The sequence below is a fragment of the Salegentibacter tibetensis genome (assembly GCF_020164485.1).
GTDB lineage: Bacteria > Bacteroidota > Bacteroidia > Flavobacteriales > Flavobacteriaceae > Salegentibacter > Salegentibacter tibetensis.
Genome location: NZ_JAIQZA010000017.1, coordinates 1 through 90,427, shown reverse-complemented (window position 1 = coordinate 90,427; position 90,427 = coordinate 1). Strand labels below are relative to the sequence as shown.

65 protein-coding genes are annotated in these 90,427 nt (G+C 38.4%); 53 read left to right on the top strand and 12 right to left on the bottom strand.

Annotation, left to right across the window (positions count from 1 at the left end; all coding sequences use genetic code 11):
- Nucleotides 1-89: 89 nt before the first annotated feature.
- From merTP to LB467_RS10530, 8 genes are all read left to right on the top strand, one after another.
- Nucleotides 90-641, top strand: coding sequence for a mercuric transport protein MerTP (merTP, locus tag LB467_RS10565; protein WP_224474003.1), 552 nt, complete (start codon nt 90-92; stop codon nt 639-641).
- On the top strand, nt 638-1,984 hold the full coding sequence (locus LB467_RS10560; protein ID WP_224474002.1) for a dihydrolipoyl dehydrogenase family protein: 1,347 nt from the start codon (nt 638-640) through the stop codon (nt 1,982-1,984). Before merTP ends, LB467_RS10560 begins: the two co-directional genes overlap by 4 nt.
- 9 nt (nt 1,985-1,993) lie before the next feature.
- Entirely contained in the window at nt 1,994-2,212 is a 219-nt protein-coding gene (locus LB467_RS10555) for a GDCCVxC domain-containing (seleno)protein (protein ID WP_224474001.1), read from the top strand.
- Between the two features lie 558 nt (nt 2,213-2,770).
- Nucleotides 2,771-3,196 carry a DoxX family protein gene (locus tag LB467_RS10550; RefSeq protein WP_224474000.1) on the top strand — a complete coding sequence of 142 codons (426 nt, stop codon included), beginning with the start codon at nt 2,771-2,773 and terminating at the stop codon, nt 3,194-3,196.
- A 5-nt stretch (nt 3,197-3,201) separates the two neighbouring features.
- Nucleotides 3,202-3,657, top strand: a complete 456-nt coding sequence (locus LB467_RS10545; RefSeq protein WP_224473999.1) for a MarR family winged helix-turn-helix transcriptional regulator — start codon at nt 3,202-3,204, stop codon at nt 3,655-3,657.
- Nucleotides 3,658-3,705: 48 nt separating this feature from the next.
- A complete protein-coding gene (locus LB467_RS10540) occupies nt 3,706-4,689 on the top strand; it encodes an NADP-dependent oxidoreductase (protein WP_224473998.1) in 984 nt (327 codons plus the stop codon).
- 56 nt (nt 4,690-4,745) lie between these two features.
- Entirely contained in the window at nt 4,746-5,378 is a 633-nt protein-coding gene (locus LB467_RS10535) for an SDR family oxidoreductase (protein ID WP_224473997.1), read from the top strand.
- A 30-nt stretch (nt 5,379-5,408) separates the two neighbouring features.
- The gene (locus LB467_RS10530; RefSeq protein ID WP_224473996.1) at nt 5,409-6,086 is read left to right on the top strand and encodes a type 1 glutamine amidotransferase domain-containing protein; all 678 of its coding nucleotides are present in this window, start codon (nt 5,409-5,411) and stop codon (nt 6,084-6,086) included.
- A 131-nt stretch (nt 6,087-6,217) separates the two neighbouring features.
- Here the strand turns inward: LB467_RS10530 and LB467_RS10525 are convergent, their stop codons facing one another.
- Nucleotides 6,218-6,406 (bottom strand): ribbon-helix-helix domain-containing protein, encoded by a 189-nt coding sequence (locus LB467_RS10525; RefSeq protein ID WP_224474006.1) that lies wholly within the window; start codon nt 6,404-6,406, stop codon nt 6,218-6,220.
- A gap of 539 nt (nt 6,407-6,945) precedes the next feature.
- Between LB467_RS10525 and LB467_RS10520 the strand changes: the two genes are divergently transcribed.
- The gene (locus LB467_RS10520) at nt 6,946-8,739 is read left to right on the top strand and encodes an acyl-CoA dehydrogenase family protein (protein WP_224473995.1); all 1,794 of its coding nucleotides are present in this window, start codon (nt 6,946-6,948) and stop codon (nt 8,737-8,739) included.
- Between the two features lie 156 nt (nt 8,740-8,895).
- Here the strand turns inward: LB467_RS10520 and LB467_RS10515 are convergent, their stop codons facing one another.
- Complete coding sequence (locus LB467_RS10515) at nt 8,896-10,275, bottom strand: amidohydrolase family protein (protein ID WP_224473994.1); 1,380 nt, start codon at nt 10,273-10,275, stop codon at nt 8,896-8,898.
- 1,098 nt (nt 10,276-11,373) lie between these two features.
- On the bottom strand, nt 11,374-12,132 hold the full coding sequence (locus tag LB467_RS10510) for a response regulator transcription factor (protein WP_224473993.1): 759 nt from the start codon (nt 12,130-12,132) through the stop codon (nt 11,374-11,376).
- A gap of 352 nt (nt 12,133-12,484) precedes the next feature.
- On the opposite strand from LB467_RS10510, the gene LB467_RS10505 reads away from it, so the two are divergent.
- Both LB467_RS10505 and LB467_RS10500 read left to right on the top strand, forming a co-directional pair.
- A complete protein-coding gene (locus LB467_RS10505; protein ID WP_224473992.1) occupies nt 12,485-13,807 on the top strand; it encodes a S41 family peptidase in 1,323 nt (440 codons plus the stop codon).
- 476 nt (nt 13,808-14,283) lie between these two features.
- Nucleotides 14,284-15,099, top strand: a complete 816-nt coding sequence (locus LB467_RS10500) for an alpha/beta hydrolase (RefSeq protein ID WP_224473991.1) — start codon at nt 14,284-14,286, stop codon at nt 15,097-15,099.
- Nucleotides 15,100-15,598: 499 nt separating this feature from the next.
- Here the strand turns inward: LB467_RS10500 and LB467_RS10495 are convergent, their stop codons facing one another.
- Entirely contained in the window at nt 15,599-16,324 is a 726-nt protein-coding gene (locus LB467_RS10495) for a DsbA family protein (protein WP_224473990.1), read from the bottom strand.
- 48 nt (nt 16,325-16,372) lie between these two features.
- Nucleotides 16,373-17,302 (bottom strand): manganese catalase family protein, encoded by a 930-nt coding sequence (locus LB467_RS10490; protein WP_224473989.1) that lies wholly within the window; start codon nt 17,300-17,302, stop codon nt 16,373-16,375.
- Nucleotides 17,303-17,845: 543 nt separating this feature from the next.
- Between LB467_RS10490 and LB467_RS10485 the strand changes: the two genes are divergently transcribed.
- On the top strand, nt 17,846-18,022 hold the full coding sequence (locus tag LB467_RS10485) for a histone H1 (protein WP_057482651.1): 177 nt from the start codon (nt 17,846-17,848) through the stop codon (nt 18,020-18,022).
- Between the two features lie 689 nt (nt 18,023-18,711).
- Entirely contained in the window at nt 18,712-20,199 is a 1,488-nt protein-coding gene (locus LB467_RS10480) for a vWA domain-containing protein (RefSeq protein ID WP_224473988.1), read from the top strand.
- On the opposite strand, the gene LB467_RS10475 is transcribed toward LB467_RS10480, so the two are convergent.
- On the bottom strand, nt 20,186-20,470 hold the full coding sequence (locus tag LB467_RS10475) for a hypothetical protein (RefSeq protein ID WP_224473987.1): 285 nt from the start codon (nt 20,468-20,470) through the stop codon (nt 20,186-20,188). The two genes, LB467_RS10480 and LB467_RS10475, sit on opposite strands and share 14 nt — an antisense overlap.
- A 195-nt stretch (nt 20,471-20,665) precedes the next feature.
- On the opposite strand from LB467_RS10475, the gene LB467_RS19185 reads away from it, so the two are divergent.
- The 26 genes from LB467_RS19185 (at nt 20,666) to LB467_RS10350 (ending at nt 59,575) form a co-directional block, all read left to right on the top strand.
- The gene (locus tag LB467_RS19185; protein WP_262901624.1) at nt 20,666-21,358 is read left to right on the top strand and encodes an HAD-IC family P-type ATPase; all 693 of its coding nucleotides are present in this window, start codon (nt 20,666-20,668) and stop codon (nt 21,356-21,358) included.
- Nucleotides 21,355-23,352 (top strand): HAD-IC family P-type ATPase, encoded by a 1,998-nt coding sequence (locus tag LB467_RS19060; protein WP_262901623.1) that lies wholly within the window; start codon nt 21,355-21,357, stop codon nt 23,350-23,352. The genes LB467_RS19185 and LB467_RS19060 overlap by 4 nt, the downstream gene beginning before the upstream one ends.
- Nucleotides 23,353-24,131: 779 nt before the next feature.
- Nucleotides 24,132-27,347 (top strand): SusC/RagA family TonB-linked outer membrane protein, encoded by a 3,216-nt coding sequence (locus tag LB467_RS10465; protein WP_224473986.1) that lies wholly within the window; start codon nt 24,132-24,134, stop codon nt 27,345-27,347.
- Between the two features lie 13 nt (nt 27,348-27,360).
- Entirely contained in the window at nt 27,361-29,154 is a 1,794-nt protein-coding gene (locus LB467_RS10460) for a RagB/SusD family nutrient uptake outer membrane protein (RefSeq protein WP_224473985.1), read from the top strand.
- 31 nt (nt 29,155-29,185) lie between these two features.
- Entirely contained in the window at nt 29,186-30,742 is a 1,557-nt protein-coding gene (locus tag LB467_RS10455; RefSeq protein WP_224473984.1) for a DUF5123 domain-containing protein, read from the top strand.
- Between the two features lie 201 nt (nt 30,743-30,943).
- Complete coding sequence (locus tag LB467_RS10450) at nt 30,944-34,672, top strand: T9SS type A sorting domain-containing protein (protein WP_224473983.1); 3,729 nt, start codon at nt 30,944-30,946, stop codon at nt 34,670-34,672.
- Nucleotides 34,669-36,519, top strand: a complete 1,851-nt coding sequence (locus tag LB467_RS10445) for a right-handed parallel beta-helix repeat-containing protein (protein WP_224473982.1) — start codon at nt 34,669-34,671, stop codon at nt 36,517-36,519. The genes LB467_RS10450 and LB467_RS10445 overlap by 4 nt, the downstream gene beginning before the upstream one ends.
- 83 nt (nt 36,520-36,602) lie before the next feature.
- Entirely contained in the window at nt 36,603-37,070 is a 468-nt protein-coding gene (locus tag LB467_RS10440) for a hypothetical protein (RefSeq protein WP_224473981.1), read from the top strand.
- 15 nt (nt 37,071-37,085) lie between these two features.
- A complete protein-coding gene (pelA, locus tag LB467_RS10435; protein ID WP_224473980.1) occupies nt 37,086-38,213 on the top strand; it encodes a pectate lyase in 1,128 nt (375 codons plus the stop codon).
- 68 nt (nt 38,214-38,281) lie between these two features.
- On the top strand, nt 38,282-41,194 hold the full coding sequence (locus LB467_RS10430; protein ID WP_224473979.1) for an alpha/beta hydrolase fold domain-containing protein: 2,913 nt from the start codon (nt 38,282-38,284) through the stop codon (nt 41,192-41,194).
- Nucleotides 41,195-41,203: 9 nt separating this feature from the next.
- Nucleotides 41,204-42,439, top strand: a complete 1,236-nt coding sequence (locus tag LB467_RS10425) for a glycoside hydrolase family 88/105 protein (protein ID WP_224473978.1) — start codon at nt 41,204-41,206, stop codon at nt 42,437-42,439.
- Nucleotides 42,440-42,444: 5 nt separating this feature from the next.
- A complete protein-coding gene (locus tag LB467_RS10420; RefSeq protein ID WP_224473977.1) occupies nt 42,445-43,410 on the top strand; it encodes a pectinesterase family protein in 966 nt (321 codons plus the stop codon).
- Nucleotides 43,411-43,414: 4 nt separating this feature from the next.
- The gene (locus LB467_RS10415; protein ID WP_224473976.1) at nt 43,415-44,422 is read left to right on the top strand and encodes a DUF4861 family protein; all 1,008 of its coding nucleotides are present in this window, start codon (nt 43,415-43,417) and stop codon (nt 44,420-44,422) included.
- A gap of 18 nt (nt 44,423-44,440) precedes the next feature.
- Entirely contained in the window at nt 44,441-46,114 is a 1,674-nt protein-coding gene (locus tag LB467_RS10410; protein WP_224473975.1) for a glycoside hydrolase family 28 protein, read from the top strand.
- A 167-nt stretch (nt 46,115-46,281) separates the two neighbouring features.
- Nucleotides 46,282-47,118: a 5-dehydro-4-deoxy-D-glucuronate isomerase gene (gene kduI, locus LB467_RS10405; protein ID WP_224473974.1), complete on the top strand. Its 837-nt coding sequence runs from the start codon at nt 46,282-46,284 to the stop codon at nt 47,116-47,118.
- Nucleotides 47,119-47,125: 7 nt separating this feature from the next.
- A complete protein-coding gene (locus LB467_RS10400) occupies nt 47,126-47,893 on the top strand; it encodes an SDR family NAD(P)-dependent oxidoreductase (RefSeq protein WP_224473973.1) in 768 nt (255 codons plus the stop codon).
- Between the two features lie 35 nt (nt 47,894-47,928).
- Nucleotides 47,929-49,332 (top strand): glucuronate isomerase, encoded by a 1,404-nt coding sequence (uxaC, locus tag LB467_RS10395; RefSeq protein ID WP_224473972.1) that lies wholly within the window; start codon nt 47,929-47,931, stop codon nt 49,330-49,332.
- Complete coding sequence (locus LB467_RS10390; protein ID WP_224473971.1) at nt 49,332-50,357, top strand: sugar kinase; 1,026 nt, start codon at nt 49,332-49,334, stop codon at nt 50,355-50,357. Before uxaC ends, LB467_RS10390 begins: the two co-directional genes overlap by 1 nt.
- Before the next feature lie 15 nt (nt 50,358-50,372).
- Nucleotides 50,373-51,044, top strand: coding sequence for a bifunctional 4-hydroxy-2-oxoglutarate aldolase/2-dehydro-3-deoxy-phosphogluconate aldolase (locus LB467_RS10385; protein ID WP_224473970.1), 672 nt, complete (start codon nt 50,373-50,375; stop codon nt 51,042-51,044).
- Nucleotides 51,041-52,036 (top strand): TRAP transporter substrate-binding protein, encoded by a 996-nt coding sequence (locus LB467_RS10380; RefSeq protein WP_224473969.1) that lies wholly within the window; start codon nt 51,041-51,043, stop codon nt 52,034-52,036. The genes LB467_RS10385 and LB467_RS10380 overlap by 4 nt, the downstream gene beginning before the upstream one ends.
- 4 nt (nt 52,037-52,040) lie before the next feature.
- Nucleotides 52,041-52,508 carry a TRAP transporter small permease gene (locus LB467_RS10375; protein WP_224473968.1) on the top strand — a complete coding sequence of 156 codons (468 nt, stop codon included), beginning with the start codon at nt 52,041-52,043 and terminating at the stop codon, nt 52,506-52,508.
- On the top strand, nt 52,505-53,794 hold the full coding sequence (locus tag LB467_RS10370; RefSeq protein ID WP_224473967.1) for a TRAP transporter large permease: 1,290 nt from the start codon (nt 52,505-52,507) through the stop codon (nt 53,792-53,794). Before LB467_RS10375 ends, LB467_RS10370 begins: the two co-directional genes overlap by 4 nt.
- A 25-nt stretch (nt 53,795-53,819) precedes the next feature.
- Nucleotides 53,820-55,271 carry a tagaturonate reductase gene (locus LB467_RS10365; protein ID WP_224473966.1) on the top strand — a complete coding sequence of 484 codons (1,452 nt, stop codon included), beginning with the start codon at nt 53,820-53,822 and terminating at the stop codon, nt 55,269-55,271.
- Between the two features lie 20 nt (nt 55,272-55,291).
- On the top strand, nt 55,292-56,908 hold the full coding sequence (locus tag LB467_RS10360) for a UxaA family hydrolase (RefSeq protein ID WP_224473965.1): 1,617 nt from the start codon (nt 55,292-55,294) through the stop codon (nt 56,906-56,908).
- Nucleotides 56,909-56,923: 15 nt separating this feature from the next.
- The gene (locus tag LB467_RS10355) at nt 56,924-58,108 is read left to right on the top strand and encodes a Gfo/Idh/MocA family protein (RefSeq protein WP_224473964.1); all 1,185 of its coding nucleotides are present in this window, start codon (nt 56,924-56,926) and stop codon (nt 58,106-58,108) included.
- Between the two features lie 36 nt (nt 58,109-58,144).
- Nucleotides 58,145-59,575: a Gfo/Idh/MocA family oxidoreductase gene (locus LB467_RS10350; protein ID WP_224473963.1), complete on the top strand. Its 1,431-nt coding sequence runs from the start codon at nt 58,145-58,147 to the stop codon at nt 59,573-59,575.
- A gap of 16 nt (nt 59,576-59,591) precedes the next feature.
- Here LB467_RS10350 and LB467_RS10345 read toward each other — a convergent pair whose 3' ends face one another.
- Nucleotides 59,592-60,611, bottom strand: coding sequence for a LacI family DNA-binding transcriptional regulator (locus tag LB467_RS10345; RefSeq protein WP_224473962.1), 1,020 nt, complete (start codon nt 60,609-60,611; stop codon nt 59,592-59,594).
- A 343-nt stretch (nt 60,612-60,954) separates the two neighbouring features.
- On the opposite strand from LB467_RS10345, the gene LB467_RS10340 reads away from it, so the two are divergent.
- From LB467_RS10340 to LB467_RS10310, 7 genes are all read left to right on the top strand, one after another.
- Nucleotides 60,955-62,418, top strand: a complete 1,464-nt coding sequence (locus LB467_RS10340) for a glycoside hydrolase family 28 protein (protein ID WP_224473961.1) — start codon at nt 60,955-60,957, stop codon at nt 62,416-62,418.
- Nucleotides 62,419-62,615: 197 nt separating this feature from the next.
- Nucleotides 62,616-63,608: a pectinesterase family protein gene (locus LB467_RS10335; RefSeq protein WP_224473960.1), complete on the top strand. Its 993-nt coding sequence runs from the start codon at nt 62,616-62,618 to the stop codon at nt 63,606-63,608.
- 40 nt (nt 63,609-63,648) lie between these two features.
- Nucleotides 63,649-64,434 (top strand): rhamnogalacturonan acetylesterase, encoded by a 786-nt coding sequence (locus LB467_RS10330; protein WP_317196363.1) that lies wholly within the window; start codon nt 63,649-63,651, stop codon nt 64,432-64,434.
- 75 nt (nt 64,435-64,509) lie between these two features.
- On the top strand, nt 64,510-65,517 hold the full coding sequence (fbp, locus tag LB467_RS10325; protein ID WP_224473959.1) for a class 1 fructose-bisphosphatase: 1,008 nt from the start codon (nt 64,510-64,512) through the stop codon (nt 65,515-65,517).
- Between the two features lie 182 nt (nt 65,518-65,699).
- Nucleotides 65,700-66,887: a mannonate dehydratase gene (gene uxuA, locus LB467_RS10320; RefSeq protein WP_224473958.1), complete on the top strand. Its 1,188-nt coding sequence runs from the start codon at nt 65,700-65,702 to the stop codon at nt 66,885-66,887.
- 6 nt (nt 66,888-66,893) lie between these two features.
- On the top strand, nt 66,894-67,700 hold the full coding sequence (locus LB467_RS10315) for an SDR family oxidoreductase (protein ID WP_224473957.1): 807 nt from the start codon (nt 66,894-66,896) through the stop codon (nt 67,698-67,700).
- 16 nt (nt 67,701-67,716) lie between these two features.
- Nucleotides 67,717-68,958 (top strand): tagaturonate epimerase family protein, encoded by a 1,242-nt coding sequence (locus LB467_RS10310; protein WP_224473956.1) that lies wholly within the window; start codon nt 67,717-67,719, stop codon nt 68,956-68,958.
- Between the two features lie 263 nt (nt 68,959-69,221).
- Here the strand turns inward: LB467_RS10310 and LB467_RS10305 are convergent, their stop codons facing one another.
- Nucleotides 69,222-70,508 (bottom strand): M20/M25/M40 family metallo-hydrolase, encoded by a 1,287-nt coding sequence (locus LB467_RS10305; protein WP_224473955.1) that lies wholly within the window; start codon nt 70,506-70,508, stop codon nt 69,222-69,224.
- Nucleotides 70,509-70,945: 437 nt separating this feature from the next.
- On the opposite strand from LB467_RS10305, the gene LB467_RS10300 reads away from it, so the two are divergent.
- The 6 genes from LB467_RS10300 (at nt 70,946) to LB467_RS10275 (ending at nt 85,222) form a co-directional block, all read left to right on the top strand.
- On the top strand, nt 70,946-73,090 hold the full coding sequence (locus tag LB467_RS10300) for a thioredoxin domain-containing protein (protein WP_224473954.1): 2,145 nt from the start codon (nt 70,946-70,948) through the stop codon (nt 73,088-73,090).
- A gap of 1,123 nt (nt 73,091-74,213) precedes the next feature.
- Nucleotides 74,214-77,393, top strand: a complete 3,180-nt coding sequence (locus LB467_RS10295) for a SusC/RagA family TonB-linked outer membrane protein (protein ID WP_224473953.1) — start codon at nt 74,214-74,216, stop codon at nt 77,391-77,393.
- 5 nt (nt 77,394-77,398) lie between these two features.
- Nucleotides 77,399-79,087 (top strand): RagB/SusD family nutrient uptake outer membrane protein, encoded by a 1,689-nt coding sequence (locus tag LB467_RS10290; protein WP_224473952.1) that lies wholly within the window; start codon nt 77,399-77,401, stop codon nt 79,085-79,087.
- Nucleotides 79,088-79,264: 177 nt separating this feature from the next.
- Nucleotides 79,265-82,627: an FG-GAP-like repeat-containing protein gene (locus tag LB467_RS10285; RefSeq protein ID WP_224473951.1), complete on the top strand. Its 3,363-nt coding sequence runs from the start codon at nt 79,265-79,267 to the stop codon at nt 82,625-82,627.
- A gap of 168 nt (nt 82,628-82,795) precedes the next feature.
- On the top strand, nt 82,796-83,674 hold the full coding sequence (locus LB467_RS10280; RefSeq protein ID WP_224473950.1) for a sugar phosphate isomerase/epimerase family protein: 879 nt from the start codon (nt 82,796-82,798) through the stop codon (nt 83,672-83,674).
- A gap of 45 nt (nt 83,675-83,719) precedes the next feature.
- A complete protein-coding gene (locus LB467_RS10275; RefSeq protein ID WP_224473949.1) occupies nt 83,720-85,222 on the top strand; it encodes a TolB family protein in 1,503 nt (500 codons plus the stop codon).
- A 139-nt stretch (nt 85,223-85,361) separates the two neighbouring features.
- On the opposite strand, the gene LB467_RS10270 is transcribed toward LB467_RS10275, so the two are convergent.
- Complete coding sequence (locus LB467_RS10270; protein ID WP_224473948.1) at nt 85,362-85,763, bottom strand: Dabb family protein; 402 nt, start codon at nt 85,761-85,763, stop codon at nt 85,362-85,364.
- A gap of 229 nt (nt 85,764-85,992) precedes the next feature.
- Here LB467_RS10270 and LB467_RS10265 point away from each other — a divergent pair, with 229 nt between their 5' ends.
- Entirely contained in the window at nt 85,993-86,943 is a 951-nt protein-coding gene (locus LB467_RS10265) for a polysaccharide deacetylase family protein (RefSeq protein WP_224473947.1), read from the top strand.
- A 79-nt stretch (nt 86,944-87,022) separates the two neighbouring features.
- Here LB467_RS10265 and LB467_RS10260 read toward each other — a convergent pair whose 3' ends face one another.
- From LB467_RS10260 to LB467_RS10250, 3 genes are all read right to left on the bottom strand, one after another.
- On the bottom strand, nt 87,023-87,688 hold the full coding sequence (locus LB467_RS10260) for a response regulator (RefSeq protein WP_224473946.1): 666 nt from the start codon (nt 87,686-87,688) through the stop codon (nt 87,023-87,025).
- Nucleotides 87,689-87,696: 8 nt separating this feature from the next.
- The gene (locus LB467_RS10255) at nt 87,697-89,610 is read right to left on the bottom strand and encodes a tetratricopeptide repeat-containing sensor histidine kinase (RefSeq protein ID WP_224473945.1); all 1,914 of its coding nucleotides are present in this window, start codon (nt 89,608-89,610) and stop codon (nt 87,697-87,699) included.
- Between the two features lie 712 nt (nt 89,611-90,322).
- A complete protein-coding gene (locus LB467_RS10250) occupies nt 90,323-90,418 on the bottom strand; it encodes a DUF84 family protein (protein ID WP_224474004.1) in 96 nt (31 codons plus the stop codon).
- Between the last annotated feature and the right edge of the window lie 9 nt (nt 90,419-90,427).

Sequence of the window (90,427 nt, the reverse complement as noted above, 5' to 3'; positions counted from 1 at the left end):
TCAGTATGCTCCGGAATAATTTTGCCGGCCAGCCATTTTTTTAATTTATAAGGGGGTCAGCATCCGCCGGAATGACAGATACCTAAAAGGTGGGCTTTAGAGGGGTCAGCTTAGTCCGGAATATCCAGGTAGCAGGAACAGGAAGTTTAACAGGCAATTTTTCCTGGTTAGAACCTTTTAGGTGGCCTCTTGTAGTGGTTTCGATATTGGCATTAGGGTTAGCATGGTATTTAAAAATAAAGCCCACCAAGAGTGAGGATTGTGGCTGCGATACGGAATCCCCAACTTCATTCTTCCAATCCAAAACATTTCTTGGTGGCGTAACTGTTTTTGTAATTTTAAGTTTGTCATTTCCATACTATTCAGAAGCTTTTTATCCTTCCAATGAAAAAGAAATAGTATTCGTTCAGGAGCAAAATATTCAGACGGTGGAATATTTAGTAAGTGGTATGACATGCGCAGGTTGCGAGGGTCACGTAAAGAGCGAAGTTAACAAGCTGAATGGTATTGTCTCCTGCCAGGTGTCTTACGAAGAAGGCAATACTATTGTCAAATTTGATAGTACACTTACTAATGTGGGAGATGTGAAAATAGCTATTGAACGCACAGGATATAAAGTCACAAATAATCCAGAACAATGAAACAATATGATGTTATAGTAATTGGTTCAGGTATGTCAGGTATGACTATTGCTAGTAAGTGTGCATCCAAAGGTTTGAAAGTCGCTGTTACAGATGAGCTGCCTTATGGTGGAACTTGCGCTCTTCGGGGTTGTGACCCGAAAAAGATAATAATTGGTGCGACCGAAGTGAGAGACTTTGCTCAAAGATTAGCAGGAAAGGGAATTAATACTATTCCTGAAGTAGACTGGAAGGATATCATGGCCTTCAAGCAGGAATTTGTAGATGCAATGCCTAAAAAAATTGAAAAGGGATACAAGCACAACGATATCGACACCTATCACGGTGCTGCCCGCTTCATTACGAATGATTCTGTCAAAATTGAATCGGAAATCTTGAAGGGAGATAAAATTGTTATTGCCACGGGAGCAAGGGCCCGTCAATTAAAATTTGAAGGTGGTGACCATGCTTTGACCAGTACGGATTTTTTAAATCTTCAGGAACTACCAAAGTCCTTAATTTTTATTGGAGGGGGATATGTGGCTTTTGAGTTTGCTCATATAGCTAAGCGATGTGGAGCAGAAGTTACCATCATACATCGGGGAACTCGACCTTTAGAAAATTTTGACAAGGATATAGTTCACCACTTATCTGAAGCAACACAAAAACTTGGAGTAAGGTTGGTGCTTGAAACGAACGTCATAGGAATTAAAAAGGAAACAAACGGTTACACCGTTGTCGGTGAAAAACATTTTGCCGAAACAGAGTTCACGGCTGAAACGGTTTTCAACAGTGCAGGAAGAGTACCACATATAAATGACCTGGATTTGTCTGCTGCATCTATTAGTTCAAACAAAAGGGGAGTTGAGGTCAATGAATATCTACAAAGCGTTTCAAATCCGTTTATTTATGCTGCTGGTGATTCTGCCGACACTTCAGGACTACCTCTCACACCAGTAGCAGTTTATGAAGGCCATATAGTTGCTTCCAACATTATCAAAGAAAATAAGAAGACACCAGATTATCCATCCATGCCGTCAGTGGTATTTACTTTACCCGCCATGGCTTCCGTTGAGTTAACCGAAGAAGAAGCGAAAAAGAAAGGTTTAAACATTAAAATAAATTCGAATGCGGTGCCAGAATGGTTCAATGCAAAACGACTTAATGTCCAGGAATATGCATACAAGACCATAATAGATACTGACAAAGGAACTCTTCTGGGAGTTCATCTTATTGGTCCAGGGGTTGAAGAAACTATAAATTTTTTCTCTCTTGCTATGTTTAAATCGATACCAGTTAAAGACTTAAAAAAAATGATTTATGCATATCCGACAATGGGTTCGGATATCTCATCAATGCTATAATAATTAAATATGAAAACTATCCTAAAATCTGTTCTTACTTGTCCTCATTGCAAGGTTTCTAAGGAAGAAATCATGCCTACAGATGCTTGCCAATTCTTTTATTCATGCTCCAACTGTAAAGCTGTTATAAAACCATTGAAAGATGATTGCTGTGTATTTTGTAGCTATGGTACTGTTCCATGTCCACCTATACAGGAATCAAATTTATGTTGTGGAACTACAGATTAAGTTTAAATCCGCAATAGCCCTTAAATCTTGTATAAATTGGGTCAATATTTCAAAATCTCCCGCTACTAAGCAAGATAAGCCACCTTTTTGGGTGGCTTTTTTACTTTTAGAATCTTTCTTATCCCTTGCTATATCGGATCAAGCCTAATTGTTTCCTTACCTCCCATTTAGCGGAGTCTGTACTGATTTTGATAGGTACAGAATTGGGTTTTGCCATTATTAAATTATTTTATTGACCAGAGTACAGGTCTTTCTTGGCGTAATTGAAGGTGAATCTATCACTATCCTCAAGTGCCGCTTGAAAATAATTCCTAATGATTCCTCAAGATTTTTCCTGGATTCAATAATTTGATTCATAGACATTGAAATACCAGGGGCGTACCAGTATAACTCAACTTCTCTTCCTTGTTGTTCTTAAAATCTCCAAAATCCTTCTTGGTAAGTTATAAAAGTCTATTGACGATAAGTAATTACTATGACAATTCTAATTAATAGGTATTTAAATTGATTATATTTGAATCGTGCACGATATAGTTTTGAGCGATATAAATAGAAGTAATGAATAGAGAAACCGAAATAACACTAACACAAAACATTTTTAGAATTTTGCTAGCGCTGTTCATGATTTTTGCCGGTTTTAGTCACTTAACTTTTAATAGAGTAGACTTCCAGGCCCAGGTTCCAGACTGGGTTCCATTAAGCAAAGATTTAGTAGTTATATTGTCTGGAATTGTTGAAATGGCATTAGGTCTAGCTTTATTATTTTGGAAAAAGCAACGTGCTGCAATAGGTTGGACATTAGCAATTTTCTTTATCCTGATTTTTCCCGGTAATGTCGCCCAGTATTTAGACGGAAAAGATGCCTTCGGAGCTTTAGATTCAGATAGAGCAAGACTAATAAGGCTTTTCTTTCAACCAGTTCTTATAGTCTGGGCACTTTGGTCTTCTGGCGCGTGGAAAGCCTGGAGAAATTCAAAAAAATAAATATTATGGACGATCAGCAATTAAAATTGAACAATCAAATCTGCTTTCCTATTTATTCGGTTTCCAGGCTAATTACGAAGGCCTACAAACCATTCCTGGAAGAAATGGGTTTAACCTATCCTCAGTATCTGGTTTTATTGGTGCTATGGGAAAATGGTGAATTATCGGTTAATCAAATTGGTGAAAAATTATTATTAAACACCAATACCTTGTCTCCGCTTATTAAACGAATGGAGAACCTGGATTTACTGCTGCGTACCCGCTCTGAAAAAGATGAAAGAAGTGTATTTATCCAACTTACGGAAAAAGGAAAAGCACTTAGAAATACTGCGCTCCCAATTCCTGAGAAGTTGCTAAATACTTTGCTAACGGAAGATGTAACGCTAACAGAAGTAATGCTCTTAAAGGATACGCTCAATAAATGGATCGATATTCTTTCAAACAGGGAAAATGACCAATAATACCTTAACTTACTGATAAATAAATTATTAATTAAAAAAACAATAGATATGAAAGCACTACAGATAGTAAAATACGGTGAAATTAAGGATAGTTTATCTATCAATGAGATTGAAAAACCATCGATAAAGCCAAATGAAATTTTAGTTGAAGTTAAGGCTGCTTCATTAAATCCTATTGATTATAAAATGGCAGAAGGACATCTAAAAGAACTGGTGCCTTTAAAGCTGCCGGTTACAATAGGTTTTGATGTTAGCGGTGTGGTTGTGGAAAAAGGAGCTGATGTTAGTGATTTTGAAATTGGTGACGAAATATATTCCAGGGTACCCCATGAACAGATGGGTACGGTAGCAGAATTCGTTACGATTAATAAAGATAAGGTTGCTAAAAAACCGGAAAATATATCTTTTGAAGAAGCTTCAGGACTGCCTTTAACGGGAATCACCGCAATCCAGGCTTTAGAAAAAGCTGGTTTAAAAAAAGACGACAGAATTCTTATTCACGCCGGATCCGGTGGTGTAGGTAGTTTTGCTATTCAGTATGCTAAAGCAAAAGGAGCTATCGTTTATACAACCACCAGCACTAAAAATGCAGATTGGGTAAAAGCTTTAGGAGCTGACCGCGTAATAGATTATAAAACGGAAGATTACAAAGAAGTTGCCAATAACTTGGATATTGTTTTTGACACTTTGGGAGATGACTATACGTTTGATGCTTTTGAAATTATTAAAAAAAGCGGTACTCTAACCTCAATCGTAGGTCCGCCAGACGAAGAGTCGGCTAAAATAATGGGGATCAAAGATTATAAATTACCCGAAGAATTATCTAATCTAATAAAAGAAAAATCGGTAGCCTATAAACACACCTGGATGCAGCCCAATGCAGCGCAGTTGAAGGAGATAAAAACAATGGTAGAAGATGGAGATATTAAACCAATAGTAGACCTTATTTATTCCTTTGAAGATGGAGTTGATGCTTACGAATATCTGGCGACCGGAAGAGCACAGGGAAAAGTAATCATAAGCTTATCCTAAACATTCTTAGAATTGGTCAATAGATTATATATTATAACTAAATAAAAAAAATGATTATGAGTGAAAAGAAGAATGTATTAGTTGCCGGTGCGAACGGCAGCACGGGAAGAATCATTATCGATTTATTAAAAAAATCCGAAAAATATCAACCCATTGCTATGGTAAGAAAACCAGAGCAAAAAAAGCAATTTGAAAAAGAAAATGTTTCCGCAGTTTTGGCCGATTTAGAGGAAGATCTAAATCATGCTGTTAAAGGTGCCTATAAAGTAATTTTTGCTGCCGGTTCTGGTGGAAAAAAAGTGATTGAAGTAGATCAGAAAGGAGCAAAAAGATTCACTGACGCATCTAAGAATGCAGAAGTTGAGAAGTTTGTTATGCTTAGCTCAATGGGCGCTGATAATCCCGGAATTAGTGAAGAGCTTGGAGATTATCTAAGAGCAAAAGGAAATGCAGATGATTATCTACAAAATAGCGGATTAGCTTATACTATTGTTAGACCTGGTGCGCTTACAGATGAAGATGGTTCCGGAAAAATTCAGCTAAAGGAAAAATTAGATAAACAAGAAAGTATTTCCAGAGCAAATGTGGCTCGTACTCTTGTTGAAGTTCTGGACGATGATGTAAAGCAAAATCGGATTTTTGAAATTCTTGACGGCGAGACTCCGATTGAAAAAGCAGTCCGTGACTAAGAAATTTTATAATTAAAAATAAAGAAAGATATGAAAGTACTATTTGTATTAACCTCTCATGATAAATTGGGGGATACAGGAGAAAAAACAGGATTTTGGATCGAAGAATTCGCAGCACCTTATTACAATTTGTTAGACAAAGGAGTTGACGTTACGGTAGCTACGCCCAAGGGAGGTAAAGCTCCTATTGATCCGAGCAGTGAAAGTGAAGATGCACAAACCGAGGATACCAAACGCTACTATAAAGATGCTGAAACTCAAAAAGTGATTGAAAACACCTTAAAGTTAGATACAATTAAGGCGGAAGAATTTGACGCCGTATTCTACCCCGGAGGTCACGGCCCGCTTTGGGATCTTGCAGAAGATAAAGCTTCTATAGCTTTAATAGAGGCGTTTAACAGACAAGAAAAACCAATCGGGTTGGTATGTCACGCCCCTGCAGCTCTTAAAAATGTGAAAAATGAAAATGGGGAACCCTTAGTGAAAGGAAAAAAAGTAACCGGCTTTACCAATACTGAAGAGGAAGCTGTGCAGTTAACCGATGTTGTTCCATTTTTAGTGGAGGATATGCTGAAAGAAAATGGAGGCATTTATTCTAAGTCTGGCGACTGGGAAGTTTATGTGCTTGAAGATGGAAATTTAATTACAGGACAAAATCCTGCATCTTCCAACAAAGCTTCTGAAAAATTATACGAGATGCTTAAATAACTAAAGCTCTTTTAATTTAAAACCTGCAACCTTAAAAGTTGCAGGTTTTTTTTAATATAAAAATGAGATGATTTTGGTTTTGTTGGATTTTAATTTGGATGATTGGCTCAGTTGGAAGCTGTAATGATTCATCAAGGTTTCTTCTTGGATTCAATAATCTGATCCAAAGTCATTGAACTATCCGGGCCATCCCAACCTAGTTCAATTTCTTTTCTTAAATCCTGAATAACTTTTTCGCGATAGATGCCGTGCAATCGTAAAGCATCTCTAATTACTTCGCTGTTATTCTGATATTTTTTGGAAGCAATTTGCTTAGAGATATATTCTTCCTGGTCGAAAAACCAACTCTAGAAAATTTACGTGAAAAAGATAAAAGTGTTCAGTATAATTTTTGAATGATGAACCAACAATGAATTTCAATAAACTTTAATTTATTAAATATTTGAACCTTCATAAGTTATAAAAATAACTAGTCCAAAAAATGAACAAGTGGTAAACAAGTTGGGAACAAGTTGTGTATCTTTTCTGAATAAGCCCTGGTATGATTGGGGTACAGTAACGGAATCAAGCCTATTTGTTATTCAGGTTTTTTAAAAGCTTTTAACTTAAGCAACTCACTTCAAATCTTCCTCACTGCGCCTGTCCTGAGTCTTGGCCGAAGGGTTCAGGATAACAAACAACCGAATTGTAAATTTATGATAGTCAGTTTTTTGACTCTAATTCATTATTTTTGAATATAACTTCCTCTAATCATTGGTAAATGATTAACTAACTAATAGATGAAGATGTTTGCAGGAACATATAATTAAGATTACCCCCTAACCACACTTTTGGAGAGAATTCTGAAATCCACTTAATTATGAAAACACCACAAGAAACCAAAGAGCAAAGAACCGGAGGCGCTTTTTTGATCCGTCCCGCGGAAAGTAGCAATTTCCACGGTTCCCTTTTTTCCGAAGAAGAGCAAATGGTCCTGGGAAGCGTCAAAGAGTTCATTCAGCGTGAGGCTCAACCCCTGGCAGATGAGTTGGAACACCAGAAAGAGCATAGCCGTTCAGTTGCTCTGCTGGAAAAAGCCGGGGAGCTTGGGCTTTTGGGTCTTGCAATTCCCGAAGAATATGGAGGCATGCCGGTTTCTTTCACCACCAGTCTCCGGGTGACAGAGGAGGTGGGCCGGGTATCGGGATTCTCCCCCACCTTTGGGGTGCAGACCAGCATAGGCATCGCGCCAATCCTTTTTTACGGTTCCGAAGCCCAAAAGCAGCGGTACCTTCCAAAACTGGTGAGCGGGGAGTGGAAAAGCTGCTACTGCCTTACCGAACCAGAGGCGGGATCTGATGCCAACTCAGGAAAGACCAGGGCTACCCCAGTGGAGGGCGGGGCTGCTTATCTGCTCAACGGACAAAAAATGTGGATTACCAATTCGGGATTTGCCGATATTTTTATTGTATTCGGCAAAGTTGAGGATGACAGGAATCTCTCCGCCTTTATTGTGGAAAAGGAGTTCGGTGGCATCAGCTTGGGCGAAGAAGAGCGCAAAATGGGAATTAAGGGCTCGTCCACGCGGCAGGTATTTTTCAATGACGTGCGGTTGCCTGCAGAAAATATGTTGGGGAAACGGGAAGAAGGATTTAAGATAGCCCTTAATGTGCTGAACACCGGGCGCATCAAACTGGGGGCAGCGGCTATTGGAACCTCAAAAAGGGCGTTTGATCTCGCTGTGGAATATGCCCTGGAGCGGAAGCAGTTCGGGAGCTCCATTAGCAGTTTTGGAGCCATTCAGCATAAGCTGGCACAATTGGCCGTAAGGATCTTTGCCATGGAGGCCGCGACCTATCGCACGGGCCAATTCATAGACCAAAAGATGGCTGCCCTGGAAGCCGAAGGCCTTTCAGTTGAAAAAGCAGAGGTCGCAGCAGTATCGGCTTATGGGATCGAGTGCGCTATCCTGAAGGTATTTGGGTCAGAATGCCTGGCCCTGGTGGTAGATGAGGGGGTACAGATTTTTGGCGGAATGGGCTTTTCTGAAGATGCGCCAATGGCCAGGCTTTACCGCAATGCCCGAATTACGCGTATCTATGAGGGTACCAATGAGATTAATCGGATGCTGATCGTCGATATGTTGCTGAAGAAAGCCATGACCGGGGAGTTGGAGCTGCTGCAAGCGGCAAAGCAGGTACAAAAGGAGCTCACCTCCAATCCTGCTGAAAAGAAGCAGGCCGGTGGCGGTTCGGTGGTAGCTTTTGCAATCCTGGAAGATCTTAAAAAGTCGATGCTTATCATCTTTGGAGCAGCGGCGCAACGGCTCGGGAAAAAGCTTAAGGAAGAACAGGAGGTGCTGATGCATATTTCAGATATGATCATTCAGGTATACCTTCTGGAAGCCGTACTGACCAAAGCTGAAAACCTAAGAACCAAAGGGGAATTGACGACCCCGGATCACATAGCCGACATCAGCCGTGTCTTTTTGTATGAGTCGGTGGAAAAGATTAGGCAGGCAGGGCAGGAGGCTATCCTCAGCTTTGCGGAAGGGAAGGAGCGTTCTTTGCTGATGAAGGGTTTGGAATGCTTTACCCAAGCCCAGCTATTCAATATCAAAGATGCCCGTAGAAGGATTGCCCGGACCATGATAGCTGAAGGGAAGTATTTGTAAGCTCTTTTCCAGGAGTCCAGGAGGACTCTCATAATGTAGTTCCTATTTAAAAAGCTTTTAACTTCAGCAGCTTACTCTTTTGAGTTTCCTTACTGCACCTGTCCTGAGCGGTAGGCGAAGGGTTTGGAATGACAAAACAACGAAAAAGTGATTCCCCTAATTATTCCTTTCCTCAATCTCTTTCAGTTTTTGGCCAATCTTTTCTTCCGGGTACCAAAGTCCGCGCACCATCACCCCGGCCCGATTTTGTACATTCGTGATATCCTCCAGAGGATTAGCGTTTAGCAGGATCAAATCTGCCCGACGGCCTTGCTGCACGGTTCCAAATTCCTCCGGTGTGCCAAAATACTCAGCCGCATTTTTGGTGCCGGTGACCAAAACCTCATAAGGAGAGAGGCCGGTGTTCACCATCATCTCCAGTTCGTGGTGGATGGAGAAGCCCGGTACGTTAAAAAATTGCGGTGCATCAGATCCCAGCACTATTCCGGCCCCGGCTTCGTGAAGTTTTTTGGTGAGTTCCCTCCTAAACTCCACAAGAGCTGCGGTGTTTTCCGGTTGGAAATCTTCGCGTTGTACGTAATCATTTTTGAACTTTACCCAGTCGTTAAGCACAGGCTTGGGCATATAGCGCATTTCCGGCCGGATTATCATTTCTTCAGCGGCTTCTTCGCTGGCGAGATGTTCAACCAGACTTAAGGTCGGCACATTCCAGGTACCGGCTTCCACGGTCATTTCAATAGCTTCGGAAATCCTTTCGCGATTAATAAGGTCTATGATGCCGCTGCCAAAAAAACCGTTACTCCGACCTTTCTTAGCCTTTTCCGAAACAAGAAATTCCACATAACGGTCATAATGGTCTATTGAGGTTTGCCGTGCTTCCAGGGCTCCCTTCAAGCCTACAGCTTCAGGTATATGTCCACCAAAAGGCATGTTGATATTGTGGGCGGTGCGAGCCATTTGCTTATAGGTTTCAGGATCAAGGCTACCTATTTTGAGCAAATCAAATCCGACTTCTTTATGCTCTTTTACAATCCTACTGGCAGCCTCCGGTGTAGGAATAGCCTCCTTGCTTAGCCAGGGGCTTGCAGCAAAAATAGTTGGACCCGGCAGTTCCCCATTCTTTACTCGTTCCCGAAGCTGTAGCTGGTATTTTGTACCCAACATATTACGCACCGTGGTCACCCCATTGGCGATATACAGGAAAAGTACATCTTCTGCATATTGAAGCTGCTCCGATCCCGGAATATGCCCGTGCATCTCTGCCAGCCCAGGCATAAGATATTTACCCTTGCCATCAATTTCCTGAGCACCGGGCAGAATGGCTGTTTCTGCGGAAGGCCCTACGCCTGTGATCCTGCCTTCTTCCACGATAACGTGCATGTTTTTAAGAATCTCCGCATTATTCATTGGGATCACATTCACATTGGTAATTACATAAGCCGGCATTTCTGAAGTACCCTGTTGCTGGGCATTAAGAGGATTCAGAATAAAGCTGTAAAATAAAGACAATACGAAAATCCTTCCGAAGCATTTCATAATATTTGGTTTTGAATAATCTAACTAATTTACTGAAAAAGAATAAACAAGGGATTGAAAATGAACCATAGAAATTTTGATTCCGAGAATTTCTTTCCAGGGATATAGAAGGGGAAATCGTTCGTACAAAACCCTGCCGCCTGTATTTGGCGATTTGGACAGTGATAAATAGAAAAGATCGTGGAGAGCATCCCCGAACCTCTGTTTACAAAAAAATCTATAGTATAAAATCAACTTGTTCAAAAAATGAACAAGTTGGAAACAAGTGCTGCACCTCTTCTGAACAAGCCTTGGTGCAGCTGGCCGCTAAAAATAAAGAAACGCGCTATAGCGCCTAAACATTAGCAAACTTTGGCCAGAAAGTTTTTTTATTTTGATTTCCCCTATAAACCTTTCCTTTATGTTTTCAGTTTTTTCCGCTTTTTAAAAAGAAAAGGAGGTAAAATAGTATCAATTAACTGGAATCGGTAATTTCCCTGGTAAAAGACAATATTGTTGCTCTTATCATTGTGGTCTAAACACAGCTCCATGGCTTTTTTACTGGGTACTGGTGCCCCGTAATCCTTTTTGACCTCAAGCAATTTTCGTTTTACGGCAGCATCTTTAAGCCTGGAAGCAGTAGACGGTGAAATTTGGAATATCCTACAGATTCCAAGGACAGATAACGGAGCAGGTGCTTCTTTATAATTAAAGTGAGGGGATAGAAAATGATAGGTACTGCCTTTTATCTGTACGCTTTTCTTTCTCCTTACTTTTCTTCAAAAATCTTTATGGAGGTATCCATAAATAATTGCTCCTGTAATTGCCTTAATGTTTCTATAAGTATAAAAATCTACCGGGAAGGAAAGTCTTGCCTCCCAATTGTTTTCTTCTCGTATTTTGTCAAAGGATTTAATGATATAATATCCTGTTTTTGAATTGTACTGCAGCCATCCTTTTTTTACGAAAAAGCCTATATACTTTAAAGTAGTTTTTCGGAAACTGATCTCTTATCCCTTTCTAAATCTGCGATTACCGAGATTAGGCTATTCATTTTTTTGGTTGGATATTCACGACTTTGAGGACTTATAAACTAACCTCCAGAAATTTTGTTCCTGCTTAAATTAGGCTGTTAACGTTCGCATATGAGATAGCTTCGCTTATATTCGCAACATCCAATTTTGCAAATAATTTTCTTCTATGAAATTTTACAGTATCGGGAGAAATATAGGCTTTTTCTGCAATCTCATTGATACTATATCCCCTTATTGAATATTGTAAAATTTCTTTTTCTCGATCGGAAAGCTCAATCTTATCCCTAGTGCTCCAAAAGCTACCTTCTAAGTCATATTTGAACTTTTGATTACTACCATTTTTATGGATTGTAATATTTCCAGAACCTTGTTTTGTAGAAAGTGAAACGATACACAGGGCTTTCCATATCTTCCCTTTTTCGGTCAAAAATAAAGGAGTCAATTTTTGATTTATTAAAAGTAGTTTTCCCTCACCTGTTTTTAGTAAAAAATCATAAGAAATAGTGTATTCCTTCCTTTCCTGTAATGGTATTTGTTCGAAAAAATCGAAACCGATGGTATTGATCTTTAAAAGTAGTTTTAAGTCCTCTGCCGGTACGTGTTTAAAATAGAATTCATATCCCATTTCCAGAACGGCTTGAGCTGAGTGCCCACACAAAAACAACGGATTATCGGATACGTATTCAAATCCCTTTTTTTCGTAATCTATTACATAGATACTCTTGTTTGTAGTTCTTGTAAATGCTATTATGGCCTCGATATAATTCGACAATTGAGCTGTATCAGAATCTGATAATTGTTCAACGGAATTTTTAAAGGAAAAAAAGGAATTTACATCTGTCATAAATAGGGTTTGTAAAACCTAAGTAAGAATAGATTTTAAAACTACTCTTAAGGGTAGTCCAACAATTACTAAATGGTTATAATTTAGGCAAGAAGTTTTTAAAAACAAACTTAAAGAAAAGATAAATCATAGTTCTAATGTTGGCAACAAGCTAAAAAACAACCCACAATTCAGGAAGAATAGTCCTTAAAATGGAAAAAATAAATACAACCTTACTTTGATTTATTTATGGAACAATTTGCCCAAATGGGTGCTAAGGCAAAAAAAATTATACGCTCAATTTTAGCGTTAAAATATTTGATGATGGAAAAAAGTTCGAGTTTTTATTATATCAACATTCAAACATAAACCAATGAAATTAAAAACAATTAATAAAATTGGATTATTCTTTATACTGTTAATCTTAATAATTGGATGCAAAGAGAAAACTTCGGAAAAATCACGTAATCAAAAATGGATTGAAGACATAGCTTATTTTGAAAGTGAATACCTAAATGAGTCCAAAACATTTTCAAAAGATTCAATATCTAGTTGTAAGTTAATATTATCTACATTAAAGTCTCAGATTGATTCTCTGTCAGATAATCAACTCATCTTACAATTGTCCAAATGTGTTGCTATGGCTAATAACGGCCATACCGCTATACCCCTTGGTTTTATGGACAAAATACCTCTGCGATTCTATAGATTTTCCAATGGACTTCATGTCATAAAAACCGATAGTGATTCAAAAGAATACTTAGGTGCAAAAATTTTAAAAATCAATTCAATCGAGATTGAGGACGTTGAGAAAAAACTTAATCCATATCTATCAGGAATAGACAGATGGAAAAAATTTAAAACAACAATTTATTTATCAAGCCCGGAAATCTTAAATGGGATTGGGTTATCCGAAAGGGATTCTATGATGCTTACTCTGCTTAAGGCAAAAGACACCATGGAAATTACTTTTGGGACGAAAGAAATGAAAAATAACAAACACGAAAGTTGGATGGACTTGTACCCTGATTCTACTGATATGGGTTGGCAATATGTTCTAAAAGCCAATATAAATAAACCCCTTTATTTAGAAAATATGAACGAAGGAGTTTTTTATACTTTCATTGATTCTGAAAAGTTAGCTTATTTCAGCATTAATGGCCACTGGGATAAATCTGAAAATTTTGGAGACAAAATCGATGAATTTATTGCCGAACTAAAAACCAAAACCGACTATGATGTTGTTTTTGATTTAAGATACTTTACTGGTGGTAACTATATAATTCCTGTAGATTTAGCAACCAGACCACCAAAGATAATTGACACCGATAAAAAAATATATTTAATAACAAGCAATATGACATTTTCAGCAGGTCTGGTAACAGCCGCCCGTATTAAATATTACGCAAAGGATAAGATTGTCATTGTTGGAGAAGAAGTGGGTGATAATTTAAAGTTTTGGGCCGAAAGAGATAATTACAAATTACCAAATTCAGAAATTAGAATAATTGATGCTGACGCCGAGCATGACTGGCAAGATGATAACTTTACACTTGGCAAGTCATTTTGGGTCAATATATTCTACGGAGTTCCGGCAAAAAACTTGAATGTAGATAAGGAAATAAAATTGAGCTTTGAGGATTATATGAATGGGAAAGACCCAATTCTAAACTGGATTTTAAACCATGACGAATAAAACCTTTTCATCGATGCTATAACGAAACTCCGTGCTCACTTGCTACCGTTGATTATCCTTAGGCAATCAAGCTCGCCAGCTCCTGTTTTTATACTTGACATTACTAATATTAAATAGGAATCCTAAAACAATGCAAATAAAAAAATTGCTTCTATGAGTCCCCAGTAAATTCAAATTAGAATCAATTAGCGGTCTTGTACATGATATTGAAGGTTGGATATCGCAACCAAATCCTTGATGAAATGGGGCGATATTTCAATTTTTCCCGCTACGAAGTTAAAAACCACCAATTTTAGGTGGTTTTTTAAATTTATAATATTCTTTATCACCACCGTACATTTCTTCTTCAGGTTCGAGTCTGGTTTTCTACTGGTAGATGATATTTCTTATAATGAATTGCTAACCAAGTAAATCTAAGCAATGAAATTTTCCAGGGAATAATTTTATATTTATTTACATGTATTTAATTTAATCCAATGAAAAGCCAAATTCATTTTTTAGTAACTGTTTTCCTTTTGCTTGGTATCTCTTCATTTGCGCAAGAAGGCAATATAGAGTTTCCATCTTTTGACCAGGAAATAACATTATCGATTGGAAATGATTCAATAGCTGTATATGCTTTAATTGCCTCTGGAAAAGAAGTAAAAACAACAGTGCTCCTTTTGCATGGTATTCCTGGGAATGAAAAAAATCTTGATTTAGCACAAGAACTTAGAATGGCAGGCAAAAATGTTATATTTTTTAATTACCGTGGTTCTTGGGGCAGTCAGGGTGAATATTTATATGCTAATTGTTTAAAAGATGTTGGACACCTGTTGGATTACCTATCTGATACAAATATATCCTCCAAATTAAGGATTGACACTTCTCAATTCGCTCTAATAGGCCATAGTTTGGGTGGCGGGTTAGCTTTAATTAAGGGAGCAAATGATTTACGCATTAAAAAGGTAATAGCACTTTCCCCAGTCAACTATGGTTACAATTTAATGGATTTCACGAATGCTGATTCGCTTCCTAGGTTTCAGGAGTATCTGGGTTCGATGTTTATGCTAAACCTGAATCCCAAAACCTTCATTCAGGAAATAATAAACAAAAAGGACTATTATAATCTTTTGACTCATCGAGAATTGTACAAAAGGAAGCCCTTTTTAATTATTGATGATTTTAGTAGGATAGAAGATGATTGGCCAGGAAAATTAAATGGGTATCTAGAACATCATATTATTGAATCCGACCACTCTTTCACTAACAAGAGAAAGGAATTAATAGAATATATAAGTAACTGGCTATAAAAAAAATCAATACAATAACGTGCATACTCAATACCGCTTCAGTGGGTTATCTCGGTGCGGGTGTTCTTTCCGGTAGATTAATCTGGAGGTGCAATTTCTAGCTGCGGTCTGGGCATTGAATAGAATTACTGGTAAAGATGAGGGAAGTTGCCATTTGTATTACAGAACAGTAGGTGGTTTGGACCTTATTAGATTTACAACTGAAGGTGAGGTCCCGGTTTCTCCATTACTATTCGACTAAAGATAACATCGGTCCATTAAATTAAGGAGTTTTAAGATTTGCCACCGCAACCACATCCTGTTTGAATTGGGTAGATATTTCAAAATCTCTCGCTACTAGCGAAGAAAAGCCACCTTTTTGGGTCGCTTTCTTACTTTTAAAATCCTTCTTATCCCTTTCTATATCGGATCAAGCCTAATTGGAATCAAGCCTAAGTGTTGTGTTTAAGCAATATGGAAGTTTATCCATATAGGTAGAATGATCCCAAAAGAATGTAATCTAGCTTATTTCCTGAAGTTCCCGTTTTGTTAAATTGTGCCAGCTTGTGATATAATCTTCTGTGTTAATCTTTTCATCTATTTTCAGAGAAGGGTCTAAAAATTTAAACGTATCGAGCAGCACAGAAAAGGGTCTGTATCCGGTAATCTGAACCGTCTTTTCTCCATATTGGATTAGCATGGTTGGAAACCTCGTTACTCCCTTCAACTTCACTTTTTCGAGATCTTTACGAAAGAAATCAGAAGACTCGTTTGATAATAGCGACACCTTGAAATTATTATAATTCAGAATAGCTTTTTCTTCAAGATTTTCTGCGATTTCCATGATGACATCCGTATCTCCTATATTTTTCTTGTGAATCATAACAGCTTCTCTTAATTCTCGCAACATAGCTTCTCCGGCAATAAAAGACTGGTTTTCGGCTACTTTTACGGCCATGCAGGCAGGGTACGAGGTGTCCACTGGATTATTAATCCACAAATGTTCATCAATAGGCTGTCCCGAAAGATGTTTAGCTTCAACCCAAAGCGGGCCCATTTGAGAAGGTTTGATAATGCAATTTAGTTGGTCTGAGTAATGTTCCCAATCCCTTAGGAGCCCACCCATAACATAATTTATTTGTAGTCGATTTTTAAGCAAGTAACGTAATTTGCGCAGCTGTGGTTCCAGGCCCCAGCTCCAACAACATAAGGGATCTGTAAAATATTCAAGATAAAATTTGTTCATATTTTTCCTGGTAAAAGCCGGATGAACCCGGCTTTTGCTTTTTTATTTTTAATAATTGCTCCATTGCATTTCTCCTTTATCCGGTAATGCCTTTTCAATTTCTTTCACCTTCTTTTTGCTTAGTTCCTTGTTCTTTTTATCTACTTCCTTCTGTGTTCTGGAGGAGGTCTGCTTCGCGTCTTTCAATCCTTTTGTCTTTTTAACGTGCTCTATTGGATCTGAAATATATTCCCAGGTTTCTCCCAATTCAGGACTTTTCCCTTCATTCCAGGGGCCTCGAACATCTTCGCCGTTAGAGAGGTTAAAATATTGATTGCTATAGCGTGGATCACTTTGCAGCACACCCGGAGGAAAGTTAGGTTTTATAGTTTCGAGTGCTGCCTGGAACATTTGGAAATGTGCAACCTCCCTGGTCATAAGAAATCTTAAAGTATCTTTTACGTGAGGATCGGAAGTATGCTGAAGAAGGTATTCATATACTATTTTTGCACGGGATTCTGCCGCTATATTAGAACGAAGATCGGCAGTTAAATCTCCGTTTGCGGTTACGTAAGCTGAAGTCCATGGATTTCCGTTGGTATCAGTTAAAGTAGGTCCGCCTCCTGAAAGATTAAAGAATTGAGGATTCACCATGGCCTGGTGAATAAACTCTTCTTTTGAAGCCGTTCCCTGCATAAGAGGCATTATTTCAGATTCATCAGCCGCATCCTTAAGGCTGCCGTGAATTCCTTTTAGAAGCATTTGAATTGTGGCACCAACAATTTCTAAATGGCTGAATTCTTCTGTAGCAATATCCATTAGAAGATCATACTTATCCGGATGTATTTTTTTTGCTGCGAAAGCCTGGGTGAAATACTGAAGCGCGGCTTTCAGTTCCCCATTAGCACCTCCAAATTGTTCGAGAAGGAGTGTGGCAAATGCAGGATCTGGTTTAGAAACCCGTGCATTAAATTGAAGTTCTTTAACGTGGTAAAACATAATATTCAGTTTAAATGGTTAATAACAGGTACTTAAATTAGATTTAAAGCCGCTGATTATCAGTTAATTGTTTACCAATTAGTGTTAAGGCCTTTATAAATTAAAAGGGACATTGCGTTATATTACAATATTCACGCGATTATGCGATAGTAGAGATTGTTGTGAAATGAAAAATGACTTTAGAAGAAATGGAAAAGGGTGGGAATTAAATTATAAGGAAATTTTTAATCCCTCATTGAGGGTTTAACCCGCCTGAATGGAATTTATTTCGGGCAGGTTCCCCGAGGCTTGCCTCGAAATTATAAAATAGTTTTCCAATTCATACCTCGTGGGCTTGCCCCGAGGTTCTTGATTTCTATGGTTTTTTCCGGCAGCCTAATTTATTGATGAAAAATGGCTTACAAATTTCAGTCGGTTTTTGAAATTCGTCCTGCCGGAAGTAATGTCAAATTTCCTTTATATTATTCGCTAAAAAATATTTGAAAATTGAGGAGTCCGAGGAATATTCTGCTATTTTAGCGTTTTAACTTTAAAAATACTATCATGAAAGAACTTGTTGAAAACATTCAGACTACTTTTGAAAATTTCCAGACAGAGGCTAATGCGCAATTAGAAACTGGCAATAAAAGCGCCGGGACCAGAGCAAGAAAATCCTCTTTGGAACTGGAAAAACTTTTAAAAGAGTTTCGTAAAGTTTCAGTTGCAGAATCAAAAAAGTAAAAGTTTACTGAGGTTGTCTGGAAAGGTCTAATTTGTCAAGCTGTTCCGAAGTTTCGGGACATAATGATGATTTAAAAGAAACTTTTCAGACAGTCTCTTTTTATGCTGTTTTAAAAAAGTAATATCAGATAGTATAAGTTCAACGCGTCCAAAAAGTGAACTAATACGGTACAAGCTTAAATATAGTAGATATATTATTACCATATTCACCGCTAATCTCTTCGACCGTTTTAAACATCTAACTCTTTTAAAATTTCCCGCGATTTACAGCGATGAATATTTAGCCTTCTTCATGAGATTAATCAACTTATTTTATGGATCTCTTTTTCCTCTTAGCCATATTATAAGATTTAATACGAATTAAAGATTTTTCCAATAGGGAAATTTTTTCCTTTTCAGAAAGGTTTGATCTAAATGATCGTAAAAGGATAATTGATAAAAGAGAAACCAGGATTCCCAATGAAATTTCTAGCATAACATATTTTTTGGTTAAATCTAGAAAAATTACTCCATCTTAATATTCAAACATTAATAATCCTTCGTTAAATATGTAAAGTGAATAATCTGATTCATTTTGCGGTAATTTTTGTGTTTTAATAGCCATTTCCCACTTTTTATCAAATTTCAAAGCCTTTGTGACGCAACCTTTTATAAGCTTTGGCATCTATTAAATACAAAACCAATTGATTATGAAAAAACTATACTGCTTTTTGACATTCGGCTTATTGTTATTATCTTCCTGTGAAACCGATAACGTATCAGATCAAAATATATCTCCATACGTTGATTTTTCTAATCAGGCCGGAGGGGTTTACGATATGGAAATCCCCGGGGATAATTATAATGAAATTGTAGAAAATCCTTTTGTAAAGGTTGAGGATCAGGCAATCTCTACATTTTCCATAGATGCAGATGGTGCTTCTTATGCTAATTTAAGACGGTTCCTGTTACAGGATAATCAATTACCGCCTAAGAATGCCATTCGTACCGAAGAGATGATCAATTATTTCAATTTAGATTATGGGTTTACAGAGAGTGGTCATCCTATTAGTTTAAATGGAGAAATAAGTAATACTCCCTGGAATAATGAAACCAAACTTATACGAATAGGAATAAAGGGAAAACCCCTGGCTGAACCCTTACCGCCATCCAATTTTGTTTTTTTAATAGATGTTTCCGGTTCCATGGGAAGTGAGGATAAGCTAGAGCTTTTAAAAAACGGTTTTAAAACGCTCGTTAATGAATTTACATCTGAGGACAGGATAGCTATAGTTACTTATGCAGGTTCTTCTTCCGTGATACTTGAATCGACCCCGGGAAACGAAAAAGGTGAAATTATAAATGCAATAGATAGGTTAGGTGCTGGGGGGAGTACTGCCGGTTCTGAAGGAATAAAAACCGCATATGAAATAGCCGCTGCAAACTTTTTAGAAAATGGTAATAATAGGGTTATTCTTGGAAGTGATGGTGATTTTAACGTAGGGATCACCAGTCAGGAAGAACTAATAGAATTAATAGAAGAAAAGCGGGATAGTGGTATTTTTCTAAGTGTGCTTGGAGTTGGTCGCGGAAATTTAAACGATGCTGCTATGGAACAAATAGCAAATAACGGAAACGGGACCTATGAGTATATTGATAATATAGAGCAATTGAGAAAGGTATTTATCTATGAATACAACAAATTTTTTACGGTGGCTAAGGACGTAAAGGTCCAGGTAGAATTTGATATTAAAAATGTGGAAGCCTACAGGCTTATCGGGTATGAAAACCGTCTTTTAAAGGAGGAAGATTTTGAGGACGATGAGGAAGATGCCGGTGAGATAGGAGCGGGACAGAATATAACCGCAATTTATGAGGTAATACCTTCCAGGAATCCCCAGTATTCTACCATTCCTTCCATTAAGGTAGATTTTAGGTATAAAGACCCTGATTCAGATTCGAGCCAACTATTAGGACTGGAAATTTTTGATGAAGGAAAAGCATTTGGAGAGTCTTCAGATTTTATGAGGTTTACTGCCAGCATAGCGTCTTTTTCCATGTTGCTGCGAGATTCTGAATACAAAGGGAGCAGTGAATATGATAAAGTATTGAACTGGTTAAATTCAACAAGCCTGGCCGATGAACATGGTTTTAAAGCTGAATTAAAGACTTTGGTTGAAAAAGCTAAGAATCTATAAAAAAATAAACTACTGAAAACCTACTGGAATCGTTGAAAATTCCTGGTGTGTTTGACTCAAATACATCAGGAATTTTTTGGTCTGTTCTAAGTGTTTTTATAGCAATATGGTAACCGATCCTTTTTTCTGACTTTTCGTACTGGAGCCGGATTTTTCTGTGGGGGAAGTTCCCTATGTTTAACATAATAACGGTAAATGTAAATAGGATTGCAGGGAAGTTCACGCAAGCAGAAAAAAAAGTTTCACATCGTTTTTTGAGGTTTTCCTTCATAAGGAGGTTTTTTTAAAGGCTGTGAGATGATGTCTGGGACTTGCAATTAAAAAAATCTATTTTCTCTGATATATATCACATTATTTCAATTCTCTATTGTCTTGAAATGTTGTAATTTTAAGTGTATTAACCTGGAGGTTTTCAAAAAGTTCGTGAAAAATAAGAGCTTTCTGAAATTTGGTAAAGGTATTACACATGAAAAACTCTTCTCATAAAATTACCAGCCTACACTGGCATACCTTCACTCCCACTGAAGTAAAAGAAAGTTTAAAAACAAATTTTGAAAAAGGTCTTTCAAAGGATGATGTTTCTTTACGAAAAGAAACATATGGGCTGAATGAACTCCCAAAAGGGAAAAAACAATCTGAATTAAAACGCTTTCTGCTTCAGTTTAATAATTTACTCATATATATACTTATCATTGCGGCTGTAATTACAGCGCTTATGGACCACTGGATAGATACCTGGGTCATCGTGCTTGTAGTTATAGTTAATGCTGTAATTGGATATATTCAGGAGGGAAAGGCAGAGGAAGCTTTGGAAGGTATTCGCAATATGCTCTCCCTGCACGCCCTAGTAGTAAGGGATGGCAGGCAAAAAGATATAGATGCAAAGGATTTGGTGCCGGGAGATGTCATTCGGCTAAAATCCGGTGATAAGATTCCGGCAGATGTGCGAATCATTGAATCACGGGATTTCCAGGTAGAGGAATCGCCGCTTACCGGGGAAGCCGAAGCGGTAGAAAAGAATACGGATCCCGTGGCAGAAAATGCCCTTCTGGGAGATCGTACCGGAATGGGGTTCTCCGGCACTACTGTGGTTTACGGGAAAGCCACGGCTGTTGTAGTTGAAGAGCTGATACTGAGCTGGGAAAGATTAACAGAATGATGACCAACGTGCAGGTGATCACCACTCCTCTTCTTCAGCAAATTGAGGAATTCAGCAAATGGCTCTCTTTGATCATCGTGGGAATTACAGCAGGCTTTTTTGCCTTTGGATATTTTTTCAGAGATTATTCCATCACAGAGCTTTTTCTGGCATCAATAGGGCTTGTGGTCGCTGCCATTCCTGAAGGGTTGCCGGCCATAATGACCATTACTCTGGCGATAGGGGTTCAGCAAATGGCCAAAAGAAAAGCTATAATAAGAAAATTGCCTTCAGTTGAAACCCTGGGGTCTGTAAACGTAATATGCTCAGATAAAACAGGTACCCTAACAAAAAATGAAATGACCGCAAAAACGGTTGTCACTTCAGAAAAGCAATATACGGTTGAAGGGACCGGTTATGAACCCTTAGGAAATATCCTGCTCGATGAGCAAAAGCTTAAAGTTGATGAAGATCTGGTCTTTTCAAGATTGATGCAATGCCTGCGAGCCTGTAACAATTCAGAGATAAACCAAAATGAAGAGGGTTATTACGAAATTATAGGCACACCTACAGAAGCAGCTTTACTGAGTTTAAGCCTAAAAGCCGGTTTTGAGAATTTTAGACCGGAACGCCTGGATACCATTCCATTCGAGTCTGACCATAAATTCATGGCAACTCTTAATAAGGTGGGAAATGAAAAGCTGGTATTCATGACCGGTGCGCCGGAGAAGGTACTCGAAAAATGTGCTTTTCAATTTACTGCTGCCGGCTCTCAAGAGGTGAATAAGAGATACTGGCTGGAACAAATAGATAAGGTAGCCTCCGGAGGGCAGCGCATCCTGGGAGCTGCATTTCGGAAAGCTCCGAAGGAAACATCTCAATTAAATTTACCTCTTGGGGAATCTGAATTTACATTTTTAGGCATAGCCGGGATCATTGATCCTCCACGGGAGGAGGTAGTGCAGGCGATTAAGGAATGTAAAACTGCCGGGGTAAAAGTTAAGATGATTACCGGTGATCATGCGCTAACCGCAAAGGCCATTGGCCGGGATATAGGTATTGAAGGCTATGAGAATGTTATCACGGGGCAGGAGATAGAAGAAATGAGTGATGAAAAGCTTCAAAAGATTGTAGTGGATCATAGCATTTACGCTCGTACCACACCAGAGCATAAATTAAGACTTGTAAAAGCATTGCAGGCCAACGGGTTGTTATGTGCCATGACCGGGGATGGAGTTAACGATGCGCCTGCCCTAAAAAAAGCCAATATAGGCGTGGCAATGGGAATTAAAGGTACTGAAGTCACCAAAGATGCTTCTGAAATGGTGCTGGCCGACGACAATTTTGCCACCATTGTAAACGCAATAAAAGAGGGCAGAACCGTCTATGATAATATTAAAAAAGCTTTATTTTTTATCCTGCCAACTAATGGGGCAGAGTCTCTTGTTCTTATGGCCGCAGTTATTCTTGGAATAATAATGCCTATCACCCCGGCACAGATCCTGTGGGTTAATATGGTTACAGCTGTAACCCTGGCCCTGTCCATTTCATTTGAGCCAATGGAGAAGAATGTGATGAAAAGGCCGCCCAGAATGGCAGATCAGCCTATCCTTGGGAAACAATTTCTATGGAGAATCATTTATGTCTCAATTATAATCGGGGCTTTTACTCTGGCAGTATTTTATTATATGCTCAACATTGGACTGGAAGAGAACGGGGCCCGCACTGTGGCGGTGAATACTCTGGTTTGTAGCCAGCTATTTTATCTCTTTAGCTGTCGAAAAATGAAGGGTCCGGGGATCAATAAAGATTTTTTTGGTAATCCCTATGTGTTCTATGCCGCAGCTGTTCTTACCTTTTTACAGTTGGTCTTCGTTTACGCCCCCTTTATGAATAGCTTTTTTCTAACAGTACCCGTACCACTGCTTTACTGGATCCACCCGGCAATAGCCGGTTTTTGTGTCTTTTTAATCGTTGAGGGCGAAAAATATTTGACCCGGAATTGGTGGAAATGAATTACAGTGTTGTATGGGTGTAAAGTAGAACTAAATCTGCGTACCAGTATGGGATTTAGAGCTTAACCAGACCGTTGAGGTTATAAGATCTAAAGAGAAGGATAAATTTGGTTTTCAGTTAAACGAAACAATTTGGAAGCCTTAAACTTTAAAACGGATTCTGAGGAGCAGGGTACAGAAAAAGCTATTATTAAAGGTGCCGAATTCGGTGTGTGCTAAAATGGAGCCTTGAAAGAGTTTGTAAAATAAGGCTTTTCTTAAATAGTTTGAGTTTCGTCCGCCGATTCTTGAATAATAATATTTTTACAAAAGGATCTCTTTATAAGGCTTGGTAGCCAGCATTTTTCATGAAAAATGCGGTATTGATTTAATTTAATTATCTGAGGACTATCTGTTTAGTGTTTTGCTGATCAATATTTTAATGTTTAAAAAAAAGCGGAATGATATCGATTACATTTCGGTATTTGTATAGGTGCTTATATCGAGTTGTCATAATAAAACAATGCTCTTAATGTTAAATTATGCAGTTATACGGGGTTAAAAATAAAATTTGTAATTTTTATTGGCTGTATATTTTGGAAATGTTAATTAAATGTTTACGTTTGTGTAATCGATTACAATTATTTATTTACTAGTAACAGGTTTTTTATCCGCTATAATAACTTTAAACGAAATCGATGTAGTTGTGGAATTCAGATTTTTGAGGAAAATTAACCTATAAGTTTCTCAATAACTAATTAACCTTTAATGAAAACTATTAATAATCAAAAAGATCAGTTATGCATCAAAAATTGCTGAGACTAACCCGAAGACAACTATTCTTGTTAGGGGTATTTATTTGTTTCTGTGCTCAATTAAGTGCTCAGGAGAATCAAGTGACGGGAACTATTTTAGATTCTGAAACAAACGAACCCTTGCTCGGTGTAAATGTACTTGAGAAAGGAACTTCCAATGGTGCGATGACCAATTTTGATGGTGAATATTCACTTGAAGTTTCAAGTCCAGATGCTGTTTTGGTGTTTAGCTATATCGGGTATAAAACTCTTGAAGTTAATGCAGATGGGAGAAGCACTATCAATGCCACCCTTCAAGTAGATTCAGATTCACTGGATGAGGTCGTTGTTGTAGGATATGGTACAACTAAAAAATCAGATTTAACAGGTTCGGTGGTATCAATTTCAGGAAACGATCTTACGGAACAAGCAAGATCGAGTGTGGCTGAAACTTTAACGGGTAGACTTGCCGGTGTGCAGGTGTTGTCTACAGAAGGCTCTCCCGATGCTGAAATAAATATTAGGATACGTGGTAACGGTTCACTTACCCAGGATAGTTCTCCTTTAATAATAGTGGATGGTTTTCCTGTAAACAGCATGAGTGATATTAGCCCTACCGATATTGAGAGCATTTCGGTATTAAAAGATGCCTCATCTACTGCCATATACGGTTCAAGAGGTGCAAATGGGGTTATAATTATTACTACCAAGGACGGAAGGAGTGGTGAAATAAATGTGAATTTCAATACTTTTTACGGATTCCAAAAAATTGCAAATACCATTGATGTTCTAGAGCCGGAAGATTATGTTAAGTGGCAGTATGAATATGCGTTGCTTAGAGATTCCGAAAACTTAGATTCTTACGAGAGATATTTTGGACTTTGGCAGGATTACGATCAATATGTCGGACAGGAAGGCAATAACTGGCAAAAACAGATTTATGGTAATATGGGCGAAGTTCAGAGCCATGATTTAGCGATTAGGGGTGGTTCTGAAAAGGCCAGTTTCAACTTTAATTATGCTCATTATGATGTAAATACTATTATGCTCGGTTCCGATTATAAAAGGGATAACTTATCGTTAGCTCTTAAGAGTCAGGCTGGGGAGAAGGTAGATTTATCTTTTACCGTTCGTTATTCCGAAACAGAGATCAACGGAGGAGGAACAAATGAGCAGAATGAGATTTCTTCTGCTGATTCCCGATTGAAATTTAGTGTTCAATATTCTCCAGTTCCAATTTCAGGACTTACAACTACAGATACAGACCAAGCCTTAGCCGGTTATCTGGTTAATCCTTTTGTAGCTACATCCGATAATCAAAGACAGCAACTAAGAAAGAATTTTAATATGTTGGGAAGTTTTGGCTGGGATATAATCGATAATCTTAGATTCCAATCTGATTATGGTCTTGACCACCGCATTGAACAGGATTATCGCTATTATGGCCGCTCCACTTATTATTCGCGCAATAGACCATCTGCAGATAATCAGGGATTGCCTGCACTGGTTTACAGCGATCGAAAGCGTGAAAGTTTTAGGAATGCTAATACGATTAATTATGATTTTAATAGTTTTCTTAGTGAAGATCATAACCTTAAATTGCTATTAGGTCAGGAGATGATCGTTACCCAGGATAACGAAGAGACTTCTGAAATTCAGGGTTTTCCAAAGGACTTTGGTTTTGAAACTACCAGAAAGTTAACTACTCAGGGTACGCCACAAAGCGTGGACAATTTCTACAGGCCTGATGATAAGTTATTATCTTTCTTTGGGCGTGTTAATTATGATTTTAAAAGTAAATATTTAGTTACAGCTACTTACCGTGCTGATGGTTCGAGTAAATTCCTGGGCGACAATCGCTGGGGATACTTTCCTTCGGCAGCAGTAGCTTGGAAATTAAAAGAGGAGAATTTTCTAAAAAACGTGGAATGGTTAAATGCTCTTAAGTTGAGATTAAGTTATGGTGAAGCTGGTAATAATAATATACCAGCCGGTCAAACCGTGCAAAGCTTTCAGTCAAATACTACTACCTATTTAAATGAGATTCCAACTTATTGGTCATCTTCAAGAGTTCTGGCTAACCCAGATCTTAAATGGGAAACTACGGTAACACAGAATGTCGGTCTTGACTTTGATATGTTCGGTGGTGTCTTAAGAGGTAGTTTTGAGGCTTATAAAAATATAACTACAGACCTATTGCTTGCATTTCGTACCCCGGGATCTGGATATGAGTTTCAATATAGAAATCTAGGTGAGATCCAAAATTCAGGTGTAGAAGGCTCATTAAATATTAACGCAATTACTAAACAAAACTATGGATTAAGTTTCGCTGTTAATGCATCAGCGAACAGGAACAAAATTAATTCCTTAGGTTCTCTGGAAGATTATCAGGAGTACTCAGGCTGGGCCTCTTCAGAAATTGGAAGTGATTATGCTGTATGGGTCGGCCAACCTGTAGGAGCGATGTTTGGCTATCAGAATGATGGACGCTATGAAGTATCAGATTTTGATTTTGATGCCGTAACAAATACCTATACGTTAAAACCAGAAGTGGTAGATAATAGTGACCTTATTGGTGAAGTAATGCCTGGCTCTTTGAAGTTGAAGGATATTAATGGCGATGGAATAGTAGATATTAATGATAACTCTATTATTGGGGATTCTAACCCGGATTTTACCGGTGGTTTTGTGTTAGATGCTTATGCATACGGATTCGATCTTACTGCGGCTTTTAACTTTAGCGTGGGGAATGATGTTTATAATGCTAACAAAGTTCAGTATACCACAGCCAACGAAAACAGTCAGTATCGTAACTTAAGCACGATCATGGGAGATGGACGTAGGTGGACGAATCTTAATCCTGAAACCGGGCAGCTTATAACTGATCCTGATGCGCTTGCAGCTGCAAACACAAACACGACTATGTGGTCTCCAAATATGCGAAGTTACGTATTTAGTGATTGGGCAGTAGAAGATGGGTCATTTCTCAGGTTGAATACACTTAGTTTAGGTTACACAATACCTAGCTCGCTTATGTCAAAATATAATATTACTAAACTAAGATTTTACGCAACGGCAAATAATGTGTTTATCCTAACCGATTATTCAGGTCTTGATCCAGAAGTTTCTACAAGGAGAAGTACCCCTCTAACTCCGGGAGTTGATTTTTCTCCGTTTCCTAGAAACAGACAAATAGTATTTGGACTAAACCTTAATTTTTAAAAATTAGATGAAAATGAAAAACTTAATAAAAATCTGTTCGGTATTTGTTTTAACCAGCCTGATTTTATCCTGCGAGGAGGATTTTTTAGATGAGGACTTTTTGGAGGCTCCGGCAAAATCAACCCTGGATGAATCTACTATTTTTTCAACGGTTGGTTTAGCAAGAGGTGCCGTTGATGGTATTCTTGAACCCATGGGACAAACGAACTCTTATCGTGGTCGGTTTATCCCTTTTTATGGATTTAATACAGATGTGGAATATCATTATCGTGCTGGTAATGAAGGTTCAGATGCTGATCTACTTTATTACGATGCCAAACCTGGCAATTCCAGAATGAATACTGATAATAACGCCTGGGCCATGATGTATCAGGGGATAGAACGAGCAAATATTGTAATACGTGGTTTAAGAAATTTTGGTAATCCTGAGCCAGGTAGCGAATTTGGACAACTTTTGGGAGCAGCACTTACATACAGGGCTATTTATTATACAGACCTTATGAAAGCCTGGGGGGATGTTCCCGCCCGTTTTGAACCTATCACATCAGAGACGCTGTATTTACCAAAAACAAGTCGCGACACAATATACAAACGTCTTATCGCTGATCTTGGTGAAGCCTCAACATTAGTTGCATGGCCTAATGAAACTCCCGCCACTACTTCAGTAGAACGCATTAATAAAGCATTTGTCAAGGGACTGAGAGCAAGGCTTGCACTTGTGGCCGGCGGTTTTCAACAATACCCCGATGGGATAAGGAGAAGTAATGATCCAGATCTTTCTGTTGAGAATATGTATCGTTTAGCACTTGAGGAAAGTCGATCAGTTATTAATAGTGGAAGGGCTCACCTTGACCCTTCATTTGAAGGATTCTGGAGAAAATACAATGAAGAAAATATAAATGCCGGCGGTGAATCATTATGGGAAATTCCTTTTGCTGATGGGCGCGGTAGGGTATTATTTTCATTCGCCGTTCCTCACAATAGTGTGGATCAGTTTACCGGTCAGCCCAGAGGTGGTGATGCAGGTCCTACACCTACGGTTTGGTACGATTTCGATGAAGATGATACCAGGAGAGATGTTACAAGTGTTCCCTATGAATGGGGTGCTGCAGTAGAGGGGGTTGCGCAGCAGGAACTTGGGGGTATTGATACCTGGTATTTTGGTAAATATAGATACGAATGGATGGATCGTTATGTAACTTCTACAAATGACGATGGAGTAAATTGGATTTATATGAGATATGCAGAGGTTCTCTTAACTGCAGCAGAAGCAGCCAATGAACTGGAAGGTCCGGGAGCGGCAGCACCATATCTTAAGGAAATTCGTCGTAGGGCATTCCCTTCCGATCTTCAAGCGGAAAAAGTAGATGCTTATGTTGATGCCCTTGGTTCTAAAGAAGAGATGTTCAATGCTATTGTAGAAGAATATAAATACGAATTTACAGGGGAAATGAGTCGAAAAATGGACCTTATTCGCTGGAACCTTCTTAGTACAAAACTTGACGAAGAAAAGCAAGAACTAGAAAATCTGGAAAATAGAACGGGAGACTATGCCAATGTGCCCACCACACTTTATTATAAATATGAAGATGATGGTTATACTTTGGATATCTACGGTTTAAATAGAGGTGAAACCGGTAATCCTGGGCCTGAGTATTCCGCATTCAATTGGGATCAGCCACTTGATGAGGTGATAAACACGCTTTATAAGCCGGGAGTCAATCCAGATGACAGACAATTCTGGCCAATTTGGCAAGTCTTTATTGACGCCAGTAATGGCCAATTGGTAAATGATTACGGTTACTAGAACCTAATAAAACAGATTTAATTTATAAGTTATGAAAGTAAAATATATCTTTAAAAGTTTGCTAATAGCTCTTCTACTAGCGGTTACCGTTACAGGTTGCGACTATGATAAAGAACTTATCGAAGAGCTTCCGGTTAACAGAGAATTTGCTCCGGTAAATCTCAGGGCCTTCGTAAGGAATCAGGTAAATGTAGAGCTAAACTGGACAGCTGATGAAAACCATAATAGTTATATTGTTGAGATTTCTGATGATTCAACAAGCTTCGACAATATTGTAAAAACTGTTGAAGTTAATCCAGATGAATTGCCAGTTCTGGTTCCATTAGAAAGTGAAACTTTTTATTCTATAAGAGTGAAAGCCATAAGTGAGAGGGGGCTTGATGATTCCTCCTGGGCAACTATCAGAGCACGAACTTTAACAGAACAAATTTTTATAGAAGGTGAACCCGGTGATGTTAAGGCCAAGGAGGCTATCCTGAGATGGGTGCCTGACAGTGAGGTTACTGAAATAAGCTTTAGCCCAGGTGATATCACTTACACCATTACAGGTGAAGATAAATCCAGCGGTACAGCTACCGTAACTGGTCTCACTCCCGAAACAGATTATACCGCGACCTTACTTAACGGCAGTCAAATAAGAGGCGTTAAAACTTTTACAACTGGAATCGATATCGGTACAGGTATTTTGGTAACTCCTGAGGATGACTTGTTGCAAAAGATCGCAGATGCCAGTACAGGAGATATTCTGGTCCTGGAACCTGGTGATTATACCGAACAAACTGGTACTATTACCCTTGATAAATCTTTAACCATTAGAGGTTTGAGGAGTTTCGATAAACCACTTCTAAAATTAAATTTTGAACTGGTTGCGGGAGCTGAGAATGTTGAATTAATCGATCTGAATTTACAGGGACTAGGTGAAGGATCATCAGATCTACAGGATGTTGTAAGGTACACCGGTCCAGGAAATTATAATTCTCTTCTAATAAGTGGTTGTAACATCCATGATTATGGACGTTCCTTCATTGCCGGTAACGAAACCGATGCAATTTTACAAACGCTAACGGTTGAAAACAGTATTGTGTACAACATTTTTACTTCGGGAGGGGATTTTATTGACTTCAGGAATTCTGATGTACTTAATATTAACATCTTATCGAGTACTTTTTATAATTGTGCTCCAGGCCGGGACTTTATAAGGATGGATGCCAGTGGCACCTCCAATGATACTGGTGTAACTGCTAATATTGTTATTGATAGCTGCACCTTTTACGCAGTTTCTGATGATGATAGTAGAAGATTATTATATGTTCGATTTGTATCGAATGACGTAACGGTGAGAAATACTTTGATCGCCGAGACTGAATCAGAAGGTTATGCCGATAGAGAGGGAATAGATGAATCTCCTTCATTTAGTAATAATAATTACTTTAATGCACCTGGATTCTATGATACGTCTCAGTATATTTTTGATGACAGTAATTATTTCAATTTAGATCCAGGGTTTGTAGACCCATCAACTGGAGATTTTACGATCACTAATCAAACTTTAATAGATAACAACATAGGTGACCCCCGCTGGAGATAATATGTATCGAAACTATAAATATTAAAAAGGGTATGCATCGTAATGATGCACACCCTTTTTATTTATTTTTTTGGCTTTTAAGAGTAACCTCTGAAGCCTGCTCAACAGGTAAAAGGAAAAGAGCAACGCGCTTTTAATATAAAAGCAGTTAACAATTCTAAGACTAGAATAGAATACATTATTAATTAAATCTTTTATGGAATGATGAAACGATTACATCTTTTAGGCCTTATCCTTTTGTTGGGAATTACTCAGGGCTTTTCACAAAACCAACCAGAACCATCAGATGGTCTTACCGATGTTTGGGATTTTGGTGCAACACAACTGGACGAGTCACAGTTTGATAACAAGTTAACAGAAGTTATTATAAACTCGTGGTATGATGAATCAGTTACACCAGGAAGTTCGGGCAATACTTTGCCTGATTTCATAGTAGGTGATCTTAGTTTTACCGGAGGTGGAAGTGATCGTTTACGAACCACCAATACGAATTTGACCCGTTATGATGAAAACATTGATGATTACGAGGAATTCAAAGGAAGGGTTTATATTAATTCATCTGGAGCTACAGACAGGTATTTAAGTCTGGAATTAAAGGAGGGCGACGAAGTAACTATTTGGGCACTTACTCAGAATGGTAATGGTAATATTCATTTTGAATATGTGGCCGATCCGGCCTTACAAGACGATTCTGTAGCCGTAGGAGGTGAACTCACCGAATTAAATTTTACTGCATCAGCTACAGGGACTTATCATATCTATGATGATACTGATAAACCCAGCTATTTTAGAATTACACGAAAAAGTGCTGACCAGGATGCTGGAGGCGGTGGGAGCAATGGTCTTACCGATGTTTGGGATTTTGGTGCAACACAACTGGACGAGTCACAGTTCAACAATATGTTGACAGAAGATATTATCAACTCGTGGTATGATGAATCCATTACACCAGGAAGTTCGGGCAATACTTTGCCCGATTTTACAGCTGGTGATCTTAGTTTTGTTGGAGGTGGAAGTGATCGTTTACGAACCACCAATACGAATTTGACCCGTTATGATGAAAACATTGATGATTACGAGGAGTTCAAAGGAAGAGTTTATATTAATTCATCTGGAGCTACAGACAGGTATTTAAGTCTTGAATTAAACGAGGGCGACGAAGTAACTATTTGGGCACTTACTCAGAATGGTAATGGTAATATTCATTTTGAATATGTGGCTGATCCGACATTACAAGACGATGTAGTAGCTTTAGGAAGTGAGCTCACCGAATTAAATTTTACTGCAACAGCTACAGGAACTTATCATATCTATGATGATACTGATAAGCCCAGCTATTTTAGAATTACACGAAAAAGTGCTGACCAGGATGCTGGAGGCAGTGGGAGCAATGGTCTTACCGATGTTTGGGATTTTGGTGCAACACAACTGGACGAGTCACAGTTCAACAATATGTTGACAGAAGATATTATCAACTCGTGGTATGATGAATCCATTACACCAGGAAGTTCGGGCAATACTTTGCCAGATTTTACAGTTGGTGATCTTAGTTTTGTTGGAGGTGGAAGTGATCGTTTACGAACCACCAATACGAATTTGACCCGTTATGATGAAAACATTGATGATTACGAGGAGTTCAAAGGAAGAGTTTATATTAATTCATCTGGAGCTACAGACAGGTATTTAAGTCTTGAATTAAACGAGGGCGACGAAGTAACTATTTGGGCTCTTACTCAGAATGGTAATGGTAATATTCATTTTGAATATGTGGCTGATCCGGCATTACAAGACGATGTAGTAGCTTTAGGAAGTGAGCTCACTGAGTTAAAATTTACTGCAACAGCTACAGGGACTTATCATATCTATGATGATACCGATAAACCCAGCTATTTTAGAATTACACGAAAAAGTGCTGACCAGGATGTTGGAAGCGGTGGGAGCAATGTTCTTAGTGATGTTTGGGATTTTGGTGCAACACAACTGGACGAATCTCAGTTCAACAATATGTTAACGGAAGATATTATCAACTCGTGGTATGATGAATCCATTACGCCAGGAACCTCAGATCATACTTTGCCCGATTTTACAGCTGGTGATCTTAGCTTTACCGGAGGCGGAAGTGACCGTCTACGAACCACCAATACGAATTTGACCCGATATGATGAAAACATTAATGATTACGAGGAGTTCAAAGGAAGAGTTTATATTAATTCCAGAGGTGCTACCGACCGGTTCATGAGTTTGAATCTTAATGAAGATGATAAAGTAAGCCTTTGGGTGCTTGGACAGGATGGTGTTGGTGAGCTTCATTTTGAAAATGTCGCAGATCCTGAACTACAGAATGATGTTGTAAATGTGGGTGGTGATCTTCAAGAGGTAAGTTTTGTGGCAAAGGCTAGTGGAACCTATCATATTTATGATACGGCCGACAAACCCAGTTATTTTAGAATTATTCGCAAACCTGCCACTTATTCCAACATAACTGGTAATGTAGAAGTAGCAGATGCTCCAGGAATCCCCGAAGACTATTCAATAGTATTTACTATTGAAGAAGGAAAAACCTGGAACGTTACGCCAACTGATGGGTCGTACCAGGTTGACTTACCAACGGGCTTTGAGTATAGTATTTCCCTCGAAGGCGCTGATGGTTACATAATTTCTAATGGTACTTCATTAGAAGTTACTGAGAGCACAACTAACCATGATATAACTATTAAAAAAGTCGAAATTTATTCCGTTACCGGATCGATAACCGGTCTTAACGAGAATATCGGAGATTTAGTTTTAACATTTACTCCTGATCCTGGTGCTGATGGGCTTTATGTTCCAAAACCAATAATTGATACAGAGGCGGCCACATACTCCGTAAAACTCGAGCCAAATATTGAATATACTATAGAGAGTGAAGGGGTAGATGGTTATTTTATTCCGGAAAATCAATTGGAAATAACTGGTGAAACCACGAGCGATATAGTTTTTGAACCTGAACCTCTTGGGCCTTTTGGCGATATCGACAATGACGGAATTCTGAATGCTGATGATAATTGTATGTATACCCCTAACCCAGATCAGGCAGATTCTGATAATAATGGTATTGGAGATGTATGTGAAGACGATGATGGAGACGGAATCATAAATTTTGAGGATAATTGTCCAGATTCTCCCGAAGGTGCCATTGTCGATGTTTTTGGTTGTGAAATTTTCAACCTGGCGGCAGATAATTTTAGTATATCTGTGCATGATGTAAGTTGTAATGGAAACGGTGACGGGTTTATAAGCATCAGCGCAGAAGATCCTAATTACACTTATAATGTATCAGTATCTGGTGCAGGTAGCGGATCTGCAACCTTATCATCTTCTAATGATTTTTCGGCGAATATTGAGAATCTCTCTGCGGGTACATATGATATATGTATAACTATAGATGGACAGGAATATGAGCAATGTTTTAATGTAACCATAGAAGGACCAACGCCTTTAGAAGCCTATTCTTCTGTGAATTATGCAAATAACACGGTGAGCTTCTCACTGGATGGAGCTAATCTTTATAAGATTGAGCACAATGGTAAAATCTCAACCACATCACAATCAAGAGTGGTTTTAGATTTGGAAGCTGGTAAAAACAAGTTTACCATCTCTACAGATTCTGAATGTCAGGACATTTTTTATAAAGAGGTCTTACTGTCTGAAGATATTGTAGTGTTCCCAAACCCTACCAAAGGCGACCTTAAGGTATATATTAATGGAACAGATACTAACGTAAATGTATCCCTGATTAATCTTAGCGGAAAGGAATATATATCAGAAAATATGGAAGTTCCTGCAGACAGAGTTATACAGCTTGACCTTACCAATTATAGAAATGGAATTTATTTACTTCTATTAAAGTCAGCCACTGTAAGTAAAACTATAAAAGTTATTAAATCATGAAAAAACCTATAAATATACCTTATTACAAACTGCTCCTGATTTTTATGATGGGTGCTATAACGGTGTCATGCTCTAAAGACGATGATGCTGAGGTAATTAATGATGCGGTCCCTGGAGTAGCCAGTTTGGTACTTCCGGAGAACAATACAGAATGTGAGGTTGGAGATGTTATAGCTAATATGGCAGAAGTAGCTTTTGAATGGAGTGAAGCGAGTGATGCCGAAAGATATGATCTCGTGATCACTAATTTGGCTACTCAGGAAGTTACTCAGAGACCAAACCTTAATACGACCTCTATAATTGTAAGACTTGAAAGAGGTAATCCTTACACCTGGAAGGTTATTTCAAAGAATGATGGAGAAGAAACTACAGCCTCAGAACCTTACAGGTTTTATGTTGCTGGCGTTCCCGGATCTAATAATGTACCTTTTCCTGCAACGCTTATATCACCTGCCTCTGGGGTAATGGTTTCACCCGTAGATGGAAAAGTTACCCTAGAATGGGAAGCTGCCTCAACCGATACAGATGGAGATCCTTTAACCTATACCTTGTATGCAGATACAGTAGACGGCGATCAGGACCCACCTGAGGAATGGACAGGTCTTACAGAAACCTCTATAGAAATTGAGGTTGAGCCTAATAGTATTTATTACTGGCACGTAGAAACCACCGATGGGAAGAATACAGCTATAAGCAACACATTTTCCTTTAGGACTGGTGAGAATACATCTTCTATACAAGGTGAAGTGGTAAGTACTTCGCAGGAAATTTTAGATGCTATAGCAGCGGCTATGCCGGGTGAAAATATCTATATCCGTGGAGGTGAGTATGCTTTTGATTCAACCATTAAAATTAACACTAGTGGTAGTGCAAGTAATATGATCTCATTACTAGCACACCCGGAAGATGATTCCAGGCCAAAATTTGATTTTTCCTCAATGTCTGAAAATTCTTCTAACAGAGGAATCGAACTAGAGGCCAGTTACTGGCATATTAAAGGCATTGATGTTTATAAAGCGGGGGATAACGGATTAAATATAACAGGTAACAATAACTTCATTGAATTCTGTACTTTTTCTGAATGTGCAGATACAGGGCTTCAGCTGGATAGTGGTGCATCTAACAACACAATCCTAAATTGCGACTCATACTTTAACGCTGACTCTACAATTGAGAATGCCGACGGGTTTGCAAGCAAGTTAGACGTTGGCACCGGCAACAAATTTGTTGGTTGCAGGGCGTGGCGAAATCTGGATGATGGCTGGGATGGCTATTTAAGGAATGCCGATAATGTTACTACTATTTACGAAAATTGCTGGGCCATAGAAAATGGCTATTTAAAAGACGGCACTCCTAGCGGAGGTGATGGCAACGGATTTAAAACCGGAGGAAGCGATAACAAGGATTTAAAGCATGATGCTATTTATTTGAATTGTTTAGCAGTTGGTAACGCATCTGATGGTTTCGATCATAACAGTAATAGGGGTAATGTAACTCTATACAACTGCTCTGCTTATGATAATGGTAGGAATTATGCTTTTGGCAATACAAATCCTCTGGAGAAGTTAACCATAAAGAATAGTAATGTACTTGGAGAAGTAGGAAGCATCAATGCAACTACTCTCGATGTTACAAACAATAGCTGGATGGATGGTATTGAGACGACTTTTGAAGACTTTGAAAGCATTGATTATGAAGAGTTGACGGGGCCTAGAAAAGAAGATGGAAGTCTTCCGGATGTTAGCTTTTTCCATCTAACCCCTGGTAGCGATTTGATCGACAAAGGAGTGGATGTAGGCTTGCCTTTTAACGGCTCGGCACCAGATTTAGGGGCGTTTGAATATTAAACTGAATTATTTATAATTTGGCACTATTGACTGAATTTTTTTCATAATTCGGTTAATAGTGCCTTTTATTTAAGAAGACAGGTTTGCTGGGCTTCAAACTCGAATCCGAATTGGGAGCATCTTTGGTTCGGGATGAAGTTGATGAGCGTATTTCTGAAGAAGTAAAAACCGGGACCTATACCTATGAAGCTTCTAACGGAAGTGGTTTAGGAGTTATAGATACTCAGGCAGATGTTGGAGGTTGGCCTGAGCTTTCTTTAGAGGAGCCATCCCTTGGCACTTCAGGTGATCTTGATCTTCCCGAAAATAAAAATAATGTTTCTTTAATTGGGGAGAAGAAGATAATGAGGAAACAGCACGCTATGCAGAATATAATTCATCAGGTGAAGGCAACTCCAGAAGAAAGGGTAGATTGGGCAGTCCAGATCTCTGAATCTGAGATTCAGGAATACACGATAGAGAATGTTTTAGGTAGCAGTTATACCAATCCTCCAAATACTTACAACTGGGATCCACGTGATAAGATCGAAAAGATGAAGAGATTCCGATAAAAAATAGATTTTAATATGAGACTTTTCCAAATTATAGCTAGTGAAAAAATCAATTGCCAAAATGTCCTGGTTTTTGCCTTTATCCCTCTTTTTATACTGATTTCGGGAAAAACAAATGCTCAAAACTCTGAACAAATTTCCTGGGAAGAAGCGCAGCGACAGGAAAAACAATGGTATGCTTCTCAGAATGCAAAAAGAATAGCGGATAATGTCTTGCTCTACCAAAATAATAACGGAGGCTGGCTAAAGAATATTGATATGGCCAAGCGCCTCGACTCCCAGGATAAGGCTTCCTTAGAGGAGAAGAAGTCTGGGAAATTTGGTACTACCATCGATAATGATGCTACCCATACGCAAATGCGATATCTCGCAAAAGTTTATGATGAAACCGGCGATAAAAAATACGGGGATGCTTTTCTCAAAGGAGTTGATTTTCTTCTGGCAGCTCAATATGAGAATGGGGGATGGCCGCAGTTTTATCCAGTTAGAGAAGGCTATTACGAGCATATTACTTTTAATGATGGCGCAATGATGGGTGTAATGAATTTATTGCGGGATATCGCTTTTCAAAAAGAACCTTATGATTTTGTGGATATCGAACGCCGCCAGAACGCGAAAGAAGCAATTGATAAAGGCCTGGAGGTAATTCTTAAAATGCAGGTGCGCATAGATGGAAAAGGCACTGTTTGGTGTGCCCAACATCACCGGGAAGATTTGAGTCCGGCAAAAGCAAGGGATTATGAATTACCTTCCTTAAGCGGCGGTGAGAGCGTGGGAATTATTAAATACCTCATGGAAATACAAAATCCTTCTGATGAAGTTAAAATGGCTATACGAGAGTCTATTAACTGGTTTAAAGAACACAAAATAACCGGAAAGAAAGTTGTCTTCGTAGATGCGCCTAATTTGCCCGGAGGGCGTGACCGGGTGGTGGTTAACGATCCAAATGGCGATCCCCTTTGGGCTAGATTTAATGAAATTGGGACAGGACGTCCAATGTTTGTTGGAAGGGACGGAATTGTAAAAGATGAACTGAACGAAATAGAACACGAGCGCCGAATGGGCTATAGCTATTTAAAGAACTATGCTCAGGGACTACTCGAAACCGATTACCCCGCCTGGGAAGGTCGACTAATAAAATAATCCAAAATCAGAACCTTAACTTAATCGAATAAACTAAATATATGCTTTCCTTTTTTAAAAAATGTTTAATGGTTATTAGTCTTCTCTCCGCTCCGTTCCTGGCAGAGGCGCAAGAATTGGCCTTTCCTTCCGCCGAAGGTTTTGGCCGTTATGCTACAGGAGGAAGAGGGGGTGAAATTTATAAAGTAACCAATCTTAATGACGATGGAGAGGGAAGTCTTAGAAAAGGTATTGTAAAAAGCAGTTCACGAACCATTGTTTTTGAAGTCTCCGGTACAATAGAACTTAAATCGCCATTAGATATAAATAGAGGCAAGGGCAATCTTACCATAGCCGGGCAAACCGCTCCCGGAGAAGGAATCACCTTAAAGGGTTATCCAGTTTCAGTAAAAGCCGATAATGTGATTATTAGGTATATGCGGTTTAGAATGGGAGATAGTAATGAAGCAGTTGGCGATGCCCTGGGAGGTAGAGATACCAAGAACGTGATCATTGACCATTGCTCAATAAGTTGGGCGACCGATGAGAATGCATCGTTTTATGGGAACAAAAATTTTACTATGCAATGGTGTATAATTTCTGAAGCTTTAAACCGTTCGGTTCACGGTAAAGGCGCTCATGGATATGGAAGCATTTGGGGGGGTGAAAAAGCTTCTTTCCATCATAATTTGATAGCCAATAACAACAGTCGGAATCCAAGATTTAGCGGTTCAGAGACTACTGCTAATTCGGAGGATGAATTTGTTGATTTCAGGAATAACGTTATTTATAACTGGGGTAGCAACAGCGTTTATGGAGGTGAAAGTGGCACCTATAATATGATCAATAATTATTATAAACCTGGACCCGCAACTTCTTCTTCAAAAAGAGAAAGAATTTTGGAGCCTTATGAACCTTATGGCGATTTTTACATTGATGGAAATATCATGGAAGGTTCTGAAGAAGTGACTCAAAATAACTGGAGGGGAGTGGACATTAAAGATCCCAATGCCGCTCGAATGGAAAAAGCGAGGAATGTATCAGAAAATGTAAAGACACAAAATGCCCGCGAGGCCTATGAACTGGTGTTGAAAAATGCAGGAGCCAGTATGCGCCAGGATGCGGTTGATAAACGGGTCATTAACGATCTTCGAAAAAGCACTGCAAGCTTTAAAAATGGCATAATTGATTCACAGGAAGACGTAGGTGGTTGGCCGGAGTTAAAGTCTGGTGAACCCGAAAAGGATTCTGACAACGATGGTATGCCCGATACCTGGGAAATTGCCAATAATTTAAATCCCCAAAAAGCTGATGATGCGGCTAATGACCTTCATGAAACATATACTAACCTGGAAGTATATTTGAATGAATTAGTAGGAAACCCTGCTATCACCACTATCTATCTTGCCGGCGATTCTACAATGGCCGATTATTCCGATAATTATGAATCCGGAAAGGATTATATGACAACCCGTTATCCACTTATGGGATGGGGGCAGGTTTTTCAACAGTTTTTTTCAAAGGATAGCCTTCAAAATGTAAACGGGCTGTTAAAAACTGATAGTGTTGAAGTTGATAATCGCGCCAGGGGTGGTCGCAGTACAAGAACTTTTTTTCAGGAAGGACGTTGGCGGGCGATTTATGAAGATTTGGAAGAAAACGATTTGGTATTAATTCAGTTGGGGCACAATGATGCTTCAAAAGAGAAGCATGAAAGATATGTAGATGTAGAAGGTTACAAAGAATTTTTAAGACTTTTCGTGAAACAAACGAGGGAAAAAAATGCGATTCCAATTTTACTTACTCCGGTAGCCAGAAATTATCCCTGGGAAGAGAGGAAACTAGGCAATATTCACGGTGAATATGATCCTGCTGTTAAAGAAGTAGCGAAAGAGCTTAACGTGCATCTAATCGATTTGAATCAAAGTTCACAGGAGTTTTTTACCAAAAAAGGAAAGGATTATGTAACTGAAAATTATTTTATGAATCTGCCTGCCGGAAAATACGAAGCTTATCCTGATGGGCAGGATGATAACACTCATTTTCAGCCGGCAGGCGCTAAGGCAGTTGCTCAGCTGGTTTTTGATGAAATGAAAAACCTTACGCTCTTTAATGAAGAACCTATTTCAATATCACCTTACACCATTGAAACCACCTACGAAAAGCTTAAGAAGAATTATCCGTTTATAAAACCGATTCAACCCTTAGATTCTGATAAAATTATAGCCCGGGAAAACCTGATTTACCGAGAAATAGACGGCAGTGAATTAAAAGCCGATGTGTACTCACCAAAAAAAGGAAAAAATCATCCTGCCGTGCTTTTAATTCACGGGGGAGGCTGGGTTTCTGGAAGCAAGGAGAACCAGCAAACTATGGGACAACATCTTGCCAAAAACGGGTATGTCGCAGTGGTAGCCAATTACCGATTAAGTAGGGAAGCTAAATTTCCCGCTGCAGTTCAAGATTTAAAAACCACACTTTCCTGGATGCGAAAAAATGCTTCAGAATTTGGAATAGATCCGGATAAAATTGCTGTCTTGGGAACTTCAGCCGGAGCACAACTCGCAACATTACTCGGGGTTACTTCAGGAAATAAAAAGTTTCTTAAAGATGATTTTAAAAACCAGGATCAGGTTCAGGCTATAATAAATATTGACGGGATTGTATCTTTTATCCATCCCGAAGCCGAAGAAAGTGAAATTGCCGGTTTATGGTTAGGCGGACTTCAGGCTGAAAATCCGCAAAACTGGCAAAATGCTTCTCCTTTGGAATATGTAGATGAGAATACGCCACCAACACTTTTTATAAACAGCGCACAACCACGTTTTCACGCCGGTCGGGACGATATGATAGGAATAATGGAAAAACATAATATTTATTCCGAAGTACACACAATTCCCAATTCCCCACATTCTTTTTGGCTAATGGAACCCTGGTTTGAAAACACATTAACCTATACTCTGGATTTTCTGGATAAAACTTTAAAAAACGACCTTAAATAATTTATAACAATGAAAAAACCGCAGCTATTAAAAAAATCACTTCTACTTTTTCTCATTACGGGAATGTTTTTTTCCTGCAAAAATGGGGGAGAAAATAAAGATATTGCTCAGGCAGAAAAACAGGATACTACTGCAACAAAAAAGTATTCTACCTGGATGGCAGATTCGGAGATTAAAAGAAACCCCGAAGGCTGGTCATTGGATTTTAATGAAAAACCGAAATGGGAATACTCTCACGGACTTATAATGACTTCCATGGAGAAGCTTTATAAAGAAACCGGAGATGAGAAATACCTGGATTACATTAAGAATTTCGCCGATTTTATGGTTGAAGAAGACGGATCTATCAAAACCTACAAACAGTCAGATTATAATATTGACCGCGTTCAGGGTGGACGTTTCCTAATCGGACTTTATAAAGAAACCGATAAGGAAAAATATAAAAAAGCCATAGAGATGTTGCGTGACCAAATGCGGGAACATCCAAGAACAGAAGAAGGTGGTTTTTGGCATAAAAAAATCTATCCTTCTCAAATGTGGTTGGACGGTTTGTATATGGGCTCACCATTTTTGGCTCGTTACGCCAAAAATTTCGACGAGCCGGAATTGTTTGATGACGTGGCCAATCAAATTTCCCTGGTGAATAAATACCATTATAGCGAAGAAAGTGGTCTTTTTCACCACGCCTGGGACGAAAGTAAAGAGCAACGTTGGGCAGATCCAGAAACGGGGCTTTCCTCGAATTACTGGGGGAGAAGTATTGGCTGGTTTAGTATGGCCTTGGTAGATGTATTAGATTTTCTACCGGAAGATCACCCGGAGAGGGGAAATATCATTGATGTAGCCCAAAAACTTGCCGATGGAATCTTAAAATATCAGCATGAAACCGGAACCTGGTATCAGGTGATGGATCAGGGAGAACGTGAAGGTAATTATCTTGAAGCATCAGCCTCAAATATGTTTTCTTATTTTCTGCTGAAAGGAGCGGAAAAAGGTTATTTAACTGAAGAACATAAACAAGCCGGAATTAAAGCTTACGAAGGTGTTTTAGAAGAATTTGTTCGTGAAAATGAAGATGGTACCGTTAGTCTTACAAAGGTAAATGGTGTAGCCGGATTGGGAGGCGATCCTTATCGTGATGGTTCTTATGAATATTATATCAACGAGATCATTAGGGACGACGATCCAAAAGGAGTTGGACCTTTTATTTTAGCTTCCATTTATTATGAAAACCTTGATCAATAAGCCCGATGTTATATCGCTTATCCTTTATACTATTTTTTACAATAAACTGTCTTCAGGCGCAGGATTATGATATAATTGTGGCTGCCGATGGTAGCGGCGACTATACCCAATTACAGGAAGCATTTATGGCTGTGCCCGATTTTAAGAAAAAACCGACTACAATTTTCCTGAAAACGGGGACATATAAAGAAAAGTTAGTGTTACCCGATTCAAAAACGAATGTGCAACTTATTGCAGAAAAAGCAGAGGAAACCATAGTGACTTACGACGATTATGCTTCTAAAGAGAACAAGTTCGGTGAAGAAATGGGAACCACAGGATCAACCAGTTTTTTTGTTTTTGGTGATGGGTTTCAGGCAAAGAATATCACTTTTGAAAATTCGGCAGGGCCGGTAGGCCAGGCTGTGGCGGTTCGGATAGATGGTGATAAGGTTATTTTTGAAAATTGCCGTTTTCTCGGGTTCCAGGATACGCTTTACCCGCACGGTCGCGATAGTAGACAATACTATAAAAACTGTTATATAGAAGGTGGCACCGATTTCATATTTGGGTGGTCAACTGCGGTTTTTGAGGATTGCGAAATTTATTCCAAAAATGGCGGGCATTATATTACCGCCGCTTCCACAGAAAAAGATGCTGAACACGGTTTTGTTTTCATCAATTGTAAACTTACCGGCGATGCCCCAAAAGAAAGCGTTTATCTTGGCAGACCCTGGCGCGATTATGCCCAAACTGTTTTTATCAATACTGAAATGGGCGATCATATTAAAAAAGAAGGCTGGTATAACTGGAGTAAACCAGAAACCGAAAAAACCGCGTTTTATGCTGAATATAATTCCACCGGGCCCGGTGCAAATGTGGAAGAAAGGGTTTCCTGGTCTAAACAACTAAGTGAAGAAGAATCGCAAAAATATTCCGCAGAAAATATTTTAAAAGGAAATGACAATTGGCAACTAACATTTAAAAAATAATACAATGAAATTAAAACTGCAATTAACAATGCTTGCTCTTGCCGTTCTTACGGTTTCCTGTAAAGAAAATAAAGAACAGGAAAAACAAGAGGAAGTTACTGAAACGGAACAAAAGGATGACAGAACCACCTATGCTGAAATTTCAGTGAAAAAAGGTGGAGCCTGGGAAGGCCGTGAATATATGAATGGTAAGTTTGAAAATGTTTCTCGTGTAGAGTTGCCTGAAGAGCATACCGATCATTCATGGTATATCAGATATGAAGGACCGGGTTGGGAAAACTCTCAGGTTGGTTATCGACTTTACCTTGACTGGCGTAATGCGATAGATATCTTCGGAAAAAAGACCGATACGATGATTTTGCATCAGGTGGGACAGGATGGTTTTGATTCCTATCATGAAGAAGCAGATTGGGGAATGGATATCCTGAAAGCTGGAAAATCTCTTGGAATAGGGAGTTACGGCCGTTACATAAATGACACAGTAGCGCATTTCAGAGAAGTAGAAAATACGGTTGCTGAGGTGTCAAATTCAGAGAATTCTTCTGAAGTGAAAATTGAATATTCAGGCTGGACTACCGGTGATAAAACTATAGACCTTACCGTGAACCTTAGCATTTTTAAGGAAGACAGGTTTACAAAAGCAGAATTAACGCCTTCTGAAGCGATTTCAGGTTTAACCACCGGAATTGTGAAATTTGATGATGTTGAATTAATAAAAAAGGAAAGCGAAGACGGCCAGTGGGGTTATATCGCCACTTACGGTGCGCAGACCCTTGTAGATGACGAAGATCAACTGGGGATGGCAATTTTTTATAACACTGAAGAAGTAGAAGAAATTACCGAAGGCCCTCATGATCACCTGGTGGTGTTCAAAGAGCAAGAGGCGCCGGTAACTTATTATTTTCTGGCAGCCTGGGAACAGGAACCCGGCGGAATTACTTCAAAAGAAGATTTTAAAGCCGATCTAAATCAAAAGCTGGAAACCCTTCAGCAAAATGGGAAACTGGAATAATTGATTAAAATATACGAGATGGAAAAATTAGGTTTACGCATTTTAGTAATGCTTTTTATAAGTACTATCTCCGCACAGGAAATGACGATGGATGAAGTTTACGAAGGCATTGAATTCGATATGTCCCGCGTATCCGAACCTGAATTTCCTGATTATTCAGTAGAAATTACTGATTTTGGAGCTAAAGCCGGCGGACTAACAAAAAATACTAAAGCCATTACCGATGCTATTGCCGATGTGCACGATAATGGTGGTGGAAAAGTCATTATTCCTCGTGGAATCTGGCTTACCGGCCCTATAGAATTCAAAAGCAATATCAATCTGCATTTGGAAGCCGGTGCCCTTTTACTATTTAGCCGTGATTTTGATGATTATGAGTTAGTGAAAACGAGCTTTGAAGGTTTAAATACCGTAAGGAACCAATCCCCGATTTCAGCCCGGGAAGTTGAAAATATCGCAATAACCGGAAAAGGGACTATAGATGGAAACGGTGATGCATGGCGTCCGGTAAAAAAGGGAAAAATGACCTCAAGTCAGTGGAAAACGCTCTTAAATTCAGGAGGGGTGCTTTCTGAAGATGAGAAAATGTGGTTTCCTTCAGAGAAATCAAAAAAAGGCCATGAAAGCAGTAGTAATTTTAATGTTCCCGATTTAATTGATGATGATGAATTAGCTTCAGTAAAAGATTTCCTGCGCCCCGTTATGGTAAGTATTGTTAAGAGTAAGACCGTATTGCTGGACGGCCCGACTTTTCAAAATTCCCCGGCCTGGAATATTCATCCACTAATGAGTGAAAATATAATCATTAGAAACCTGAATGTGCGTAATCCCTGGTATTCCCAAAATGGTGATGGGCTCGATCTGGAGTCTTGTAAAAACGCCTTGGTTTATAACAATACCTTTGATGTAGGCGACGATGCTATTTGTTTAAAATCGGGTAAAAACAAGGATGGGCGTGATCGAGGAATGCCAACGGAAAATGTAATTGTAAAAAACAATATAGTTTATCATGGGCACGGCGGCTTTGTAATTGGTAGCGAAATGTCTGGTGGGGTTAAGAATGTGCACATTTCTAAATGTACGTTTATAGGTACCGATGTTGGTTTGCGTTTTAAAAGTACCCGTGGACGTGGCGGAGTTGTGGAAAACATTTTTATCAGTGATATCGATATGATTAATATTCCTACCGAAACTATTCGCTTTAATATGTTTTACGAAGGAAATGCTCCAGTTTTAGAAGAAGATCAAAGTGCTCAGGATGAAGCAAGAGATGAAGAAACGGTACCGGTAACTGAAAAAACCCCCTCCTTCAGAAATATTTCGATGAAGAATATAACGGCTACGGGATCTAAAAAGGCTGCCTTTTTTATGGGCTTACCCGAAATGAGCCTGAAGAATGTAAGCCTTGAAAATGCTGTTTTTGAAGCTGAGGAAGGTATAACTGCTATTGATGCCGATGGTTTGAAATTGATTGATGTAAAAGTGCTTTCAAAAGATGCAGCGCTTACTCTTTACAACTCTAAAAATGTAGAGGTAAAAGGATTCCAGTTTACGGAAAGTAAAAATCCTTCTGTTAGAATAATGGGAGAAGGTTCTGAAAACATAAAACTCAATAAGGATGATTTTTCAGATTTAGAAAAACAGTTTCAGGTTTATGATAATGTTTCCGAATCTGTAATTAACATAGAATAAATGCAGTATCGGGAAAGAATAGACTGGAGAATTTGATTTTTAAGATGTAAACAGTACATTTGTGTAATCGATTACATTTTTCATCAGGTATGTACAGGATGCTTTAAATTTGGGAAACCTGATATCGTACTCATTGATTTTTTTAATTAATCAAAATTTTTTTAATTATGACCAATTCAGAATTTAGATTTGCACATCACCCTGATGATGTAAAAAAGTATACAACAGAAGAACTTCGGGAACACTTTCTAATCCCTGATTTGTTCAAAAAAGATGAGATCAATCTAACCTACACGATGTACGATCGCTATATTGCGGGAGGTGCCTTTCCGGTAAGTAAGAAAATTAAATTAGATACAATTGATTACCTTAAAGCCGATTACTTTCTGGAGCGCCGTGAACTTGGTGTGATCAACGTAGGCGGTAAGGGTCAAGTCACTGTAGATGGTGAAGTTTATGAATTGGGTCACAAAGAAGCCCTTTACGTAGGCCGTGGAAATAAAGAAGTATTCTTTGAAGCAGCCGATGGCGAGCAACCTTATTTTTATTTGAATTCCGCTCCCGCTCATAAAGAATATCCCGTAAAGAAAGTTACCATGGCTGAGGCTGAAGTTGTTGAGCTTGGGGATAGTAAATATTCCAATAAACGTAAAATCAACAAATTGTTAGTGAATAGTATAGTAGATACCTGCCAGCTGCAAATGGGAATGACTGAGCTTAAAGAAGGTAACGTTTGGAATACCATGCCGCCACATACTCACACTCGTAGGATGGAAGTATATTTCTATTTCGACCTGGAAGAGAGGCAAACTATTAGTCATTTTATGGGGCAACCGCAAGAAACACGTCATATTTTTATGAAAAACCACCAGGCGGTGATTTCTCCTGAATGGTCCATTCACTCCGGCGCTGGGACTTCTAACTATACTTTTATTTGGGGTATGGCAGGAGAAAACCTTGATTATGGAGATATGGACGGGGTTGAACCTCACGAATTAAAATAAGCCAAAGATGATAGAGGAATTGTTTAGTTTAAAAGGGAAAACTGCTTTAATTACCGGTTGTAAGCGCGGGATTGGCTTTGCAATGGCTGAAGCTTTGGCTGAGGCCGGTGCCTATATTTTGGGAGTTTCTGCGTCTTTAGATCCGGATGGTTCTAAAATAGAGAAACGTATTAATGAAATCGGTCAAAATTTTAAAGGCTATCAATGTGACTTTTCCGATAGAAAATCACTTTACCAGTTTATTGAGAAGGTGAAATCAGAAAATAAGCAAATTGATATATTAGTCAATAATGCGGGTACAATTATGCGAAAACCTGCTGCTGAGCATCCCGATGAATATTGGGATAAAGTAATAGAAGTGAATCAAAACGCGCAGTTTATCCTTACCCGGGAAATTGGTAAGGAAATGGTGAAAAACGGAAGTGGTAAAGTCATTTTCACGGCTTCACTACTTACTTTTCAGGGCGGAATTACTGTGCCGGGCTATGCTGCTTCTAAAGGAGCGATTGGTCAGCTTACCAAAGCTTTTGCCAACGAATGGGCTGCTAAGGGTATTCAGGTAAATGCTATTGCTCCGGGTTATATTGCAACCGATAATACCCAGGCATTAAGAGAAGATGAAGACCGAAGCGAAGCTATTCTAGCACGAATCCCAGCCGGGCGTTGGGGGAAACCAGAAGACTTCAAAGGACCAACCTTATTACTGGCTTCAGCTGCCGGAAATTATATGAATGGATCGGTTATGCTGGTTGATGGTGGCTGGATGGGACGATAAAATTACTTTTAATTAAGATCCTCAAAACAAAAAAGATGAGTAAAGAAAAATTTATAAAAGACGATTTTCTTCTGGATAATAAATATGCAAAAGAGCTTTATACTAAATATGCTTCAAAGCAACCTATTATAGATTATCACTGCCATTTATCACCCAAAGAAATAGCTGAAGATCGGGTTTATGAAAATATTACCCAGGTATGGATTGCTGGAGACCATTATAAATGGCGTGCTATGCGAACTTTGGGAGTAAATGAAAAATATATAACCGGAGATGCTTCCGATAAGGAGAAATTTATGGCATGGGCCAAAACAGTGCCGCATACCTTAAGAAATCCTTTGTATCACTGGACGCATTTAGAATTGAAACGATACTTCGGAATTGATGAATTGCTAAATGAAGATTCCGCTGAACGGATTTACGAGGAAGTAAACAAGCAATTGCAAAGGCCCGAAAATTCGTGTCGCGGACTTTTAAAACAGATGAATGTTGAGACTGTTTGTACTACAGAAGATCCTGTGGATACTTTGAAATACCACCAGCAGTTAGCAAAAAGTGATTTCGGAATAGAGGTAAGTACGGCTTTTCGTCCTGATAAATCAATTTTAATAGATGCCGATAATTATAATGATTATCTTGACAAACTGGGTGAAGTAGCTGAGATTTCAATAGATTCTTATGAAGATCTTCGAAACGCGCTACGAAAACGAATTCAGCATTTTGATGAGAATGGCTGCAAATTATGTGACCACGGATTGAATTTTATATCTTCAGAAAAGTTTAATGATAACGAAATAAATCAGATTTTCAGTAAAAAACGAAAAGGGGAAGCGATTTCAGATTTGGAGGCTGAAAAATTTAAAAGTGCAATTTTATTGTATTTGGGAGAAACTTACCACGAGTTTGGTTGGGTGCAACAATTCCATTTAGGCGCTTTGCGTAATAACAATAAACGTATGCTACGTCAACTTGGTCCTGATACAGGTTGGGATTCTATTGGCGATTACGAACAAGCTGAAAATCTTTCAAAATTTCTCGATACTCTGGACGGCAAAGATAAATTAACCAAAACCATTTTATATAATCTGAATCCTTCAGACAATGAAGTGTTCGCCACGATGGTTGGAAATTTCAATGATGGCAGTATAAAAGGGAAAGTGCAATTGGGCTCTGGTTGGTGGTTTTTAGACCAAAAAGATGGGATTATTAAGCAACTTAATGCCCTTTCAAATATGGGAATGGTGAGTTGCTTTATAGGAATGCTTACAGATTCTAGAAGCTTTCTCTCTTACCCGAGACACGAATATTTTAGAAGGGTTGTATGTAATTTGTTTGGCCAGGAAATGGCTAGCGGAGAATTACCTAATGATATGGAATTAGTAGGTAAAACAATAGCCGATATTAGTTATCACAATGCAAAAGAATATTTCGGTTTTTAATGGAAAAATCAGGTGGAAATAACGGGAAGGTAGTGACTTTTGGAGAAGTGCTGATGCGTTTGTCTCCTTCAGGGAACAAAAAACTTCAACAGTCAAATAGCCTGGAGTTTTTCTTTGGCGGGACTGAACTCAATGTAGCGGAATCCCTTTCCTATTTTGGATTGGAAGTAAAGCATGTTTCGAATGTTTCCAAGGATTTGGTTGGGGATGCGGCTTTAGCTTTTATCCGTCAGTTTGGGGTGGATGTGTCTGCTATAAATAGAGTTGACCATCCGTTAGGTCTTTATTTCCTGGAAGTGGGGGCAGCAATACGCCCAAGCCAAATTGCCTATAATCGTCTAAATGCCGCTTTTGCTAATATTTCTCCGGAAGAAGTAGATTGGGAGAATATATTTAAAGATGCTGACTATTTTCATTGGACAGGAATCACTCCCGGAATTTCTAAGGGAGCTTACGAAACTTTAAAAGCAGGACTTAAAGAAGCAAAAAAGCAAGCTGTTACAGTTTCGGCCGATCCGGCTTATCGCAGCAATCTCTGGAAATACGGAAGGGAAGGACGCGAAGTCCTGGCAGAACTTACCGGACTTTCCAATATTTTTATTGGTGGAGTAAACGAAATCAATGAAATTTTAAAAACCGATTTTAAATTTGACGAGGAAGGCTTTATTAGCGCAAGCAAAAAGCTGATGCAAACATATCCTTCAATTGAAAAAGTTTTTGATAAGGTACGCACCGGTCTCAGCGCTTCCTGGCAGAAAATTTACGGACAGGCCTGGACGGGCTCTGAATACATTACTACCGAAGAACTCGAAATTACCGATGTTGTGGATAGAATTGGTACCGGTGATGCTTATGCTGCGGGACTTTTATATGGTTTGCAAAATTTTGACGATCAAAAAACATTGGAATTTGCCAATGCTGCCTGTGCTTTAAAGCATACTATTTTGGGAGATGCGAACCTGGTTAGCGTAGAGGAAGTGATGGAAGTTACCCGCGGAAATACCAGTGGAAGGATTAAAAGATAATATTTAGAAAAAATTATGGCAAAATATACTAGGATTGAAACAGTGCAGGTTATGCGGAAAACCGGAATAGTACCTGTTTTCTATAATAAGGAACTAGAGGTTTGCAAAAAAGTAATTAAAGCTTGTTATGATGGCGGTGCCAGGGTTTTTGAATTTACTAACAGGGGCGATTTCGCCCACGAGGTTTTTGCAGAACTCAATAAATATGTTTCAAAAGAATTAGACGGGATGATTCTTGGCGTGGGCTCGGTAATAGATGAAGGAACTACTTCTTTATACCTTCAGCTGGGTGCTAATTTTATAGTTTCTCCAATTGTACAAGCGGAAATGGCCAAAACCTGTAACCGTAGAAAAGTGGCCTGGATGCCTGGCTGTGGCACTGTAACAGAAATTTCCTATGCCCAGGAACTGGGTGCAGAAGTAGTAAAGATATTTCCAGGCGCGCAAGTTGGCGGGCCTTCTTTTGTAAAAGCCGTTAAAGGACCAATGCCATGGAGTAGTATAATGCCTACAGGCGGAGTAAGTCCTTCCGAAGAAAATTTAAAGGAGTGGTTCGACTCTGGAGTGCATTGTGTAGGTATAGGATCAAAATTATTTCAGAAGAATCTAGATGGCACTTATGATTATAAAGAGATAACCAACAAAGTAAAGTCGGCTCTTGAAATCGTTCAAAAATTCAAATCATGAGAAATGCAGGGTTTCTTGGTGCATTAAAAATTAGTCTTTGTTTTTTGGTGATTTTCAGCCTTAGTGCTTGTGATGCGATAAAGAGGGATGTTACCGTTATAAAACTTGGGCACGGGTTGGATACTTCACATCCTGTGCATGAAGCGATGCTTTATATGGCAGAACGTGCTAAAGAAAAATCAAACGGCAGTATAGAAATTGATATTTACCCTAATCAGCAATTAGGTTCAGAGCGGGAGTCTTTGGAACTTCTTCAAATTGGTAGTTTGGGAATGACAAAGGTTTCGACAGGAGTTTTAGAGAATTTTATTCCCAGTTTAAAGGTTTTTGGACTTCCTTTTTTATTCCGTGACCGCGAGCATCGGTTTAAAGTTTTGGAGAGCGAGTTAGGCGAAAAACTTTTAAATGACGGATTAGGAAAACGATTGAAAGGTTTAACCTTTTACGATGCGGGAAGTAGAAGCTTCTACGGTAAAAAGCCAATGGAAAGCCCGGAAGACCTTAAGGGGCTCAAACTTCGGGTTATGGAAAGTAATACTGCGATGAATATGGTGCAAATGCTTGGTGGTTCCCCAACACCAATTGCCTGGGGCGAACTTTACACTGCCTTACAACAGGGAATAGTAGATGGGGCCGAAAATAACCTGCCTAGTTTCTATTTATCCAGGCATTATGAGGTGTGTAAATATTATATGGTAGATGAGCATACCGCGCTTCCCGATGAATTGCTTATAAGTACAATTGTGTGGGAAAAACTTTCTGAAGAGGAAAAAGTATGGCTTAAAGAGGCTGCTATGGAATCTTCTGAATATGAGAAGAAACTATGGCGTGAGGCCGAATTGGAAGCCCTGGAAGAGATACAAAAAGCCGGTGTGAAAGTAACTTATCCTAAAAAGGAGGACTTTAGGGAAATGGTTCAGCCTATGTATGAAGAATTCTCCAAAGACCCGGAAATGAAAAAAATTATTGATGCTATACAGGCAGTAAAGTAAAACTATGAAACATATTCTAGATAAAATTTTAGGATCGCTGCTGGTGTTTTTAATGGCAGTTATGGTAACAGCCGTTTCCTGGCAGGTGTTTTCCAGGTATATCCTACAGGCCTCCAGTTCTTTTACTGAAGAGATTGCACGGTATCTATTAATTTGGATAGGCATCTTGGGGGCAGCTTATGTTGCTGGTCAACAACAGCACCTTTCCATAGATATTTTAGCGCCCAAACTAAGTCTCAAAAACCGAGTAAAACTCCGAATGGGAATCAACTTGCTTATTATCCTTTTCTGTCTTTTAGTGCTGGTAATTGGTGGTAGTAATTTAGTATACCTGAATTATTTACTGGGACAAACCTCGGCCGCACTTAATATTCCCCTTGGGGCTGTTTATACCGTTATTCCAATTAGTGGGGTGCTTGTAATTATCTATAAAATAAATGAACTATTGAACCCTAAACAGTATTTAGTATGATGTTAGAAGTATTAATACTGGTAATTTCATTTTTAATCCTGCTTAGTATCGGGGTGCCTGTAGCCTGGTCTATAGGTATATCCTGCGTACTTACCATGTTGGTTTCTATAGATTCCATGGCAGCATATACTACGGTAGCGCAAAGAATGGCAACAGGTTTAGATAGTTTCTCCTTACTGGCCATTCCATTTTTTATCCTGGCAGGACAAATTATGAATCAGGGCGGAATTGCTACAAAACTCATAGATTTTGCTAAAGCGCTTATTGGCGCCTTACCCGGTGGATTGATTTACGTAAATGTAATTGCAGCCATGCTTTTTGGTGCAATTTCTGGATCTGCGGTAGCGGCTACTTCGGCTATTGGTGGGATTTTGGGGCCAAGAATGGAAAAAGAAAATTATTCAAAAGAATTTGGTGCCGCAATCAATGTTACTGCATCTACTACAGGTTTGGTTATTCCACCATCTAACGTTTTAATAGTTTATTCTTTGGCCAGTGGAGGGGTGTCTATTGCTGCTCTTTTTCTTGCGGGTTATATCCCCGGTATTTTAATGGGACTTGCACTTATGCTTACTGCAGCTTTTTGGATTAAAAAGAAAAAGTATCCACCGGGGGAGAGAAGTAGTTTTAAAAGAATTGGCTATACTTTTTTAGATGCCTTCCCCAGTCTGTTTTTACTTATTGTGGTAATTGGAGGGATCGTTTCGGGAATATTTACAGCAACAGAGGCTTCAGCTATTGCAGTTTTGTATACCCTGATACTTTCAGGAATTTACCGGCAATTAAACTTAAAAAAGCTGTATGATATATTTCTTAATTCCGTAGGAACGACAGCTATAGTAATGTTGCTTATAGCTACATCTATGAGTATGTCCTGGGTAATGTCTTTTGAAAATATCCCACAATCGGTTAGTGATGTTTTATTAGGATTGAGCGATAATAAATTTGTGATTCTATTGATAATTAACCTCTTACTACTGTTTGTAGGGACTTTTATGGATATGACCCCTGCAATCCTGATTTTTACTCCAATATTTTTACCGATAATGGAAAACCTAGGTATAGATCCGGTACATTTTGGGATTATTATGGTAATGAATTTATGTGTTGGTCTTTGCACACCACCAGTAGGTTCAGTGCTCTTTATTGGGGTTAGTGTCGCCAAAACAACTATACAAAAAGTAATTAAACCCTTGTTACCACTTTATGTGGTGATGGCTATTGTTCTTTTGCTAATCACATTTATCCCGGCTATTAGCCTTTGGTTACCGGCCTTATTTGAATAATTAATTATCCCGAAAATTTAATTTTATGAAAAAACTAAACAGAAAAAATACAGGAATTGATAACAAACTTCCAATAAAAGTAATTCAGTTTGGCGAAGGAAATTTTTTGCGAGCCTTTGTAGATTATGTGATAGATAAGATGAATGAACAGGCTGGGTTTAATGCCGGGGTGGCGGTGGTGCAACCTATTGCTTCGGGAATGATATCTATGCTTAACGAGCAGGATGGCTTGTACAACCTTTTTATGCGCGGAATTAAAAATGGAAAGGAGATTGAGGAGCAACGAACCATTTCCTGTATACAAAAAGGAATTAATCCTTGGGATGATTATGCGGAGTATATGTCACTGGCAAAAGAAGAGCAGTTACAATTCGTTATTTCTAATACTACAGAAGCAGGTATTGCATACGATGAAAAGGATGCTCTGGAAGGAACTCCACATAATAGTTTTCCGGCCAAGCTTACCGCTTTACTTTATAAGCGTTTTCAGCATTTTAGAGGAGATAAAAATAAAGGCTTAAGCATAATTCCTTGTGAATTAATTAACCATAATGCAGATGCACTTAAAGAGATTATTCTGAAATATTCAGAATTGTGGAAGCTTGAAAAGGAATTCGGTGAATGGATTAATCAATCTAATAGTTTTCATAATACCCTGGTAGATCGCATAGTTCCCGGATATCCAAAAGATGATGTTGAAGCTTATCAGAAAAAACTTGATTTTGAAGATAAACTTATTGTGACTGCTGAAGTTTTTCTGCTTTGGGTTATTGAGGGAGATGAAAAATTAAAAGAAAAAATCCCATTTGATAAAATAGATGAAAATATACTGGTTGTAAAGAATATGCAGCCTTACCGCACCAGAAAAGTAAGAATTCTAAATGGAGCACATACTACTATGGTGCCTTTTTCTTTGCTGTATGGAAATGAAACGGTGAAAGAAACCATAGACAATAATTTTACCGGAGAATTTGTGAAAGAAGCTGTTTTTGAAGAAATCAATCCTACCCTTTCTTTGGACAAAGAAGAATTAGACACTTTCGCCAGGGAAGTTTTTGATCGTTTTCGAAACCCTTTTATAAAGCACCAATTGGAGAGTATAGCCCTTAATTCCATTTCAAAATTTAAAGTGCGTGTTTTGCCTAGTTTGCTTGCTTATCAAAAGAAAAATAGCGAATTGCCACCTCGTCTTACTTATGCAATGGCTTGTTTAATCAGGTTCTACCGTGGGGAGTGGGAAAGCAAATTACTTCCGGTAAAAGACGATGCTGAGATTACCGATTTCTTCAAAAAAGTATGGGAAGAGCATAGTTATAAAGATATTTCCAGGGATATTCTTCAGAAGAAAGAACTCTGGGGGGAAGACCTTACTGCAATCCCGGGTTTAAAGAAGCATATTGCATATGCTTTGGAATTAATTGAAAACAAAGGTGTGGAACAAGGTTTTTCCATTTTTTCGGAAGAACTAAAGGTGTAGTGAAAAACAAGAAAAAGAGTATGGAAAAGAAAGCGATAAAAGTTCATCCTGACGATAATGTGGCCGTAGCCCTTATAGATGTGTGGAAAGATAATGTGATTCAGGTTGAGAACGATAAAGTAGAATTAAAGACTGATACTAAAGCTAAACATAAATTTAGCCTGGTAGACCTAGCTGAAGGCGACAGGATTTTTATGTACGGGGTTTTGGTGGGAAAGGCCACAAAACCTATAAAAAAAGGGGCGGTTTTAACGGTAGATAATGTAAAACACGAAAGCAATCAGGCTTATAAAAAAACAGAAACCACTTCCTGGAATGCCCCCGATATTTCAAAATGGAGAGACAGGACTTTTAACGGATATCATCGCCCCGATGGGCAGGTGGGAACCAAAAATGTATGGTTATTTTTTCCATTGGTATTTTGTGAAAACAGGAATATTGAAGTTTTAAAAGACGTATTTGAAAAGGAATTGTCTTTTCATAAATCAACAAGACAACGCATATTGTTGCGCAGCTTAATCCACGGGGAGAATACTGAGACTTTGGTTGATACCGAACCGGAAGAAAGTGCGGTTTTTGACAATATAGAAGTTAAGTTTATTACCCACCAGGGCGGATGTGGCGGAATCAGGCAGGATAGTGCCTCCTTGGCAAGATTGTTATCTGGGTATGTCAATAATCCTAATGTGGCTGGGGCTACAGTGCTTAGCTTGGGTTGTCAGAATTTACAAATCGATATTTTTAAAAATGCACTAAAGAGAATTAATCCGGACATTCAAAAACCTGTACTCATTTATGAGCAACAGCAAATGGGTACGGTAGATGAAATGATGGATACCATTATTAAGGAATCGTTCGCTGAAATTAAAAAAGCAAATGAAATTAAGCGCCAACCGGCACCACTTTCCAAAATAAAATTAGGATTGGAATGTGGTGGTTCAGATGGTTTCTCGGGTATTTCTGCAAATCCCGCTCTTGGATATGCGTCAGATCTATTAGCAGCGTTAAGAGGATCACCTATTCTTGCTGAATTTCCCGAATTATGCGGAATAGAACAGGAACTAGTGAATCGTTGCGTCTCCGATGAAGCAGCCGAAAGATTTATTGAACTTACCCGGGCTTATGAAAAGGCAGCAATCGCATCCGGTTCTGGGTTTGATATGAATCCATCTCCAGGAAATATTAAAGATGGTTTAATTACTGATGCAATGAAATCGGCAGGAGCTGCAAAGAAAGGCGGTACTTCGCCAATCGAAGACGTGTTGGATTATGGCGATTATGTTACAAAACCGGGCTTAAACCTTCTAAATACTCCGGGAAATGATGTGGAAAGCACTACCGCTATGGTAGGTGCAGGAGCAAGTGTAGTTGTGTTTACAACCGGCCTGGGGACACCTACCGGAAACCCTGTTGCTCCGGTAATAAAAGTATCTTCTAATTCAACCCTGGCTAGGACGATGCCAGATATTATCGATATAGATTCTGGCGGAGTGATTCGAGGAGAAAAGACTATAGAAGAAATGGGTGAAGAAATCCTGGAATTCATTGTTCAGGTTGCCAGTGGAGAAGTTGAGTCTAAAGCCGATCAATTAAATCAGGACGATTTTATTCCCTGGAAACGAGGAGTTTCATTATAGATTAAATATTGAAAAATGGCAGAAAAAAAAACTATTAAGGCAGGAATTATAGGATCGGGCTTTGCCGCCAAATTCCATTTTGATGCCATTCAAAGAGTTTTTAGTTGTGATGTTGAATTAGTAGGGGTTTACTCAAAAACCCCTACTAATTCTCAATCTTTTGCTGCAGAAAGAGGTTTGAAATCCTTTTCTTCTTTACCAGATCTCATTCAGGCTTCAGACATTCTTCATCTTTGTACGCCGCCCGTTACTCACGAGAGCGTTGCCATTGAAGTGCTGAAACTCGATAAAGATATCATCATTGAAAAACCACTTACCGGCTATTTTGGGGAAGGAGAAGAAGCTTTTTCTGGAGATAATTTTTCAAAGAAAACCGGACTTAAAAATGCCCTGGAAAGTATTAGCCGTATTCTCGATGCTGAAAAGAAAAGCAAGGGACGGGTGATGTATGCAGAAAACTGGATTTATGCGCCTGCTATTCAGAAGGAAAGAGAAATTCTTGAAAAAGCCGGTGGACAGATTCACTGGATCCAGGCACAACAGTCGCATTCAGGCTCCCATTCTCAGGATTATGGAAAATGGCATTTGTCTGGTGGTGGCTCGCTGATGGGAAAAGGTTGTCATCCATTAGCCGGAGCACTTTATTTAAAAGCGGTTGAAGGAAAAGCATTAAACGGGAAACCAATTCGGCCAAAATCTGTGTCGTGCAGAACCCACGCCATAACCCGCCAGGAAAATTTCAAAAATAAAGGCCATTTGCGCGATTCTTATACCGATGTGGAAGATTATGCTTTTACTCATGTCGTTTTTGAAGACGGAAGCGTGGCCGATATTGTTGCGAGTGAATTGTTGCACGGCGGGGTGAAAAATTACCTGGAAGTTCATGCCAACGATCATCGCACAATTTGCAATCTCACACCTAACAATGCCATGCAAACCTACAATCCCGATGATGAGAATTTTAAGGATATCTACGTGGTAGAAAAAACTGGCACTAAACAAGGTTGGTCCAATATTTCGCCAGATGAGGCCTGGTTTAACGGCTACCAACATGAGATGGAGGCTTTTTACAGATCTTCGGTTTTTGGGGGAAATATTGAAAGTGACAGCAGTCTTGCCGCGAACGTGATTTCCACTATTTATGCGGCCTATGTTTCTGCAGAAAGGAAGGGAATTGAAGTGGAAATCCAAAGCTTTTAAAATACAATTTTCCGTAATAACTTAAATCAGTTTATTATGACTAAACCAGAAAAAACAGGATTATCTCGTAGGAGTTTTATTCAAAAAACCGGGATTACAGCAGCGGGGTCTATGGTGATTTCACCGGCATTTAGCAACATTTTAAACGATTTAAATCGAAAAAAACGTGTGGCTCTGGTAGGTACAGGTATTAGGGGAGTTTCTTTCTTTGGAAAATTTTTAAACGATGAATACGCTGATGTGGTTGAATTCGTGGGATTATGTGATATCAATCCCGGCCGCCTGAAATATGCTAAAGAACATATTGGGGTGGATTGTCCGCTTTACACCGATTTTGATGAGATGCTGGCAAAAGAGGAAATAGATATCTTAATGGTGACCACCGTAGATTCAACACACGACGAGTTTATAGTAAAAGGTCTGGAAAAGAATATCAACGTGGTTACGGAGAAACCAATGACCACCGATGAGGAAAAGTGCCAGAGTATAATAGATGCCCAGAGAAATTCAAAAGCAAAACTCATAATGGCTTTTAATTATCGCTATGGGAAATTATTCACCAAATTGAAAGAAATTATTGAAGCCAGGGAAATAGGAGAACTTGTTTCAATAGATCTTAACTGGTATCTCAATACTTATCATGGTGCTTCTTACTTTAGAAGGTGGCATGGAATAACGGCAAAATCAGGAACTCTTCTTCTTCATAAATCTGCACATCATTTTGACCTTTTAAACTGGTTTATAGGGTCAGACCCCGTTGAGGTTACTGCCTATGGTGATTTAGAGAAATATGGTAAAAATAATTCCTTCCGTGGAGAAAACTGTAGGTCATGTTCCCTTAAGGATGAATGTAAATTTTACTGGGATATTACTAAAAATGATACCTATATGAAACTCTATGTCGAGAATGAAGAGTATGATGGATACATAAGGGACAACTGTGTGTGGAGGGAAGAAATCGATATTTTTGATAAACACAGCGTACAGATTAAATATGCCAATAACGTAATTGTAAATTATTCTTTGACTACTTATTCTCCTTTTGAAGGTTTCCGTTTTGGTTTTAACGGAAAAGATGGCAGACTGGAAACTCATGAAGGAATTCCATGGAGAGATTCTGAAAGTGTTGATCAGTCTAAGGTTCATGAAAAAGAAATGAACCAGTCCTCACATACTGAAGCAGATCTACAGTATCACGAGATCGTGTACCAGCGTAATTTTGAAAAACCTAACCGCATTGAATATCCCTATTTTCGAGCCGGGCATTGGGGTGGTGATAAACTAATGTTTGACGAAATCTTTAGAGGTGAAGTAATAGATCCCAAATTAAATCACGCAGCTGATGTTCGCGATGGTTCCCTGGCGGTATTAATAGGAATTGCAGCCAGAACCAGCATTAATGAGAAAAGACCGGTTAAAATAGCCGAACTTACCGAATTGATGCCTAGAAAAAATAAATGGGGTTAATGAGGAAATGGTTTTTTTATTTTCTAATAGAAGAACCTCTAGCAATAAGTTCAGGAGTGAGTACTACTTTTTTTTCAATACTTACTTTCTTGTTTTCATTCATTTGTTCCAAAAAAACCTGTGCAGCAATTTTTCCCATGGTTTGGGGTGTCTGATCTATAGTACTAATTGGAAGCTCCATATATTTTGTAAAGGGTTCGTTACTAAAACCTGTAACACAAACATCTTTTGGTATTTTAATCCCCATTCTTCTAAGTTCCTGAATGGCACCTAATGCAGTATAATCACTTGCAGAGAAAACAGCATCCGGTTTTTCCTTTAATTTCCATAATTCTTCTATAGCAGATGCGCCCGATTCTACTTTACTATTAGATTTTATGATGTATTCCGGTTTTACTTCCAGGTTATTATCTTCCAAAGCTTTAATATAACCATCATGTCTATTTCGATAAATTTCAAGATTGAGATCCCCTGATAAATGGGCTATTTTTTTGCAACCCTGATCAATAAGCTGTTGTGTGGCGAGGTAACCAGCTTTAAAATCATCTATAACAACGGAACTAACTCCAGGCACATTCTTTTTCCTGTCAAAAAACACCAAAGGTGTACCTCCCGCTAAGGCCTTTTCAATATGATCGGTATTCAGTGTGGTTTTTGAAACTGACATGAAAATCCCATCTATTTGTGTATTGATAAGCGTATTCATTTGTTCAATTTCGTATTCGTAATTCTCGTGGGTTTGACAAATTATCACGTGATAGCCGTGCGGGGTAAGTTCTTCTTCAATTCCCCTAATCACTGAAGAAAAAAAGCTGCGATTTATATAAGGTACAATAACCCCAACATTATTACTCCTGCCACTTTTTAAGGCCTGTGCAAGGCGGTTTTGCTTATAATTCATTTTTTTTGCTGTCTGTAGTACCAATTCCCGGGTACTTAAGCTTATTTTTGAATTATTGTTTAGTGCACGCGATACCGTAGCTGCACTAACATCTAGCTTTTTTGCAATATCATATATGGTTACTTTATCTTTCATAAGGTTGAGTAGGGGGATATTGTAATTGTAATTTGTTGCATTACAAAAATATAAAAAAAGCTTATAAAATGTCCTTAAATTAAGGAAATTGGATTCAAAATCGAATTATTCATAACATTATAATATTTCTGCTTCTTGAAAATACAGAATAGATGGAATAAAATGGGTAATCGATGCCATTTTTAGATTATCATTATGGTTTAAAGGTTTGATTACGAGTAATCATAGAATTTTCTTAATCTAAGATGCCAAAAAAATAATATTTTAATGATTTATTTATGCCTCCTGTCATTTATTTTCTATTTTAGTGTAATCGATTACAAATATTTTTAATTAGCTAATTATGAATGTAAAGACTAAAGGTGGATTTAAGATTTTATTTTTAATACTACTAGGTGTTCTAGCCTTTTCCTGTAAGAATAATTCAAATGATGATTCTGAAACCTCTAAAAATTCAGAAATGAGTCAGTCTGAAAAAGCCTGGCTAAATGCCGATGAAATTATTAAAAATATAGTGGTTCCACAGTTTAAGGACACTGTTTTTAATGTAAAAGACTTTGGGGCAGTAGCTGATGGAGAAACAAATAATTCTAAAGCTTTCGCCGATGCGATAAAGGCCTGTTCAGAATCGGGAGGAGGAAAAGTTTTAGTTCCTGAGGGGAAATATCTAACAGGTCCTATACATTTAAAAAGTAATGTGAATTTTCATATTGCAGAAAACACTGAAATATTATTTACAAAAGATAAAAAGGCCTACTTGCCGGTAGTTCATACTTCTTATGAAGGTATGGAGTTTATGAATTATTCTCCTATGATTTATGCTTACAAGCAGAAGAATATTGCCGTAACCGGGAAGGGCGTTTTTAACGGTCAGGCCGATAATGAAAATTGGTGGCCCTGGAGTGGTAAAGAGAGTTATGGTCATAAAGAAGGCGAGCCACAACAGCGAGATGAACACAACCTTCCACGTTTGAGTAAAATGGTTGAAGATGGTGTTGCCGTAGAAGAAAGGATTTTTGGTGAAGGTCATCAATTTCGTGTGTCATTTTTTGAGCCATTTGAATGTGAAAATGTATTGATAAAAGATGTGAAATTTATAAAAGCACCATTCTGGGTAATGCACCCTACAAAATCTAATAATATAACTGTAGATAATGTAACGGTTGAAAGTCACGGACCAAATAATGATGGTTGTAATCCAGAGTACAGTAAGGATGTGCACATTAAAAATTGTCTTTTTGATACCGGCGATGATTGTATCGCTATAAAATCTGGAAGGGATAACGATGGTAGGCGCGTAGGAATAAGTAGTGAAAACATAGTGGTTGAAGACTGTATAATGAAAGATGGTCACGGTGGTGTAGTGATGGGTAGTGAGATTTCCGGAGGGGTTCGAAATGTTTATGTTAGAAACTGTGAAATGAACAGTCCGAACCTTGATAGGGCTATTAGGATAAAAACCAATACGCGTCGTGGTGGAACGATCGAGGATATATATGTAAAAAATTTAAAAGTTGGTCAGGTTAAAGAAGCTGTCTTGAAAATAAATACACACTACGCAATTTATGATAATCAGGAAGGAGAACATATGCCGGTAATAAGAAATATATTCTTAGAAAATGTAGATGTTGAGAACGGTGGTGAATATGGGATTTTAATTAGAGGACGAGAAGAGTCTCCAGTAACAGGAATTTATTTAACAGATGTCACCATTAAAAAGGCCCAAACCCCTCTTTTGATAGAAAATGCTAATAATGTAGAATTCAAGAATACAAACATAAACGGTAAGCAAATAACAAATGAGTAGATAGTTTGGGTTAGTTAGTTTTTCCATGCAGATATCTAAATGTGGTTTATAGTGTGTGATTATGGTATTTGGGCGTGCAGGTATCTGCACATTAAGTTGAGCACGCCCTTATATCATATTATTAAAATATTTGAACCTCTTAAATTTGGTGCCAATTGGCTTATTTTCTGTGATTTAAAACCTTGAATAAATTTTAAATGAACTTAAAAAAACTAACATTTCTTCCCATCTTTTTTCTGATTCTGGGTCTTTCTGCTCAGGAAACTAACCAAGTGTATCGATCTATAACAGTAGATAAAAACGGTACTGGCGATTATACCGAAATTCAGGAAGCTATTAATTCTACCCGTGATTTAGGACCGGGTTTTGTTGAAATTCATATTAAAAACGGTATTTATAATGAAAAACTGGAGATTCCAACCTGGAAACATAAACTTCGTTTAATTGGGGAAGATCAGGAGAAAACCATCGTCACCAATAATGACTATTCGGGAAAAAAAGATAGCATAACTAAAGAAACACTTTCCACTTTTACCTCTTTTACGTTGCTGGTTTCAGGTGATGAAATTGAAATCAAAAATCTTACAATAAAAAACAGTTCTTGCGGGGAAGGACAGGCTGTGGCCTTGCACGTAGCAGGCGATAAATTTATAAGTAGAAATGTAAATATTTTAGGCTGCCAGGATACTATTTATGCCGCAACCGGAAGCAGCCGGCAGTATTATAAAAATTGTTATATAGAAGGGACAACTGACTTTATTTTCGGGCAGGCTACAGTCTTATTTCAAAGTTGTACCATTAAAAGTTTGAAGAATTCTTATATCACTGCAGCGGCCACAACCCCAAATCAGGAATTCGGTTTTGTATTTTTAAATTGTAAACTTATTGCTGCTGAAGATGTAAATGAAGTTTACCTGGGAAGACCCTGGCGTCCTTATGCCCAAACAGTATTTGTCAATTCTGAATTTGGAGAACATATTGTTCCCGCCGGTTGGGACCCTTGGAAAGGCGATGAGATGTTTCCAGAAAAACAGGAAACTACTTTTTATGCGGAATATAAAAATTACGGCGCCGGAGCTAAGACTTCAAATAGGGTTAAATGGTCCAAACAGCTAAGTAATAAAGAATCAAAAAAATACACCGCTGCGATTATTTTTAACCGTAAGGATTTCTGGAATCCTGTGGAGTGATTTTTTGGTAATTATTAATGAAAATAAGTAGAAAAGAAAAGTGAAGCACTTTAAAAATGTCTTTTTCCTGTTGTGGTTTACAATTGGGATCACAAATTTACAGGCCCAGGAGCTCAATCTGTTCTTAATTGGCGATTCTACAATGTCTGATAAAAAAGATCCAGATAAAAATCCCGAACACGGCTGGGGACAGGTTTTACCAGAGCTTCTAACCGATAAAATTAAGGTTGAAAATCATGCCGTAAATGGTCGCAGCACCAAAAGCTTTATTGATGAAGGTCGTTGGGAAGCGGTATTAGAAAAGTTAGAGCCCGGTGATTATGTGTTTATACAGTTTGGACATAACGACCAAAAATTCAAATCTCCCGAAAGATTTACCAACCCCTTCACAGGTTACAGAAGGAACCTCGAAAAGTTCGTGAAGGAAACCCAGGAAAAAGGTGCTCATCCTATACTTTTCAGCTCTATCGTAAGGCGGAATTTTAATGAACACGGAACTTTAGTTGATACCCACGGCGAATACCCCCTGGTAGTACGCATGGTAGCCGATGACTTGAAAGTTCCGTTTGTAGATTTACAAAGAGCTACCGGAGAATTAGAACTTTTTTACGGAGAAGAGGATTCTAAAAGTCTACACCTGCATTTTGCACCAGGAGAAAACGACTATTATCCTAATGGAAAAACAGACGAGACCCATCTTTCTGAAAAAGGAGCAACATTGGTGGCAAGTCTTGCTTTAAAAGGACTGGCAGAACTGGATTCAGAATTTAAATCATTTATCAAAGAAAGCGTATTGCAAAAGAAAATCCCTGGTCATAATAAATAATTGGAGCTTCAATGCCGGGGGAGGACTTACTACTTAACTGTAGTTATTATTTTATAACTATATAGCTTTTCAATTATGGATAGACATATTACCCTGGGCGAATTTATTGTAGAAAATCAAAAAGATTTTCCCTATGCAAAAGGAGAGTTAAGCGGGTTGCTTAGTTCTATAAGACTGGCCGGTAAAGTGGTTAATCAGGTTATAAACAAAGCGGGTCTGGCAGAAATTCTTGGAAAAGCGGGCCAGGAGAATATTCAGGGTGAATCCCAGGCTAAACTAGATGTTATGGCCAATGATGTTTTTGTGGAAACTTTGCGGAATCGCGGGGAAATATGTGGTCTTGTTTCTGAAGAACTGGAAGATTTCATCGCTTTTGAGGGAGATATAAATAAAGGTGCTAAATACGTTGTTCTTATGGATCCTTTGGACGGTTCCTCGAACATCGACGTAGGAATAACTGTTGGGACAATTTTTAGTATTTACCGAAGAAAATCCGAAGTTGGGAATAAAGTAGAACTTGAAGATTTTCTCCAGCCGGGAGTTAACCAGGTTGCAGCGGGATATATTCTTTACGGCACTTCTACTTTACTGGTTTATACCACAGGAAAGGGAGTGAACGGTTTCACTTTTGACCCGGGTATTGGTTCATTTTTTCTTTCCCATCCCAACATGAAAATCCCGGAGTTTGGAAATATTTATTCTGTTAATGAAGGAAATTATGTTCATTTTCCGAAGGGAGTAAAGAAATTCATCAAATGGTTGCAGGAGTTGGATGAAAATGACCGAAGGCCTTATACGGCCAGGTATACCGGATCGCTGGTAGCCGATTTTCATCGAAATATCCTATTAGGAGGAGTGTATTTTTATCCTGAAGGAACTACTGCACCAAAAGGAAAATTGCGACTTTTATATGAAGCTAATCCCATAGCATTTGTCACCGAGCAGGCTGGCGGAAAATGCACTAATGGTTTGCGGCGAATAATGGAAATTCAACCAAAAGAACTTCATGAACGGATACCTTTTTATTGCGGAAATAAGGTTTTAGTGGAGAAAGCAGAGGAGTTTTTAAGAAAATATGATTAGTAATTATGAAAAAGCTGAAACAGAGGAAAAAATTCTTTAAAGAAGAATCTAAAGAACGGGAATTGATTTCTGAAGGAATCTCAAGACAATCGCGTTACGCGAAGACCTTTTAGAATAAATTTCACATAAAAGCTTTGGAAACTTTGTAACTTAAAAATTGACCAAAAAATTAATAATTTAATATGATATTTGAACAAAGCTGGCGGTGGTACGGTCCAAAAGACCCGGTAAACCTGGAAATGATAAAGCAAGCCGGAGCCCACGGAGTGGTAACCGCTTTGCATCATATTCCGGTAGGTGAAGTATGGAGTGTGGAAGAAATTGAGAAAAGGATTGCTGACCTTGAAGAAAGCAATAAAAAGCATCCTTTTAAGCTGCACTGGAACGTGGTAGAAAGTTTGCCGCTGCACGATGCTATAAAACTTGGAAAATCCGAGCGCGATAAGTTTATTGAAAACTATAAAATAAGCCTCAGGAATTTAGGAAAATGCGGGGTAAAAACCATTTGTTACAATTTTATGCCTGTACTGGATTGGTTGAGAACCAATGTGAAATTCAAACTTGAAGACGGAAGTACTGCGCTGCTTCACGATAAAGTTGAACTCGCTGTTTTCGATTTGTTTATTCTGAAAAGGGAAAATGCGGAAAGCGATTATTCCGAAGAAATTCAGAAAGAGGCTAAAAAACGCTTTGAGGCTAAAACCAGCGAAGAACTTGAGGTTTTGAAGAAAAGTATGTTGATGGCACTTCCTGGTGATGAAGAAGGTTTCACACTTGAAAAATTAAAAAACGAACTTGCGGCTTACGATGGAATTTCCGCTGACAGATTGCGAGAGCATTTGGTTTATTTTCTGAAAGAAGTTATTCCGGTAGCCGAACAAAGCGGAGTGAATATGGCCATTCATCCAGATGATCCACCGTGGCCGGTATTTGGTTTACCGAGAATTGTAAGCAATGCTGAAGATTTGAATTATTTGTTTAATGCCGTGCCTTCAACTGCCAACGGACTTACCTTTTGCAGTGGTAGTTTAGGGGCTTCGGCGAAAAATAATTTGACGGAAATTATTTCAAAATATTATGAGCGTATCCATTTCCTGCATTTGCGTTCGGTGCAGCGCGAAAAATCAGATTACTTCTATGAAGCCAATCATTTGGAAGGTAGTGCCGGAATGTATGATCTGGTAAAAATCTTCTTTGAGCTTCAGCAGAAGAACGACAGAAAACCATTGCCAATGCGGCCCGATCACGGTCATGAAATGATGGATGATCAGGAAAAACAATTTTATCCCGGATATTCCGCAATTGGAAGAATGCGTGGTTTAGCAGAATTACGAGGATTGGAAACAGGAATTATAAATACCTTTAAATAAAAAACAATGTTCAATTTAGACGGAAAAGTAGCAATAATTACAGGAGGAAACGGAGTGCTTGGCGGTGCGATGGCGCACGGCCTTGCATCCCAGGGTGTGAAAGTAGGGATTCTGGGGAGATCTGCTGAAACGGTTAAAAAACGGGTAAAAGAGATTGAAGAAGCCGGTGGAACAGCAATGAGCCTGGTAGCCGATGTATTGGACAAAAAGAGCCTGGAAGAAGCTAAAGACAAGGTTTTAAAGGCCTGGAATAAAATTGACATTTTGATTAATGGCGCGGGAGGAAATATGAAAGGAGCCACCATTGGACCCGATCAAAACTTTTTTGATCTTTCGCTGGATGATTTGAGTAAAGTGAACGACTTGAATTTTAAAGGAACCGTGCTGCCTACTTACATTTTTGGAAAAAGCATTGCAGAGGTAGGGAAGGGGAGTGTAATTAATATTTCTTCTATGGCCGCGCAAAATGCCCTTACCCGGGTTTTAGGTTATAGTGCTGCCAAAGCAGCGGTAGATAATTTTACCAAATGGCTGGCTGTGGAGATGGCGCAAAAATATGGGGATGGAATTCGTATAAATGCTATTGCCCCCGGATTTTTTATCGGGGAGCAAAACCGTGACTTATTGCTGAATAAAGATGAAAGTTTAACGGCAAGGGGGGAAACAATTGTTTCCAATACCCCAATGAAACGCTTTGGAAAACCCGAAGAATTACAGGGCGTAACCAATTGGCTTGCGAGCGATGAGGCCTCATTTGTAACCGGAATTGTAGTGCCGATAGATGGTGGTTTTGGCGCTTTTAGCGGCGTTTAATACAAAATCAATAGATATGTCAGGTTTAGGAAAATATTCATTTGGAACAGGAGATCGATTTGGGAAAGAAGGTAAGGCGCAGTTGAAAGCTGTGCTAAAAGCCAGGGAAAATGGTGTTGAAGTTACTCCCGTTTGGAATAAATCACATCGGGAGCACGAAACAGTGAATTCTAAACCACATTTAGTTTGGGAAGAAGCAGATGCCGCTACAGAATCCCTGGATTATTCCGGGAAATATTTTGTAGATGCTGATCATATTAATCTTGATATAGTAGATGCATATTTATCGGTGAGTAATTTTTTCACCATAGATGTGGCTGATTATATTGGGAAAAATGCTGCGAAAAAAGAGAAAGATGAGTTTTTAAAATTCATAGCCAAATTTCAACAGAAGGTTAATATCCCTGGAATTTCTACGGAATTTGAGATTTCCGAAGCAACCTTAAATCAAATTCTCGACACTTTTTTATTCGCTGTAAAAAAAGCTTCGGAAGTTTATTTGTATATCAAAGAAAATAAGTCGGAAGAATTTGTGGTTGAGGTTTCGATGGATGAAGTTGAAAAACCGCAGACTCCGGAAGAGTTGTTTTTCGTCCTTGCTGCCTTTGCATTTTATGAAATTCCGGTAAATACCATTGCACCAAAATTTACAGGAAGGTTTAATAAGGGAATAGATTATGAAGGCGATTTGGATAAATTTACCCAGGAATTTGAAGAGGATTTATTGGTGCTGGATTTCGCAAAAAAAGAATTCGGTTTACCCAAGGATTTAAAGCTGAGTATTCATAGCGGAAGCGACAAATTTTCCATTTATCCGATTATGAATAGACTGATAAAAAAGCACAATGCAGGTTTACACGTAAAGACAGCAGGAACTACCTGGCTTGAAGAAATTAATGTGATTGCCGAAAGCGGTGAAGATGGATTTGAATTTGCGCTTTCAATTTACGAAGAAGCATTAAAGCGTTTTGACGAATTAACGTCTCCCTATCCAGATGTGCTGGATATTGACAAAAGTAAACTTCCAAATGTCACTGATCTTAAAAAAGCTGGTCGGGAAAAAATGGCGAAAGCCCTTCGGCATGATCAACAGGAAAAAGACTTCAATCCGCATTTCAGGCAATTAATGCACTGCGCCTATAAATTAGCCGCTGAAAAAGAGCAAACTTTTTTTAAGCTTCTGGAAAAATACAGAAAACCTATAGAGGAAGCGGTTACTCACAACTTATATCAAAAGCATTTAAAGCAGATTTTTTAATCCCTCATTGAGGGTTTAATTCCCCAAAGCTTGCCTCGAATTTTTTAAAAGTATTTTCCAATGCATACCTCGTGGGCTTATCCCGAGGTTTTTGAGTAGAGTAAAATCTTCAATTTTACTCTACTCAAAAAGCTGAACAACGGATTTTATTTTTCGTTAATACAGCTTGCCGGGGCATTTGTTACGACTCGTCTCTCTGGATTTTATGAAAACTTAAGCCTTTGTATAATGTATCTAATTTATTCTTGAATCTTATACCTGACTTAATTGCTGCTTAGACGATGGATTAAGAGAGCGGCTCTTTCTGTGAGTGGAATAAATGTTTCCAGATTAATAGTCTCAGATGGAGAGTGTGCTCCGCTGCCCATTACTCCTAAACCATCTAAACCATCAACATATTCTGCTATAAAAGAAATATCAGCAGCACCACGGCGTCCCGGATCGTAAGCCTCTACTTTTCCATATCCTAAATCTTGGCTTATTTCATCCAGGACTTCAAGAAGTTTTATATTTCCTTTGGTAGGCTCCATGGCTGGATATGAATCTGTGAAGCTAATAGCAGCAGAGGTGTGGGGTAAATTATTTTTTACAATCTCCCTCATCTTATTTCGGGTTTCCTCTTTCTGTTCCTCAGAGATAAAACGTAAACCTCCGTAGACTTCCAGTTCACTCGCCACCACATTTGTCTTTCCAAAGGCGGTTCCCATAGATTTGCTGGGATTGTAATCTACATTTGTTCCTCCAAGGATTACTCCCGGATTAAAGCTTAGTAATTCATCACCTCTTATATAACTATAAAAAGAATTAAGAATTCTAGCTGCTTCAAAGATAGCACCGGCTCCGGTATTTTCACTAAAGATCCCCGATGAATGCGCTTGTTTGCCATTTACTTTTAAATTCCAACCACTGGACCCTCTTCTGGCAATAGTAGCGTAATTCATTCCTGAAGCCGTTTCAAAACCCAATGCGATATCGGCTTTTTTTGCTGCTTCAATAAGATCGTACCGGCTTACACTGAGCGGATGTCCTGGTTTTTCTTCATCTCCAGTAAAGGCTACGATTATATTTTTTCCTTCCAACTCGCCTGCAGCCTGTAAAGCCTTAAGCGCAAAAATGATAACTGCGTTACCTCCTTTCATATCATTGGCAGCAGGCCCTGCAGCACTTTTGCCCGAACGTGAGAACGACTGAAATTCATGATCTTCTTCAAAAACCGAATCTAAATGACCTATTAATAAAATTGTTTTTTCGTTACCCCCGTTCAATTCAGCAAAAAGATGTCCAGCTCTGTTTAGACTGTCTGGCATACTGATCCAGCGGGTTTCAAAACCCAAATCGTCTAATTCTTCTTTATATACCATTCCTACTTCTCGTACTCCAGCAAGATTGAGGGTGCCGCTATTGATATTAACCGTCTTTTCAAGAAAGTTTATTTGCTCCTGCTCTTTTTCTTTTAAGAAGTTTAACATTTCTTCTTCTTCTGAAGAAATCTTCTGAGCCTGTATGCTTATCGTTATAAAAAACAGTAAAAATATACCTTGATATTTCATAAATTAATATTTTGAAGTCTTCCAAATATAATCAAATGTTCTTTCTGTTAAATAATTAACAAAAATCTTTTTTCCTTCTTTTTATTTAAAGCAAAATTTATCCTCTTTTTATGTATATCCGTTTAAATTCCTAATATTAGTTTCTGTCACCCTGAGACCTGTCGAAGGGTCAAACAAAAACGTCTCGACTGCCCGCCAGTACCTAGTCGGGCTGGCGCTCGACGAGGCAATTTTAAATTTAAATTACTTGTTAGGTGTCTTCACGGACAGCCATTTCTTTTTTTAAATAAAATTAATAGCATTATTAAGGTGACACCGAATTAAACCTGGTTTCTGTATAAATTTGAATGTCTAATATTGCTTCAATCATTTGAAATTTTAAGTTTGTAAATTTTAAATGAAGACCTATATTTAGGCTTTAACAATTTCCCCTATATATGAAGAGTTCTGGTATCTGTTTTTTGTTTCTTTTAGTATTCTTTACTTTTTCAGGTTGCAATTCAGAAAAAAAAGATAATTCGAATCCGGATGCTGCTAAGAACAGGCTAGCTCAGGCTAGCAGCCCTTATTTGATTCAACATGCCGACAATCCTGTGGATTGGTATGAATGGGGTTCGGAAGCTCTGCAGAAGGCAAAAAAAGAAGATAAACCTGTAATAATTAGTGTAGGTTACGCTGCCTGTCACTGGTGCCACGTGATGGAAGAAGAAAGTTTTATGGATTCAAGCGTGGCGGCAATTATGAACAAAGATTTTGTTTCGATAAAAATAGATCGTGAAGAGCGCCCCGATATAGATAAGATTTATATGAATGCTGCAGTGTTACTCAACGGCAGTGGAGGATGGCCTTTAAATGCCATTGCCCTGCCGGATGGCAGGCCTTTTTTTGCAGGGACTTATTTCCCTAAAGAGCAGTGGAAAAATATATTAGTAAAGGTTGCCGAAGCTTACCAAAATAACAAACCAGGTTTGGTTGATACTGCTGAGGCCTTAACCGAGGGCATCCGAAGTGGCAATGATCTTGACAGTCTTAATATAAATAATACTGAATTTTCTGAAGCAGAGTATGTTTCTATAATTAGTGGTTGGCAGGAACAATGGGATGTGTATAACGGTGGTTATACAGGTGCTCAAAAGTTCCCGTTGCCTGTGTCCTGGGAAGCGCTACTGCAGTATTATTATTTAACCGGCGATGAGGATGCACTAAAAATTGTAAATACAAGCTTGCAAAAAATGGCCCGGGGAGGCATCTATGATCAGTTAGGTGGTGGTTTCGCAAGATATACTACAGATCCAAAATGGTTGATCCCGCATTTCGAAAAAATGCTTTATGATAATGCACAATTAATCAGCTTGTATTCCAAAGCCTATAAAGTTACCGGCAATGAAGAGTATAGACAGGTTGTAGAAGAAAGCATTGAATTTGTTGAAAGAGAATTATCTAATGGTAACGGTGCTTACTTTTCTTCAATAAATGCCGATAGTGATGGAGAGGAAGGAAAATATTATGTGTGGTCTTCTAAAGAAATAGATAAGACGCTAAATACTTGGGAAGCAAAAATATTTAAGAAATATTATAATGTAGAGTCCTATGGAAACTGGGAAGCAGGAAAAAACATTCTCTATCGTAACATTTCCCTTAAAGAGTTTTCTGAAGAAAACAATATTCCGTCTCCCGATATAATTGAAACTCTTAATTCTGCAAAAAATAAGTTACTTAAGCAAAGAGAGGCAAGAATAAAACCAACTATAGATGATAAGGTTCTTGCTTCCTGGAATGCCCTTATGCTCCAGTCTTATATAGATGCCTTTACTGCATTTGGTGACCAGGAGTATTTGGAGCGTGCGCTCAAGACCGGAAATTTTTTAAGCAGGGAAATGTCGGGTAAAGATCAAACACTATGGAGAAGTTATAAAGATGGCGAGAAAAAGATTTCTGGATTTCTGGATGACTATGCCTTTGTAGGCAGTGCCTATATAAACCTATATCAGATAACTTTTGATATGCAATGGCTGGAAAAGGCCGAAAACCTTACGAATCAAACAATGAAGCGTTTCAGGGATGAACAGGAGGTTATGTTCTACTATACGGCCACCGGTCAAAACGATCTTATTGTAAGAAAGACCGAAATTCAGGATAATATAATGCCTTCTTCCAATTCGGTAATGGCCAAAAATTTATATGTATTGGGAAACCTGCTGGAAAATAAACAATACCTGGATTTAAGTGATAAAATGCTTCGGCAGATTTCGCAGGTAACTATCAACAATCCTTCATCCTTTGCTAACTGGACTAAACTTCTTGGCATAAAAGCCTTTGGAGCTTACGAAATTGCCATAGTGGGAGAAGATGCTTTTCAAAAGAATAAGGAAATGAATCGGAAATATTTACCTACTTCAATATATATGGGAGGTGAAACCGAAAATTTACCGCTGCTTAAGGCTAAACTTACCAAAGGCGAAACTTTAATTTACGTATGCCAGAATAAAACCTGTAAATATCCCGTATCAGAAGTGAGCGAAGCCTTGGGTTTACTGGAAAGCTACAAGAAGGAGCCCGAATCTACCGGCTGGTGGAATTAAGTTCATTTTTAATAGGCGATAATTCGATGTTTTTTTCGTTGTAAAATCTTTCTTACACTAAAAGAAAAATGCTTTTTTATACGGTTTCCCAACAGGGAAGATATTCACTAATTAGAAGTGTTCCGGGACTTCAATAATGAAAAAGTGGCTGTCTGCAAAGATCTGGTTTCATCAAGCTGTCCCGAATTTACTTCGGATTCCAACATGTTTTTGACTATCCATATCTTAGATTCTGAAATAAATTCAGAATGACGATTTATATTGCCTTCAGACAGCCTCTTTTTTGGTAAGTTATTAAGCTAATCGATGTTCTTGAGATTTGGCTGCATTAATATTTTATTTATAAAATTATTATGTTTATCCGTTTAGAAACCTAAAAACAGTTTTTGTCACCCTGAGACCCGTGATAAAGAAGCTTTATCTAGCGTAGGAGAATGACGTTTCGAGAATAGCGAGTTTTAAACTCCGTGTGTGAGTGTAGAAAATCAGCAGCGTTAAAAATTTTTGAAGCCCTGGAAAAAATTTAGCTGATGATTTGCAATTTTTTGGCCTTGTTGCCAAAAAAACACCTCCACATAGGACGCCCTTTTTTGTTTCGTTTTTTGGGCGAGCAAAAAATGAAAAAGGAAACTTCCAAACCAGGTAAGTTTCTTTTTGAATTATAAAAATATAAAAAAAACAAACCTAAATATCAGGGTTTTAAAAATACGTCAATGGTAGCGCAGTCGAAGGGTCAAAAAAAAAACGTCTCGACTGCCCGCCAGTACCTAGTCGGGCTGGCGCTCGACGTGACACTTTATTTCAATTTTGCCTTTTGGGTCTCTTAGCCGATATACAAAGATGATTTAAAGAATTTAGATCAAAAAAATCTCATGCTAATATCTTAATGATACAGCAATACTACAACTTGCCATTTCAATTCCTAGTTTTATTCCTACTGCCTAATAAGATATTATAATTATTTAAAAAATGATTTTAAAGGTGGAGCTTTATGTAAAAATTGATAGAACTAAAACAACTTTAGAAATAAAATTTTAAATTTGTTAGGAAACCTTTATGCTTGTTTAAGGTTTTTTTATACTTTTAATCACAATTTGTTAACTAATTCACCTAAAATTAAATTATGAACATGAAAATTTCTACTAGTCCTTCGTGGTTTTGCCGGGGAAAAAGAAAGAGTATTTTCTTATGTATTTGTATTACTGCGTTAGTTTTAACTGCAGGTAATACAAATGTATTTGCGAGCAATGCGATTGAAATTACTGACCAGGAGACGGTAGCCGGGATGGTTACCGACCAAATTGGAATGCCATTACCTGGTGTAAATGTCTTTGTTAAAGGTACAACTGTTGGAACTCAAACTGACTTTGATGGAAACTATAGTCTGGAAGTTGCAGAGGGTCAAACCCTTGTATTTAGCTATGTTGGCTATGAAACCAAAGAAATCGTTGTAGGTCAGCAGCGGCAGATAGATGTAACATTGCCGGAGGATGCAAGTCAGCTGGATGAAATCGTTGTTCTTGGGTATACAGCTCAAACTCGTGGGGATCTTACAGGAGCGGTATCTTCGGTAGATGTTTCCGAAGCAACAAAAGCACCTATAGTAAATGCTGCGGAGGCTCTTGAAGGAAGAGTAACCGGGGTGACCGTACAAAATAACGGTGCACCTGGTGGATCACCTGTTGTTAGAATCAGGGGGTTTGGTACTAGTAATAACAACAACCCTTTATATATTATTGACGGGGTACAAACCGATGATCCTTCAATTTTAAATAACCTGAACCCTAATGATATTGAGCAGATGAACGTCCTTAAAGATGGGGCAGCTGCGATATACGGTGCCAGGGCATCCAATGGGGTTGTAATTATTACTACCAAAGGTGGAGGCTATAATATGTCAAAGCCAACAATATCTATAGATAGTTATACGGGCTTTTCCCGCGCATCTAATTTACCTGGTCTGCTTAATCCACAACAACATGGGGAAATGATTTTTCAAAGTTTGCGAAATGACGGTGTAGAAGTATCGCATCCTCAATATGGAAGCGGGGCTGAGCCGGTAGTACCGAGTATGCTTCAGGGAATTTCAGTGGACGCCACTGTACCGCCCGGAGGAACCGACTGGTTAGATGAGATATTTCAAACTGCACCAACTCATAGTGCTTCTGTTTCCCTTCAGAATGGTAATGAATATGGAAAATATTTGATGTCCCTGAACTATCTTAAAAGAGAGGGAATTCAATTGGCAACGGGTTTTGAAAGAGCTTCGACCAGGTTGAATTCTGAGTTTAAAATCAAGGATAATCTTCGGGTTGGAGAACACCTGAACGTATCATTTAGTAATACACGTGGTGGAAATCAGGTAAACAATGCCTTGAGAAGTAGTCCTTTAGTACCTGTAAGGGCCGATAACGGAGAGTTTGCAGGAACTTATGTGGCTTCTGCCGGATTGTCAAACCCGCCGAATCCCGTAGCTGAGCTTTTAAGAGGATCTGATAACTTTAATAAATCTTTGCGTATTTTTGGTGATGTTTATGCGGTACTGGATGTTATGGATGGGCTAAGCGTAAAGACTTCTATAGCTGCAGATATTCAGTCTTTTAATAGCAGAAGTTTTTTGCCTGTAAATCCCGAACATTCAGAGCCACGGTCTACCAATACCCTTACGGAGAATGACTTTAATAATTACGAGTGGATCTGGACAAATACCGTTAACTATAATAAGAATTTTGGAGATCACAGTATAAATGCTGTAGCGGGTGTAGAAGCTTTGTATCAACAAGGTAAAGGCAAGGGGATCAGTAGAAATGGTTACCTGTTTGAAAATCCTGATTTTTACTTATTGAGTAATGGTTCAAGTCCGGCGATTGTGAACTTCGCCTATGATCAAACCTCAACACTTTATTCGCTTTTTGGAACTGCAAACTATAATTATTTAGGAAAATATCTTTTTACAGCTACCTTGCGTAGGGATAAATCCTCCAGATTTAGAGGAGACAACCAAAGTGATATTTTCCCCTCTTTTAGTGCAGGATGGGTAATAAGTGATGAAGAATTTTTCCCTGATGGAGGAGTGGTAAACAGGTTGAAACTAAAAGCCTCTTATGGTGAATTAGGAAACCAGACCTTGCCGGCAGCTAACCCAACTATTAATATTTCCAGATTAGATGAGCAATTTGCTAACTATGCATTTAATGGTAGTGGAGCAATTACTAACGGTGCGGTTTTAAGCCAGGTAGGAAATCCTAATCTTAAATGGGAAACCAGTGTTTCTAAAAATATTGGTTTTAATTTAGGAATGTTTGGTGATAAACTGGATGTTTCCGTGGAGGCTTATGAGATAGTTACTAAAGATCTTATTACAAGGGATAACAGCTTGATTAGTACTACTGCTATAGATGCTACTGCTCCTCTAGTAAACCTTGGTTCTATAAAGAATACCGGAGTAGATTTCAGCTTAGGTTATCAAAGTACAGCAACCAGGGATTTTACCTATGGATTTAATTTTAATCTTTCTCATTATAGAAATGAAGTAACAGAGCTTATTAGTGACTTTCAGACAGGTAGCTCTGCTTATAGGGGAGGGGCCATCACAAGAACTGAGGTTGGAAGACCTTTATCATCTTTTTATGGTAGAGAAGTAATTGGTATCTTTGCATCTGAGGCTGAGGTTTCTGCAGCAGCAGATCAGGGTTTTGGATCTCCGGCTGATGGAGTAGGACGTTTTCAATATGCCGATATTAATAATGATGGAGTAATCAATGATGAGGACAGGACATATATAGGTTCCCCTCATCCCGACTTTACTTACGGTCTTAATTTAAATGCGGGGTATAAAGGTTTTGATGTTTCAATATTTTTTGCCGGATCTCAGGGAAACGATATTTATAACTATCAGAAAATATTTACTGATTTCCCAACCTTCTTTAACGGTAATAGAAGTGTAAGAGTGCAGAATTCTTTTACTCCAGACAATACCAACGCTGCATTGCCGGCATTGAGTCAGACGATTAGAAATGGAGAGACCACTCCAAATTCGTATTTTGTAGAAGATGGGTCTTATTTAAGATTAAGAAACCTGCAAATAGGATATAATTTTGCAGAAGGAATTGTGGAAAGATTAAGGGTTCAGGATCTTCGTTTATTCGTTCAGGGAACCAATTTATTTACTATTACAGGATATGATGGGCTTGATCCGGAAATAGCTTCTTTTGACAGCTTAACTTTAGGAGTAGATGGTAATATCGCTCCGGTTTATCCTATTTCACAATTGTTTACATTAGGTGTTAATATTAAATTATAATAAAGATGAAAAGGAAAATAATTTATTATATCTTTCCACTACTGGCCTTTTTTGCATGTAGTGAGGAATTTACGGAGACTCCTGCTGTAGGAGCATTGAGTGATGAGGCATTACAGAATGCCCAGGGTGTAGATTTACTGCTTACGGGAGCTTATTCTTCTCTGAGTGGTGTGGTTAATCAAAATGGAGGTAATGGCTTTGCTGTTAGTCCAGATAACTGGTGGTTCGATGTGCTTTCTGATGATGCTCATAAAGGTAGTACTGATGGTGATCAGGTCGATTTATTTTTGATTGAAACTTATAATTTCACGAGTGACAATCCTTATGTGTTAGGAAAATGGGAGGCACTTTTTGCCGGGGTAAACCGGGCAAATGCTGTGATTTCGGTTATAGAAGGTATTGAAGGTGGTGATTTTAACAGTAAACTTGCTGAAGCCAGATTTCTGAGAGGTTATTTTAACTTTGAATTACAGAAGATGTTTGAAAATGTTCCTTTTATTTCAGCTGAGAACTACGCCAATACCGAGTTTAATCAGCCAAATCCCGGTCCTATCTGGGATGAAATTGAAGCCGATTACCAGTTTGCTATAGAAAATCTTCCTGAGACACAGGATGAGGCTGGACGACCAACCTCATGGACAGCCAAGGCCTTTATGGGAAAAACTCTTTTGTTCCAGGAAGAATGGCAGGGAGCTTTTACTATTCTGCAGGATGTAATTCAGAATGGTCCTTATTCACTAAATGAAGAATTTGTGGCTAATTTTCGTGCAGGTGGCGAAAACAGCCCGGAGTCAGTATTCGCAATTCAGTTTGCTGCAGACGAAGGTCAGTCTTTTAATGGGAACGTTGGAAGCACACTGAATTTTCCCGGTGGGGGTCCTTTTGGTTCTTGCTGTGGTTTCTATCAGCCTACCCAGGATCTGGTAAACGCTTATCAAACCGGAACAGATGGACTGCCTTTGTTGGATAATTATAGTGATACTGATGTCGCAAATGACTTCGGTCTTGAAAGTGGTGATCCTTTTACACCTGAAACAGGACCTCTGGATCCACGGTTAGATTACACCGTTGGTAGAAGGGGAATAGATTATAATGGTTATGGATTACATCCTGGGAAAGAATGGATTCGTGCCAGTTCTGCCGATATTTCAGGACCTTATCTTCCTAAAAAGAATGTATACTATAACGGCGATGATGTTAATATGGGAACCGGGGCCTGGGGGCAACAACATTCAGGAATAAACTATAATGTGATAAGATATTCCGGAGTTTTATTGATGGCTGCAGAAGCCGCGGCTGAACTTGGAGACCTGGACACTGCGCTGGACTATGTGAATATGGTTAGGAGTCGTGCCAAGGATATGACTTATGTTCAGGATGTTGACGGTTCTGGACCTGCTGCTAATTATCAAATAGAACTATACGATTCGTTCCCAAGTGAAGAATTTGCTATTAAAGCTATAAGATTTGAGCGTAGACTTGAACTGGCTATGGAAGGACATAGATTCTTCGATTTATCTCGATGGTCGACAGCTGTAGAAGTCCTGAATGAATACATTGACAATGAAGGTAGAACGATTTCAAGTTTCCCGCAGAAAGCGAGTAACTTCGAACCGCATATGACAATAATGCCTATTCCTTTAACCGCGATAGATTTAAGCGGTGGAATTTTAACTCAAAATCCGGGTTATTAATAACTAAATCTAATATTTGATTAAGTAATAGACGAGACTGTTTAAAGATAGTTTTAGTTGCTCAGCTGAGCTTTTCGTATCTTATCAATTCTAATAGGAATTTATATCGATCGGCTCAATTTGATCATCAAAAACTTTTAAACAGTCTCGTTTTTATTAAAATAATACGAAAGGACGATGTCGAAAATAAGATTATATAAACTCAGCTTACTATTTATTGCTTTGAATTCTTTTTTAATTGCTTGTACTTCCGAAAGTGAAATGGAAACCGAAGTTCAAAAGAATTTCACCCAGGTAAGCGCCGAGCATTCGGGAATTGATTTTCAAAATACCCTCACAGAGAACGATAGCCTAAACTATTTCAGCTATTCTTATCTTTATATGGGTGGCGGTATTGCGGCTGGAGATATTAATAATGATGGTCTAATAGACCTTTTTTTTACCGGGAATATGGTTCCCAACAAGTTATATCTTAATAAGGGAAACCTTAAATTTGAGGATATTACAGAAAAAGCCGGAGTTGCGGGTGACGACCGTTGGTTCACAGGTGTTACCATGGCCGATGTTAATGACGATGGTTATTTAGATATTTATGTTTCAGTTTCGGGTAAGTTTGAACCCCGTGAAAATTTGCTATATATCAATAATGGCGATGGTACTTTTACCGAAAAAGCCGAAGAATTTGGAATAGCAGATCCAGGGAATAGTGTACAGGCTACTTTCTTTGACTACGATATGGATGGTGACCTGGACTTATATGTCACGAATTATCCTCCAACAAGATTTGACAGTCCCAACAGCTTTTATAGATTCAAAATGCAAAATGTAAAAGATGTTGAAACCGATAATCTTTACAGGAATGATAATGGGCATTTTACCAAGGTTACTGATGAGTCCGGTTTAAGATCTTTTGGCCTTTCTTTAAGTGCTACAGTTGCTGATCTCAATGAAGACGGTTGGCCTGATATTTATATTTCCAATGATTTTAGTACTCCAGATTATATGTATATCAATAATCAGGATGGAACTTTTACAGATGTAGTTAAGGATGCTACTCAACAAACTTCTTTTTACGGGATGGGGGTTGATATAGCCGATTATAATAATGACGGCCTGCTGGATATTTTTCAGGTAGATATGGCCGCTAAAGATAACCGTAGGGCTAAAGCCAATATGGCTAGTATGAATCCTTCCCTTTTTTGGGGTACGGTGAATTCCGGTTTTCACTATCAGTATATGCATAATACACTGCAAACGAACGCTGGTAATTTAAATAATGATGGCACACCGCACTTCAGTAATACATCACGGTTGGCCGGTGTTTCTTCTACAGATTGGAGTTGGGGACCTTTGTTTGCCGATCTTGATAATGATGGTTGGAAAGATATCTTCGTTTCTAACGGTACAAGGCGCGAGATCAATAACAAGGATTATTTTAATGAGCTTGCCAAACGTCCTTCTCAGAATGATAGCCTTCTCGAAAAATCACTTGCCATTCCTTCTGAAAAAATAGATAATTTCGTTTTTAGGAATAAAGGGGACATGACTTTTGAAAAAGTGAATGAAGAATGGGGGTTAAGTTATAAAGGTTTTTCCAATGGATCGGTGTATGTGGATCTCGATAATGACGGGGACCTGGAAATCGTTACCAATAATATAGATGATTATGCCAGCATTTTCAAAAATAATAATATCAAAAATAATAACTATCTGGCTATTGATTTCAAGGGGCCCGAAAAGAACAAATTCGGTTTAGGTACCAGGGTCTATTTAGTTAATGACGGCATGGAACAAATGCAGGAATTGACTCTAACCAGGGGCTTTCAATCCTCGGTTGCGCCGAGATTGCATTTTGGAATAGGTAAAAGTGATACTATTGAAAAACTAAAAGTAGTCTGGCCAGATAAGAAAATACAGGTTTTAAATAACGTTCCTGCGAATCAGCTTCTTGTTCTGGATTATAGCAATTCGGAAAAAGAAACCGAAATTATTAATAATAAGGAGCCTGAATTGTTCCTGACCATGAATGCAGATTCCCTTGGGCTGGATTATCAGCATAGGGAAAATGATTATAACGATTTTGAAAAGGAAATCTTACTTCCACATAAGACATCAATGTTCGGTCCTGGGATGGCCGTTGGTGATCTAAATGGTGATGGTTTGGAGGATTTTTTTGTAGGCGGAGCTTCCCAATACGCCGGTGCGATATATTTTCAGACAGCAAATGGATTTGAGAGACAGGAATTTGATTTTCTTGAAAAAGATAAAATGCATGAAGACCTTGGGGCCTTGATCTTTGATGCGGATGGCGATGGCGATAATGACCTTTATGTAGTAAGCGGGGGTAATGAGTTTGAAAAAAACTCTGAAATGCTTCAGGACAGGCTTTATATTAATAATAATGGCACTTTCACAAGATCTACTTCAGCATTGCCTCCAATGTATACCAGTGGATCAAGGGTTTATGCCGAAGATTTTGATAATGACGGCGATCTTGATCTTTTTGTAGGGGGAAGACTGGTCCCCGGAGAATACCCTACACCAGCGAGCAGCTATTTACTTGAAAACAGGTCGGAAGAAGGAACTGTTAAATTCGTGAATGTTACTCCGCAAAAGGCACCTGATTTTGAGAATTTGGGACTCGTTACCAGTGCCAGCTGGACAGACATCGACAATGATGGATGGAAAGATCTGATAGTCGTTGGAGAATGGATGCCAATTAAGATCTTTAAGAATGACCGGGGAGATTTTATCGATATTTCCCGGCAGTTGGGCTTTGATGATACCAACGGCTGGTGGTTCAGTATCAAGGAAGGGGATTTTGACAATGATGGTGATATGGATTTCATCATCGGTAATCTTGGCCTTAATTACAAATACCAGGCAAACCCGGGACAGACCTTTGATGTTTACCTGAATGATTTTGACGGAAATGGTACAAAAGATATTGTGCTGAGTTATTTTAATGATGGAGAGAAATTTCCTGTGCGTGGTCGCGAATGTTCCTCTCAGCAAATGCCGGGAATTAAGGATAAATTTGAAGATTATACTTCATTTTCCACAGCGAATCTTGAAGATATTTATACTGAAAAACGTCTGGAAAACGCGCTGCATTACCAGGTAAAATCCTTCGCGAGTGTTTATATTGAGAACCAGGGAGACGGATTTAAAATTCATAAACTTCCTGTAGAAGCACAAATATCCAATATTAACCAAATCCTGGTAGAAGATTTTGATAAAGATGGTAATCTTGATGCATTAATAGCCGGCAATCTATATGCTTCAGAAGTGGAAACACCCAGAGCAGATGCCGGGATAGGTCTTTTACTTAAAGGCGATGGCCAGGGAAAATTTGAACCTGTAAAGGCAAGGGAAAGTGGCTTTTTTATGCCCGGCGATGTAAAGGATATGGAGTTTATAGAAACTCCCCATGGTCGATATATCATCAGTGCAAAGAATAATGATTATATCCAGCTGATTAAAGTAAATGAAAAATCCATAGATGAGTTAGTTTCTATCCCTTCAAATGAGAAAAATTGACTGCAGCATACTGGGGTAATATCTGAAGGATGTTATACTACTATTATTTTTTAGAGGATCAATAATAAATAAGATAGTATGTTTAAGTCTTAATAGCTTTTAAAATATGCAAATCCCCTTTTGAGGGACCATGGTTAATTAATTATAAAAATTTAAATCCTAAACATTATGCAAAGAAGGTTATTCATTAAGCAATCAGGTCTGGCAGTCGCTGCCACAGCGCTTTTACCCAATTTATTCTATGGCTGTGATAAAGGTTCTCCGCTGGGGCTTCAACTATATTCCTTAAGAGAATCTATTGGAGATGATGTAAGAGGAACCATCGAAAAAGTAGCTAAAGTAGGTTTCAAAGAAGTAGAGACGTATGGTTATTCACCAGATAATAAGTTTTGGGGTTTTAGTGTTGCGGAGTTTAAAGATATGATCCATTCAAATGGGATGACCACTCCAAGCGGTCATTATAGTCTTGATCCTTATCTCAGCAAAGATGGAACCGATGCTGATTTTGCCACTGCTTTGGAGGTGGCTCAGGGTCTTGATCAAAAATACCTTGTTATTCCGCATATTTCCGAAGCCTTGCGAACCTCTATAGATGATTATAAGCGAATGGCCGAAAAACTTAATAGGGCTGGCGAAATGTGTAAGGATGCGGGTTTAAAATTAGCCTATCACAACCACGCTTTCGAGTTTGATGATTTTAATGGCGAAAATGGACTTCAGGTTTTTCTTGAAAATACAGACGAAGATCTTGTAGATTTTGAATTGGATATTTATTGGGTAGTGAGGGCCGGAATAGATCCGGTAGCACTGTTCGAAAAATATCCCGGAAGATTTCCTCTCTGGCATGTAAAGGATATGAGTAAATCCAATAACGAAATGAATACTGAAATTGGAAGTGGTTCCATCGATTATAACAAGGTTTTTAAAAAAGCTAAATTAGCTGGCGGCAAGCATTTTATAGTAGAACAGGAAAATTTTGAAATGGATCCTTATGAGAGTCTTTCTCAAAGTTATAATTATATAAAAAGCGACCTTTTAAACAGCTAGAAGTGTCTGTTTTTTTTAGAATAATTCCGTAATGCACCTATAAAAATGAAAGCATATATAATCTTATTTTTGATTTTCACCATAACTCCGGTTATTTCCCAGGAAAACAGCGTGGGTATTTTTGATAATAACCTGGTTGCTGGAAATTCTGAAAAAGCTGGATATTCCACTTATGATTCTGAAGATCAAACATACACCCTAAACGGGGTTGGGAGCAATGTTGAACAGGATAAAATCAATTATCTGTATAATCTTATTAAAGGTGATTTCATTATAACCGCCAATATCCAATTCAAAGATGAAGGAACAGTTCCCAGTTCTAAGGTTGGACTGATGATAAGGGAATCTCAGGATGAGGGCGCTGCATATGCCAAAGCAGTTCTACATGCAGATGGCTCAACGTTTTTTCAGTGGCGCGAATCAGTAACATCTATGGATCGCGAAGATCAGATCTCATCTCCAAAAACGAATTACGGTATTTTTCAGCTGGAGCGCAAGGGAGAAGAAATTATAATGAGGGCAGCCCATTGGGGTGAACCTTTACAGGTGATTGGTTCTAAAGATTCACCTTTGCCCGCTGGTGAAGTCCTGGTAGGTTTATTTATTGATTCACCTAATGGAGAAGTTGTAGAAACTGCAACGGCATGGAATGTAAGAATAGACAAACCGGTAGCCAATGATTATGATCCCGGGGAAGAGGGATGGCTGGGCTGCCGGCTGGAAACGATTAATGTTGAAAACGGAATGCGAAAGCAGATCTATGAAAAAGAAGATCGTTTTGAAGCTCCAAACTGGATGCCAGGTGGTGATGAACTCTTGTTTAACATGGACGGCTCATTATACACTATAAATGTTGAGGGAGGAGATCCGGAAAAATTTGACACCGGTTTTGCAGATAATCTTAATAACGATCACGGCATTTCCTTTAACGGGGAAATGATCGCAATAAGCCATCATCCGCCCGGGGAAGGCTCCAAGGTATATGTGTTGCCCATTGAAGGAGGAACGCCCAGGTTAGTTACTGATGAAGATCCTTCTTATTGGCATGGTTGGGCTCCAAATAATGAAGAAGTAGTGTATGTTGCAACACGGGAAAACAATCCCACTTATGATATTTATAAAAAATCCATTCATGGAGGAGAGGAAGTTGCATTAACCAATACCGGGGAAGGTGAACATGTAGATGGCTGCGAATATTCGCCAGATGGGGAATATATTTATTATAACGGTAGTGCCTCCGGAACCATGCAGATATGGAGAATGAGACCAGATGGCTCCAATAAGGAGCAACTTACTTTTGACGCCCGGAATGACTGGTTTCCACATATTTCGCCAGACGGGAAATGGATCGCTTATATTTCTTTTCCTTCAGAAATCCCTGTAAATGACCATCCTTCCTATAAAAGGGTAACGCTTAATCTTATGCCAACCGCTGGTGGTGCGCCAAAGGTAATTGCTTACCTGTACGGAGGCCAGGGTAGTATAAATGTTCCTTCCTGGTCCCCAGACAGTAAGCACCTGGCATTTGTTAGCAATTCGGGTAAATAATTGTTTTCAAAAAACTTTTTCAGCTTTTAGAATTATTTTAATCCGTTGGATTGAAAAAGAAAATACAGGAACAAAATATAAACTAGAAGTAAATTTTTAGATCACTGTAATAACTAGTAGTAGGTAAGGTTTTAAATTCTTATTCCAGACCGACAGAATCGTATACCTGAACCTTTTTCCAAAGATGCGATGCTTCTTCAATAAAAGACAGGTGGGCAGGTTCATTTTGATATTTATCCTGAATTTCTTTTGAAGGAAAAGTAAGGATCAGGGAATAAGTATAGGAATTGTCAACCACGTCTCTTGGAGTATTAGCAGGTGTGCCGATGAATTTGGTCTTGGCATACTCGCTGTGATCCCGGAATTTTTTAAGAGAAGTTTGAAAATCTAATCGATCCTGCTCGTTTTCCGGATTATTTAGCCAGAAATAAACCACATGTGTGAAATTATTATCGAATTCTGATTGATCTTGCTGCGCCAGTGAAGACTGGGAAAAGAGGATAACAAAATATACCAGGCTGATTTTTAAAAACTTTATCATTATGAAATTGATTTTGAGATTACCGGAAAAATACAATAAAAATTGAAGTTTATGAATATTTAGTATTCTTTTGACTGACCAGTTTAGATCATTTTATGATATAAAATCAGTTAAGAGGAAGAATCAAAATAAAGGATGTCAAAAAGCCATTTATAACGGCGGAGAGATATATTTCAAGTGTTACCCGTTTTTTTTATTTATATTCATTAGTTTAATAAAAATCTATATTATGAAAATACGATTTGCTTTTATCATTTTCTTTTTCCATTTTGTTTTTGGTATTACAGTTTCAGCTCAAAAAAACTTAAGTATTGCTGAAAGATTGGGTTATCCTTCCGATGCAAAATTGCTTATAATACATGCTGATGACGCTGGAGTGAGCCATTCTGAAAATATCGCGACTATGAAAGGTATGGATGCAGGAATTGTGAATTCTGCCAGCATTATGGTGCCGTGTCCCTGGTTTCCCGAAATAGCGGCATACGCGCGGGAAAACGCTGCAGAAAAAGATTTTGGACTTCACCTTACCATTACCAGCGAATGGAAAGATTACAAATGGGGCCCAACCAGCTCTAAAAATGAAGTAAAAAGCCTTATTAATCCATATGGCTATTTTCACCCTCTTGTAGATAGTGTAATAGTGCATTCTCGCGCAAATGATGTTGAAAAGGAAATATCAGCTCAAATAGAAAAGGCACTGGATTTTGGAATAGATGTCACCCATCTTGATGCGCATATGGGAGCGGTTATGAGTACGCCTGATTTTCTTGAGGTTTATATTAGAAAGGGGAGAGAATACAAAGTTCCTGTTCTTCTTTCCAGGGATATCCCTTCATTTAAAGAAATAGAATCCAGGCTTGAACTTACACCTCGTGATATTATTACAGATTATGTATATCAGGCGAATCCTGAAATATACAGTAACAAGGGAATGAAAATTTATTATGAAGAAATATTGAATGATCTTCAGCCCGGGCTTTCCGTTATCCTTATTCACCTGGCTTTAAATAATGAAGAAATGATGGCGGTAACAAAAGAACATCCTGATTGGGGCAGCCAGTGGCGGCAGGACGATCTCGATTTTTTTACCAGTAATAAGGCACGACAACTAATAGAAGACAACAATATTATCCTGGTTACCTGGCGGGAACTTAGGGACAAAATTGTAAGAACAGAATAATCTTAGGCTTGTTCCAAAAATTATTTTACAATTTAAAATACCCTGGAACCCAGTAATAATTTTTGTAAAAGGGAATCCTCTAAATCAATTTAAGGTCTTTCATTATCCCAATTAGATGCGGATTGGTGTTGGCCTTAAATTCTTCGCGTAACTCTTTTAGGCGTTTTTCAATGGCGCTTCTACTGCAGGGTTTAATGTTTTTCTTTTTTAATTCCCTCTCTATTTCATCCTGGGTATAACCATTGGAAAGATATTTTACAATATTAATCTCAAATTCATTAAGGCTAAGCAGGTTTTTTTGCTTGAGTGCTTTTTCGATAGTTGGGGAATTGTAATTTAAGCCGTTGCTTACTTTTAGGATTGCTTCTTTCAGGTCTTTCAATCCATTGCGGTCTTTACAAACATAAGCGTTAATATAGCCAGAATCCCATAGATCCCTAACAGTTTGAGGATGGTCTTCAATAGAATTCACAATAACTTTCAAAGTGGGATCTTCTTTTTTTAGAATGGAGATAAGCTCTTGTCCCGAATTTATCTTTTCCTCCCGAAAATCCTGTTTAAATGAAAGGTCACAAATAAGTAAGTCGAAAGCACTATTATCCTGAATCGCTTTTTTTGCCCTCAACCAGGCCTGATCACAATACTGCGAATGAGCTACTTCAGCAATTCCGAGATCTTTTAAAACAATAGAAACAGCCTGGTTGATACTGTCCATATCTTCTGCTACAAGGACCTTTTTAAACATGGTATATTTTATAATGGGATATGAATCATAATTTTTAATCCCTTCCCCTTTTCCGTCTCAAATGTAAGTTTTCCATTTATAGATAAAATACGGTTTTCCACATTTTGCAACCCGTTACCGTTTTTAATGGAGTTCATAGAAGAGCCTACACCATTATCAGAATAATCTATTTTTAATCGCTTTTCTTCTTCAGTAAAGACTAAGGCAACAAGGCTGGCCTGGCTGTGTTTTTTCATATTCACCATAATTTCCTGCAGAACTCTGTAGATTACCAACTTTTTTTCAGGTTTCAATTCATTCCAGAAAATAGTCTTCTCTCCGCTAATAATTAACCTTGTGTCATCTGGGCAAATACTGGATAGTGATGCTAACAGGTGATCTAGATATCCCGGTCCGGTAGTAATATCACTATTCTCCCTTGAAATATTTCGGGTACGGCTATAGATTTGCTCAAGTTTGTCCATCGTTTCAGTTGGGGCAATTGCTTCCATACTGCTCATTACATTGTAAACATCGTTGGCTAACTCGTCGTGAATTACTTTAGAAATACGGGTTTCCGTATTATATATTTCCCTGATTTTTTCCTTTTTATGTTTTTGCCGATTGTAATAAATGATAAAAACAGCAAATCCTATTACTATAAAAACCAAAAATGCCAGGAGGTAATTTCGGTTTTTAATTTCTTGATTTTTGAGGGCCTGCAATGCTGCCGATGCTTCTAAACCGGAAATTTGCTGTTGCTTTCGTTCTTCATCAAACCTTATTTTTGCAAAGGTGTTTTTTGCCTGTAAATTTGAGTTGGTCAAACTGTCGTTTAAGCGCATATAATTTTGCACATATCCAGCATTTCCAGGCTGGAGATCTATTAATTGCTCTAAGGCTTCCACTTTGGCTTGAAGGCTATTATTGGCTTCACCGGTTTGGAGCCATTTTTTAGCATAATTAATAGCTTTTGCTTTATTCCGATTTTCATAAAACTCAGACAGATGATAATAACTAGAGATTAAACCGCTATGGTCTTTGTGTTCGTTACGCCATTGCAGCGCCTGTTCTAATTCTGCCGAAATATTCAATTCTGAATCCTGCAACCATTTGGTGAATACCAGGTTGTCTAAGTACCGTGCACGTGATATGTAATCTTTCTTTGAAACTTTTGAATAAATATCCTCAAAAATTGAAATGGCTTTTTCATATTCCTTCTGATCCTGATTAACCAGGCCAATATTATTTTGATAAGTCAGGCTATCTTCTAAGTCTGAAGCATTGCGAAGCGCATTTTGGTATTCTTTTATCGCATCCATATAAAAGCCCTGAATTCGATAGGCAATAGCAATTATATTATAAGCACTGCTTAAATATTGGCCGTCTTTCTCTTTATTAAGATAGCGCAAAGCCTCTGTAGCCGATTCCTGGCTGCCTGTGTAATCTTGCATGCGGCTTTGGGCAACCGCCATTTCCAAACTTCTGCGTGCAGCTTTGGTGCTATCCCCTAATTGAAGATACCGTTTTCGCGACTCAAAAGCATTCTTAAAAACTGCTTCCTGATTATCTAAATACCGATGGATCACGGCTTTTCTGTAAAATGACAGGGCAATCCTGCCCGTGTCTTTTTGGAAGTTCGCTACCCGCTGCAGACTGTCGGCAAAAAAAAGAGCGCTGTCATATTCTCTTAATCTGTTATGATAGTAGATTTTATGATCCAGTAGAAAAGGTAATAAAGTATCGGAACTTTGTTGAACCTGTCGAAGCCCTTTATTATAAAAACTGATTCTCTGAGGAATGGAATCAGTTTGTTTTGCTTTTTCATAGAAAAAAGAAACCAAATCGGTCGGTTGTATGTCATCGTTGGGTTTAATCTCCTTTTTTTGACAAGCCAAAAGCAGAAAAGTCAAACTGAAACATACACAGTAAAAGTGCTTCATAGTTCAAAAATAAAAAAAGCTGCCAGCTTATGGTCTTCTAGGTTCTTTTTAATTTTTAAATTCAAGGAGTAAGATCGAGAGGTTTAGGGGGTACATCTTGAGGTTTTATATTTATTACTTAATTTTAAGTCAGTAACTAGGTCTTTTCCGCGTGATGAAGCCAAATTTTTTTATTTGTTTAATAGAAAGAAGAAATTGTATATTTGCCGGCCCTCTTTGAGACTTGTGTCTTTTAAGACTTTGTTTTTTAAAATTATTCCTGAAGTAAATAGTTCAGCTCTTTTTAAAGTTGATGTAAGTACGAGCTAAATTTTTTCAGGTAGCCTGATAAAAAAAATACCGGTTCTATAACCGTGTGGCAAAAGTCTTTGAATTAAGGTTTTTGCACTAAAATTAAGTTGTGTTGTTTGTCCTGTTAATTCAGGACGTGTAGTTGGCCAGTTATATCCTATGTTGTGTGGATCTGGCTAACCAATGAGAAGCTTTTTTCCGTGTATTCGGAAAGAGGCTTTTTTTGTTTTCCATTCTTTCATAAATTATTTCAGGGAGTCCAGAAAAATAAGCTTCCCCAAATGTAATAAACCGCAATCAATTCACAGGATATTTTTGAAATCAAAAACCTCGGGCTTATAGTAGAATTTCAAGAGAACCATTTTCTCACAATACAGTCACAGGATTTAAAGATTTTTTACTCTTGTGTTGGCTGAACCACTTAGCTGTAATAGCTCGTGTGTTTAAAAGGTATTAGTGCCAGTATGACTCCTTGTGAATATAGATCAGCTCTATCAATAACGTTTCCTGTAAGAATTCCTACGGC

Coding starts and splice junctions, on each gene's coding strand:
- LB467_RS10560 (WP_224474002.1), top strand. CDS start 638: ATGAAACAATATGATGTTATAGTAATTGGTTCAGGTATGTCAGGTATG.
- LB467_RS10555 (WP_224474001.1), top strand. CDS start 1,994: ATGAAAACTATCCTAAAATCTGTTCTTACTTGTCCTCATTGCAAGGTT.
- LB467_RS10550 (WP_224474000.1), top strand. CDS start 2,771: ATGAATAGAGAAACCGAAATAACACTAACACAAAACATTTTTAGAATT.
- LB467_RS10545 (WP_224473999.1), top strand. CDS start 3,202: ATGGACGATCAGCAATTAAAATTGAACAATCAAATCTGCTTTCCTATT.
- LB467_RS10540 (WP_224473998.1), top strand. CDS start 3,706: ATGAAAGCACTACAGATAGTAAAATACGGTGAAATTAAGGATAGTTTA.
- LB467_RS10535 (WP_224473997.1), top strand. CDS start 4,746: ATGAGTGAAAAGAAGAATGTATTAGTTGCCGGTGCGAACGGCAGCACG.
- LB467_RS10530 (WP_224473996.1), top strand. CDS start 5,409: ATGAAAGTACTATTTGTATTAACCTCTCATGATAAATTGGGGGATACA.
- LB467_RS10520 (WP_224473995.1), top strand. CDS start 6,946: ATGAAAACACCACAAGAAACCAAAGAGCAAAGAACCGGAGGCGCTTTT.
- LB467_RS10515 (WP_224473994.1), bottom strand. CDS start 10,275: ATGAAATGCTTCGGAAGGATTTTCGTATTGTCTTTATTTTACAGCTTT.
- LB467_RS10510 (WP_224473993.1), bottom strand. CDS start 12,132: ATGACAGATGTAAATTCCTTTTTTTCCTTTAAAAATTCCGTTGAACAA.
- LB467_RS10505 (WP_224473992.1), top strand. CDS start 12,485: ATGAAATTAAAAACAATTAATAAAATTGGATTATTCTTTATACTGTTA.
- LB467_RS10500 (WP_224473991.1), top strand. CDS start 14,284: ATGAAAAGCCAAATTCATTTTTTAGTAACTGTTTTCCTTTTGCTTGGT.
- LB467_RS10495 (WP_224473990.1), bottom strand. CDS start 16,324: ATGAACAAATTTTATCTTGAATATTTTACAGATCCCTTATGTTGTTGG.
- LB467_RS10490 (WP_224473989.1), bottom strand. CDS start 17,302: ATGTTTTACCACGTTAAAGAACTTCAATTTAATGCACGGGTTTCTAAA.
- LB467_RS10485 (WP_057482651.1), top strand. CDS start 17,846: ATGAAAGAACTTGTTGAAAACATTCAGACTACTTTTGAAAATTTCCAG.
- LB467_RS10480 (WP_224473988.1), top strand. CDS start 18,712: ATGAAAAAACTATACTGCTTTTTGACATTCGGCTTATTGTTATTATCT.
- LB467_RS10475 (WP_224473987.1), bottom strand. CDS start 20,470: ATGAAGGAAAACCTCAAAAAACGATGTGAAACTTTTTTTTCTGCTTGC.
- LB467_RS19185 (WP_262901624.1), top strand. CDS start 20,666: ATGAAAAACTCTTCTCATAAAATTACCAGCCTACACTGGCATACCTTC.
- LB467_RS19060 (WP_262901623.1), top strand. CDS start 21,355: ATGATGACCAACGTGCAGGTGATCACCACTCCTCTTCTTCAGCAAATT.
- LB467_RS10465 (WP_224473986.1), top strand. CDS start 24,132: ATGCATCAAAAATTGCTGAGACTAACCCGAAGACAACTATTCTTGTTA.
- LB467_RS10460 (WP_224473985.1), top strand. CDS start 27,361: ATGAAAAACTTAATAAAAATCTGTTCGGTATTTGTTTTAACCAGCCTG.
- LB467_RS10455 (WP_224473984.1), top strand. CDS start 29,186: ATGAAAGTAAAATATATCTTTAAAAGTTTGCTAATAGCTCTTCTACTA.
- LB467_RS10450 (WP_224473983.1), top strand. CDS start 30,944: ATGATGAAACGATTACATCTTTTAGGCCTTATCCTTTTGTTGGGAATT.
- LB467_RS10445 (WP_224473982.1), top strand. CDS start 34,669: ATGAAAAAACCTATAAATATACCTTATTACAAACTGCTCCTGATTTTT.
- pelA (WP_224473980.1), top strand. CDS start 37,086: ATGAGACTTTTCCAAATTATAGCTAGTGAAAAAATCAATTGCCAAAAT.
- LB467_RS10430 (WP_224473979.1), top strand. CDS start 38,282: ATGGTTATTAGTCTTCTCTCCGCTCCGTTCCTGGCAGAGGCGCAAGAA.
- LB467_RS10425 (WP_224473978.1), top strand. CDS start 41,204: ATGAAAAAACCGCAGCTATTAAAAAAATCACTTCTACTTTTTCTCATT.
- LB467_RS10420 (WP_224473977.1), top strand. CDS start 42,445: ATGTTATATCGCTTATCCTTTATACTATTTTTTACAATAAACTGTCTT.
- LB467_RS10415 (WP_224473976.1), top strand. CDS start 43,415: ATGAAATTAAAACTGCAATTAACAATGCTTGCTCTTGCCGTTCTTACG.
- LB467_RS10410 (WP_224473975.1), top strand. CDS start 44,441: ATGGAAAAATTAGGTTTACGCATTTTAGTAATGCTTTTTATAAGTACT.
- kduI (WP_224473974.1), top strand. CDS start 46,282: ATGACCAATTCAGAATTTAGATTTGCACATCACCCTGATGATGTAAAA.
- LB467_RS10400 (WP_224473973.1), top strand. CDS start 47,126: ATGATAGAGGAATTGTTTAGTTTAAAAGGGAAAACTGCTTTAATTACC.
- uxaC (WP_224473972.1), top strand. CDS start 47,929: ATGAGTAAAGAAAAATTTATAAAAGACGATTTTCTTCTGGATAATAAA.
- LB467_RS10390 (WP_224473971.1), top strand. CDS start 49,332: ATGGAAAAATCAGGTGGAAATAACGGGAAGGTAGTGACTTTTGGAGAA.
- LB467_RS10385 (WP_224473970.1), top strand. CDS start 50,373: ATGGCAAAATATACTAGGATTGAAACAGTGCAGGTTATGCGGAAAACC.
- LB467_RS10380 (WP_224473969.1), top strand. CDS start 51,041: ATGAGAAATGCAGGGTTTCTTGGTGCATTAAAAATTAGTCTTTGTTTT.
- LB467_RS10375 (WP_224473968.1), top strand. CDS start 52,041: ATGAAACATATTCTAGATAAAATTTTAGGATCGCTGCTGGTGTTTTTA.
- LB467_RS10370 (WP_224473967.1), top strand. CDS start 52,505: ATGATGTTAGAAGTATTAATACTGGTAATTTCATTTTTAATCCTGCTT.
- LB467_RS10365 (WP_224473966.1), top strand. CDS start 53,820: ATGAAAAAACTAAACAGAAAAAATACAGGAATTGATAACAAACTTCCA.
- LB467_RS10360 (WP_224473965.1), top strand. CDS start 55,292: ATGGAAAAGAAAGCGATAAAAGTTCATCCTGACGATAATGTGGCCGTA.
- LB467_RS10355 (WP_224473964.1), top strand. CDS start 56,924: ATGGCAGAAAAAAAAACTATTAAGGCAGGAATTATAGGATCGGGCTTT.
- LB467_RS10350 (WP_224473963.1), top strand. CDS start 58,145: ATGACTAAACCAGAAAAAACAGGATTATCTCGTAGGAGTTTTATTCAA.
- LB467_RS10345 (WP_224473962.1), bottom strand. CDS start 60,611: ATGAAAGATAAAGTAACCATATATGATATTGCAAAAAAGCTAGATGTT.
- LB467_RS10340 (WP_224473961.1), top strand. CDS start 60,955: ATGAATGTAAAGACTAAAGGTGGATTTAAGATTTTATTTTTAATACTA.
- LB467_RS10335 (WP_224473960.1), top strand. CDS start 62,616: ATGAACTTAAAAAAACTAACATTTCTTCCCATCTTTTTTCTGATTCTG.
- fbp (WP_224473959.1), top strand. CDS start 64,510: ATGGATAGACATATTACCCTGGGCGAATTTATTGTAGAAAATCAAAAA.
- uxuA (WP_224473958.1), top strand. CDS start 65,700: ATGATATTTGAACAAAGCTGGCGGTGGTACGGTCCAAAAGACCCGGTA.
- LB467_RS10315 (WP_224473957.1), top strand. CDS start 66,894: ATGTTCAATTTAGACGGAAAAGTAGCAATAATTACAGGAGGAAACGGA.
- LB467_RS10310 (WP_224473956.1), top strand. CDS start 67,717: ATGTCAGGTTTAGGAAAATATTCATTTGGAACAGGAGATCGATTTGGG.
- LB467_RS10305 (WP_224473955.1), bottom strand. CDS start 70,508: ATGAAATATCAAGGTATATTTTTACTGTTTTTTATAACGATAAGCATA.
- LB467_RS10300 (WP_224473954.1), top strand. CDS start 70,946: ATGAAGAGTTCTGGTATCTGTTTTTTGTTTCTTTTAGTATTCTTTACT.
- LB467_RS10295 (WP_224473953.1), top strand. CDS start 74,214: ATGAACATGAAAATTTCTACTAGTCCTTCGTGGTTTTGCCGGGGAAAA.
- LB467_RS10290 (WP_224473952.1), top strand. CDS start 77,399: ATGAAAAGGAAAATAATTTATTATATCTTTCCACTACTGGCCTTTTTT.
- LB467_RS10285 (WP_224473951.1), top strand. CDS start 79,265: ATGTCGAAAATAAGATTATATAAACTCAGCTTACTATTTATTGCTTTG.
- LB467_RS10280 (WP_224473950.1), top strand. CDS start 82,796: ATGCAAAGAAGGTTATTCATTAAGCAATCAGGTCTGGCAGTCGCTGCC.
- LB467_RS10275 (WP_224473949.1), top strand. CDS start 83,720: ATGAAAGCATATATAATCTTATTTTTGATTTTCACCATAACTCCGGTT.
- LB467_RS10270 (WP_224473948.1), bottom strand. CDS start 85,763: ATGATAAAGTTTTTAAAAATCAGCCTGGTATATTTTGTTATCCTCTTT.
- LB467_RS10265 (WP_224473947.1), top strand. CDS start 85,993: ATGAAAATACGATTTGCTTTTATCATTTTCTTTTTCCATTTTGTTTTT.
- LB467_RS10260 (WP_224473946.1), bottom strand. CDS start 87,688: ATGTTTAAAAAGGTCCTTGTAGCAGAAGATATGGACAGTATCAACCAG.
- LB467_RS10255 (WP_224473945.1), bottom strand. CDS start 89,610: ATGAAGCACTTTTACTGTGTATGTTTCAGTTTGACTTTTCTGCTTTTG.